Origin of the sequence: Mycetocola manganoxydans (genome assembly GCF_003667545.1) — a bacterium.
GTDB classification, from domain to species: domain Bacteria; phylum Actinomycetota; class Actinomycetes; order Actinomycetales; family Microbacteriaceae; genus Mycetocola_A; species Mycetocola_A manganoxydans.
On the sequence record NZ_RCUV01000003.1, the window covers coordinates 111,881 to 225,301 of the forward strand.

The following is a 113,421-nucleotide window of genomic DNA, read 5'->3' on the forward strand; positions in this document are numbered from 1 at the left end:
ACCTCGACCATACGAAGGCTGCCGAATTCGGCGGCCCGACCGAATGCGAGAACCTGTCGCACCTGTGTCGCAAGCATCATCGGCTGAAGCATCAGTCCACCTGGGGTGTGGAACAGCGAGGCCAGGGAGTACTCGAGTGGGTCTCGCCCGGCGGCGCGACCTACGTCACCGAACCCGAGGTGTTGCTTACTCCGCCTGGCTTCGGAGTTGAAGCGCAGCCGCCACAGGAGCGGGCACAATTCGAGCAGCGAGACCTGCCGGAGGCGCCGCCCGTTCCGAGACACGATGAACCGCCACCGTTCTGACGAGGCAGCGCCCCTCGCAACCGCGCTCAGCGAAGAATGACGACCTCGAGGTCGACAGCGTCGCATCCGCGTCGTTCGAGGACCTCGACCCGGTCCGCTCGAAGGACATCACCGGCGGAGAAGCGGCGATCTGTCGAGACGAGAACGCGGTTCACCCCGTTCACGAGGAGCACCGGGCTCGCGAGCGCCCGGAGCGGCGGCGTCAGGCGCCGCTCGATGGTTTCGATCAGCACATCAAGGCCGGCGACTCCGACGAAATTGCCGTCGACCGTCACCGGAGCTGCCGCGGTCATGGTGTACTCATCGCTGCACAGATAATCGACATAGGGCCCGGCGACGTGAGAGTTTCCGGTCAGCGACGGGACCCGGAACCACTCCAGGTCGCGATAGTCGATGCTCTGCTTGATGGATCGCGGAGGGAAGACAAGCTTCCGCCGATCCGCACCCTGCCACCACGCCAGGTGGCTGGGCGCATCGGCCAGCAGATCCACGGTCGCGATGAACCCGGCACCGTAAATCGGCTCATCGGCGAAGTCAAGCAACTCGTGCGCGTGCGGTTCGACGAGGTCATCCATGCGAGTAGCCGTCAGCCCGTCGCCGCCGCTTTCGACGATCTCACTCGCGAGCCGCGCTGCGTGTTCCTCGAGCATCGGCAGCAGCTTCGCGAAGTAGGCAGAAACGATCGAGGAAGCTGACTCGAGTACCGGCGTCTCGGCATCCCCGAGCGTCTGGACCGCCGTCGCAGACATACCGTCTCCCTTCTTCGAGCGCTGCGCCTCAACGACGTCACCGTGATCGGCATCGTACACAGGCTGCACCGGATCAGGCATCATCGGCCCGCAAGCGGAGCTCGTCAAGCGCATCGATGGCGTCTGCGATCAGACGCTCAATGGCTGCTCCTGCAGCATCCTCATCACCCGATTCGACCGCACCGAGTACATTCTCGAACAACTCGCGGTGGTGCACGCGGATGCCGGCATCGACATCGATGAGACGGAGCAGCGGTGAGAATTCCGCCTGCAGTCGCATCTGGTCGCGAGTGAGGCGCGCCGACTGGCTGAGGGCCACGAGTTCAAGGACGAGATCGTCCATGGTTTGACGCCACGCACCGAGTTCAGTCGGGGTGAGCTCACGCCCGGCGAGGCCATCCAGCCTGCCCAGCCGCGAACGGATTGCCGCAACCTCGACCGGCGCCGAGCGACGCGCAGCGAGGCGGACTCCCGCCATCGTCAAAGCGGCGTAGTGCACGCCAAGGTCTCGGATCGCGAACCGCGAGGACGCCAAGAGCGTTTCGCGAGCGAATTCGAGAGGATCGGCTTCCTCGGAGACGAAGCTGCCACCGTTCCTGCCGCGACGGGTGACGACGAGTCCGCGGGATCGCAATCCGAGAAGCGCCTCGCGAACGGTGACTGGCGCAACACCCATCGTGCGCGCAAGGTCCGCCTCCGATGGCAGCCGATCGCCGGCCCTCAGATGCCCTCCGGTGATTGCCTCGGATATCCGCCGTTCCACGAGTTCGGCCCGACCGGCGTCACCGATCGGCAGAAACATCGCACCCTGGAGTCGATGTGGTCGCCGATCCGACGCCTGGGGCTGGCTGCTCACGATCCCCATCCTCTCACTCGGCACCTGTAGCCGCCCTCCGACGATGACGCGGAACGCGAATGTCACGATTGTGACACACGCTTGAAATATGACATCTGGTTTTATATGTTTACTCGTGCACGGAGCACAGAGTCGTCCCGAGGAGAGAACCGCATGTCGTCACCCATCGCCACCACCATGGCTCCAAAGACGGCAGCAGGGGATGTGTCTCTCACGGGAGTGAGCAAGACCTTCGGTGAGATGACCGCCGTGCAGAACCTCGACCTCGACGTCCCCCAGGGTGAATTCCTGTCGATGCTCGGCCCCTCGGGCTCGGGCAAGACCACGGTCCTCCGGATGATCGCGGGGTTCGAGGAAGCGACGAGCGGCAGCATCCGGATCGGCGGCGAGGATCTCACGCGGATGCCCCCTCACCAGCGCCCGGTCAACACGGTGTTCCAGGACTACGCGCTTTTCCCGCACCTGACCATCGCAGAGAACGTCGCGTACGGACTGAGAGTCCGTGGACAATCCAAGACCGACCGGGAGGCAGCAGTCGCGAGCGCCATCGCGCAGGTCAAGCTCGGCCACGTCGCGTCACGTTTGCCCCACCAGCTCTCCGGAGGGCAGCGTCAGCGCATCGCCCTCGCTCGTGCACTGATTCTCCGGCCGCGCGTCCTGCTACTCGACGAACCGCTCGGTGCGCTCGACAAGCAGCTCCGGGAGGAGATGCAGATCGAGCTCAAGAGCATCCAGCGCGACGTTGGAATCACGTTTATCTTCGTCACGCACGACCAGGAAGAGGCTCTGACGTTGAGCGACCGGGTCGCCGTCTTCAACAACGGACGAATCGAACAGATCGGGACGGCCCGTGAGGTGTACGAATACCCGCAGACCGAGTTCGTTGCTCGGTTCCTCGGCCTTTCGAACATCATCCCCTCAGACACCGTTGAACGGCTCACCGGAGAAGCTCGAGTCGTCAGCGTCCGTCCGGAGCGGGTTCGCCTTCTGACCGGAACGGACACGGCGTCCGACAGCGACATCGTTCTCGCCGGGACTGTCGCCGAGATCGTTTACACGGGACCCACCACACGCGTGCTCGTCGACACCGCCGACGGCATCCGGCTGATCACCGAAACCCAGAACAGCCACCACCCGGCGGCCGACGTCCAGGCCAGACGCGGCGACAGCGTGCGAGTGGCGTGGACCGATGACCACGCCGCAACTCTGCCCTGACCCACCGCTCTCCACCAAGCACCACTCACCCAGCACCAAGAGATACCGACACAAGGAGCAGTCCATGAAAAGCAGGTTCTTCACCGGCGCCGCAGTCGTTGCGGTCGCCGCCCTCGCGCTTACCGGCTGTACGGCAAGCGCTGACGAGTCCGACTCCGGCGGAGGCGCACTCAAGATCGACGTTCCCGATCTGCCCATGCACGAAAAGATGGGGGACTTCGAGGACTCGCTCGACATCGTCGCGTGGAGCGGATTCGTCGAGCCCGCCTGGTCTGACGATTTCACCGCCGAAACGGGATGCACCGTCAACCGTCGCGTCGCCGGCACGAGCGACGAGATGGTTCAACTGATGCGCACCGGTGATTACGACCTGGTCTCGGCCTCGGGCGACGCGAGCTTGCGCCTGATCGCCGGTGGCGACGTCGCCCCGCTCAACCTCGATCTGGTCCCGAACTTCGGTGACGACATCGTCGAGGGAATGAAGGGACAGATCTACGACACCATCAATGGCAAGTCGTACGGTGTGCCGATCGGCCGCGGCGCAAACATCCTGCAGTACAACAGCGAAGTCGTGACGGAAGAACCGACGAGCTGGTCCGTGGCGTGGGAATCCGACAGCCCGTACGCCGGTCAGATCATCGGATATGACGCCCCGATCTACATCGCAGACGCCGCCGTCTACCTGATGGCGCACGAGCCGGACCTCGGCATCAAGAACCCGTACGCTCTCGACAAGGAGCAGCTCGCTGCAGCGATCGACCTTCTCAAGCAGCAGAACAAGATCGTTTCCGAGTACTGGGCCGACCCGGCCGCGCAGATCACGTCCTTCGTCGGAGGCAACAGCGTCATCGGCACGTCGTGGGAGGTCCTGCGCAAGCTCAGCGAAGACGAGAAGTTCAAGAGCGTCCTTCCCGAGGAAGGTTCGACCGGTTGGTCGGATGCCTGGATGCTCTCGGGCGAATCCGACAGCCCCAACTGCGCGTACGCGTGGATGGATTACACCAGCGCACCCGAGGTGAACGGACAGATCGCCATGGGATTCGGAATGGCTCCGGCGAACGCCGCGTTCTGCGACCTCAACGATGAAGCGAAGGCACACTGCGATTACTTCAACGCCACCGACGAGGAGTACTTCAAGAAGGTGTGGTTCTGGACCACCCCCATCGAGCAGTGCATCGACGGTCGCACCGACGTTCAGTGCACAAACTTCCAGGAGTGGACCGACGCCTGGCTGACCGTCAAGGGATAGCCCGGGAGCTGGGCGGTGCCGCACCAGCGGCGCCGCCCAGCCGCCTTCGGCCGAACCGGCCACACTTCGATTGAAAGGTAACGCCCATGAAGCGTCGCGCTCACCTTGCGGGACTGCTCGCCCTCCCGATGTTCTGGCTCATCGGCATCTACATCTTCTCGCTCGTCATGCTCCTCGTGACGGCGTTCTGGACGACCGACCCGTTCACGTCGAAAGTGAAACCCGGCTTCACCCTCCGCAACTTCGAGCAACTGGTCGCTAACCCGGCCTACCTCTCAACGGCTGTCCGCACACTCGTCATCGCACTTGCCGTGACGGTGCTGTGCATGCTGATCTCGGTCCCCCTGGGTATTTTCATGGCCAAGATCGCGAAACCATGGCTCCGCGCTCTGCTCGCCGTCGCCATCACCCTCCCGCTCTGGGCGGGCTACCTGGTCAAAATCCTCGCGATGCGAGTGACGTTCACCGACGCCGGCTTCTTCAACTGGGCGCTTGCACCGTTCGGGATCACCGGCCCCAGCTTCAGCATCACCACGGTCGTCCTAACCCTGACCTACCTGTGGCTGCCGTACATGGCCGTTCCGGTCTACACCGCGATCCGGCAGCTCCCCGCCAACCTGTTCGACGCATCAGCCGACCTCGGCGCTGGCGCCTGGCGGACCATCCGCACGATCGTCCTCCCCCTCATCAAACCGGCCATCATCGCCGGGTCGATCTTTACCTTCTCGCTGAGTCTCGGTGACTACATCGCAGCCAAGTTCGTTGGCGGTTCCACCCAGATGATCGGAAGCATCATCGCCTCGAACATCAACCTCAACCCGCCGATCGCCGCCGCCTTCGCTGTCGTGCCCATCGCTTTCGTCGTCATCTATCTGCTGAGCGTGCAGCGCACAGGCGCGCTCGAGCGGATGTAGGGAGTTCTCTCATGCTCAGACTTTCCCGTGGGGCGCGAATCGGTCTCGGCACCATCGTCGCCGTCGTTCTCGTGTTCATGTACACGCCCCTCCTGCTCGTCGTGCTCAACTCATTCAACGCCGCACGGATCGCCAGTTGGCCCATCCGCGAGTTCTCACTCGAGTGGTGGGGCAAAGCGTTCGCGAGTGAACCGATCCGCGCTGCACTGCTGAACTCGGTGCTCGTCGGCCTGGGAGCGACCGCGGTCGCACTGCTCCTCGGCACCCTCGTTGCGTTCGCGCTGCAGCGGTACTCCTTCTTCGGCAAGCAGAGCGTCAACCTCCTCGTGGTGCTCCCCATCGCCCTGCCGGGTGTCGTGACCGGTGTGGCGCTCAACAACACCTACAACCAGCTCCTGGAACCGATCGGAATCCAGGTTGGCTACTTCGGGATGATCATTGCTCACGCGACCTTTTGCATCGTGATGGTGTTCAACAACGTGTTCGCGCGACTGCGCCGGCTGAGCCCGAACGTCGAAGAAGCATCCCGCGATCTCGGCGCGACGCCCTGGCAGACCTTCCGCCTCATCACGTTCCCGCAGTTCCGTTCAGCGTTCATCGCCGGCGGCATCCTCGCGTTCGCCCTGTCCTTCGACGAGGTCGTCGTAACGATCTTCACCGCTCCCCCCGGAGTCGACACACTCCCGCTGTGGATGATGAACCAGATGGCCCGCCCGAACGAGGCGAGCATGGTGAATGTCGTCGCTACCGTCGTGATCCTCTTCTCGCTGCTGCCGGTGTGGGCATCCCAGCGTCTCGGACGCGAGATCAGCGACCGCGACTGAGCCGTCACTGAGCCGTCACTGAACTGCCGCTGAGCCGTCGTCCGGTGAAGCACCAGCCGTCAGTGCAGCAGCAGCGAGGCGATCAACAGCACCCCGACGGATCCGAAGGTCGTCAGCAGGATGGTGTCCCGCGCAAGCAACACACCACGGTCGTAGCGCTGCGCATAGTTGAAGACGTTCTGGGCGGTCGGCAGTCCGGCGAGCACCACGATCGCAAAGAGTTCGGTCCCCGTGATCCCGAATCCGTACTGACCGATCAACCAGGCAGCGACGGGCATGATCGCGAGTTTGATCGACGTCGCCAGAACGACATCGCGCCTGTTGCCGCCCGGTTCCAGAACCCGCGTGCCGTGGAGTGACATCCCGTAGTTGATGAGCATCATCGGCACGGCAGCAGCGCCGATGAGGCGGAACGGTTCCATGACCGGCACCGGGATCTCGACGCCGGTGACCGACACGACGAGCCCCAGAACGGAGCCGATGATGATGGGGTTCCTGAATGGCTGAGTGAGAATCCGTCTGACGGATGTTCTGCCACCTGTCCCGATATCGAGGAGCGTCAGCGCGATCGGTGTGAACACCAACAGCTGAAGCAGCACCACCGGTGCCGAGTACGCGGCATCCCCGAGCACGTAAACCGAGACGGGAATGCCGATGTTGTTCGCGTTCACATAACCGGCGCTGAGCGCACCGATGGTCGCCTCCGGCAGTTTCCGGCGCCAGAACAGCGCGGCGACGAGAAGAAAAACCGTGAAAGCCGAGACCGCTGCGAGCAGCGAGACTACGAGCAGCGGCGAGAACAACCGGTCGACCTCGGCATCGGCGAGAACCGTGAACAACAGGAACGGCGAGAGGACGAAGAAGACGGTCCTCGCGATGACCGGCTGACTGTGGGGCCCGAGGAAGTCGGCCCTGCCGACGATGTAGCCCACGGCGATGATGGCGCCGATGACGCCGAAACCCGTGAGGACGCCAGACACCCCCTCATTCTGTCAGGTCAGTCCCGGCAGCAGTGCCATCGCTCTAGCTGTCAGCCCGCCGCCTCGCTACGCTCGAACCATGCCCCACGTCGACGTGCCGGGAGCCCGGCTTTATTACGAAACCGCCGGTCACGCCTCAGAGGAACCGCTTCTCCTCCTCCACGCCGGCATCGCCACCCTCCGCATGTGGGATCCGCTCATCGATTCCCTCGCACCGAACCACTACGTGATCCGGTACGACACCCGCTGCTTCGGCCAGACGAGTTGCCAGCCATCCGGGTTCTCCGATCGCGACGACGCGCGAGCGATTCTCGACCACCTCGGTGTCTCACGAGCCACTTTCATCGGGGCCTCCCGAGGTGGGCGCATCGCCCTCGATGTCGCTGTTGAAACCCCGGAGCGGGTTGCAGGGATCGCGACCATCGGATCCGGACCCAGCGGCTTCCCCGAGGTGGAACTCACCGACGAAGAAGATCGGATCTGCACCGACATCGATCAGGCCTGGGACGCGCAGGACTTCGGCAGGATCCTCGACCTCGAGACCCGGCTGTGGGCGATCGGCCCGCTTCGCAACGAGGACGATCTCGATCCTGATTTCGTCCGCACCGCATACGAACTCGGCCGATCGAATCTGCACCACCAGCCGGGCGTCGACGCGCCGGCCGATGAGCTCGAACCTCCCGCATATGACCGCGTGGTCGACCTGGATGTTCCCGCTCTCGTCACGGTGGGTGAATTCGACCTCTCCCGCGCGCTCCTGCAATTCGAATACCTCGCCGCGACGATTCCCGGCGCCAGGCGCCACGTCTTGCCCGACACCGCCCACCTGCCGAGCGTCGAACGCCCGAAGGAGTTCCTCGACGTCCTCTCACCGTGGCTGGCTGAGCACGGTCTCTAAACGGGCTCCCGCTTCGAACGCGTGACCACGTCATACGCGGCGAGCGCCGCCTTTCTCGACGACGCAAGATCCACGATCGGCTGCGGGTAGGCATCCGTTCCCCACTCGGGCACGTTCTGGCGGATGTATTCGCCGTGCGGATCAAACTTCTTAGCTTGCAACTCCGGGTTGAAGATACGGAAGTAGGGCGCAGCATCCGCTCCCGAACCCGCCACCCACTGCCAGTTGAACGCGTTGCTAGCCGCATCGGCGTCGACGAGGGTGTCCCAGAACCACTGTTCCCCCAGCCGCCAATCGATCAGGAGGTTCTTCGTCAGGAAGGATGCGACGATCATCCGCACCCGGTTGTGCATGGTTCCGGTGCGCCATAGCTCGCGCATTCCGGCATCGACGATGGGGATGCCCGTCGTTCCCTGCTGCCACGCGGCGAGCGCCGCCTCGTTGAGTGGGGGCCACGGGAACGCGTCGAACTCACGCCGCCAGTTGACGGTCGCGAGATCGGGAGCGGCGAACAGCACGTGTGAGCAGAAGTCGCGCCAGCCCAGTTCCGTGAGGAATCGCGTCGCTCCGGCAGCAACCGCAGCACCTGCACCCCGGCGAACCTGCTCCGTCTCGTGCAGTACCCGGTTCGGGCTGATCTCCCCCCAGCGCAGATGCGGGGAGAGCCCGGACGTCGCCCCCTGCGCCGGGATATCGCGTTCGGTGTCGTACGCGGCAAGCTTCTCGTGAAGGAACTCGTCGAGCAGACGGTGTGCGGATGCTTCGCCCGGCTCCCACGCGTCGCGAAGGCCACCTGCCCAGTCCGGTTGAGTCGGCAGGAGTCGCCACTCATCGAGGTCGTCGCCGCCGGCCTGGCCCGCCCATCCGTCGATCGTCGTCGGGGCGTCGAGGGGCGCTCGGGGAGGCGGTGCCGCCTGACACGCCCGCCAGAACGGTGTGAAGACGGAGTACGGGGTGCCCTGGCCGGTCGCGATCGTCCACGGCTCGTAAAGCAGCGACGCGGCAAAGCTCGAGACCTCGACACCATCGTCACGCAGCCCTGACTTCAACCGGGCGTCGACCTCCCGCTCAGCGCGGCCATAGCGGCGATTCCAGAACACCGCGCCCGCGCCGGTCTCGGCAACCAGTGCTGGGAGGATCTGCTCGGCCGGCCCTCGCCGAAGCAGAAGCCGCGCGCTGATCCCCTCGAGGTCAGGGGCGAGAGCGGCGAGGCTGTGATGCAACCACCATCGCGCTGCACCGCCGTACGGCCGGAACCCATCCGATTCCTCGTCGAGCAGATAGATCGCGATCACGGGTTCCCCCCGGCTGACCGCGGCGACGAGCGCCGGGTTGTCGTCGATTCTGAGGTCGTCTCGGAACCAGACGATCGAGGGTGCTCCAACCATGTCGGCCAGTGTTACACAGTGTTTCGGTGGAGCGAGCAGGGTTGCGGGCACCTCATTACCGTGTAGTTACCCGCTTCCCTCTTCCGGAGATCTCATGTACCTCGCCAGCACCGCACCTGCCGCCTCTGGCAGTGCGCCCGCTCGCGCAGGCACGGCGGATGCTGCGTTCGCCGTGGAATTCGAGGGGCTCGGCCGGTCGTTCCCCAGCGACCGCGGAGCATCCAGAACCGTGCTTCGCGATGTCTCGATCTCGGTACAGCCCGGTGAAGTGCTCGCCATCCTCGGCACGAGCGGCTGTGGAAAATCCACCCTGCTTCGCATCGCAGGAGGCCTCGACTCGGCAACGGCAGGACGAGTGCTCATCGACGGCACACCGACCGTCGACTTCGACGACCGCACCGCCGTCGGTTTCCAGGAACCCCGACTGCTGCCGTGGCGCAGCATCACAGACAATGTCGCCCTCGGACTTCCCCGAGGAACTCCCAAGGCTGACGGCGCCGCGCGCGTCGCCCGGTTGATCGAACTCGTTGGACTCAGCGACTTCGCCGGGCACCGCCCACGGGAAATTTCCGGCGGAATGGCGCAGCGAGCATCCCTCGCCCGTGCGCTCGCCCGAAACCCGGGCGTCCTGCTCCTCGACGAACCCTTCGGCGCTCTCGACGCACTGACGCGGCTGAAGATGCAGGATCTGCTGCTCGACGTGCACGCCGCGGCTCCCACCACTGTTCTACTCGTCACCCACGACGTGGATGAAGCCCTCCAGCTCGCCGACCGGATCATTCTCCTCGGCCGCTCGAACGAGTTAGACGGGTCGACCATCGCCCAGGAGATCGTCGTCCCAGGAACCCGCCCCCGCGATCGCGGCTCAGCGGAACTCGCCGAGCTTCGCGGTCGGCTTCTCGACGGCCTCGGCATCGACCGCCACGGTCAGGCCCGCGGCGTCGAGACGACCACCGCGATCCCCCACTTCCCCTACTAAACCAACTAAGGACTTGTCATGATTCGCACACGCCTCTCGGCCGCAGCGCTCCTCGCCGGCGCAGCCGCCCTCCTCCTGACCGGATGTGTCGCCGGCGAGAATGCGTCAAGCGCATCGGAGTCCACCACGGACGCCAGCGGTGAGACCGTCACGACCGGCGGCGAGCTCAACATCGACTTCGCCACCTACAACCCGCTCTCCCTCATCATCAAGGAGAAGGGCTGGCTCGAGGACGCCCTCGAGGATCAGGATGTCACCGTCAACTGGCTCCAGTCGGCCGGTTCGAACAAGGCCAACGAGGCCCTCCGCGCCAACGCCGTCGACGTGGGGTCGACGGCAGGATCAGCCGCGCTCCTCGCTCGCGCCAACGGTTCACCGATCCAGGTCATCGACCTGTACTCGCAGCCGGAATGGTCGGCCCTCGTCGTCGGACCCGACTCGACGATCACCGACGTCGCCGAGCTCAAGGGCAAGAAGATCGCGGCGACCAAGGGAACGGACCCGTACTTCTTCCTGCTCCAGGCACTCGAAGAAGCAGGGCTCACTCCCGCGGATGTCACGATCGAGAACCTCCAGCACGCCGACGGCTGGGCTGCCCTGCAGAACGGTTCCGTCGACGCCTGGTCAGGACTCGACCCGATCATGGCCGGCGCCGAGCAGTCGGGCGCCAAGCTCCTCTACCGCAACGTCGATTTCAACAGCTACGGATTCCTCAACGCCACCGAAAGCTTCCTCGAAGAGAAGCCGGACCTTGCGCAGGCCGTCGTGAATGCCTACGAGCACGCCCGGGTCTGGGCGGCTGAGAACCCCGAGGAGACCGCTGAGATCCTCGCGGATGTCGCTGCTCTCGATCTCGAGGTCGCCACCAAGGTCATCGCCGAACGCTCGAACCTCGACGTCGACCCGATCCCCGGCAGCGCCCAGCGCGACGTGCTCGAGATCATCGGCCCGATCTTCGTCGAAACCGGAGACGTGAAAACCCAGGACGACGTCGACAAAGCACTCGACTCGATCATCAACGACTCCTTCGTGAAGAAGGCTGACGCCGACGCGATCGGCTAGTCGTCACGGCGGGAGCGCTTGCTCCCGCCGTTTACTACTTCTGAGGACTGAGCATGACAGGCAACGACACCCTGACGAGTGATCCACGAACCGCGGATGCCGTCGGCGACGATCGAGGAAACGGTGCGGCACCCACCCGCCCGCTGACCCGTCGCACCTGGTTCGTCGTCGTCGGGGGCGCACTGATCCCGGTGCTTGTCCTCTCGATCTGGCAGCTGGTCACAACACTCGAGCTCGTGCCGGTGTCGCAGCTTCCGTCGCCCGCGATGGTGTGGACGGCGGCACTCGAACTCGCCCAGCGCGGCGAACTCGGCCTGTACACCGCGATCTCCACCCAACGCGTCCTCATCGGTTTCGCCATCGGTGCGGGCCTCGGCCTGGTCTTCGGAGCCGTCGTCGGTCTCTCTCGACTCGGCGACATCCTTCTCGCGCCGAGCCTCGGCGCCATCCGCGCGGTGCCGTCACTCGCCTGGGTTCCCCTCCTCATCATCTGGCTCAAGTACGGCGAAGAGTCGAAGATCACCCTCATCGCGATCGGCGCGTTCTTCCCCGTGTACACGACGGTGTCCGCCGCTCTCCGCCACGTCGACCGCCAGCTCGTCGAAGCCGGTCGCGCGTTCGGGCTCAACGGCGCCCGGCTCTTCACAACCGTGCAGCTCCCGGCAGTCCTGCCGTCCGTCGTCTCGGGCCTGCGGCTCGCCCTCGCCCAGGCGTGGCTCTTCCTCGTCGCTGCCGAGTTGCTCGGGGCATCCATGGGTCTGGGCTTCCTGCTGAGTGACTCGCAAAACAACGGCAGGCTCGACCGCATCTTCCTCGCAATCGTGCTGCTCGCCCTCCTCGGCAAGATCACCGACTCCCTCGTCGGACTGTTCGAGCGCTGGGTGAACAAACGCTGGGGTTGATCCGCAGCTGAACTCGGTGCGATTTCACCCACTTCGGACCACGTCACCCGGCGTGCTGCGTGAAAGCGTCCGAACGGGGTGAAATCGTTCCGCACCGGCGCCAGATGTCCCTTGTGAAAGCCGCCTGATGTTGGTGTGATGGGAGTGTTCGCGAAGCGCTACCCGCGCAGATACGAACCCGCCCACACCAGGGGCAGCACCATCACCCACAAGGAGATCCCCGACAATGACGTCACCCTTTGATTCCGGCGCGTCCCTCGACGCCCTGCACTCCCCCACGATCGACCACGAAACAGTCCTGGTCACCCGCGGCATCCGATCCGGTCTGACCATCAGCGTCGCCGTCCATTCCACGAAACTCGGACCAGCCCTCGGTGGCGCCCGGATCTGGAACTACGGGTCCTGGCTCGAAGCCGTCGAGGATTCCCTCCGGCTCTCGGCCGGGATGACCCTCAAGAACGCCGCGGCAGGGCTCGCCCGCGGCGGCGGCAAGTCCGTCATCTTCGTGCCTCACGGAACCACGCTCGACAACACCGCACGCAGAGACGCCATGCTCGACCTCGGAGACGCGGTCGAGAGCCTCGGCGGCAGCTATCAAACCGCTGAGGATGTCGGCACGAGCGCCAACGACATGGCCATCGTCTCCGAACGCACCCGGCATGTGTCCGGACTCCCCGCCGATCGGGGTGGCGTCGGTGAACCGAGCGACGCGACAGCCGCCGGCGTGTACTCCGCCGTTCTCGCAACCCTCGACACCGTGCTCGGGAACCCCCTTGTCCGCGGCAGACATGTCACAATCTCGGGGCTCGGGCAGGTCGGTGGACGTCTCGCCCGTAGATTGGCCGCTGCCGGAGCATCCCTCATCGTCACCGACGTGAACCCCGCTCGCCGGGCCCTCGCGGAGGAGATCGGCGCGAGCTGGATCGAACCGGGTGACGAGCACCTGTTCGAGACGGACCTCTTCGTTCCCTGCGGCGTCGGCGGCGCCCTCACCCGCGAGATCATCGCCGAACTGCGCTGCCGCGCCGTCGTCGGAGCCGCCAACAACCAGCTCGCCGAACACGATGGTGCCGAGCAGTTGGCGGAGCGGGGCATCCTGTGGGCGCCGGACTTCATCGTCAACGCCGGCGGGGTGATCTACCTCGACATGGCATCGCGGCCTGGCGCAGATCTCGACTCGATCCTCGCCCGTGTCGACGGTATCGGGGAGACGCTGCGCTCGGTGTATCGCTCGGCAGCGGAACAGGGAACGACCACTCTCGCCGCAGCCGAGAAGCTCGCGATGGACCGGCTGGAGGGCGCAACACTCCGGGCGGCCTGACGAACCCGGCTCGGCGCAGGCGCGGATTCACGCGTTCCGGCCCAGATCACGCGGTACGCCGGGTGAATCGGTCCGGGGTGCGTGAAATCGCGGCCATTGTCTGGCGCGGCCAGACCGCCGACGCAGCAAATCTGCGTCAGAAGGACGAACCACGCAGCTCCCGGTCGTGAGAGTCAAGAAAACGCCTGACCGCGGCCCAATATGCTCGACGTATCCGCAGTTCTCACACTCAAGTACCGGGAGGGTAGTTATGTCGAAATCTCACGCACACGTGATCGTTGGCGAGCCCGAGGTGCTTGAAGACCGCGCCGACCTGGCCACCCACCCGGCCTGGCTCCGCCTCAAGGACGCAGCCACCGGCATCCGCCCGCTCCAGGTCAAGGACGGGTCCATTCCAGAGACGGATGTCCACGACTCCGCCCGCGGGTTCGTCGCGACGATCGTCGACGCGGTTCGCGAACTGGCGCCACTGTTCCCGTGGGACGCCGCATACCTCGACGCCGTCGTCATCGATATGGAGCGCTGGTCCCGTGAGGACTTCGGAGTTCCGGACTTCTTCGACTCGCTGATGGCGTTCCAGCCGCAGGAGCACCGCATTGATGGGCGCACCCACCTCGTGTTGTTCCCGATGTACACGCAGAACGGGTCGACCGATCGCCTGGTCGAAGCCGTGATCGTGGAAGTGCTCTGGCCGGAGTTCATCGCCGAACTCGAAGCCGGCGACTACTCGAACAAACTGTTCGTGCCCATCCGCTTCGTCGATTTCACTCCCGGGTACGACACCAACTCGGCCGTGCTTTTCCCCGAGACCGTCGCGATGCGCGCCATCCCGACGTTCACCTGGGGGGCGATCTTCGCCGACCGCGAGGCCGCCAGGTTCCGCCGAGTGGTGAAGGCTGCTGCCGAAATCACGAAGCTCGACCTCCCGGCGGACGCGCAGGTGCTGCTCGAAGATCAGAAGCTGACCGAAGAGACCTTCGTCATGTGGGACCTCATCCACGACCGCACCCACATGCGGGGCGACCTCCCGTTCGACCCGTTCATGATCAAGCAGAGGATGCCGTTCTTCCTCTACTCACTCGAGGAATTGCGGTGCGACCTCACCGCGTTCCGCGAATCGGTGAAGCTCGAGCGCACCCTGTCGGCACAGAGCCCGGCCGAACTGACCGAGGCGGAGACCGAGATCCTCGCCCACGCGAAGCTCGTGCAGTACGCGGTGATCTTCGATCGGATCTTCCGGTTCGCTCTCACCGGCAGCCGCGTGCGCAACTACGACGGGCTCGGCGGGCAGTTGCTGTTCGCCTGGCTGCACCAGCACCACGTTCTGCACTGGACAGACACCGCCCTCACGATCGACTGGGCGGAAGTTCCCGATGTCGTCGTGGCCCTCGGCAACGCGATCGACGATCTGTACTGGCGTTCGATCGACCGGCCGAAGGTCGCACACTGGCTTGCCGCTTACGACCTGGTGTCCGGCACGGTCGAACCGCACCCCGCATCGAAGTGGGCGCGCGGGCTGCCGGACGACGTACTCACCGGGGCGCCCAAGGGATACACCGACCTCGTGATGGACGATGAGTTCCCGCTCAGCATGTTCTACGAGGCACTCTCGAAGAAGATGCGCGACGTGATCGAGTCGACCGCGGGGATCACCGGTCGTGACTGACTCCCTCGATCCCGGTTCTCCGGCCGCTGGTCGCACCGTGCTCATCGCCGGTGCGACCAGCGCTGCAGGGATCGCCGTCTGCCGGAGCCTCGCGTCGGCAGGTGCCAGGGTGATCGCGGTCGGATCTCATGCGGAGCGTCTCGCCGCTGTGACCGGCGCGGTTCCGGATGCCGCGACGCACGTCTGCGACCTCAGCAACGTCGACGACGTGGTCGCCCTGGGCGAACGTGTGCGCTCCGAGAACGGACCGATCGACGGGCTCATCCATCTCGTCGGCGGCTGGCGTGGTGGCGGCGGACTCGACGGCCAGACCGACGAGGACTGGGAATTCCTGCACACCCGGATCGTCACCACCCTGCGCAACACCACCCGAGTCTTCACCGACGACCTCCGCGCCTCGGATGCCGGCCGGCTCGCGATCGTCTCCTCGACGAGCGTCGACCGACCGACACCGGGTGGCGCCAATTACGCGGCGGTGAAGGCGGCAGCGGAGACCTGGGTGCGAGCGATCGCTGCGGGATTCACGAAGTCCGCACCGGCGGCATCCGCCTGTATCTTCGTGGTGAAGGGGCTCGACGGGCTCGAGACCCGACTCGCGTCGGGTGTCACTGGCCTGTGGGATCAGGAAGCGGCACCCGCGGCGCTGACACGGGTCGTGCTCGAGCCGGCGACCTGACACGATTCTCCGCCTCACGACGGATGCCACGGAGCCACTGGACTCGTTAGCGTGGGAGGGTGACTTCCTCAGCCTCGCCACTCGTCGACCCGGGCGGCCCCGCATGGCGCCAGCCGGCGGTGTCGTCGAGAGACCTGCGGGCCGATGCCATTCTTGCCGCCGCCCTCTTCGTCGGCACCCTGATGAGCCTCATGCTCTACGACATCTCCGGTGTCTACGACGAACCGGCACCGATGTGGATGAGCCTGATCTGGGCGGCTCTCATCACATTGCCCCTCGCGTTCAGGCGGCGGTTTCCGAACACCGCCGCCATCATCGTGTCGGTCACGTTCATCGCCGGCGGTGAGCTGAGGGTTCCCGAGCTGCTGTTCTGCAACATCACCCTCTTCATGGCGCTCTATGCCGTCGGCGCGTGGGTCGACAACCGGCGCACGGCGATGCTCGTGCGTGGACTGATCATCGGGGCGATGCTCAGCTGGCTCGTGATCGCGATGCTTCGTGAGACGACAAACCCGGAAGGGCTCGACGGCTTCTCGCGCGTCGGCGCCTTCTCGCCCCTTGTCGCGTTCCTGATGATCCAGATCCTCACGAACCTCCTTTACTTCGGCGGCGCGTACTACTTCGGTGACCGGTCGTATGCAGCGGCGCGGCAAAAGGCGCTGCTCGAGTTCCGCACCGACGAACTCGAACGGGAACGGGAACTGACGGCAGGCCAGGCCGTCGCGCTCGAACGGGTTCGGATCGCTCGCGAACTGCACGATGTCGTTGCACACCACGTGTCCGTCATGGGCGTACAGGCGAGCGCCGCGCGGACGGTTCTCGACTCCGACAGGGCAGCTGCACGGGATGCCCTCGCGAATATCGAACTCGGCGCCAGGTCCGCCATCGACGAACTGCAGAAGCTGCTTCACACCCTACGCGCGAGCGACCCCGTCGACGCCGCATCGACGAGCGCATCCACGCTCGGCCTCGAGTCCCTGAACGCCCTTGTCGCCGACTCGACGGCATCCGGCATGCCGACGACCCTCAGTGTCATCGGGGAACCCTCCGAGGTGTCCCCACTCGTGGCGCTCAGCGTGTACCGGATCGCCCAGGAAGCACTCACCAACGCCCGCAAGTACGCCGGGGCCGGTGCGACCGCCGACGTACGACTGCGTTATCTGCCGGACGAGCTCGAACTCGAGGTCACCAACACCGGAACCGTTCCGCTGACGCCACGCCCCGGCGGGCTCGGCCAGGTCGGCATGCGGGAGCGCGTCGATGCGCTCGGCGGCAGCCTCGAACTCGGCCCACGCCATCGCGGCGGATACCTGGTCCGGGCCCGTCTTCCGCTCGCTTCTGCTGGTCCCGTTCCGACCGAGACGGATGCCGCCATCGACCAGACACCGGAGGCCCTCGATCGGGTCTCCCCGAGGAGTAACCGATGACCCCGACCCGTGTGCTCCTCGCCGACGACCACGAGATGGTGCGGGCCGGGTTCCGTATCATCCTCGGTTCGCAGCCTGGCATCGAGATCGTCGGAGAAGCCGCCACCGGCGCCGAGGCCCTTGCCCGTGCTGCGGAGCTGAAGCCGGACGTCATCTGCATGGACGTTCAGATGCCGGACATGGACGGGCTCGAGGCGACCCGGAGGATCGTCGCGGACGAGTCCGTGACATCCGCCGTGCTCATCCTCACCACCTTCGACCGCGACGACTACCTGTTTGAGGCTTTGGGGGCAGGGGCGAGCGGGTTCCTGCTCAAGAACTCCACGCCGGAACAGCTCATCGATGCCGTGCGCGTTGTCGCGTCGGGTGATGCGCTGCTCGCACCGGCCGTGACCAGGCGGGTGATCGAGCGGTTCGGTGCACCGGTCGAAAAGAGCACCGCACCGGTGACCCCGCCTGCAGCGCTCGAAACACTCACCGACCGCGAGGCCGAGGTGCTGCAGCTCGTGGCGCAGGGTCTGTCGAACGCCGAGATCGCCACTCAGCTGTTCGTCGGCGAAGCGACGGTGAAGTCACATGTGTCGAAGGTGCTGCAGAAGCTCGGCCTGCGCGACCGGATCCAGGCCGTGGTCTGGGCGTACGAGAACCGGGTTGCTGTCCCAGGGGGATGAAACGGATGTCCCGCCGCCCGGCCGTTGTCGGTGTGTCGGCCCGTCACCTTGACGGATCGCGGCGAACCCCCGCCTGACGCAGAACCCGCTCGGCAGCCCGCACCATCGCGACGTCGATGAATGTGCCATCGTCGAGCACGAATGCACCGGTGCCGTCGGCAGCGGCGAAACGGACGCGGTCCACGATGTGTTGCGCGCGTGCAATGTCCGCTGTATCCGGTGTGAAGACCGTGCGGATGACCTCGAGCTGGCGCGGATGCACAGCGGTTCGCCCGGCGAAACCGAGCGCTCGGCCAGCACGGCAACTCGCGTCCAGGCCATCCAGGTCGGCAACGTCGGCAAAGACGGCCATCAAGGGCGCAGGAAGCCCAGCCGCTGCGGCGGCATTGACGATGCGGCTGCGCGACCAGGACAGGCCCGCCTCCCCTTCCTGCCCGGCGGGTACGCCGAGTTCGGCGCGGAGATCGGCCTCACCGGTTGCGATCGAGGAGACACCCGAGCAGGCGATCTCGAACGCGCGCTCGATGGAGATCGCCGACTCGAGCAGAGCGTGCACCTCGCGGCCCGGCAGCGCGGCACGGAGCGTTGCGACATCCTCGGCCGATTGGGTCTTCGGCAAGCGCACGCCGAACGCGATCGGGAGTCCGGTGATCGCCGCCAGATCGGCGTCGTGTGCGGGCGAACCCGATCCGTTGACGCGTACCTGTACCGTGGGTGCCCGTTCGCCGCGGGCCTCCCACTTCGCGGCGAAGTCGCTCAGCGCCGCCCGCCCATCTGCTTTCCGCGAGGCGGCGACGGCATCCTCAAGATCGACGATGACGGCATCCGCCCCGGCGTCGAGTGCCTTGTCGAACCGCTCCGGTCGGTCTGCCGGAGCGTAGAGCGCGACCATGGTCAATCGAGTCATGCGATGCTCCCGTCAGCACGCAGGGCAGCGAGCTCGTCGTCGGTGTAGCCCAGTTCGACCAGCACGGCGTCGGTATCCGCACCGTGCGCCCGTCCGGTGAACGCGATGGTCGCGTCATCACGCGAGAGCCGGAACAGCGGTCCCTGCATGGCGATCTCGCCCAGGTCGGCATCGTGGATGCGGTGGATCGTTCCGAGCGCATTGAATTGCGGGTCGGCGACGATGTCGGACGGATCATAGATCGGCGCGACCGCTGCTTCTGCTTCCTCGAACACTGCGACGACCTCATCGCGCGAGTGCTGCGCGATCCAGCCGCCGACGGCGTCATCGAGGAGGTCCGCGTGCTCGGCGCGAGTCGCCCCGCTTGCGAACCACGTCTCATCCGCGAGTTCTGGCCGGCCCACGAGAGCGACGACACGCTCAGCGATCGACTGAGCGCTCGTCGAGACAGCGACCCACGATCCGTCGGCCGTTCGATACGCGTTACGAGGTGCGTTGTTGACCGATCGGTTCCCTGTCCGTGGCTGCACCGTGCCGAGTTGATCCCACCGGGTGATCTGCGGACCGAGCATGGCGAGGATGGGCTCGATGATGGCAACGTCGATTTCCTGGCCGACGCCGTCTCGATCTCGCGCATGCAGGGCGACCATGATGGCGTACGCCGTTGCGAGCGACGCCACCCCGTCCGCGAGCCCGAAGGGAGGAAGAGTCGGCGGGCCGTCGGGTTCACCGGTGGACGACGCGAACCCGCTCATTGCCTCCGCAAGGGTCCCGAAACCCGGGCGGCGGCGGTACGGGCCGATCTGTCCGAATCCGGTCACGCGGGCGAGCACCAATCCGGGATTCTCGGCGGAGAGTGCGGCGTAGTCGAGTCCCCAGCGCTCGAGGGTGCCCGGGCGGAAGTTCTCGATCACAACGTCTGCGGTTTGTGCCAGCCGAAGGAACGCATCCCGGCCACCGTCGGTGTGCAGGTCGATCGCCACGGTGCGCTTGTTGCGACCGAGCGTCTTCCACCAGAGGTTCTGGCCGTCCTTGCTGGGTCCGTGACCGCGCGCAGGGTCAGGTCGGTTCGGATGCTCGACCTTGATGACGTCGGCACCCATGTCGCCGAGGTGCATCGCAGCCATGGGGCCGGCGAACAGCGTCGACGCGTCGACCACGCGCACTCCGTCGAGCGCACTCACGACGCATCCTCTCGACAGATCCGGAAGCCGATTGACGGCGACGCATCCTGGCCGAGCCCGGGCAGGAGCAGCTTCGCGGTGAACTCCGGAGGCTTCACCCCGCCGTCGAAATACCAGTCCGAACCCACACTGCAGTGGGCGCTGCCGCCCTTGAGCATGACGAATCGCGAGCGGCCATCTGAATGCTCCGACTCGGTCCAGTTCCACACTTCCGGCATCCTGCGAGTGAAATCCTGCTGGGTTGCGGCGAGTTGCCACTCGTCCTCGGTGGGAAGCCGGCCGCCTGCCCAGGCCGCGTACTCCCTGGCGCGCGTGAATGTCACGTTCGTCGCTGGGCGTTCGGGGTCGCGGGCATCCGCGACCTCGCCGATCGCTTCGAGGAAGCGGGCGTACTCAGCTTCGCTCACCTCCGAGGCGGCAACCTGCACGGGCCGCGCAACAACAACCACCCGGTCGATGGTCCGCTGGTCGTGCAACCGGGGAGGCAGCGGCTTCCACTCGTCGACGTAGGGCGCACCGTCGTACATACCGGTCTCTCTCATCCGGTATCGCACGGTAAGCGTGTGTTCGCCGGCGGGTACCTCGACGGGGCGGTCCCAGACCGATTCATCGTGCACGACCGGCCCGTTCCACCGGGGTGCGTCGAGACGCCGGGAGGTGCGGTGCCGGAACGACGCGTCCCGGTCAGCGGTTTGGCCAGCGAGGGCGGCCTGCGCAATCCCGAGCTCCTCTGGCGCTGGAGTTCCGTGGCTGATCTGCACGGCCCCGGCGATTCCGCCTGCGGGCACCGTGATCGCGTCGGCGGTGTCGCCGGCGTGAAGCGGAGACCATCGTGCGCCGGAAGGAACGTACACGGCGTCGTCGTTCGCTGTGTTGGCGAGGAGCAGCACGGTCACACCGTCCAGCTCGAAGGCGGAACCGACGACGCCGCCCTCGTGCACGGCGAGGGGCGTCCACGCTCCCTCCACGAGCCAGCGATGGAATTGACGCTGGACAGGAAGCATCCGGCGCAGCGTCGCGGCATCCCGGTCGTTCCACCCGACCCAGGCACCGAAGACGACCTCCCACACCATGACCCCGACACCGTTCAGCCAGGCGGATCGAAGTTCGGCAGCATGGTCGCGGTGCCAGCGGCGGATGTGATGCTGCATGTGGCGGCGCTCGAACCACCGGGCGCGAAGGACGCCCGGGGTCTCGGAATCGGCAAACCATTGGGCCCACGAAAGCGTATGGTCGGCGATCCGCTCGGTTGCGAGCTTCGACTCCCCTTCGAGGCCGACGCCTTCTCGTGCAGCGTCGAGTGCTGCGACGAGCTCAGGATCGGCCTTCTTGAGCGTGTCGAGGAAGACGCCATCCGCGCCGATTCGGCGCACGGTCGTGGCGAGTTCGGTCGCGTCATCGCCCGCTCGACGTGTCCCCGTGTCCCACGGGTTGTAGTCGAGGAACACGGCAACACCCGCTGCACGCAAGACCGCGGCGACGTCGGCAAGCCCTGGCACCTCGTAGAAGTCCCACTGATTGCGATCGTCGATACCGATCACTGGATACGCGTGCCACAGCACGATTCCGTCGAGACCTCCAAATCGCTCCTGGGCATCAGCGAGAAAACGCTCAGGGGTGAAACGCTGGGTTTCGAAGTCGAAGAACAGTTCGTCCCACAGCCAGGTCTGCGCCACGGTGAAACAGCTGCTTGCCCAAGCCGACGCAGGGTCGGCGTAACGGGTGGGCTCTCCGTGGCGTCGTCTCGCGCCGTCGCGCCACGCAGCGAGTTGGGCGCGCCACCGGTCGAAGTCGGCCGGGTCGGCCGGCGCCGCAAAGATCTTGGCGTCGTCGAGAACAGTTGCCGCGTCCCCCTCGGAGAGATCGACGTCGAGGGGAACTCGCGTGGGCAGATCCAGCTCGCGGGGGTGAAGGGGGTCAAAACCGCCGCTCATGCCTGTGTCCTCTCGGTCAATGCGGCGACCTCCGCTGCTGACGGCACCGCGTCCTGCGCACCCGGGCGGGTAACAGCGATCGCGGCCGCAGCCGCCCCTGCCCTGGCTGCGACTTTAAGCAATGACATATCGACGCTCTGGGGTGCGCGTCCGGATGCTGCAAGGGCAGCGGCGAACATTCCACAGAAGGTGTCGCCCGCGCCGGTCGTGTCGACCGCGTCTGCAGCGAAAGCCGCAATGTCGGCGCGCTCTTCTCCGCACACGACGAGCGATCCGCGACGGCCGAGGGTGACGACGAGCGCGCGTACGAGTGGTGCGAGCGCCGTCACCGCCGCCTCGAGGTCGTCGACGTCGGTGATGTCGAGCGCCTCATGCTCGTTGACGATGAGCACATCCACCGAGGCAAGCAGCGCTGCCCTGGCCGAGTGGAACGGCGCCGACGGTGCGGCATTGAGAAGGTGCCAGGTCTGGGCGCCGCGGGCGGTGGCGGCATCCTGTACCAGAGCGACGGGAATTTCCAATTGTGTGAGTACGACACGTGCCGTTGACACGAGCGAACGCTGAACTGGCGTCAGAGCGGTGGCTGCCGCGTTGGCGCCGGGCACGACAACAATGGTGTTGTCTGCGGTGTCGTCCACCGAGATGAACGCCATGCCGCTCGGTCCTTCGACCTGCGACAGCCCGGAGACGTCGACGCCGTCAGCGACGAGGGCATCCCGAAGGTTTTCCCCCTCCGGGTCGGTTCCCACAGCCCCGACGAAGGCGACGGATGCTCCTCCCGCCCGACGGGCAGCGACGGCCTGGTTCGCGCCCTTTCCTCCACCGGTGCGCACCAGCGAGGACGCGAGTACCGTTTCGCCCGGGGCTGGAATCCGGCGGACGCGCGTGACGACGTCCTGATTGATGCTGCCGACGACGACGACACTCATGACATTCCCTTCGACAGGCGAAGCGTACGGTCAGCCAGCTCCCGGATGGAACGCTCCGCACCTCCGGGCATCGAGGTCGAGATTCGATCTTTCAGCGGCCCGGTCCACGCCTCACCGATTCCTTCGGCACCGACGAGTCCGCCGACCACGGATCCGACGGTCGCGCCGACCGAATCGGTATCCCATCCGCCGGCGACGGCAAATGCGATGGCGGCGCCGAAATCGTCGCCATACGCCTCAAGAGCGCAGGCGGCGAGCGCCGCATTGTTGAGCGTGTGCACCCAGTGCATCCCCTCGAAGGCAGAATGCAGGGAGTCGAGCGCTGAGTCTGCGGTCAATCCGCCCGTGGCGAGTGAGCGGCCCGTTTCCCGTCCCAGGCGAACGGCGACGGCAAGGCGGGAATCCGGCGGCACGACGGTGTCTGCAGCATCCAGGGCCTCGCCGGCGGAAGGGGCGACGAGCGACGCGGCGCACAGCGCGGCAGCCCACATCTCGCCGTAGATGCCGTTGCGGGTGTGACTGAGTCGCGCGTCTGTCCATGCCGATGCCGCAGCGGCACGCACATCGCCCGGGTGCGCCCAGCCATGCACATCGGCACGGATGAGAGCGCCGATCCATTCGCGGAACGGGTTGTGATGTTTCGCCGTGTCCGGGATGGACCGCGCGTCGAGGATGTTCCGGTACGCCGCACGCTCGGCGGTAAAGACCCGGCCAGCGGGGAGGGCGCCCAGCCACGCTTCGGCTATGTGCTCGGTCGTCAGGTTCGCGCCATGGGTCTCGAGCAGCTGGAGCGCGAGGATCGGGAAGTTGAGATCGTCATCCTCGGGCATCCCGTCGATGTTCTCCACGAGGGAGGTCGGTGCCGAGCGACGGTTCCAGGGCCACCGATTCCCGATGTCCGGGGAAAGACCGACTGCGGTGAAGTACGTCCGGATCGGCCAGTTCCCTGTCGAACGAGCGATCTCCTCAATGCCCCTGCGAGGAATCTTCTCGACGGGCTTGCCGAGCAGACACCCGGCGGACCGGCCAAGCCACGCTCCATGCACGCGAGCGAACGCAACGGACACCTCGCCCGGGGATGAAACGGCGGGGAGCAGCGCGGTGATATCGGACCACTCGTCCGGCTCCTCGGAGCTCGGCGTCTGCAGGGCCTGCAATTCGTCAAGCACTGTGCGCGCCAGAGCGCGCACCTCAGGTGGAGCGGGCACTGCGCTTGCCCCCGAGGGCGCGAGCGCAATCGATCCGCCCCCGTTCGCCCATCGCCGTTCGATGGGAGCGATCTCGCTCTCCTCGACGCCCTGCTCGCGCAGGGCGGCGAGCTCGGCGGGGACCAGGTCTTCGGGTTGCGCCCACGTCAACCTCACGCCGCGGTCTCCCGGCCCAGCACTGTTGCAAGTGCCGCCGCTCGCTGCGTCGCGCGGTCGGCATCCGCTCGTGCGACGTCGCGGACGACGTCCGTCATGGAAGCCACCACGCCGTCGAGATCGAGCCGACTGGCCGTTGTGACGCCGGAGACCCATTCGCTCGGGACGGCGTCGTAGCCGGAGAGGCCGCCGCAGATGGCACCGGCCATCGTCGCGATCGAGTCGGAGTCACGCCCGTAGTTCACAGCGTCGAGTACCGCCGCCCGCAGATCCCCGTCCCGGGCAACGACGAAGCCCAGCGCGACCGGAAGCTCCTCGATCGACTTGGTGCGTGACGGGAGCCTGGCGTCCATCGCCGGCGCGCGGTAGTGATCGCCCACCGTGTCGAACGGGGCGACGGCAGTGCGCACGATGCGAGCGAGGTCACGGGGATCATCCGATCCACCGGCGCCCATGAAATCGTCGACGGCGTCGAACACGGCGCGGATCGCCGCGGCGGTGCCATCGTGAGCGACGTCCAGTACGGCAGCGCGAACATCAGCGATGGTCGCGCCGGGGGCTGCGGATGCCGCCACCGCAGCCGCGAACACTCCCGCTGCTTCACGCCCATACGACGACTGGTGCGCGCCGGCGATGTCAATCGCCTCGGCGTATGCACCGCGCGCGTCACCGATGTGCACGAGCCCGACGGGTGCCATGTACATCGTGGCCCCACAGTTGACGATGTTGCCGACGCCCGCCTCGCGAGGGTCGGCGTGGCCATAGTGCAGCTTCGCGACGATCCACTTCTCGGCGAGAAAGACACGCTGCAGGATGAGTGCATCGTCCTCGAGTTCGGGAACCCAGCGTCGTTCGCCGATCATGAGCGGGACCAGGTCGCCGGCGACGTCGTACGCGTCGAGGTGACGACGTCGTTTGGCGTATACCTCCACGAGCGCGTGCGTCATGAGGGTGTCGTCGGTGACGTGCCCATCACCCTTGTGGTACGGGGCAATCGGCCGCGCTGTCTTCCAGTCGGCAAGGAACGGCCCAACGATTCCCTCGACTCGACCGCCGTGACGCTCTTCGATTTGATCGGGGGTCCACCCCTCGGTCGCCCCTCCCAGGGCGTCTCCCACTGCGGCTCCTGCGAGCACTCCGGCCACTCGATCCTGCAACACGAACATATTTTCTCCTTATGACTCCAGCTGTCGACAAACGCGGGGGCGAACCGGTGGCCGCCCCCGCGGGTGTCATCAGCCGGCGATGTCGGCCCAGCCGTCGGACAGCTGAGCGGCGAGCTGCTCGCTGGTGATCTCATTGGCCAGGTACTGCTGGAAGGCCGGCGTCGCGATCGTGTCTTTCCACTCGGTGTACTTTTCCACCTTGAGGAACGGCGGTCCGACGAGACCATCGCCTGATGCCAGCACCTGAGTCCAGGCGGGGTTGTCCGCCGCCAGTTTCTCCACCTCGGCGCGCGCCGCGTCAGACGACGGGATGAGCGCGTCGGCGTAGGCGATCTGGGCGAGGTTGTCGCCGGCCATGAAGAAGTTGAGGAACTCGGCGGATTCTTCAACGTACTCGGAATCGATGTTCACTGAGTACGTCTGCGGGTTCGCTGCCTGGATAGCGCCTTCGGAGCCTTCAAGCGGGGGCAGAGCCACCCAGTTGAAACCTTCCGGAGCATCATTGGCGATGTTCGTCGCCTGGAATGAGCCCTGCACGGTCATCGCGACCTTGCCGCCGTAGAACGAGGCGAGCACCTCTGATCCCGACTGGGTCAGGGAGGTGGGATCGACCGACTTGTCGGTGTACGTCATCTCGTGGACCAGCTCAGGCACGGCGAGTTCCGCGTCGCCGACCTCGATCGAGGCGTCCTCGCCCTCACCCGAGAAGAAGGTGCCGTCGAAGCCGAGCGCGAGGCTCATCATCGCCGCAGTCGGCGACCCGAGTCCCCAGCCCAGGCCGTGGGCGTCGCCGGTTGTGGTCGCCTTCGCGATCTCCTGAAGCTCATCCCACGTCATCGAGTCCCCGGTGGGAACCTCGACGCCGGCGGCCTCGAGAAGGTCGGCGTTGGCGAACGCCATGTAGGACTGCAGCGTCGACGGGTACGCGATGATCTCGTCGTTCTGGGTGACAGAGTCCCAGATGCCCTCGGAGATGTCTGCTTTCAGGTCGCCATCGATGTAGTCGGTCAGATCGGCGAGATAGCCGTCGGCCGCGAAGGAGACGATCGAGCTTGCCTCATAGTGGATGATGTCCGGTGCCGTTCCGCCGGTGAACTGCGTAACGAGCTTGTCGAACGTCCCGTCCCATCCCGCCTGGACGATCTTGACCTGGACGTCGGAGTTCTCCGCGTTCCAGTCGTCGACGATCGCCTTGACGGCCGCTTGCGTCGCCGGCTGGTCGGACAGCGACTGAAACTGAAGCGTGACTGCACCGTCGTCGCCTCCGTCGCCGCTGTTGGTTGCGCTGCCTTGCTGGCATCCGCTCAGGACGAGGACTGCCGCGCCCGCGAACGCGACGGCTCCAATGCCTCGGATTCTCTTCATGTTGCTCGCCTTTCTGATTGTGATTCCCCGTGGTAGGCCGGGTCAGCCTTTGACTGCGCCGGCGAGCATTCCGCCGGTCAGCTTCTTCTGCAGGATGCTGAAAATGATGAGCGACGGGATGGTCGCGAGGATCGCGCCTGCGGCCAGCGGTCCGAGCTGGGTCTGTCCTTCGGCACCCAGGAATGAGCGCAGGGCGATCGGCAGCGTGTATAACTCCGGACTCTGCAGCAGCACAAGAGCCAGGAAGAACTCGTTCCACGCCGAGACGAAGGTGAACATCGCCGTCGCAACGAGACCGGGGGCGAGAAGAGGAAGAACGATCGTCCGCAGAATGGTGATGCGTGACGCGCCGTCCATCTCTCCCGCTTCTTCCAGCTCGGTCGGAATCGCCGCGACGTAACCCTGCAGCATCCAGAGTGTGAATGGCAGCGTGAACGTGACGTAAACCAGGATGAGGCCGAGAAGGGTGTCGTTCAGGCTGATGGCACGCAGCACCAGGAACAACGGGATGATGATGAGGATCGATGGGAACACCTGACTGGTGAGAATCCACACAGTTCCCGCGGCTCGCAGGCGCCCTTTCAGGCGAGCCAGCGCATAGGCCATCGGCATTGACAGGAGCACCGTGATCACCATCGTCGCGATCGAGACGAAGAGCGAGTTGCCTGCCGCGAGCAGCAGGTTCTGGCGTTCGAGGGCCGCACCGAAGTTACTGAAGTCCCACTCCGCTGGCAGGAGATTCACGGCCAGCGAGTTCAGCTCTCCGCTCGATTTGAACGAGGCGGACAGCAGCCACAGCAGCGGAAAACCAAGGAAAAACAGGAACATCGCGAGTGCTGCATACATCAGCACCGTTGCGTACCAGGGGCGCTTCATGGTCATGCGCGTGATCCCTTCGACTGGCGGAACTGATTGACGAGATAGAGCGACAGGATGAGCATGATGGCGATCACCAGCACGTCGCCCATCGCCGACGCGTACCCGATCTCCCGGTTACGGAAGGCCTCGAGGTACGTGAACAGCGGGGGGATCATCGTGCGCCCTCCCGGGCCTCCTTCGGTGAGTACGTAGATGAGTCCGAAGGAGTTGAACTGCCAGATGAAGTCGAGCGCCGTTACGGCGATGATGATGGGGCGCAGGCTCGGCAGGGTGATGTGCCAGAAGCGGCGGATCGCGCCTGCACCGTCGACGGCCGCAGCCTCGTGCTGCTCTGCCGAGATCGACTGCATGCCGGCAAGCAACAGCACGGTGGTTTGAGGGATGCCTGACCAGACGCCCACCACGATGACCGCCGGGAGGGCTGTCGAGAAGTCGCCGAGCCAGTTGACGCCGGGAATCCCGAACACTTCGAGCGCGCCGTTGAGCGGACCCGAGTTGGGGTTGTAGATCATCCGCCAGACGATCGCGATCACGACCGGTGGCATCGCCCACGGGATCAGCGCCAGTACGCGGGTGAGCCCCTTCAGCCGTAGGTCACTGTTGAGCAGCAGCGCGAGTGCCATCGCGCAGACGAGGGTCAGAAGCGCCACCGACCCGGCCCAGACGATGCCGATCCCGAAGGATCCCCAGAAGCGGTGATCGCCGAGAAGTTCGATGAAGTTGCCGAACCCGATGAAGTTGATTTCGGCGTTGCGTTTCAGCGTGGCATCCGTGAAGCCGAGGGCCACACCGCTCGCGAGGGGGATGACGGAGAAGATGATGATCGGCAGCAATGCTGGGATGACGAGCGCTACCGCCTCACGGCGCTGTGCGCGGGCACGATGACCGACCCGCTTCGTCTGCCGCGGGACCTTTGTGGCGACACTGCTCATCCGGCTGCCCTCTCTTCGCCGAGCCCTGTGGCTTCGGTACTGCGGTCGGCCGGAGATGCGTGGCCCTGTGTGTTGGGGCGGTGAACCGATGATCCACGCACAACCAGCGACGGTGCGACGGTGACGGTATGCGCAGCACGAGACGGTTCAGCGATGCGGGCAAGCAGGAGTTCGGCGGCAACGCGGCCGCGCTCCTCTGCTCCGAGATCGACGCTCGTCAGTCCAGGCCTGACCACTCCTGCGAGCTCCGTGTTGTCAATGCCGGTGACGACGATTTCGTGCGGGACCCGCAGTCCGAGGTCTTCGGCCGCTCGAATGGCACCGATGCCGATCAGGTCGTTCGCGGCGACGATGGCGTCAGGACGCCGGTCGCCCTCGAGAACCTGGCGTGCGGCGGCGTACCCCGCCGAGATCGTGAAGTCCTCGGCATCGACGCTGCGCGTCGTGAGAAGCGGGTGCGCGAGAACGGCCGCGGCGAAGCCATCGCGGCGAAAAGCGCCTGGGGTCGTGTCGACGGGTCCGTTCACGAAGGCGATGTCCCGGCGATCCTCGGCAACCAGGTGACCGACGACGAGACGCATCGCCGTGAGCGAGTCTGCACGGACGGTATCGAGGTTCACGTCGTCAGGCAAACGGCCGAGCACGACGACAGGTGTCGGTGTCTTGGCGAGTGCGGTGAGCAGTTCGTCGGTGACCCGGAGCGGCGAGAGGATCATGCCGTCGACATAACCGCGTCCGAGGTCGCGCACGACGTCGACCGACGATGACGAGGTGCCCGTCGACGAGAGGACCAGGCGGTAACCGGATGCGGAGACCACACGCTCGATCGCGCTCATCATTTCGACGTAGACCGGGTTGCCGATGTCGGCAACGGCATAGGCGAGCTGTTTCGTGCGGCCGCGTTTGAGGGACTGTGCCGTCGCATCGGCGACGTAGCCGAGTGTGGCGGCCGCGTGTTGCACCTTCGCGACCGTCTCCGCGCTCGCGATCTGGCCGTTCAGCGCCCGTGAGGCAGACGCCACGGAGACGCCGGCATGAGCGGCGACCTGGGTGATGGTGACACGAACCAAGGCTCTCCTTTGAGCGGAACTGTAAACGTTTCCAACGATCTCGAAGATGCCACCGATACGTCTCGATGTCAAGACGTTTGACGGATGTCGCGGTCGCGCGCATGACCGGCGGAAGGGCCTCGTGGGGCCGATCGATTGCGGCGTCCCGCCTACTCCGCGGGCGGCGCCTCGCGTGGCATCCGCAATGCGGACAGCGCGGCGATGAGCAGGAACACCGCTGCGACGCCGAAGGCGGCGGGGAAGGATGCCACGTCGACAAGCCAGCCGGCGACGAGTGGGCCCGCAATCGCACCGAGGTCGCTCGTCATCGAGAACACGGCGACCGGTCGGCCGCCGCGCGCGCCAGCCGTGGCATCCCCGACCGCAGCTGCGGGGGCGGTGCCCATGAACGCGGCAGCGATCCCGTAGACGCACAGCAGCACGGTGAGGATCGCGAAGTTCGGGGCGATCGAGATCGCGAGGATCGTCGCCGCCGCGACGGTGTACGCGCCGAGGATTGCGGGTTTGCGGCCGACGGTGTCGACGAATCGGCCGGCGGGCCCGAGGGCGATCGTCTGGACGACCGCGGCGATGGCGAATGCCGCACCGGTCCACGCCGCCGTTCCCGAGAGCACCTCGACAACGAGGACCGGGATCAGTGCACTGCGCACCCCGAGAGAGGTCCAGCCGTTGGCGAAGTTGGCGAGGCAGGCGGCACGGAACCGGGGGTCCCGCAGAACGCTGCGCAGCGGCAGCTCAGCCGGCGCCGGAGCGCCCGAGTCCTCGACCGCACCTCGCTGCAGCAGAACGAGTCCGACGAGGCCGGCGACCGCCAGCGTCCCGGCGTAGAAGAAGAACGGCGCCGTGAGCGACACCGTCGCGAGAACCCCACCGATCGCCGGGCCTGCCATTCCTCCGAGCAGGAATCCGCCCTGGTAGAAGCCGACCGAACGCCCACGACTCGACGCGGGTGTCGACCGCAGAAGCAGCGTCATCGCCGACACCGTGAACATGGCGGACCCGATGCCGCCAGCGCCCCGCAGCAGCAGGATCTCGACGTAGCTCCCGGCCAGGCCGACGAGCGCACTCGAGAGGGCGACGATCCCGATACCGATCGCGAGCAGGGTGCGCTCACCCAGCCAGTCGATGAGCCGCCCGCAGAACGGACTCGCGACGAAACGCATCAGGGCGAACGCCGACACCACGGCCCCGATTTCGAGGTAGCCGACGCCGAAACTGCGCACGTACACCGGCAGCACGGGAACGACGACGCCGAACCCGACCATCACGAAAAACGCGATCACCCCGAGCACGAGCACGTCTCGCGGCAGACGACGAATGTTCGTCAGACGCGGGAGGGACAATCGGGGCACCAGCCCAGCGTATGCGGCTCCCCCGCTCGGCGGAGACAGCACCGCTTGAAAGACCCCCCGACAGGCGGATGCCTTCGGTCACCGCCCGGCCGTACCGTTGAGTCATCGTCCCAGAGGAGGCAGCATGCTCGAGATCCGAAACGTCAGCAAACGCTATGGCACCGCCCAGGTGCTCACCGACGTGAACTTCGACGTCATCCCCGGCAGAATGACCGGGTTCGTCGGCGGCAACGGCGCCGGAAAGACCACGACGATGCGAATCATCCTCGGCGTGCTCGCGTCGGACGGCGGCACCATCACCCTCGGCGGCACAAAACTCACCCCGGAAGACCGTCGGCGCTTCGGGTACATGCCCGAGGAACGCGGCCTGTACCCGAAGATGAAGGTCGAAGAGCAGCTCATCTACCTCGCGCGGCTCCATGGACTGTCCTCAGCAGCGGCGAAAAAGAACGCCGGTGCCCTGCTGGAACAACTCGGGCTCACCGAGCGCTCCAGCTCAACGGTCGAGAGCCTCTCCCTCGGAAACCAGCAGCGCGCACAGATCGCCGCAGCGCTCGTCCACGACCCGGAGGTCCTCATCCTCGACGAGCCGTTCTCCGGTCTCGACCCGCTCGCCGTCGACGTCGTCGTCAGCGTGCTCAAGGACCGCGCCGTCTCGGGTGCTCCTGTGCTCTTCTCCTCGCACCAGCTCGACATCGTCGAACGCCTCTGCGACGACCTCGTCATCATTGCGAACGGCTCGATCCGCGCGAACGGGTCCCGTGAATCGCTCCGCGCCGCACACTCGACACTCCGCTATGAACTCATCTCGAGCGGGGATGCCGGCTGGTTGCGGGCCGTTCCAGGAGTCAGCGTCGTGGACTTCGACGGTGGGTACGCCCTTTTCGATGTCGACACCGAAGCCACCGCCCAGGCCGTCCTCCGTGACGCCATCGGTCGCGGCGACGTCGCGACGTTCTCTCCGCAGCATCCGTCACTGGCACAGATTTTCAAGGAGGTCATCCGATGACAACGACAACGACAACGACAACCAGGCCCCCAGCGCCGAGCATCGCGCAGAGCACCTGGCTCGTCGCCGAGCGCGAAATCACCGTGCGACTGCGCAGCAAAGCCTTCCTGATCTCCACGGGCATCCTCCTGCTGCTTGTGCTCGCGTCGATCGTCATCGGCGGTTTCGCGGCACAGAACGCGGCGAGCGAAAAGACGCCCGTCGCGGTGGTCGGAACCGCGGGGGACGCCATTCCGTCGGGAGCGGCCCTCGACATCACCGAAGCCTCGAGTGTCGACGAAGCCAGCGAGCTGGTCCGCGACGGCACCGTCGACGCGGCGATCGTCCCGGACAGTTCGACACCACTCGGCGTCGGGATCATCGCCGACACGAGTGCACCGAGCGGACTCATCGGCCAGTTGAGTATCTCGCCGCCGGTGACGCTCCTCGACGAAAACGCCACCAACCCGCTCATCACCTATTTCGTGGCCCTCGGCTTCGGGCTCGTCTTCTTCATGTCGGCAATGACGTTCGGCTCGGTCATCGCACAGAACGTCGTCGAGGAGAAGCAGACGCGAGTCGTCGAGATCCTGATGTCGGCCATCCCGGTTCACGCCCTCATGGCAGGCAAGGTACTCGGCAACTCGATCCTCGCGTTCGGCCAGATCGCGGTGATAGCCGCGCTATCGATCATCGGCCTCACCATCACAGGGCAGACCGACCTGCTGAGCGGACTTGGCACGCCCATCATCTGGTTCGTCGCGTTCTTCGCCATCGGCTTCGTCCTCCTCGCCGCTCTATTCGCGGCGACCGGGTCGATGGTGTCGCGAATGGAAGACATCGGCTCCACGACGACGCCGGTGACCATGATGATCATGCTGCCGTACTTCGCGGTGATCTTCTTCAACGAGAACCCGACCGTGATGGCGATCATGTCCTACGTCCCCTTCTCAGCTCCGGTGGGGATGCCTGTCCGCCTGTTCCTCGGGACGGCCGCCTGGTGGGAACCGATCCTCTCCCTCGTCATCCTGGCGCTGACGACCGTTGCGTGCATCTGGGTCGGATCGCGGATCTACCAGAACTCGCTGCTGAAGATGGGTGCGCGCGTGAAATGGGGCGAAGCGCTCAAGAGCTGACGCCGCCTTTTCGGGGGTCATTTCGGGAAATGTCCGTGACATGAGGATCACTCAAGAATAGTCTGCGGAGATCACCCGGTCTGACCCGAAAGGACCGTCATGACATCCTCCATTGCGCCCGAAACCGCCCTCACCCGACGAGAGCGACAACGGCAGCTCAACCCGCTCCGCTATCACGCCATGATCAACCCGGCCCGGATCCCCGAGCCGGTCCATTTCGAACCGGGACCGAAACGCCTCAGCGCCACAGCGTTGCTGCTCGGTCTCGGTTCGTTGCTGGTTGGCTTCACGATCATCGCTCCGATCGCGGCGCTCGTCTTCGGCGTGATCGCTCTCGGCCGCGAACCAGCCCACGCCGCGCTGTCGGCGTGGGGAATCGCTACGGGCGTCGTGTTCGGAGCAATTTGGGCGGTGCTCACCCCGACCATCCTGGTTGCGTTGTTCGGCTGAACCGGCGGCGAGTCAAGCTGGACCAGCGCCACCGTGCCGACCAGACTGGAACTGGCCACCGAGGAGGGTTCCATGTCGACGTCACAGCTCCCGCAACATCCGGTCCAGGCGAGCCTCGCCAACCTCGGTTCACGCTGGCTCGTCACAATGGAGCGAACGCTTGCTCACCCCACCGACGTGATCTGGGCCGTCCTGACGGATCGCACCCTCATCGGTCGGTGGGCGCCGTTCGATCCGGATCGCGACCTCACCGAGACCGGGTTCGTCGCCCTGCCCGAAGCGGGAGTGACGCGCGCCGAAGACGACGACTCCGAGGACTCGATCGGGACAATCGTGACGGTCGACCCACAACGGATGCTGTCGCTCGTCTGGGGCGGGGACCCTCTCGACATCGAGTTGGCGCCGACGGCATCCGGTACCGTGCTTCGGCTCAGCCATACCTTCGACGACCGCGCATCCGCATCGAGCTATGCCGCGGGCTGGCACCTGTGCCTGACCGCTCTCGACGCTGTCGCGGGAGGCGTCGAGATACCGCGGATGGTCGGCGAAGACGCACGGCTGCACGGCTGGGATTCGCTGCAGGAGCAATACACCGACCTGTTCGATTCCTGACGCGCACCTGGCCTCCCGAAATCTGCGCAAAACTAGAGGGGTGACCGACATCCTGCACGACCCCAACTCCCGCGGATTCGCCAGCGACAACTACGCCGGCGTGCACCCCGAAGTCCTCGAAGCGATCGCCTCCGCCAACGGCGGGCACCAGACAGCGTATGGCGCAGACGTGTACACGACCCGCTTGAGGGAGGTCTTCGCGTCACACTTCGGGGATGGAGTGCAGGTATTCCCCGTCTTCAACGGCACCGGCGCGAACGTCGTCGGACTCCAGTCGATGCTTCCCCGGTGGGGCGCCGTCATCTCCGCATCGAGCGCTCACATCAACGTCGACGAGAACGGTGCGCCGGAGCGCGTCGGCGGAATGAAACTGCTCACCGTCGATGCCCCCGACGGGAAACTCACGCCCGAGCTGATCGACCAGGAGGCGTGGGGCTGGGGCGACGAGCACCGGGCCCAGCCGCTCGTCGTGTCGATCACGCAATCCACAGAGCTCGGCACGCTGTACAGCGTCGACGAGGTGAAGGCGATCGCGAGACACGCCCACCGCCACGGGATGAAACTGCACATGGATGGCGCGCGGCTCTCGAATGCCGCCGCGGCTCTCGGCGTGCCGTTCCGCGACTTCACGACCGACGCCGGGGTCGACGTGCTCTCGTTCGGTGGCACCAAGAACGGCCTGCTCTTCGGCGAGGCGGTGGTGGTCCTCAACCCCGCGGCATCCGACGGCCTGATCTTCCTGCGCAAGCTGAACATGCAACTCGCGTCGAAGCTGCGCTTCGTTTCGGCACAGCTCATCGCCCTGCTCGAGGGGGACCTGTGGCTGCGTTCTGCATCCCACGCCAACGCGATGGCCGCGCGCCTTCGCAGTTCGCTCGATGACCTGGTCTCGGAGGGCGCGATCACGGGCCTCGAGTTCAGCCAGCCCACCCAGTCGAACGCGGTATTCGCGACCCTGCCGCCCGGAGTTGCCGACCGGCTCCGTGAGCAGTTCCGGTTCTACGACTGGGACGCCGCGAAGAATGAGGTGCGCTGGATGGCGTCGTTCGACACGACCGAGGCCGATATCGACGCGTTCGTCGCCGGAATCCGGGCGGAATTGGCACCCATCGCATAACCCGCCGGTCCGTTCAACAGGCGCAATCCTGCGTTCGTCACGCTCAACAGGCGCCAGACGGGGCTCCGGGCCGGAGGCGCCTGTTGAACGCGCGGCAGTACATCTAGCCGCGGTCGGCGAGCAGCCGATCGAACAGGGAATCCGTCTCGGCGTCGACGACCCGTCGCGACTCGTCGGCGTCGTACCACTCGACGATCTCGCGAGCCCCGTCGCTGAAGAGCGTGCGCTGGCCGAAGTCAGGAACGAGGGCCTTGAGTTTGCTGTTGTCGAACACACTCGAATGGGTCTTGTCGCCGAGCAGTCCGGCTCCCAGGTCGGGAGCGGCCGCTGCGATGACGTCGCTGGTCACGTGAACGATTTCGGGTTCGACGCCTGCTGCCGCGCCGAGCGCGCGATAGATGGCGTCCCAGGTCGGGGCTTCGTCTCCCGTGATGTGGAAAGCCTCGCCGATCGCGGCAGGATGACCGAGCAGTCCGACGAACCCGACGGCGAAGTCGCGCGTGTGGGTGATGGTCCAGAGGGAACTGCCGTCTCCATGCACCACGACCGGTGCACCGCGTCGCATCCGCTCGACATCAGTCCAGCCGCCGAGGGTCGGAAGCGCTGTGCGGTCGTAAGTGTGGGAGGGCCGCACGATCGTGAGCGGATAACCGCTCGCCCGGTACTCGGCGACGAGCACGTCTTCGCACGCGATCTTGTTGCGCGAGTACTCCCAGAACGGGTTGCGGAGCGGCGTCGACTCGGTGATCGGCAAGCGTGAGGGCGGCGTCTGGTACGCAGAAGCCGAGCTGATGAACACGTATTGTCCGGTGCGATCGCGGAACGTGTCGAGGTGCAGCTGGCCGGGAGTGAAGCTCAGGAAGTCGGCGACGACACCGAACCGACGGTTCCCGATCGCGGCGGTGACGGCCTCCGTGTCGCGGACGTCCGCCTGCAGCGTCTCGATACCGTCGGGCAGTGGGCGCTTCGTCGACTCACCGCGATTGAGGACGGTGACCTCCCAGCCGCGTTCGGCGGCGAGCGCCACCGAAGCCGAACTGATGATGCCGGTACCGCCGAGAAACAGGACACTTTTTGCAGTCATGCGCCCATCCTCTCGTGACTTGGCGGATTTCGCGGGCTTCGCGACAAATTCGCCGGGAACCTTGACATCGGCGCACGTTACGTCGCGTTTCCTCGCGATTTCGACAGCCAACGAGCCGACCGTAACGTCGAAGAATGCCCGCGCTCGAAGCATCCGCCCCCACTCTCGCCAATCTCGCCACCGAAACGCGACGGTATCCCGCGCCCGGAGCGTTCACCGCGCAGGCCAATGTGTCAGCCGAGGACTGGGTGCAGGCGGATGCCGACCCGGTCGCGTTCTGGGAGGACGCGGCCCGCCGTCTCGACTGGGCCGAACCCTGGCACACCGCACACACCTGGGAACCCGTGACCGAGGGACCCGACGGCGAACTCAGCGTGCCGACGGCGGAGTGGTTCGCGGGCGGGAAACTCAACGTCGCGGTGAATTGCGTTGACCGCCACGTGGCATCCGGAAACGGTGCCAGGGTCGCGCTGCACTTCGAGGGTGAGCCGGGCGACCGGCGTTCGATCACGTACGCCGACCTGCAGCGCGAGGTGTCGCGTGCGGCCAACGCCCTGACCGAGCTGGGTGTCGGCAAGGGCGACCGGGTCGTGATCTACCTGCCGGTGATCCCAGAGACCATCATCGCGACGCTCGCCGTGGCGCGGATCGGCGCCATCCACTCCCTCGTGTTCGGCGGATTCAGCGCTGACGCGTTGCGGTTCCGGGTCGAGGACACCCGCGCCAAGCTCCTCATCACGACCGATGGGCAATACCGCCGCGGTACGGCTGTCGCAGTGAAAGACAATGCGGATGCCGCCGTTGCTGGCGTCGACAGCATCGAACACGTTCTCGTGGTGCGTCGCACGGGCGATGACATCCCTCCGATCGCGTGGACCGAGGGCCGCGACGTGTGGTGGCACGACACGGTGGGTATGGCATCCGACGTCCACGAGGCGGAGGCGTTCGACGCCGAGACGCCGCTGTTCATCATCTACACCTCCGGCACCACCGGCAAGCCGAAGGGACTGGTTCACACCTCGGGCGGTTATCTGACCCAGGCGTCGTGGAGCCACTGGGCCATCTTCGACGCGAAGCCCGACGATGTGCACTGGTGCACTGCCGACCTCGCCTGGGTCACCGCGCACACGTATGAGATCTACGGGCCGCTGTCGAACGGGCTCACCCAGGTGATCTACGAGGGCACACCGAACACCCCGCACACCGCGCGGCACTTCGAGATCATCGAACGCTATGGGGTGACGACGTATTACACGGCACCGACGCTCATCCGTACCCTCATGACCTGGTTCCCCGACGGTGTTCCCGCCGACTACGACCTGTCCTCCCTGCGCGTGCTCGGCACGGTCGGGGAGGCGATCAACCCAGAGGCCTGGGTGTGGTTCCACACCCACCTCGGTGGCGGGCGGCTCCCGATCATCGACACCTGGTGGCAGTCCGAGACGGGTGCGTCGGTGATGGCCCCGCTTCCCGGTGTGTCGACCCTCAAACCTGGCTCGGCGAACCGTGCGCTCCCGGGGCTCTCGACGCTCATCGTCGATGACGACGGCAATCCGGTTCCGTTCGGTGAGGGCGGTTACCTCGTCGTCGACCGGTCAGGACCCGGGCTCGCCCGAACCGTGTGGGGAAACCCGGATCGCTACCGCGACTCCTACTGGGCGAGATTCTGGCGGCAGGGCTATTTCTTCTCCGGCGACGGCGCGAAGTGGGATGCCGACGGCGACATCTGGGTCCTCGGCCGGGTCGATGACGTGATCAACGTGTCCGGACACCGACTGTCGACGATCGAGATCGAGAGCGCGCTCGTGTCGCATCCCGCCGTCGCCGAGGCCGGCGTCGTCGGCGTGACGGATGCCCTCACCGGGCAGGCCATTGCGGCGTACGTCATCCCTGCCGCCGGTTCCCACGGTGCCGGGGCGGAGCATCCGGAGTACTGGCTGGGCCTTGCCGATGAGCTCACCGCTCTGCTGCGGGCTCATGTTGCGCGAGAGATCGGGCCGATCGCGAAGCCGCGCGATGTGGTCGTGGTGCCGGACCTGCCGAAAACCCGCTCGGGCAAAATAATGCGGCGGCTGCTCGGAGACATCTCCGACGGGCGGGCGCTTGGCGATGTGACGAGCCTGCAGGACGACACCGTTCCCGCACGGATCGAGCGGATTGTGCTGGCACGCGCTTCTCACTGATCGCATACAGCGTCGGCGAGTGTGCTCCTCATAGAATGGAAGCATTCCCCGACTGTGAACCCGGTGCCCCATGTCTGCTCCTGCCGCACAACGCGTTGCGTCGCGCCAGGTCACTCGCCGTCGGGTCCGCCAGGGTCCGCTCGTCGCGATGGCTGTCATCGCCCTTCTGCTCGCGATTTTCACCGTCGGGAACACGGGGCAATCGGAGGCGACCCTCCGCGATACGACGAGCGGTGAGATCCTTGCCGTCCAGGCCGCCTCGATCAAGGCGGCCAGCGCTGTCACGACATCGCCCGCTGTTCAGTTCTCTGCGGGAGTGACGGAGAAGACCGGTGGGCTGACCATCACCAACACGGGAAGCATCGAGGCCGACTATCGCACGGTCACGACCGTGGAAGGGTCTGCTGCACTCGCCAGCGGCGTGCGGGTCTGGATGTGGGCCTCGACGCCCGCGGGCGGGTGCGCGACGACTGCCGTGGATCCGAAGACCGGAACGTGGGCCTCTTTTCCTGAACTGACGGGAACACTGGCGGCCGGCGGCTCACAGTTCTATTGCGTCAAGACGTCCCTCATCACGCCCGTGGGCCTGGCGTCCGGCACGGCAGTGACAGCGACTTTCTCCACGACTCTGTCGCACAGCAGTTGGACGAGTGCGGCGACGTCGTCGGTGACCCAGACCTTCGTGGACGCGAACCCTTCGGCGCCGAGTGGCCTCACTTTCAGCGGCACCACCTCTGCATCGACGACGTTGAACTGGACGGCATCGACCGATGATGTTGGCGTGACCGGATATGACGTCTACCGAGGCACGACGCTGATCGGAAGCACGACCGGAGCCACCTCCTTCATCGTGACGGGGCTCTCCGCATCGACGTCGTACAGCTTCACGGTACGAGCGCGCGATGGGGCGGGGCACACCTCTCCGGCGTCTCCGATAGCAACTGAGAAGACGCTCTCGGTCAGCGCACCCACCGGATGGTTCCAGCTCGTCAACACCAAGAGCCAGCTGTGCATCGACGCGTCGGGCTCCGGTACCGCCAACTTCACCCCGCTCGTGCAATGGACGTGCAGCAACCCCGCCTCGCTCAACCAGCAGTGGAGCTTCTCCGGACCGAACTCGGCCGGTTACTACACCGTGGTGCCTCGACACTCGAGCTCCGTGATCTGGGATGTCGAATCAGCATCGAACAACAACGCGGCGCGCATCATCCTCTACGGACCGAACTCGGGCACCAACCAGCAGTGGAGCGTCATCGCGGTCGGTACGGATAAGTATCAGTTCGTCGCTCGCAACAGCGGCAAATGCATGTCCGTCGTCGGCGGGGTCTCAACGGTGAATGCAACCTTCGAGCAGGTCACGTGTAATCCGGCCGACCCGGCGCAGACGTTCAGTCTGCGCTCGTCGGTTGCACCCGTGTCTCCGAGCGAACCGCGGAACCTCACTGCCACGCCGGCTGGCAGCACGTCGATCTCTCTGAGCTGGGCAACGCCGACGAACTCAGTCGGCGTCGTCGGATACGTCGTGTACCGGAACGGTGTCGCCCGTTCGTCGCATCCGTCCGGCCTCTCATTCCTGGATACCGGGCTCAATCCGGGTACGACGTACACGTACACAGTCCGGGCAAAAAATGCGGCAGGGCAGACGTTCAACCCGTCGCTCTCCGCCTCCGCGACCACGAGCACGATAAATGCCCCGCCGAAACTGACGTGTAAGTCATACGACGCCTGGTATCTCGAGTACACCTGGCAGGAACCGACCACGGAAGTGGTGCGATACGAGTCGTACCTCAACGGCGTCCTGATGCCGCTTTCTGATGCGTGGGCCCCGCCCACGAAGTGGTGGCCCGTTCTCCAGCTAGGTACGCAGAACGTCCCGACGAACCTCACGGGAACAGTTGCTGTGGAGGTCAGGCAGGTGCTCTCCAACGGAACCCAGGTTTCCATGGGTGTTGGCACCCTTCGTATCGGTCCCTCGAGCGCGCCTTATAACTGCTCCTGATCGGCAGTGGCACCCTCCCCCGCCCGTCCTCCGCCGAGGGGCGCGTGCTTTTCACCCGTTGCGGACCAATACACCCGGCGTAATGCGTGAACTGGACCGCAGTGAGTGAAATCGTGGCGGCAAGGCGGCGACGCGGCATCCGTCACCGGCGACGGCCTCACTCCGACCAGGGACGGGCGCGGAGCGCAGAGAAGTCACCCGCGATGAAGTCCGCAGCGACCGGGAGGGCGTCATCGACGCTCTCGAGCGTCAGGACACCGACCTCTTCGCCCTCGACACCCACGTTCTCGAGAAGAACGCTGTCCATGCTGATCTCGAGGTTCCATTCATCGGAGTCTGTGACGGACACGCTTGCATGCTCCTCATCCGCGTCTTTCAATTCGGCCAGCAAGTCCGCGAGCCGTTCGAGTGAGACCTCTTCCACCTCTGCACCGTTCACATCAACGAACCACACCGCTCGTTCCGTCGTCATCGCCACTCCATTCCAGTCAGTAAGCCGGGTCGCACTGTTTCGATGCTCCCGCGGCTATTCGACCACACCTCGGACAAACCGGGTTTGTTGTGTCAATCCCTCTATGGGACCACCTCGCGCCAATAGGCTGGCCCGATGAGATTTGGAACCTTCATCCCCCAGGGATGGCGACACGACCTTGTTGGAATCGACACCCGCGAGCAGTGGGAGACGATGAGCAGCCTGGCAGCCCACGCGGATGCCGGCCCCTGGGAATCGATCTGGGTGTACGACCACTTCCACACCGTTCCAGTGCCAAGCGAAGAAGCAACGCACGAAGCATGGACGCTGATGTCCGCCTTCGCCGCCACCACCAAGCGTGTGCGTCTCGGCCAGATGTGCACGTGCATGAGCTACCGGAACCCGGCATACCTCGCCAAGGTCGCCGCGACCATCGACGTCATCTCAGACGGGCGCGTCGAGATGGGAATCGGCGGTGGCTGGTACGAACACGAGTGGCGCGCGTACGGCTATGGTTTCCCGAGCGCCGGCGACCGGCTCGGCCGTCTCAACGAGGGCGTCCAGATCATGAAGCAAGCGTGGGAGACAGGAACAGCGACCCTCGACGGCAAGCACTACCAGGTCGACGGCGCGATCGTCCGGCCGCTTCCTGTCCAGGAAGGCGGCATCCCGTTCTGGATCGCCGGCGGCGGCGAAAAGGTCACCCTGCGCATCGCCGCGAAGTACGCCCAGTACACGAACTTCGACGGTTCGCCCGAAGGCTTCACCCACAAGAGCGACATCCTCCGCGGACACTGCGAGAAGATCGGCCGCAACTTCGACGAGATCGTGCGCAGCTCGAACTACAACGTCGTCATCGCCGACACCGAAGCAGAGGTCGACGAACGCCTCGACGCGATCCAGGCCCGGGTCACCCCGTACCTCGGTGAAGCCAAGGCCGCCGACTTCATGGCGGAGTACCGCAGCGGCAATGCTCTCGGCGTCGGCACCCCCGAACAGATCGTCGAGCGGCTCTCCGGCATGAAGGAGAAGGGTCTCGCATACGCGATCACCTACTTCCCCGAAGCGGCATACGACCGGTCGGGCATCGAACTGTTCGAACGAGAGGTCATCCCGGCACTGTCCTGACGGATGCCGTCACACGGCGACACAGAAAGCGCCACGGAATATCCCGTGGCGCTTTCTGCTTCTATTGAGCTGGGTCAATGGCGACCGACCGTAGATCAGCATCGCGAAGGAAGCCACATGTCACTCACCACCATCAGCCGCACCGCCGAGACGAGCGCCCCGATCCACGAGGTCCTCGCCGAACGCTGGAGTCCTCGCTCCTTCGACTCGAGCGTCGAGGTTCCCTCTGAGAAGATCACCGCCGCCCTCGAGGCCGCACGCTGGTCAGCATCCGCCGCGAACACGCAGCCGTGGCGCTTCATCGTCGCCCGCCGCGGAACGACGGAGCACGACACCATCGTCGAGAACCTCATGGGCTTCAACCAGGTCTGGGCATCGTCAGCCCAGGTTCTCATCGTGAACCTCGCCGCGATCGCCGCCGAAGACGGCACGCCTCTCCGCTGGTCGCAGTACGACCTCGGCCAGGCTGTCGCGAACCTCACCGTTCAGGCGCACCACGACGGCCTCCACGTTCACCAGATGGGCGGCATCGAGGTCGACGGCCTGAGGGAGGCCTTCGACATCGACGCAAACCTGGAGCCGATCTCCGTGACGGCCCTCGGCGTGCTCGGTACCCCCGAGGCCCTGACGAGCGACGTTCTCCGCGAGCGCGAAGTTGCTCCGCGCAGTCGGCGCCCGCTCGAGGAAATCGTGCTCGTCAGCGCCTGAACCCACGAAGAAGCCCGCGCCGCCCCCTGGGGGACGGACGCGGGCTTTTTTCCGTTGAGCGGATGCCGTTACACAGCCACCGCAACCGACTCGACGGTGAGCGCGTCCGTGCTCGGGTCGAGGTCGACGCGCACTGTGTTGCCGTCGCGCACGCTGCCCTCGAGGATCGCCGTTGCGAGCCGGTCGTCGATCTCGTTCTGCATGAGCCGGCGCAGCGGCCGCGCCCCGTAGATCGGGTCGTAGCCACGTTCGGCGAGCCAACTGCGGGCATCCGGTGTCACCGCGAGCTCCAGTCGGCGCTCCTGCAGACGACGTTGCAGACGGTCGATGTAGAGCTCGACGATCTGGCTGAGATCTTCCTCCGTGAGGGCGGAGAAGACGACGATGTCGTCGAGCCGGTTCACGAACTCAGGCTTGAACGCCTGCCGAACGAGGTTCTGCACCGCTTCTTCCTTCTCGGGCCACGACATCGACGGGTCAACGAGGAAGTGCGAGCCGAGGTTCGAGGTGAGGATGAGGATCGTGTTGCGGAAGTCCACCGTCCGACCCTGCCCATCGGTGAGACGGCCGTCGTCGAGCACCTGCAACAGCACATCGAACACCTCGGGGTGTGCTTTCTCGATCTCGTCGAAAAGCACGACCGAGTACGGCCTCCGCCGCACAGCCTCAGTCAGCTGACCGCCCTGCTCATATCCGACGTAGCCGGGAGGAGCACCGACGAGCCGGGAGACGGAGAACTTCTCGCCATACTCCGACATGTCGATCCGCACCATCGCCTTATCGTCGTCGAAGAGGAATTCGGCGAGCGCCTTGGCAAGCTCGGTCTTGCCGACACCGGTGGGGCCGAGGAACATGAATGATCCCGTTGGGCGGTTCGGATCGGAGATTCCCGCCCGCGTGCGCCGCACGGCATCCGACACGGCCTTGACAGCCTGCTTCTGCCCGACGAGCCGTTTGCCGAGTTCGGTTTCGAGGTGCAGCAACTTCTCGGTCTCGCCCTGCAGCAAGCGGCCGACCGGAATACCGGTCCATGCGGCGATCACAGCGGCGATGTCGTCTGCGGTGACCTGGTCATTGACCATGAGCGGCCCGTCGTTCTCGGCCTGCTCCGCCTCACGGAGCTGGTGCTCCATCACGGGAATTTCACCGTAGAGCAGTCGCGACGCCTTCTCGAGGTTGCCCTCACGCTGGGCGCGATCGGATGCCACACGGGCAGCGTCGAGTCTCTCCTTCAGCTCACCGACCCGGTTGAGGTTCGCGCGCTCCTTCTCCCAGCGCGCCTGCAGCTCACCGAGGGAGGCCTGACGTTCCTTGAGGTCCTCGCGCAGCTTCGCGAGGCGTTCCTTCGATGCATCGTCCTTCTCTTTCTTGAGAGCGAGCTCCTCAAGTTTGAGCCGGTCCACGCTCCGGCGTAGCTCGTCGATCTCGACCGGCGACGAGTCGATCTCCATCCGCAGCCGTGACGCTGCTTCGTCGATGAGGTCGATCGCCTTGTCTGGAAGCTGGCGAGACGGGATATAGCGGTTCGAGAGGGATGCCGCTGCCACGAGAGCGGAGTCGGCGATCGTCACCTTGTGGTGTGCTTCGTAGCGTTCCTTGAGCCCGCGCAGGATAGCGACGGTGTCTTCGACACTCGGTTCTCCGACATACACCTGCTGGAACCGCCGCTCCATGGCGGCATCCTTCTCGATGTATTCGCGGTATTCGTTGAGGGTCGTTGCCCCGATCATCCGCAATTCACCGCGCGCGAGCATGGGTTTGAGCATGTTCGATGCTGCGACGCTGCCCTCGCCAGCACCCGCGCCCATGAGAGTGTGGAGCTCATCGATGAAGGTGATGATCTGGCCCTGGGCGTCGTTGATCTCCTGCAGAACGGCCTTCAGCCGCTCCTCGAATTCACCGCGGTACTTCGCTCCCGCGACGAGAGCGGACAGGTCGAGCGACACCAGTTGCTTGTTCTTGAGCGATTCGGCGACATCACCGGCGACGATGCGCTGGGCGAGCCCCTCGACGACGGCGGTTTTACCGACGCCGGGCTCCCCGATGAGAACGGGGTTGTTCTTGGTTCGTCGGGTGAGCACCTGGCTCACGCGACGGATCTCGGCGTCCCGACCGATCACCGGGTCGAGCTTGCCCGACCGGGCGACTTCGGTGAGGTTGACGCCGTACAGTTCGAGGGCGCTCTTCTGCTCGCCCTGCGGTTGCTGACCCGGTTGCATGTGGCCTCCTGGAGGATCGAAAAGTTGAGTCGTTGTGACTCAAGTTTACCGCGCGCATTCGACAGGCGCTACCGGCCGGATCTTCTAGGCTGGGACAACCAGCGAACTCCCAGAGAATCGAGCAGACATGTCCTCCGCCGACGTCATCGTGATCGGCCTCGGCTCCATGGGTGGCGCTGCAGCGAATGCCCTTGCCCAGCGCGGCCTCTCGGTACTCGGCTTCGAGCGGTTCTGGCCGTCCCACGATCAGGGCTCTGCGCACGGCGGCACCCGGATCATCCGCCAGTCCTACTTCGAGGGAGTCGAGTACGTTCCCCTCCTGCGGCGCGCATACGAGGGCTGGCGGCAGCTCGAGGACCAGGCCGAAGCCAAGCTCGTCACGATCACCGGCGGGATCTACATCGGCGATCCGGAGGAGGAAACCTTCACTGGAGCGCTGAGCTCGGCGCGGGAGTGGAACCTCCAGCACGAGGTGCTCTCGAGCGACGAGATCACCGAGCGATTCCCGGCGATGCGCCCGGCCGATCACGCCGTCGGCCTGTTCGAGGAGAACGCCGGCTTCGTGGACCCGGAGCGCACGACGGCCGCCAACATTCGCGTCGCGACGGAGCACGGCGCCCGCCTGCACTTCGGCGAGGCCGTGTTGTCCTGGACAGCGACGCGCGGCGGCGGGGTCGAAGTCGTGACCCGACACGGAACGTATGGAGCGGACAGGCTCGTTGTCGCACCGGGAGCGTGGTCGGCGCAACTACTGGGTGAGGTCGGCGCGCCCGTGACGGCCGAGCGCCAGGTCATGTATTGGTTCCAGCCCGGGTATTCCCGCGGCCGGCCGGTGTTCGAGGACTACGCCGTCGGCCGGCAGCCGGTCTTCATCGAGCGCACCGATGGGAACGAGCAGGTCTACGGTTTCCCGATCGCTGACGGGTCGGGCGGCGGGATCAAAATCGGCTTCTTCCACGACGAGCGCCCAACAGACCCGGATGCCGTGGACCGCACCGTGCTCCCCTTCGAAATCGCACGGATGCAATCACGCGCGCTCGAACTGTTCCCCCACCTGACCGGACCCCTGCTTCAGGCGAAAACCTGCCTGTACCCGAGCGCACCAGACGACCACTTCATGATCGGGCTTCACCCGGAGCACTCGCAGGTAACGGTGGCCACGGGCTTCGGGGGACACGGGTTCAAGTTCGTCCCCGTGGTCGGCGATATCGTCGCCGACCTCGCGTCGCGCGGCCGTACGGATCTGCCGATCGGTCTGTTCGATCTGGAACGACCGGCGCTCCTCGGGTGACCCGCGCTCGCACACGAAAATGACCCGCAGACCTGGGGGCACAGGTCAGCGGGTCATTTCGTCGTTCTGCGGAGAACCGCAACTTTTCGATTATCAACCAGTAACGGGCCCACGGGGCGGAACCGCGCCCGTGTCGTCGTCATCCAGATAGGAATCCGCCGAGACGGCTCCCTGCGAGCTGTCCATGCCGGGGTCCGCTGACGCGGCGAACTCGCTGGCAGACTCCTCGCCGGACACGTTGCCCGGTTTGGTCTCGTCGAAGTCGTCGAGGATGCCGTTGGTCTGGTCGAACGGATGGGCGACGTCACCCAGGGCCCCGAGGTTCTCGTCTCCCGCGTCGGCAGACTCGGAACCGGTGTTCACTCCGGCTTCCGTTCGATCAGCGGGGCTGACTTCACCGTCAGCGTCGTTGATCTTCAGCTGGTCTTCGATGTCTCGTGAATCGCTCATACCCTCGACGCTACGCGGCAGAAAACGGGCAGCAAGGCCCTTGACAGCCGCGAACGAGGTTCCGAACGGCTCAGCCGACGAGGGCCGGAGTCACTTTGTACTGCGAACCGCGGTGCTCCTCCGGGAGCCGATCACCGCGCCCGTGCAGCTTGTTGCGGAACGTGCCCTCGACATAGTCGGAGGGATAGGCATCCCGCGCCTGCAGCTCGGGGATCACGAACTCGACGATGTCCTCGAACGAGCCGGGGGTGATCGCATAGGCAAGGTTGAATCCGTCGACGTCGGTCTCGTCAACCCACGACTGAAGCTGGTCCGCGACCTCCGCGCCCGAGCCAACGATGCGGGTACCGAGCCCACCGATGCCTGCCCAGGCGGCGATGTCACGCACCGTCCATTCACTTCCGTCTTCGGATGCCGCCTGGAAGTTGGCGACGGCGGACTGGATCGCGTTGCTCTTCACGTCGCCGATCGGGTCGTCGAGGTCGTACTGCGACAGGTCGACGCCCATCCAGCCCGACATGAAGACGAGTGCTCCCTCGGCACTCGCGTACTGCTGGTAGTCCTCATGCTTCGCTTTCGCCTTCTCGGGCGTCTCGTCGGTGATGATCGTCACCAGCTGGTAGATCTTCGCGGAGTAACGGTCGCGACCGGCCGCTTCGAGCGCATCCCGAATCTTCGACACGGTCGCCTTGAGTACCGCCTTGGTGGGTGAGCCGACGAAGATCGCCTCGGCGTTCTCGGCGGCGAACTGCACACCGCGACCGGATGCCCCCGCCTGGAAGATCACCGGCGTGCGCTGCGGGGACGGCTCCGAGAGGTGAATGCCGGGAACGGTGTAGTTCTTTCCGTAGTGGCCGATCTCATGCACCTTGGCCGGGTCGGTGAAGACGCCCGTTTCACGGTCACGGACGACGGCGTCGTCCTCCCACGAGCCCTCCCACAGCTTGTACAGCACCTCGAGGTACTCGTCGGCGATGTTGTAGCGCTCATCGTGTTCGATCTGGTCGTCATGCCCCATGTTCCGGGCGGCGCTCGGCAGGTAGCCGGTGACGACGTTCCAGCCGACCCGTCCCTTGGTGAGGTGGTCGAGCGTCGACAGGCGCCTGGCGAACGGGTACGGGTGCTCGTAGGCAGTGCCGGCGGTGATGCCGAAGCCGAGGTTCTCCGTCACGGCCGCCATCGCCGAGACGAGCAGGAGCGGGTCACTGACGGGAATCTGCGCGCCGTTGCGGAGGGCGGCTTCGTTGCTGCCGCCGTAGACGTCATAGGTGCCGAGCACGTCGGCGATGAAGAGCCCGTCGAACTTGCCGCGTTCGAGCAGCTTGGCCAGTTCGGTCCAGTAGCTGAGATCGGTGTAGCGGTGCGACTGGTCGTCCGGGTGGCGCCACAGCCCTGGAGACTGGTGGGCGACGCAGTTCATGTCGAAGGCATTGAAACGGATGTGACGAGGCATGTTTCCATGGTGCGTGCCCAGCCCGTCCGGGTCGAGCGGAGTCGCAACACGGCGTCACACAGGCTCGGTTGCCTGTCTGCGTCACGCTCAACAGGCGCAAAGCCCGCCGTGTAACGCTCAACAGGCGGAACCGGCACTTTTCAAGCGCGTCTCCCTGTTGAACGTACGGGACCGGCGTCACACAGACGCGGCAAGCACTCGTTCGTAGACGGCGATCATCCGCTCGGTCTGGAAACTCTGCCGGAACGCCTGACTGGTCTGCGGCTCGACGACCAGCGGGGATCCGGATGCCACGTCAGCGGCAACCAGACGGATCGCCTTGGCCAGCGCCTCGACCGATCCGTCCGTGGGCTGCCAATAGATCCCGTCGGGCAGTTCGCCGGCGATATTCGGATCGCTGACGATCGACGGGGTGCCGAGCGCCGCTGCCTCGAAAACCGTCATGCCCTGGGTCTCGAAGCCGATCGAGGTCTGCACGAGCGCATCAGCGGACGCGATGGCGGCAAGCGCATCGGAATACGGCACCTTGCCTGCGAACACGACCCTGTCCTGGAGTCCGTTCTCCCGGACGAACGCCTGTGCCCTGGCCAGCAGCAGACCAGCGCCGTAGAGCCGGAACTCGGCATCGACTCCGGACTCCAGAATCGCCTCGAGGTATTCGAGAACCCGCTTCTCGGAACTCATCCGGCCCATCCATACGAACAGGGGCCGCCCTGCCTGGCGTGACGGGGCATCCCGGAGCACACTCTCGACGACGGCATCATCCGCACCGGTGAGGATCACTTCGACGTCGGTTGCGGCACCTCTGCGCTCGAGGAGCGCGGCGAAGTGGCCGCTCGGAGCGATCGAAGCATCCGCCCGCACGGCCAATTCGTTGAGGTAGGCCCACGCACTGGGCGCGAGTTTCGACCGTGCCGGTCTGAGTACCCGGTGCTCCCACCACAACAGGGCGCGGATCGCCAGCTTCGGGCACGGAACGACCTGCTCGATCCCGAACTCCATGTGATTGTGGAAGGTGTGCACAGCACGGATGCCGTGCCGCGCGGCGAATCGGTACCCGAGCATCGCGCCCCAGAAGTCGGCCTGCACATGCACGACGTCGACCGGCGGCCGGCCGGCAAGCGCCCGGTCGATCCGACGGTCATTCCCGCGGCTCACCAGCGTCATCGAGTACTCGCGGTCGAGCGTGATGGGAATCGACGGCGTATCGATGTAGTCGGGGCTGCCTGCATGCTCGCGGTGCATTCTCGGCGCGCACACCGTCACCGTGTGGCCTGCCTGCTCGAGGAAGCGCTTCTGCAACCTGATCGAGACCTGCACTCCGCCGAGGGAATCCGCGTGCTGGTCGCTGAACATCAGTATGTGCATGGTGGCTCAAGGCTACCCTCCGATGCCCTCGACCTCCTCGAGCGCCTCGAGCAGGGAACCCTGCGCGAAGCCGAACCAGTCGTAGAGGCTTTCGACGTATTCCGCGTCGGGATTCTCCATCTCACCGTCCTCAGTAACGGTGGCGATGCCCAGGCTCGTCGCGAGTACGAGTCGCAGGTCGGTGAGCGTGCCCAGCCAGTACATCGCGTACTCCCGATCGAGTTGCACGAGGTGCATGTCACCGTCCGCTGTGTGTTTCTGCCGAGCGAAGTCGAAGGAGGTCAGCACCCCTCTCGCGTTCTCAATCTTGCGGTCGATGAGCCCGTCGAGGGTGTATCGGCGGAATTCGTCGGCAGCCTCGGGGTCGTCGGAATAGGCATCGGGGAAAAGCCGTGCGAGCACCGTCGGGTCGACGTCAGCCTCCCCCTCCTTGACCCGCTCGAGCAGACCGATGATCTGTTGCACGAGGTCGGTGAACAACGCGACTTCCTGCGCTTCGAACTCTGCGAGCAGGTCGCCCCCGGATGTCGCGTCGAACGCTCTCATTCCGGCACCTTCGCGAGGGTCGCGAGAAGCCCGTACCCGTGGAGGGCGACGACGTGGCGCTCCATCTCTTCACGGCTTCCGGTCGCGACCACGGCCTTGCCGGAGTTGTGAACCTGAAGCATGAGCTCCTCGGCGCGAGCCCGGGAGAAACCGAAGTAGCTCCGGAACACCCACGACACGTAGGTCATGAGATTCACCGGGTCGTCCCAGACGATCGCGTTCCACGGCGTGCCGAGCGTGAGGGACTCGGAAAGGTCCAGGCGGTGGTCAAGTTGCGGCACTCTTCCAGCTTCGCACGCTCGCCCGCCAATGCAATGCCCCGATAGTCTCGGAAGGTCGGCGATGACCGCCGCGGTATGCGTTCCAGGAGGCTCGGATGTTGAAGTTGGGTGTCAAGGCGTCGGCGGAGCAGTTCGGGCCACGCGATCTCGTTGAGCTCGGAGTTTCCGCCGAGAAGCACGGGTTCGACAGCGTCACGGTGAGCGATCATTTTCAGCCGTGGCGCCACAACGGCGGCCATGCCCCGTTCTCGCTCGCCTGGATGACGGCCGTCGGAGAACGAACCGAGCGCATCCAGATCGGAACATCGGTGATGACGCCGACGTTCCGCTACAACCCGGCCGTTGTCGCTCAGGCCTTCGCCACCATGGGTTGCCTGTACCCCGATCGCGTGTTCCTCGGTGTGGGCACCGGCGAGGCACTCAACGAGATCGCCACCGGTTTTCGGGGCGAGTGGCCTGAGTTCAAGGAGCGGTTCGCCCGCCTTCGCGAATCCGTCGACCTGATGCGCCAGTTGTGGGTCGGCGACCGGGTCGACTTCGACGGCGAGTACTACTCGACGAAGGGAGCGTCGATCTATGACGTACCCGAGGGGGGCATCCCCGTCTACGTCGCCGCGGGCGGACCGGTCGTCGCCCGCTACGCGGGTCGCGCCGGTGACGGTTTCATCTGCACCTCGGGCAAGGGCATGGAGCTCTACACCGAGAAACTCCTCCCCGCTGTCGCGGAGGGTGCAGGCAAGGCCGGGCGCGACGTCGCCGCCATCGACAAGATGATCGAAATCAAGATTTCGTACGACACCGACCCGGACGTCGCCCTGGAGAACACCCGTTTCTGGGCGCCGCTGTCGCTGACCCCGGAACAGAAGCACTCCATCGACGACCCGATCGAGATGGAGGCGGCCGCCGATGCCCTGCCGATCGAGCAGGTCGCCAAACGCTGGATCGTCACGAGCGACCCCGATGAGGCCGTCTCACTGATCAAGCCGTACATCGACGCAGGACTCAACCACCTTGTCTTCCACGGTCCGGGTCACGACCAGCAGCGATTCCTCGATCTCTTCTCCCGCGACATCGCACCGAAGCTTCGCAACCTGGCCTGATTTTCCTGCGGCGCGGGAACATCTCAGCGCCGGGATGACTTGGAGACCCTATGACAACTCTTGGACTCATCGGGGCCGGCAACATCGGCTCCCAGCTCGCTCGCGCCGCCGTCGCTCACGGCTACGACGTCGTCGTTTCGAACTCCCGCGGCCCCGAATCACTCACCGAACTCATTCTCGAACTGGGGGAGAAAGCGACAGCGGGGACCACAGCGGATGCCGCTCATGCGGATCTCGTCGCCGTTGCGATCCCGCTCAAAGCGGTCGACAGCATCCCGGCCGATCTGCTCGACGGCAGGATCGTGATCGACACGAGCAACTATTACCCTCAGCGCGACGGCAACATCGACGCCCTCGATGCCGAACAGACCACCGTCTCCGAGCTGGTCCAGAATCACTTCTCTGGCGCGCGGCTGGTGAAGGCGTTCAACCACATCCAGTCCGACGCCATCACAGACGAGGCCCAGTCGGCGGGAACCGCCGAACGGCGTGCGCTGATCGTCGCGAGCGATGACGACGAGGCCAAGGCGGCCGTCGCCGAGTTCATCGACGCCATCGGTTTCGACGTCCTCGACATCGGCCCGCTCAGCGAGAGCTGGCGCATCCAGGTCGGGACACCGGCGTACGGCCCACGTCGCGACCGCGAGGAACTCGAGATCGACATCGCTCAAGCGGAACGCCCCTCCGGCTCCTGACGATCAGCGTCGTGTCGACACCGTCACGGTGAATTTGCTGTTGCGCCCCAGCTGACGGGTCGGCCCGACGAGTCGCTCGAGCACCGGCCGGTAGCCGAGGTGTGAGTTCCACACCGTCCACAGCTCACCGCCGGGTGTGAGTACTCGCGCCGCATCGACGAAGAGCTTCTCGGCGATACCGGCGTGGACGGTCGCTCCGACGTGGAACGGCGGGTTCAGCAGGATGAGTTCCGCTGAACTCGTTTCCCACCCCGAGAGGCCGTCGTCCCGCACGACGGTGATCCGGTCGGCGACCCCGTTCGCGAGCGCGGTCTCGCGGGCGGATGCCACGGCCGCGGCGGACTGGTCGGTGGCGGTCACTCGCATGCCCGGCCTGGCGCGGGCGACAGCAGTCGCGATTACTCCGGTGCCGCAACCGAGATCGATGGCCTGCGTCGCAGCCGGAAGCTGCTCGAGGAATCCGAGGAAAAATCGCGTGCCGATGTCGATCTTCGTCCCGGCGAACGCGGCGCCGTGAGCGCACACCACGAGGTCGAGGTCCCGGTGCGACTCGCGGGCCGGCCAGGCCGGGTCCCCGGCAGGCGGTGCAGGGTCACGTGCGACGAGCACGCGCGATTTCTGCTGCGCCAGCTGCGCCGTCACCGCTCCGAAGTGTTCGCCGAGCACGTCGTTCATCGCGTGGGTCATGTGCTTGACCCGTCCGCCCGCGTACACCGTGACATCCGCCGTCGCATGCCGGGCGATCAGTTCGGTGATTTCGGCGAGCGCATCGAGCGATCGCGGCAGTTGCAGGAGCACGACGCGAGCACCGGAGACCACGGACGCGTCGAGCGGCATGCTGGTGAAGCTGCCGGTGAGCGAGTGCACTTCAGCGTTGTTGGCGAGGGCACGTTCGCCCGACAACGCGTCCTGATGGGTGCGGATGCCTGTCGCTCCGGCATGCGCCGCTCCGAGCGTCAGGGCACCGTACCTGTCTCCGATCACGGTGACCTCTCCAGGCATCGCCGTGGCGATGTCCGCAGCGGCGGTCTCCAGGAGCAGCCGATCGGTGGCGTCGGCAGCGAACAGGTTGGGACTTTCGACATCCGGCCAGCGGCGGAGCCGGTCGAACGCGAAGTCAGTCACCTGTTCAGGGTAACGGTGCCCGGGTGACGGTTCAGGCGATTGTGGTTGGAGCGGTCGACGAATCGACGGCGCCGGCAGGCCGCTCCCGGAAGGCGTGAGCCATCCACCACCAGCTCAGCAAGCCGATGGCCGCGTTGACGAGAAGACCCAGAAGCACGAACAGCACACCCAGGCCGATCAACGGGGTGAAGTCGACGTTCTCCAGTCCCGGAATGCTGTCTGGCCCGCTGAAGTCCTGGTCGGTGTCGAAGCCGGACGGGAACATGCCGAACAGCCCCGAGAAGGGTGCACTCAGCGCGCTCGCCAGCCACGACGCCGCGACCGCAACCCCGAGGCCGCTCCACGTAACGGCGACCGGACGGTTCACCTGGCGACCGCGGAGGATCCAGATGCTGGAGAGGTAGCCGAGGATCCAGAGAATCACGCCGAGGATGAACGAGCCGATGAGCCACGGGAGGGCCATCGACCACGCGTCGGCGATGAATTGATCGGTCACATCCTGACCGACTTCACCGTTCAGTGAGAAATCGTCAGGGTTGTTTCTCGCGACGGAGGAGAACAGTGCTCCGAAAAATGCGCCGAACGCGGCGACGATGAGCGGGATGACGGCGAGCGCGAAGCCGATGCTCATCAGCGTGAATGACACGGCGCCGGCGAGCATGGCCCCACGTTTCTGGCGTGCGCCGAGCGGTGGCCGGGGCGGAACGGGCGGTCCGCCGGGAACGTTCGCGAGGTAGGGCTGCTGCTGAGCCTGGGGGTACGCGGCCGGGTATCCGGGCTGAGGCGGGTAGCCCTGCTGCTGCTGTGGGTATCCGGGCTGCTGATATCCCTGCTGCCATCCTGGCTGCTGTGGGGAGCCCTGCTGCGGATAGGCCTGTTGCTGCGGATAGCCGGGCTGCTGGATCGGGCCCGGCGCCGGAGCGGCAGGAGAGTGCGGAGGTGGTGGCGGCGGAGATCCCGGCGGAGGCGCGAGAGGTGAACCCGGCGGAGGACCGGCGGGCTGGCCACCGGTCTGAGCCGGTGCGGACTCTTTCCCGCTGTCGGGCGACGACGGTGCGGCGTCGTCGCGGTCGTTCGATTCGTGTTCGCTCATGCGGTCAGCTTAACCAGAGGCACGAACGGGCGGAACCCACCCTGGGTACCGTTCGGGATGGCACGGGAGTACCGGTCAGGCCAATCGCCAGGGGCAAGGGGTCAGCGTTGGAATGGCCGCCAGACGACGACCTCGGTGCGCCTCTGGGCGCGGGTTCCGCTCTTGAGCGGGATGACATCGCCGTGCGCTCCCGCGGCGAAGACTCGTCGACCGGGAGATTTGACGAGTTCTTCAGCCAGCGCGTGTTCGAGTTCGCGAACCCGCCCGCGGAGCGCGACGACCTCATTCTCGAGTGCCAGGATCCGGCCGATGCCTTCGAGGCTCACGCCCTCGGCGCTGAGCCGGGCAACCTCACGCAACTGGACGACATCCCGCATCGAGTACCGTCGGGACTTTCCGGCGGTGCGGGTGGGAGAGACGAGGCCGAGCCGGTCGTACTGCCGCAGGGTCTGCGGATGCATTCCGGCCAGCTCGGCCGCCATCGCGATCGCGAAGATCGGCGAATTCTCGTCCATGGTCGTTATCCCCTTGCCCGGAGGATCAGGTCGTCACGCGGGTTCTCGTGCGGTTCGAGTTCGTGGAACTTCTCGAGCGCAGCACGCGCTTCGGCGCTGAGGTGCGACGGGACGGCGACCTGGACAACGGCGAGCAGGTCGCCGGTGCCCTTCGACGTCGAGACGCCGCGTCCCTTCACCCGGAGAACCCGGCCGGACGGAGTACCGGGTGCGACACGCAGCCGCACCGGTTCGCCTCCGAGGGTGGGCACTTCGATGGTGGCGCCGAGCGTTGCTTCGACGAACGTGACGGGCACGTTGACCCGGAGGTTCAACCCGTCGCGCTCGAACACCGGGTGCTTGCGCACCGAGACGGTCAGTACGAGGTCACCGGTGGGGCCACCGTCGGGAGACGGGTGGCCCTTGCCGCGCAGCTTGATCTTCTGCCCGTCGGAGACACCCGCCGGGATGTTGACCTTGATCGTTCGACCCTCGGCTGTCTGCAGGGTGATCTGGTCACCCTTGGTTGCCGTGAGGAAATCGATCGTGGTGGATGCTGTGACATCGCGGCCAGGGGTGGGCCCGCCGAAGCCGCGGTACCCACCGCTCGACTGACCGAAACCACCGCGACCGAAGACACCACCGAGAATGTCTTCGAAGTCGGCCTGCTGGTAACTGGTGCTCGTCCCGCGCGCGCCGCCTCCGAACATCCCGCCGAAGACGTCGTCGAAGCCGCCGTTCGCTCCACCGCCACCCGGCGCGGTGAACCGGGCGCCGGAGCCCATGGCCCGGACGGCGTCGTACTCCTTGCGCTGCTCAGGGTCGCTGAGAACCGAGTATGCCTCGCTCAGTTCCTTGAACTTCGCTTCGGCCTGCTCGTCGCCGGCGTTGGAGTCCGGGTGATACTTGCGGGCAAGCTTGCGGTAGGTCTTCTTCAGGTCAGCGGCGGTGACATCCTTCTTCACACCGAGAACCTTGTAGAAGTCCTTGTCGAACCAGTCCTGACTTGCCATCGCGCCTACTCAGCGGGAACGGCGACGACAACCTTCGCCGCACGCAGGAGTGTCGAACCGATGGTGTAACCGGTCTCGACGACGTCGAGAATGGTTTCGGTTTCGACGTCTGGCGTCGGCTGCTGGAAGATCGCCTCGTGGAGGTTGTGGTCGAAGGGCTCACCCTTCACCCCGAACGGAGCTAGACCGAGCTTCTGAACGCTCGTGCGGAGTTTCGCGGCGATCGCTGAGAACGGGGTGTCGCCCTCGAGGTCGCCGTGTTTCTCCGCGCGGTCCAGGTCGTCGAGCACGGGCAGGAGCACCTTGACGACGTCACCGGTCAGGCGCTCACGCTCGACCTCGCGGTTCGCCTCGGTGCGCTTGCGGTAGTTCGCGTACTCGGCGCTGACGCGCTTGAGGTCGACGAGGTGCTCGTGCTCGGGTTCAGCGTCGGCAACACGCTCGGCCTCCGCGTCGCCGTCGAGGCCGTTGGCCTCCGCTGCGTCGAGGATGTCCTGGACGGTCAGTTCGTCGTCGATTGTTTCGGGCAGTTCCGAGTCCACCTGCGACTCAGGGTCGGAAGCAATCGCTTCCGACCCCTCGTTCACTGGCTGAACCTCGTCACCGTCTTCTGGAGTCGGGTTCGTGTCAGTCATTGTTACTTCTTGTCGCCTTCCTCGTCGTCCACAACTTCTGCGTCGACGACATCCTCATCGGATGCCGCGTCAGCGGGCTGCTCCGCGCCGTCGGCGGGTGCCGACTCGGCCTGCTGCGCCTGTGAGTAGATCGCTTCGCCGAGCTTGACCTGGCTCTCGTTGAGCTTGTCGTACGCGGTCTTCACCGCGGCCTCGTCGTCGCCGGCGAGAGCCGACTTGAGCGCGTCGACGTCGCCCTGGACTTCGCTCTTGACGTCGTCGGGGAGCTTGTCGTCGTTCTCCTTGATGAGCTTGTCGATCGAGTAGGCGAGCTGCTCGGCCGTGTTGCGGGTCTCGGCTGCCTCGCGACGTGCCTTGTCCTCTGCAGCGTGCTCTTCAGCTTCGCGAACCATGCGCTCGATGTCTTCCTTCGCCAGCGAGGATCCGCCGGTGATCGTCATCGACTGCTCCTTGCCTGTGCCCTTGTCCTTCGCGGACACGTGCACGATGCCGTTGGCGTCGATGTCGAAGGTGACCTCGACCTGCGGGATTCCGCGGGGAGCCGGGGCGATTCCGGTCAGCTCGAAGGTTCCGAGGTTCTTGTTGTCGCGGGTGAACTCACGCTCGCCCTGGAAGACCTGGATCGCGACGGACGGCTGGTTGTCGTCTGCCGTGGTGAACGTCTCGCTGCGCTTCGTCGGGATGGCCGTGTTGCGCTCGATGAGCTTGGTCATGATGCCACCCTTGGTCTCGATACCGAGAGAGAGCGGGGTGACGTCGATGAGCAGAACGTCCTTGCGCTCGCCCTTCAGCACGCCGGCCTGGAGTGCAGCGCCGACAGCGACGACCTCGTCAGGGTTGACGCCCTTGTTCGGGTCCTTGCCACCGGTCTCCTGCTTGACCAGGTCGTAGATGGCTGGCATACGGGTCGATCCACCGACGAGAACGACGTGTGCGATGTCGTTGACCGAAACACCGGCCTCGCGGATGACGTCCTGGAACGGCTTCTTCGTGCGGTCGACGAGGTCGCTCGTCATCTGCTCGAACTGTGCGCGGGTGAGCGTCTCGTCGAGGTTTGCCGGGCCGTTCTCCGTGAGGGAGAGGTACGGCAGCTGGATCGAGGTGGACATGCCGGAGGACAGTTCCTTCTTGGCCTGCTCCGCAGCTTCCTTGAGGCGCTGCTTGGCGATCTTGTCGTTCGAGACGTCGACGCCCGTGGTCTCCTTGAAACGCTTGATGAGGTGTTCGACGACGCGCTGGTCCCAGTCGTCTCCACCGAGGCGGTTGTCACCGGAGGTGGCGCGGACCTGAATGGTCGAGAAGTCGTCGTCCTTGCCCACCTCGAGCAGCGAGACGTCGAAGGTTCCTCCACCGAGGTCGAAGACGAGGATGAGCTCGTCTTCCTTGCCCTTGTCGAGGCCGTAGGCGAGTGCTGCAGCGGTCGGCTCGTTGATGATGCGGAGAACGTTCAGTCCGGCGATCTCACCGGCTTCCTTGGTGGCCTGGCGCTCGGCGTCGTTGAAGTACGCGGGAACCGTGATGACGGCATCCGTCACCGTGTCGCCAAGGTACTGCTCAGCGTCACGCTTGAGCTTGGCGAGGATACGTGCCGAGATCTCCTGGGGGGTGTACTTCTTCTCGTCGACGGCGAAGGTCCAGTCGGTGCCCATGTGGCGCTTGACGGATGCAATGGTGCGGTCGACGTTCGTAACGGCCTGGCGCTTCGCGGTCTCACCGACGAGCACCTCGCCGTCCTTCGTGTATGCAACCACCGATGGGGTGGTGCGGAGTCCCTCGGCGTTCGCGATGACGACTGGTTCGCCACCTTCGAGAACGGCCACACAGGAGTTGGTGGTTCCGAGGTCAATTCCTACTGCACGTGCCATGTGTTATTTCTCCTTTAGGACCGGTCAGGGTCTGTTTCGATGTTGGCCGGGGTACGGCCCGCTAGAAAAGTTCGTGACGCTCACTCATAGTTGAGCGGCGATGGCTCAAGTTTACCCGAGGTCGTTCTCGTGTCAACTTCTCACGGCAAATCTTGAGCCTTGCTGACTCAACTTCTGTCGCCGTTCTCAACGAGAAAGAGGGCGAGCAGGCTTTCGCCCACTCGCCCGTCATTTCGAGCGGATGCCGTCAGTCGGCTCGGCGGACGGCCGCCGCGACTCCCGCCACCACGAGCACGACGCCTCCCGCGACGAGAGCGGCGATCACCCACGTCGTCGGGTCGAGAACGAATGGGACGATCGCATTGGTCACCATGAAGGCGGCGAACACCAGGAGGATCACACCCCAGAAGATGGTGCCGAAGCGGGGCCGGAGCCGCTCACTGTGTTCGTTCGACGGGAACGGGGTGTCGGAGCCTGTCGGCTTTGTGCCGAACAGGATCTCCGTGGCATCCGCGTCGCCGGTCGTCGGCGGGAACGGTCGGGTGTCCTGGTTGTCGGTCATCGGGAACTCCTTCGGGTGTCGCTGATGTCGACGCTTCCGGCGCCGAGCCAGATTCGGACGGTTGTTGTGTCGCTGTCGGACGTATTGCCGAACCGGACGACCTCGCGGTAGAGCGGAGCGCCGCGCTCCCGCAGGTCGCCGCCGTCATCGGTGTAGCTGACCCCGGCGACACCTCCGGAGACTTCGAGGATCACGGGCACGTCGTCCGGGAGTTCGAGGTCGACGGTTCCCGCGCCGAGCCAGAGCTCCACGAGCCCGCCGGTTTCCGCGCCGCGGTCGTCGAGCCCGGTCAGGTCGAGCGTCGGCGACCCCGCCCCCATCGTGAATCCGGTCGAGGTGCCTGGAGCCGCGTCTGTCACCTCCCAGACCCTGTCCCCAACGGCTGCGATGGAGGTGCCACGGGGGAAGACTCCGACGAAGAGCAGCACGAGGATCGCGACGATGGCGAAGAACCCGAGCGCGCCGCTCTCCTTTCCGAGGATGCCGGAAAGGATCGTCGCGAGGGCGATCACCGCGAGCGCTCCGCCGACGCCGATGAGGAGAGCCGTGTCCGAGAACTCGGTGTAGCCGAGCCCGATTGTGAGGAACACTCCTGCAAGGAGCGACAAGCCCAGCGAGATCGAGACGAAGGCAGCTCCTGGCTGACGCCGGCGGTATCGTTCCTCGTGCTCACGACGGAGACGGGCACGCTCGGCGTCACGAATCCGGCGCTGTGCTTCTTTTTCCGCCGCGTTCCGCGACGGATCCCAGACCGCACCGATCACGGTCGGGGATGCACCCGCTGCGCCGTGTGCCGCTTCGGGGCTTTCGTACCAGACGCCGGACGGTGTGGCGCTTCCGCTGGTCGCCGCGAAGGCGTCACCGGTGCCGGTGCCCGGGTCCGCGCTCGGCGGAGCGTCGGTGGAGCCTGCGCCAGACGTCGCGTCGCTTGCCGCACCCGTGGCATCCGCAGTGGGAGGGACAGTTGGTGCTGCTGCGTTCATCCAGAAGTCCTCGTGCGAGCGGGGTGTCTGAGCGGGCGCGGCGGGAGCACCCTCGGTCACACGCTTGGCGATGACCACGGTGAGCCAGACCAGGCCGGCGAGAAGAGCGAGGATCCAGCCGGTGCGGAAGGTGGACTCGAGCCACTCCGGCATGTTCCAGAAGTCCGGCGTGCCCTGCCACCACAACCCACGCATGAACGGCAGGAAGGTGAGGCCGATGAGCACGATGATGGCCACCGCCGCCGGATCGAAGATGCCCTTGAGCGCCCGCTCGGTGTGGATGCGTCCTGAGCTGTCGGGAAGCAGAGCCCAGGCGACCGCATAGAAGAAGAGGATAGGACCGCCGAGCAGGGCGATGACCAGGATGATGCCGCGGATGATGAGTGGGTCGAGGCGCGTGTGCGCTGCGATGCCGCCGGCGACACCGGCGAGCCAGCGGTCGTCCGAACGGGTGATGCCGATGCTGCGGATCCAGTCGAAGAAATTCGCGGGAGGCGGCGGCGCGGCCGGACCGGCCGAAGCCGGTGCGCCAGAGGGGAAAGGTGCGTCGTTCATGGTCTCGAGTCTGGCCTCCACCCGACACCCGAACCATGGGGTATCCCCCTGACCTGACCCTGAGATCCGCGACGAGGGTCCCTGACCGGGCCGCCGGAGTGCTTGGATTGCAGCATGGACACCCCTCGCTTGATCCGGCCGCGCGTGCGGCTCGTCGGCGGCGTGTGTGCCGGGTTCGCCGAGCACACCGGGCTGCCGTTGCCTGTGGTGCGCACGGTGACCGTGCTGTTGACGGTCTGCGGCGGCGCCGGCGCCCTTCTGTATGCGTGGTTGTGGGCGACGACCCCCGTCGCTGAGAACTCGGCCGATCCCCTCAAGAACGTTCTCACCCGTCCGACGGATGCCGCCTCGGCGGATTCCGGCCGGGTCCGGTCCGCTCCCGTGACCGAGATCCTTCTCGGGGTCGCGCTTCTCGCAGCAGCGGCGGCCCTCGTCGCATCGAGGCTCGGAGTGGATGTTCCGCTTGCGTTCGTCATCCCTGCGATCGTGGTTCTCTCCGGAGCGGGGCTCGCATGGCGGCAGTTCGATGATCTGCGACAGCAACGCTCCTCATCGTCATCGGCTCTGCTGGTTCGGGCGCTTGGCGCGCTCGTGCTCGTGGCCCTCGGCATCCTGCTGTTCTTCGTCACCGGTGAGGAACCGAACGTCTGGACGGTGTTCACCGCCGCGATCGCCGTGCTGTTCGGGGTGGCCATCGTCGTCGCGCCGTGGCTCGTGCGACTGACCCGCGACCTCGCGGACGAACGAGCGGCGCGCGTGCGTGAGGCCGACCGGGCCGAGATCGCGGCGCACCTTCACGACTCGGTGCTGCAGACGCTGGCGCTGATCCAGCAGAAGGCCGATCCTTCGAGCGAAGCGTCACGGCTCGCCCGCGCGCAGGAACGGGAGCTGCGGGACTGGCTGTTCGCCGGCTCACCGGCGTCGAGCGTGGATCTCGCCGCGGAGTTGCGCCGGATTGCCGCGGTGATCGAGCAGGAGTACGCCGCCCAGATCGACGTCGTGTCCGCCGGGCAGAGTCCTCCCTCGGTTCCGGACGCCCTGCTCGGCGCGGCCAGGGAGGCGATGCTCAATGCGGCACGGCACGCGGGAGGAATGGTGTCGGTGTTCCTCGAGTCCTCGCCCACCGCCGTCGATCTCACCGTCACCGACCGGGGTCCAGGCCTCGTGCTCGACGACATCCCCGCAGACCGGATGGGCGTTCGCGAGTCGATACTCGGTCGCATGCACCGGATCGGCGGAACCGCCGAGCTCGTCCCCGGGCCGGGCGGGACAGGCACCGAAGTCCGCCTTTCCCTCCCCCTGAACGCTGGAGTACACCATGTCGAGTCCTGAGAACCGTGAACTCACCGTCGTGATCGTCGACGACCATTCCATCTTCCGGTCGGGGCTTCGCGCCGACCTGGCCGACGACATCCGTGTTCTCGGCGAAGCGGCAACCGTCGACGAAGCCGTCGACCTCGTCGTCGCGACGGGGCCGCGCGTGGTCCTTCTCGACGTGCACCTTCCCGGTGGGGCGGGCGGCGGCGGTGCCGAGGTCATTCGCCGGGCGGCGCAGCAGGCACCGAACACACGGTTCCTGGCATTGAGTGTGTCCGACGCGGCCGACGATGTCGTGACCGTCATCAGGAGCGGCGCCCGCGGGTACATCACCAAGAGTGCGTCCGGTGCGGATGTGTCGGATGCCGCACGGCGCGTCGCCGAGGGAGACGCCGTGTTCTCGCCCCGGCTCGCCGGCTTCGTCCTCGATGCGTTCGGGGCGGTCTCGGGCGAGACGGCCGAGGCATCCGACGAATTGGATCGACTTTCCGCCCGAGAGCAGGAGGTCATGCGTTTGATCGCCCGTGGCTATGCCTACAAGGAGGTCGCAACGTCGCTGTTCATCTCGGTGAAGACGGTCGAGACGCACGTGTCGAGCGTGCTCCGCAAGCTGCAGCTGTCGTCGAGGCACGAACTCACGGCGTGGGCTCTTGAGCGCAAACTGCTCTGAGTGCGGCGCGGCGAATGTTCGCCGCTGCGAAACCGGGAACCACTAGCCTGACCTCATGACGACCAACGCCAACGACGGCAACGCCACTGTCGCCCCCGCTCTCTCCGAGGCGCCAGCCACGATCGATTCGAAGCAGGTCCTCGCCTGGGGCCTGTGGGACTGGGGCTCAGCCGCGTTCAATGCCGTCGTCACGACGTTCGTCTTCACCGTCTATCTCACCTCGGAGGCGTTCGGCCAGGAAGCCGCCGTCTCCGCACAGCTGGGCTGGGCCCTCGCAGGGGCGGGACTGCTCATCGCCCTGCTCGCCCCGGTGACCGGCCAGCGCTCGGACAGCGCCGGGCGCCGCAAGTTCTGGCTCGCGATCAACACCTACATCGTCGTTGCGATCACCGCTGGCATGTTCTTCGTGCAACCCGATCCGAGCTTCCTCTGGCTCGGACTTCTGCTCGTCGCCGCGGGCAACGTGTTCTTCGAGTTCGCCGGTGTGAACTACAACGCCATGCTCGCGCAGGTTTCCACCCCGAAAACGATCGGGCGGGTTTCCGGAGTCGGGTGGGGCCTCGGCTATCTCGGTGGCATCGTGCTGTTGCTCATCGTGTACTTCGGACTGATCCAGCCCGACGTCGGCATCTTCGGAATCACCGGCGAAGGTGCAATGGATGTGCGCGTCACGGTGCTCGTTTCGGCGATCTGGTTCGGCCTGTTTGCGCTCCCCGTCCTGCTCAGCGTCCCAGAGTACGAGGGTGTCGGTGCGCGCCGCGCGAAGGTCGGCTTCATCGCCTCGTACCCGCGGCTCTTCAGCGACATCAGGAAGCTCTGGAACGAAAGCCGCCAGACCGTGTACTTCCTCCTGGCAAGTGCCGTCTTCCGTGACGGACTCGCCGGGGTGTTCACCTTCGGCGGCGTCCTGGCGGCCGGCTGGTTCGGTTTCTCCCCCGGTGAGGTGATCATCTTCGCGATCGGCGCGAACGTCGTTGCGGGCATCTCGACCATCACCGTCGGTCTGCTCGACGACAAGCTCGGGGCGAAACCGGTGATCGTGGGTTCTTTGATCGGCCTCGTCGTCGCCGGGCTCGCCGTGTTCTTCCTGCACGACGGCGGCGCCATCATGTTCTGGATCTTCGGTCTCGCCCTGTGCCTTTTCGTCGGCCCCGCCCAGTCCGCCTCGCGGTCATTCCTGGCGCGGCTGATCCCGGCCGGACGCGAGGGAGAGGTCTTCGGTCTCTACGCCACGACGGGTCGCGCCGTGTCGTTCCTCGCTCCGACCGCGTTCGCGCTGTTCATCACCATCGGTGGCGAACAATACTGGGGAATCCTCGGCATCATTCTCGTGATTTTCATCGGACTTCTGTTGCTTCTTCCTGTGCAGGCGAAGCAGGAACGTCTGAGGTAGCCCGCCGCAGCATCCCCGAAAGATAGGATCTCTGCATGGCGGTCACTGACGAGGCAATCCTCAAGATCAAAGAGATGATTCTCACGGGCGAACTCGGGCCCGGTGACCGGCTTCCCCCGGAGAAGGAACTTTCCGAACGCCTCGGCCTGTCACGCAGTTCGATGCGCGAGGCGGTGAAGGCCCTCGAGGTCATCCGTGTGCTCGACGTCCGCAGGGGCGACGGCACCTACGTCACGAGCCTTGAGCCTCGGCTGCTGCTCGAGGCGATGTCGTTCGTCGTCGACCTGCACGACGATTCGTCGATCCTCGAACTGTTCGCCGTCCGTCGCATCCTCGAACCCGCTGCCGTCGCCCTCGCAACACAGCACATGACGGATGCCACGGTGAGCGGCCTGCGCGCACAGATCGCGTCTGTCGACCACAGCACCGACGTCGAGGGACTCGTTGCCCACGACCTCGAGTTCCACAAGGCGATCGTGGACACCGCGGGCAACGGGTACCTCGCGAGCCTCATCGAATCGCTCTCGAGTCACACCGTGCGGGCGCGGATCTGGCGCGGCCTGACCCAGGAGAACTCCGTCGATCGCACTCTCGCCGAGCACCGCGGCATCGTCGACGCCCTCGAGCGCGGCGACGCCGACCTTGCCCAGGCGCTCACGATCGTGCATATCTCCGGTGTGGAGCAGTGGCTCCGCGACGCCGTCAGCTGACGTCAGAGCCAGGGGCTGAGTGCCTCAATCCCTGAGTGGGGCGGGTCAGGAACCCGCCAGGCCCCGACCAACCGCCGCCTCGAACTCCGCCGCTGAGCTGTCGCTCACATCGTTCTGGAACGCGGCGAGCAACACCGACGGCGCCGCCGTGAAGTACGGGACGCCGAGCAGGGCGAGGTCGACCAGGTCCGACGGCGACCGCAGGCTCGCGGCGAGAACGTCCGTTCCGCTGCCGTCGACGAGCGACTGCATCCGGCCGATCTCAGCGAAACCGTCTCGGCCGGCGTCGCCCAGCCGCCCGAGGTAGGGAGCGATGTACCGCACTCCGATCGTCGCGGCAGCGAGCGCCTGGGCGTCCGAGTACACGGCGGTGAGCAGAACGCGTGCTCCGCGCCTGACCAGAACGGATGCTGCCCCGAAGCCCTCGCGCGTTGCCGGCACCTTCACGACAGCGAGGGAACCCAGATCGAGGATCTCGTGTGCGTGCGTCACCAGCTCCTGTTCGGTTGCGCCCCAGGACTGGAAGAAGATCTCCCGCGCGCCCTCGGACTCCCACCGGCCATAGAGTTCGGCCAGGTCAGAAACAGATCGTCCCGCGCGCTCCAGAATCGTCGGGTTCGTCGTCACACCGTGAACCAGTCCGGAGACGAGAAGGTCTGAGACAGCATCCACGTCGGCACTGTCAGCGTAGAAACGGGGCGTGGTCGTCATGGCGTACTTTCCTGTCGTGAACGAATCCGTCCGGGAAGCGTACCAAGCCCAACCCTTGAGCTGGCCCACCTGTCCGCTAATGTAATGACAGGCAGAGCCGGACTCCCTCCGGCTCCCGCCACACCCGCCCTCCGAAAGGCACCTATGAGCCAGACACAGTCGTCTGCACCCGCTCCAGGCGGCGTGCTGATCGTCGGAAGCATCACCGCCGACCTCACCACCTTCTCCTCCCGTTTGCCCGCCCGCGGTGAAACGATCCTCGGCGACGACTTCACACTCGTCCTCGGCGGCAAGGGGGCCAATCAGGCCGTCGCTGCCGGACTCGCCGGGGGCAACGCGCACATGGTCGGCTGCGTCGGGACCGACCTGTTCTCCGAACTCGTCACCGGTGGCCTGCGCGATGCCGGCGTGCACATCGACCACGTGCGCACCGTGCCCGGCCCGACCGGCATCGCCCACATTCGCGTGGACGACTCCGGCGAGAACGACATCGTCATGGTGCCGCTCGCCAACTCGTCGCTGAGCGAAGAACAGATCGACACCGCCTTCGACGAACTCGGCGCCACCTGCCGCGTGCTCCTCACCCAGCTCGAGATCCCCTGGGCCCTCACGCAGTATGCGATCCGCAAGGCCAACGCCGCCGGACTCACCGTGGTTCTCGATCCTGCACCCGCCGCCACCCTCGATGAAGCAATCTGGCCGCTCGTCGACATCGTCACACCGAACGAGACCGAGGCGTCGATCCTCACCGGAATCGCGGTCGTCGACGAAGCGTCAGCGATCGAGGCGGGCCGCTGGTTCACCGCACGCGGCGCCACGAGCGCTCTCATCACCATGGCCGCAGCCGGGGCCGTTCTCGTGACCGCCGATGCCGTGGAGCACTTCGACTCGATCCAGGTCGACGCCGTCGACACGACGGCCGCCGGTGACGCGTTCGCCGGTTACCTCGGCGCATCGCTCGCCGACGGGTACGACGTGACGGATGCCATCCGTCGCGCCATCGCGGCGGGCGCGCTCACCGTCACCCGCCGTGGTGCGTCACCCAGCCTGCCTCACCGCACCGAGGTCGACGCCCTCGCCGCCGGCCACGCGGGAGCCGTCCGATGAGAAGCACGAACACCACCATCAACCCGCAGCTCTCCCGCATCATCTCGGAGACCGGGCACACCGACCTCATCGTCGTCACCGATGCCGGCCTGCCGATCCCACCCGGCTCCGACCGCGTCGACCTGGCCTATCGCCCGGGCGCCCCCGCGTTCTTCGACGTTCTCGACACCGTGCTCGCCGAGCTCGTCGTCGAAGGAGCGGTCGTCTCGGCCGAGATCGAGGACCACAGCCCCGAGGTCCTCGCGGCGCTGCGTGAGCGGCTCGATCCGCTCGGAGTTCCCATCACCCTCGTCCCCCACGCCGACTTCAAACTGCGCACCCATGACGCACGTGCGTTCGTCCGGTCAGGGGAGTTCACGCCATACGCGAACGTCATCCTCCAGGCCGGCGTCGCGTACTAACGCTCGAGGATCGAACATCGTGACCCTGGCCACCGACCCCGCACCTGCAATCGAGTCCACCGACATCGACCGGCAGGCCCCGACGCCGATGTACCACCAGCTGAAGCGCCGGATCATCGAGGACATCGCCCGTCTCGGCCTGCGCCCCGGTGACCTCCTGCCCGGTGAACACCGCCTGTGCGAGCAGTTCGGTGTCTCCCGCACCGTCGTGCGGCAGGCACTGTCCCAGCTCGAACATCAGGGGGTGATCGAGAGAGTCAAGGGCAAGGGCACGTTCGTGGCGCACCAGAAAACTCCCGAGAGCCTTGTCCACACGCTGACCGGTCTCTTCCAGGAGGTCGCCGCACGTGGAGGCCACGTGCACAGTGACGTGAGACGGCTCGAGGTCGCCCCGGCCGACGACGAGGTAGCGGATGCCCTCGGCATCGCTCCCGGTACCGCCGTCGTCGTGCTCGAGCGGCTGCGCCACGTCGACGACGAACCGTGGTCGTGGACCACGACCTACCTCCCCCACGACATCGGGCACGTCGTGCTCGACGAGGACCTGCGGGACCAGTCGCTCTACGCGATCCTCGCGACCCATGGCATCCGCGCCGTTCGTGGTGTGCGTTCGGCCGAAGCCGCGTCGGCGACAGCGGAACAGGGCGCGCTTCTCGGCGTGCCAGCCGGCCAGGCTCTCCTCGTGCTCCGCAGTGTGGGCTTCGACGAGAACGAGCGCCCGATGGAGTTCTTCGTCGCGTATCACCGGGGCGACCGCAGCCGGTTCGAGTTCCAGCTCAACGCGACGCCCGGCGATTCGAGCACCGCCGCTTTGCGGCACACGGGAGCGAACTGAGAATCCACGCTCACATGTAATTACATGTCACCTGTCATTACAGGTACTGTGGAAGCGCAGCATCGACGCTGCCCGACCGAGGAGATTTCCGTGACGACGTACTCAAGCCTTCCCGTGCCGCCGATGAGCATCCGATTCGACCCCGCCGGAGGGACCCTCCAGCCCGAGGGGCCGACGTTGACCCGCCGCATGTCGGACCTCGAGGGCCTGTTCCGCGACCACGCCGCCTGGGAGCAGGCCGTCGCCGATGGTGACCCGGTTGTCTACTCCGTCGTCTCCTCACGGGTGCCCGAGGTGGAGCGGGAGTTGCCGCAGTCGATCACTACCATTCAGCCCGGCTCGACGGCAGGGGAACTGTGGATGACCAAGGGGCATCAGCACCCGAACCACCAGGGTGAGATCTATCTCGGAATCTCCGGCCACGGCGGGCTTCTCATGTTCAACGGCACCGAAACCGAGTGGGTAGACATGACACCGGGCACCATCGGGTACATGCCTCCCGGCTGGGCACACCGCAGCATCAACGTCGGCGACGAGCCGTACTCCTTCCTCGCCGTCTACCCCGGCGGAGCCGGACACGACTACGGCTGGGTCCTCGAGCACGGAATGGGCCGACGCGTTCTTGCCGGCGAGACCGGTGTCGAGTTCGTCGACTACTCCGCGGACTGATTTCCATGATCATCGCCCACGACCTCGGGACGACCGGCAACAAGGCCTCCCTGCACACCGACGATGGCCGCCTGCTCAGCGCCGTGACCGTCGGCTATCCGGCACGCTTCGCCGACGGCGGCCTCGCCGAGCAGGACCCCGAAGACTGGTGGAATGCGGTCGTCCAGGCCACACGCGACCTCCTCGCGCGGGCGAACGCCGATCCCGCCGCGATCACCGGGCTGACGATCAGCGGCCAGATGATGGGTGCGGTACTGCTCGACGCCGAGTACCGCCCTGTACGCCCGGCCATCATCTGGGCGGACACCAGATCGAGCGCTCAAACGACGGCGCTCGAATCCATCATCGGACAGGGCCGTGCCTATTCTCTTCTCGGCCACAGGCTCAACCCGACGTACTCGCTCGAGAAGATCATGTGGGTCCGCGACAACGAACCTGACGTCTTCGCCCGCGTCCGGCACTTCTGCGTCGCCAAGGACTTCGTCATCCACCGGCTCACCGGGCGGCTCGCCACGGACCGCTCGGATGCCTCGGCCACGAACGCATACGACCAGGCGCTCGGCGCGTGGTCACCCGACATGCTCGCGGCAGCCGGCCTCGATGTATCGCTGTTCCCGGAGATTCTCGCGTCGACGGATGTCGTCGGTGAGCTCACGGCGGATGCGGCGAGCGCCACGGGACTTCGCCGGGGCACGCGCGTCGTCATGGGTGGAGGAGATGGGCCCATCGCAGCGGTGGGCGCGGGAATCGTCTCACCGTCAGACGGCGCGTACGTCTCCCTCGGTACCTCGTCGTGGATCTCGTTCGCGAGTGACGTGCCCGTGTACGACCCGCTCATGCGCACGATGACCTTCGACAACGTCGTCCAGGGCAGCTACGTCCCGACAGCGACGATGCAGGCTGGAGGGGCTGCCCTCGCCTGGGTCTCCGAACTCCTTTCTCCCCACCCGTCGAGCTCCGAACTCTCCGCCCTCGTCGCCGATGCCGACACCGCCGGGGCCGCGTCGAGCGGGCTCTACTTCCTGCCGTATCTGCTCGGCGAGCGTTCCCCGCACTGGAATCCGGATGCCTCCGGCGCGTTTCTCGGGATCGGCCGGCATCACGGGCGAGCAGCGATGACTCGCGCCGTGCTCGAGGGGGTCGCGTTCAACCTCTTCACGTGCATCCAGGCCTTCCGCGAATCCGGCGCCGTCGTCGACCGCATCGATGCGATCGGTGGAGGTGCCGCGAGTGATGTCTGGCTGCAGATCCTCGCCGACGTCTGGGGCGTGCCTGTCCGCCGCCGCAGTATCGTCGAGGAGGCGAACAGCCTGGGTGCCGCCGTCACGGCCGCCGTCGGGCTCGGGCTCGTCGACGACTTCGGGGCCGCACGCGGGCTCTCGGAGGTGACCGCCGAATTCACCCCCGACGGGTCTCGGCACAGTGACTACCTCGGCAGGCACCGCGTGTTCCTCGGCGGATATTCGAGCCTCGAGTCGTGGAACTCCGGAAGGTTCGCGCGCTGATGGCACAGATCCTTGCCTCGAGTCGCTCCTTCTCGTCGGGCTCCCGCGACCTGATCGGCGAACTCGCGGCGGCGGGCCACGACGTTGTCCTCGCGACACCCACTCATGACCTGGACGAACTTCGCCCCCTCCTGTCGGATGCCGTCGCCTGGATCGCAGGCACTGGCCCGGTCACAGCGGCACACCTCGACGCTGCGCCGAACCTTCGCGTCGTCGCCAGGTACGGGGTGGGATTCGAGGCGGTGGATCTCGCTGCCGCCGCCGAACGTGGGATCCTCGTGACCAACACCCCGGGGGCGAACAGCGGCGCCGTCGCGGACCACACCGTCGGGCTTATGCTCGCCGTGCTGCGGGGAACGACCCTCGGTGACCGTCGCGTGCGTGCCGGGGACTGGTCGGTGCACCGCGGCCGGGAACTGGGTTCTCTCACCGTGGGCATCGTCGGGTTCGGGCGGATCGGCCAGGGTGTCGCCCGTCGGCTCTCCGGATTCGGCTCCCTGGTCGTCGCCCACGATCCCTGGCTCGGCGACGACGCGATGCGTGCCGCAGGGGCCGAACCGCTCGATCTCTTTGAGATGGCCGCGGCATGTGATCTTGTGACGCTCCACGCGCCGGGAGGCGCGACGATCGTGGATGCCGGCTGGCTGGCATCCGCTCGGGAAGGGCTCGTGCTCGTCAACACGGCACGACCCGAACTGATCGATGAAGCCGCTCTCGCCCGCGCGCTCCGCGATGGACGCATCGCCGGGTTCGCCGCGGACACGCTCGCCGGTGACGTGAGCGGGTTGCCGTCGCCGCTGCTCGCCGAGGACCTCTCCACCACAGTCGTGGTGACGCCGCACTTCGGCGCGCAAACCGTAGAAGCGGTCGACGCCATGGGCTCGATCGCCGTCGACAACGTGCTCGCCGTGCTCGCCGGTGACACTCCCCCCAACCCCGTCCCGTTGAAAGGCTGACCGTGTCGCTCGACCGATTGAAATCCACCCGGGTGCTCGCCGTCCTGCGCGCTCCGTCTCCCGACAGCGCTCTTCGGGCAGCGGACGCGCTCGTTGACGGCGGAGTCACCGGACTCGAGATCACCTTCTCGACTCCTGACGCGCCCGCCGTGATCCGCGCCCTCGACGAGAAGTACGGCGACCGCATTTACGTCGGTGCAGGCACGGTGACGACGCAGGAGCAGGCGACACGGGCAGCGGAGGCCGGGGCGAAATTCCTCGTGAGCCCCGGCACCCGTGAGAACCTCACCCGGGCGATGAAGGACACCGGGCTGATCGTGATGACCGGAGCCCTGAGCCCCTCAGAAGTGATGGCAGCCGTCGAGTACGGAACCGACGTCGTGAAAATCTTCCCCGCATCGCTCGGCGGTCCTGCCTTTCTCACGGCACTGCGCGGACCGTTCCCGACCGTTCCGCTCATGCCGACAGGTGGCGTCAGCCCGGAGAACATCGGTGAGTGGTTTGCGGCAGGTGCGATCGCGGTCGGTGCTGGCAGCGACCTGGTCTCCTCCGCAGCGCTCACCGCCGGGGACTGGGCCGCGATCACTCGCCGCGCTGAGGCGTACGCTGCATCCGGGGTCGGCGCATGACCGGCCACATGGGATTTGTCGGGGTCACCACAGGTGGGTCATCGATCATGCGGATCTTTCCCCGATGGGCCGAGATCCTCGACCTGCCAACGCGCACCCTTGTCGGACATGATCTTCCGCTGGATGCCGCAGCGGCGGATTACCGGGGCCTCGTCGAGCAGATCCGGGATGACCCTGACCACCTGGGAGCCCTCGTCACCACACACAAGATGGCCCTGTTCGAAGCTGCGTCAGACCTTTTCGACGAACTCGACGCCTTCAGCACGCTGTGCGGTGAGGTCTCGAGCATCTCGAAGAGCGACGGCAAGCTGCTCGGTCACGCCAAGGACCCGATCACCGCGGGACTCGCGGTAGCCGAGTTCCTCCCCGACGACCACTTCGGCTCGACCGGCGCTGACGCTCTCATCCTTGGCGCCGGCGGGGCGGGGACAGCGTTGAGCTGGTACCTCAGCGAGCGGAGCGACCGGCCCCGGTCGATCATCGTCACCGATACGAGCGCCGAACGGCTCGACCATCTCCGTGACGTCCACGTGCGCCGGGGAACACCCACCGGCCTCGTGCGGTACGTTCTGGCATCCGGCCCGGACGTCACGCGCGGGCTCCTCGCGGAACTTCCGGCGGCCAGTCTCGTCGTCAACGCGTCAGGCCTGGGCAAAGACCGGCCTGGGTCGCCCCTTCCCGACGGCGCCGTGTTCCCGCATGCCGCCTACGTGTGGGAGTTCAACTATCGGGGAACCCTCGAGTTCCTCGCGCAGGCTCGCGAACAGGAGGCGGCATCCGACCTCGTCGTCGTCGATGGCTGGCGGTACTTCATCCACGGCTGGACGCAAGTGATCGCCGAGGTGTTTGCCATCGACCTCACCGACGAGCTCGTCGAACGCCTCGCCGACGCCGCCGAAGACATGCGATGACTCCGCCGCTCGCCCGCACCGTCCTCGGCGATGTCGCCGCGGCCGATCTCGGTCGGGTGAATTATCACGAGCACCTGTTCCAGGTGTCGCCGTTGCTCCCCGGTGACGAACTGGAGAATGAACCGGCGTCGCTCGCCGAAGCCGGGCTCCTTCACGCGAGCGGTTTCGACTCCATGGTCGACGCCACACCGATCGGGCTCGGCCGCGACCCCGAAGCGGTCGCCAGAATCAGCACAGGGACCGGACTCCACGTCGTGGCGACGACCGGGGCGCACCGCGAGGCACACTACGGGAACGGCCACCCGCTACTCGAGTTGGCTGAATCCCCGCTCGCCAACCTGTTCCTGTCCGATCTCACCAACGGCATGCCGGTCGACGACACCGACCCGGGCCGCCGAAGCGCGGTGCGTGCCGGGGTACTCAAGGCGGGCGTCGACTACTGGCGGATCTCCGCGTTCGAACGGCGAGTGCTGGCTGCCGTCTCCGCCGCCCACGAACAGACCGGGGCCCCCGTCATGGTGCACCTGGAATTCGGCACCGCCGCCCACGAGGTGCTGGACGTTCTCGAGGCGGGCGGGGTGAACCCGTCGCGCGTCGTCCTCGCCCACGCCGACCGCAACCCGGACACTGGCTTGCATCTGGAGCTCGCCGCCCGTGGCGCCGTGCTCGGATACGACGGCATGGCCCGCTCCCGCGTGCGGACGGACGCTGAGCTTCTCGATCTCACGGCTGAGGTCGTCTCATCCGGAGCCACGGTCGTGCTCGGCGGCGATGTCGCGCGGCGCAGCCGTTACGAGTCGTACGGCGGGATGCCCGGTCTCGCCTACCTGGGCCGCAGATACCTTCCTCGGCTGCTCGATCGGATCGGACGCGACGCGCTCGACGGCATCCTCACGACGAACGCGCATCGCTGGCTGGGGTGGACCGTCGGCTGACCTCGGGTACCAGCCCCGTCGTCGCCAGTTCTCTCCAGAGCTCGTCGGGGATCCGGACAGACATGCGTTCGGCGTTCTCCCGCATTTCCTCCGGCTTCGCCGACCCGACCGCGACCGTGCGCACGGCGTCGTCGCGGAGGCTGTACGCCAGCGCTGCAGCCGGCAACTCGACGCCATGGTTGCGGCAGACGGCCACAATCCGACGGACGGTCTCGAGACGGTCGGCGGGGACGGGGCCGTACTCGAAGTGAGCGTCCTCGCGTGGCTCGGCTGTGGCGAGGATGCCCGAGTTGAAAACGCCGACGTTCACGATGCCCACGCCGCGCTCACGGCACAGGTCCGAAATCGCGAGCGGTGCGGACTGGTCGAGCAGGGTGTAGCGGTTAGACACCATCACGAGATCAATGTCGCTGTCGGCGACCGCGTCACGCAGGATCGCGACGTCGCTCGTGCCGACTCCGACTGCTCGGACGAGCCCTTCGTCACGCATCGACGCAAGGGTCGCCAGGGCCCCGGGGATGTCGCCGGTCACTCCGTATTGTTCCGGGTCGTGCAGGTAGAGGATGTCGACGCGGTCGAGCCCCATGCGCTGAAGTGAATCGTCGAGGCTACGGCGGATCCCGTCTGCCGAATAGTCCCACACCCTCCTGGCCGCCTGTGGCACAAGGAACCAGGTGTCGTCCGGCTTGTGCGCGTTCTCCGGTGTCGGCTCGAGCAGCCGGCCGACCTTGGTGCTGACGAGATAGTCGTCCCGGTTCTTGTCGGCGAGGAACTCACCGATCCTGCGTTCGGAGAGCCCGAGACCATAGTGCGGGGAGGTGTCGAAGTAACGGATGCCGAGATCCCACGTGGTCTCGAGCGCGGCGGTCGATTGCGCGTCATCAACGGCGGTGAACAGATTCCCGAGTTCCGCGCCGCCGAACGAGAGCGGGCCGAATTCGATGGGGTCGGTCCGACGCGAAGCTGTGGCGGTCATGTGTTCCTCCCGGATGCAGGACGACCCCTCCCCCGGGTACCGGGGAAGGGGTCGGGCACTGCGGATGATTCGGTACTACTCGTACAGGACGGCGGCGATCTCTTCGTCGTCCATGTTGTCCTTATCGAACCAGTAGTAGCCGGTGTCGATGACCTCTTCAGGGGTCTCGCCGTTGATGATGTCGTAGGCAGCCTGAACGACCTCTTCACCGATACCGATCGGGTTCTGCGTGATGGCACCGGCCATGATGCCGTTGGTGATGGCGTCGATCTGTGCCTTGCCGGAGTCGAAGCCGACAACGGTCAGTTCACCGGGCTCGAGGCCCAGCTCGCCGACAGCGTTCACAACGCCGATCGCGGATCCCTCGTTGGTGCCGTAGATGCCCTTGAGGTCCGGGTGGGCCTGGATCATCGTCTTGGCAATGTCTGCCGACTTGAGGTGGTCACCGTCACCGTACTGGGTGTCGACGATCTCGATGTCGGGGTATTCGGCTTCCATCTGCTCGATGAAACCGTCGCGACGCTCGACACCGGTGGAGTTGATCTGGCTGTGACCGACGATCGCGACCTCACCCTTGCCACCGATCAGTTCTGCCATGTGGTCGGCGGCGAGGGCGCCAGCGCCCATGCTGTCGGTCTTGGCGATGCTCTGGCCGTATTCGCTGGAGCAGCCGGCGTCGAATTCGACGATGGGGATGCCGGCTGATTCTGCCGACTCATAGAGCGGGATGCAGGCCTCGGGGTCGAGGGCGGCGAAACCGATGGCATCCGGCTTCTTGTCGATGGCCGCCTGCAGCATCTGCAGCTGGCCGTCGATCTCGGTCTCGGCTGCCGGGCCGTCGAAGGTCACTGTGACACCCAGCTCTTCAGCGCGCTGCTCTGCACCCTGCTTGACGGCCTGCCAGAACTGGTGCTGGAAGCCCTTCGACACGAGCGCAATCGTGATGTCGCCGTCGCCGGAGCCGGACTCTTCAGCCGCTCCTCCGCCGCCACCGTTCGAACAGCCGGCGAGGCTCAGGGCCACAGCGGCCGCGGCCGCGAGGACTGCGACTTTTTTTCCTGTTTTCATCGATTAACTCCATTGTTTGTTCGGACCAACCGGGGGTGGTTCGGCCATGCTATTTCGTTTGAGTGACCGGAGGTGGCGAAAGTACATGTGGATACAAGATCGTTATATCCCGCGTCTTTCCGCCGATGCAATCGATTTCGCGATTCGCTGGGGAAGAGCAGCCCGGCCTCTCGGGTGCTGCCAGCCCTTCCCGGGTTCGGGGGCTTAGGTGATCGATCTCCGCTGGCGGAGGGTGTCGGTGAAGACGGCGATCAGGATGACGACTCCGACGACCACGTTCTGCCATTCGGTCTGGATCGACATGATCCGGAGACCGTTGATGAGAACGCTCATGATGAGCGCACCGATGACGGTGCCCATGATCGACCCACGGCCACCGAGCAGCGACGTGCCGCCGATGATGACAGCCGCAATCGCCTGGAGCTCGTAGCCGACACCGATCTGAGGCTGGGCCGAATCGAGTCGCGCCGCGATCACGACACCGGCGAAACCGGTGAACAGGCCGGCAACGGTGTAGACGGTGATGAGCCACTTACGCGTGTTGACGCCGGAGAGGCGGGTCGCCTCTTCGTTGCTGCCGATCGCGAAGGTGTACCGGCCGAAGATCGTTTTGCTCAGCAGGAGGTACGCGACGATCGCGAGCAGGAACAGGATGAGAACCGCGTTCGGAAGGCCAGGAATGAGCGTTCCGAGTGCGATGGTCTTGAATCCCTCGACACCCGAGAAGTAGATCGGGCGCACACCGGAGATGACGAGCGCGAGACCCTGGGCGATCATCATCATCGCGAGGGTGGCAATGAACGGCGGAAGTTTCAGGACGGCGATGTTGAGGCCGTTGATGAGGCCCATCAGGGCCCCGGTCGCGAGACCACCGAGAACCCCAACGATGAGCGGAAGCTCCATGTTGACGAGGAAGATACCGGTCATCACCGCGGCGAGCGTCATCCCCGTTCCGATCGACAGGTCGATGCCACCGGTGATGATCACGAACGTGGTTCCGAGGGCGAGGATACCGATGACCGCTGTCGCGAGCAGGATGCTCGAGATGTTGGACCAGCTGAAGAAGTTGTTGCTCGCGATCGAGAAGAAGATCACGAGCACGATGAGCGTGCCGAATGCCAGCGACTGCTGGAGCTTCGCCCGCAGGAACGACAGCGCCGTTCCCTGCTTCTCGGGCGGGGTCACCCCCGGGCGTGTGGACTGTTCGGTGACAGGAGTTGCATTCATTGCTGTGTTTACTCTTTCTCGTCGGCCACGTTGGTTGCGTAGTCCATGATTTTTGCCTGACTCGCGTCCTCGTTGTCGAGGATGCCGGTGATCCGGCCACCCGCCATCACGACGATCCGGTGCGAGAGCCGCAGGACCTCCGGCAGCTCGGACGAGATCATGATGATCGATTTGCCCTGCGCTACGAGCTCGTTGAGGAGCCGGTAGATCTCCTCCTTGGCACCCACGTCGATCCCCCGGGTGGGTTCATCGAAGATGAGGATGTCGCAGTCCCGTGCCAGCCATTTGGCGATGACGACCTTCTGCTGGTTTCCGCCCGACAGGTTTTTCGTGACGGAGTTGATCGACGGCGTCTTGATCCGCAGGGATTCGACGTATCCCTTCGACTTCTGCTTGCCTTTGCCCGTGCGCATGAAGCCGAGGGGTCCGGTGTAATCCTTGAGCGAGGCGAGGAGGATGTTCGTGTTCACATCGCGCTCGAGCAGCAGCCCCAACTGCTTGCGGTCTTCCGAGAGATAACCGATTCCGTGAGCGACAGCATCCGCCGGCTGGCCGATCCGGACCTTCTTGCCCTGCACGTGGATCGTGCCGCCCTCGGAGGGATCCGCCCCGATGATCGCCCTCGCGACCTCGGTGCGTCCGGCTCCCATGAGCCCGGCGAAGCCGAGGATTTCGCCGCGGCGAAGTTCGAAGTTGATGTCGCGGAGCAGGTAGCGCGTGCCGAGTCCCTCGACCTTGAGGACGACGTCGTCGTCAGCGTGCTCCCGCGCTTCGGGCCGGGCACCTTCTTCGATGTGGCGGCCGACCATCATCTCGATCACGGTCGGGATGTCGATCTCACCCTTGTCGAGGCTTCCGATGTAGCGCCCGTCACGGAGAACGGTGACGCGGTCGGCGATCCGGCGCAGCTCCTCCATCCGGTGCGAGATGTAAATGATCCCCGTGCCGTTTTGCTTGAGTGCGGCGATGAGCGCGAACAGCGTCTCGGTCTCGGAGTCGGTGAGCGCCGATGTGGGCTCATCCATGATGAGAACCTTGGCGTCGAACGAGAGCGCCTTGGCGATCTCGACCATCTGCTGCTTCGCAACGGTCAGCTCGCCAACGGTCTGGCGCGGGTTGAGGGTGATGCCCAGCCGTTTGAGAAGCTCAGTGGTCTGGCGGTTCAGCCGGCGCTCATTGACGAATCCTGCTGTGCGCGGCTCGCGGCCGATGTAGATGTTCTGGGCGACGGAAAGGTGCGGCATCAGGTTCATCTCCTGGTGGATGATGCTGATGCCGAGCTCCTGCGCAGTCTTCGGGCTGTCGATGTCGACTTCGGTGCCCTCGAAGACGATCGAACCGGCGTCCTTCGCGTAGATCCCCGAGAGGATTTTCATCAGGCTCGACTTGCCTGCACCGTTCTCACCGACAAGCGTGAGGACCTCACCGCGGTTTAACTCGAACTGCACGTCCTGCAGCGCCTGGACACCGGGAAAGCTTTTGCTGATCCCGCTGACCTTCAACAGTTGCGTCGACACTCTTCACCTACTTCGTCGGAGGGTGGAACCTGAGGCTCCGTTCACTAGAGAATAATGACACGGAATTGCCAAAGATCCGATCAATCCGAGAAATCGGACCGGCCGGACTATCAGTTGTACCTTAATGTATCTAAATTCGCACCTCGCGAATAGTGTGGAACCCGAACGCGGATCCGGATCGGCGGTCTGCATCACGTGAAAGGACACGAACGTGCTCATAGGCGCACACGCTCTCGTCTTCTCCGGCTCATTTGAGCACGAGGGACTGACTCGGGCCATCGAGAAGACCAGGCAGGCCGGCTTCGACCTCATCGAAATTCCCCTGATGGACCCGTACAACTTTGATCGGATGCTTGCGGCTCGCCTGCTCGAGGACAACGGGCTCGCGGTGAGCGCGTCACTGGGGCTGAACGACAGCACGGACCTGACGAGCGACGACCCGGACGTCGTCGCCGCCGGTGAGCGGATGCTCGAGGAATGCCTCGATATCGTGCACGCGATGGGCGGACGGAATCTCTGCGGCGTCATCTACAGCGCGATGAAGAAATACATGGCACCGGCGACGGCATCGGGTCGCGCGTCGAGTGCGGCCGCCCTGGGCCGGCTCGCGTCCCGGGCCGAGGGCCTCGGCATCCATCTGTCGCTCGAGGTGGTGAACCGTTACGAGACGAACGTGATGAACACCGGCAGGCAGGCGCTCGACTTCCTCGACGAGATCGGCTCATCGAATGTTTCAGTACACCTCGACACGTACCACATGAACATCGAGGAGTCGGATCTCTATACCCCAGTGCTCGACGTCGGAGAACGGCTCGGATACGTGCACATCGGTGAGAGCCACCGCGGCTACCTCGGCTCAGGCACCGTCGACTTCGGGTCGTTCTTCCGGGGCCTGGGGCGGCTCGGCTATGACGGACCCGTCGTGTTCGAATCGTTCTCGTCGGCCGTCGTCAACGAAGACCTCAGCCGCATGCTCGGCATCTGGCGGAACCTCTGGGACGACTCGGACGACCTCGCTGCGCACGCCAATCGGTTCATCCGCGACTCGGTGCGCGCCGTGGAGACCATCGCGCTGCACTGACGGGAGGCGGCCGCAACACCGGTACCGGAGATCGTACGGTTAGCAGGAGGCTTGTGGGCTTGGCTTCCTGCTGATCGTGCGATCTCCTGTTCTGCGTGCGACGCCGGACTACAGCCCGTCGGCGACCGCCGCCGTCACCTGCAACCAGGCCTCGCGGGTCTGCGGAGAGAGCACGTCGACGTTGAGCGGGCCACCGCTCTGGAAGCCAGGGTCGTATGGAACCTCGAGCACGATCCGCGTGAGCGCAGAGAAGTGGGCGTGGAGTCGCTCGGACAGCTCGGGTTGAACGGCATCCCCCGGAGACGACAGGATCGTCACCGCCTGGCTGACCTTGTCCTGGTGGCCTTTCTGTCGCAGGCCGTCGATGAGCCAGGCCGCACTCGCGGCGGTCTCCTCATTCACGGTCGTGACCACCACGAGCTGGTCAGCGGCCTCGACGGCTGCCTCCCAGTTCGATGCGCGCATGTTGTTCCCGGTGTCGATGACGAGCACGCGATAGAACCGGCTGAGGGTGGAGTGAAGGCTGTGGAATGCGTCGGCGTCGATGGTCGACGATGCGGCGGCATCCTCGTCCGAAGCAAGCACGTCGAACTGGGCGTCTCCCTGTGCGCGGACGTAGTTGTCGAGGTAGCCGACCCGCGCCGACTCGACGTCGGAGAACCGGCCGAGGTCACGAAGCAGGTCGACGGCCGTGTTGGAGTGCCGGCTGGGCTGAGCTCGCCAGCCCAGGGTGCCCCGGGTTTCGTTGTTGTCCCACGCGAGGGTCGAGCCGCCGCGGTGGGTGCCGAAGGTGGCGGCGAGCAGCAGCGTTGCCGTTGTCTTGTGCGCGCCACCCTTGGGGTTCAGTACGACGATCGTGCGCGGGCCCTTGAGGCTGCGCTGGACGCGCCGGATCGCGTCGCGATGCGCGCGCTCGGCTTTGCCGGGCTGCGGCGAGATGAGGCCGCCGGTGATCTTGCGCAGGAACCCCTGCCAGCCCTGCTTCGCCGGACCTTCGGGCGCGGCGGGCCTGGACTGCAGAAAGTCGTCGAGGGTGGGCGCGACCTCATCGGCGGGCGGGGAGAACGTGGGCGTCGTGCTCGGCGCGATGGCCGGGTTGGGCACGAGCATGGTTTCAGCGGGTACACCGGATGCCGCCGGTTCCGGCCAGGAAGCGGTCACGTCGGCTGCTTCCACAACATCGGCGGCGGCGATCCCGCTCCCCCGGCGAGCTCCGCTCATGGAGATGTCGAACCCACTCGCGTTGTCGGATCCGGCGTCGCTTTCCCGCGGGATGTCGCTGTCGACGGCTGTGTCGTCATCCTCGTACGCGCGGAAGGTGGAGCGCCGGGTCGGAGCGGGCTCGAAGCGCTTGGCGGGAGACCTCTCCGCCTCCGGCTCCTCATCGTCGTCGAAATTGATGAGGTCCTCGATCCCCAGCGGCGGAGGGGGAATGACTCCGGCTTCCGGTGCGGCCGCAGCCGGTTCGGCATCCTCTGCCCGGAGGGCTCCGCGCACATGGGTTCCGTTGAGGACAGGCCCTTCGGAATCCACGGCGCCGTCGGGGTGGACGAGAAGGGGATAGAGGCCGTCGAGGTCGGTGATCGTCACTCGCACCGGCCGGTCACGGGCGACGGCCACCTCGGCGACGCGAGCGATGACCGCCGCGCGCACACCGGCGACGTCCTCGGCGTGCACGTCGGTTCGTTCTCCGTCGACGGTGACCTCACCGGTACCGTCGGCACGAACAACGGCAGTGATCTGTGGCTCATTCGTCGGGTCTGACATGTCCGGTCACCGTCTCTTTTCCAAGGCCGACCAGCACCTTCATGGCGCCGAAACGACCAGTTTCCGAGTACCAGTATTGCGTGACGGGCCTTCGGCGGCCCAATTTTCGCGAGAACTCAGGCTGACGTGTGCCCGACCAGGCCCTTCCGGACGATGACACAACCGTATTTGCGGGTCTCGCCGGTGCGGATGATCACGTAGGCGTCCTCCGCGTCGTCGTAGAAATCGAACCGGTCGACGAATCGGACGCCGTCCTCCGTCACGCCGGCCGCTGACATCAGTTCCTTCTGCACGTCGAGCACATCGCCGTCGGCGGACGTCATCAGGTCAACGGCGGGAGTGTCATCGAGAGGCAGCACGCTGCACACGGCCGCGAGGACGTCGGGCGACGTGGTGCCCGGCAGGGTGATGAGGCGCTCGGCGAGGCGGGATGCCGGGAAGTGCGCGTCGACGATGATGACGGCATCCGAATGCCCCATCTCGTCAAGGTGCATCAGCAGTTCGCCGGTGAGTAGTGGGTTGATGCCCTGCAGCATTGCGGGTTCCTCTCGTTGGGTGGTTGTCAGCGGATGCCGTAGACCCGGCCGGCCGTGCCGCCGAGGATTGCATCCTGTTCGGGTTCGCTGAGCTCGCCGATGAGCTCGGACAGCACGTGCCAGGTCGGGGCATAGCCGCCGTCGGGAACGGACATCGGCCAGTCGCCGCCGTACATCAACCGGTCGGGTCCGAAGGCCGTGATGGCCAGGTCGAACACCTCGCGCACCGCGTCGACGGTATAGGGAGCGTCCGGCCGTCGAAGCGACGAGAGCTTGCCGACGGTATTCGGCTGTGCCGCGAACGTTGTCATGCTTTCGCGCCACGCGCCGAAGTCGTCGCGGCCTCGCGGCGGCTTGGCGAGGTGGTCGAGCACGAGGGTGAGCTCGGGGAGGTCTCGGGCGACCCGCGTGGCGCGGTCGAGGTGGCAAGGCCACGCGTCGTGAACATCGAAGGCCAGTCCGCGCCGCGCCACGTCGGCGAGTGAGGCGCGAACCTCTGGCAGGTCGAGGAAGTCGTCACGCGGGTCGTCGTTGAGCAGGTGCCGGATGCCCCGGAATTTCGGATGTCGCGACCACGCCTCGAGATCGCGCCTCGCGGCATCCGTCGAATCGAGCGGCACCCAGCCGACGACGCCGAGCACCCAGTCGTGCGCATCGGCGTTGTCGAGCATGAACCGGGTGTCGACCGCTGAATCCTCGGCCTGGACCAGGATCGCCCCGTCCATTCCCGCCCTGCGGAGCTCGGGCTCGGCCTGCTCTGCCGACCAACTGGCGTAGAGCGGGCCGAATTGCGGACCGAGCCAGCCATACTCGGAGACGTCGAGGTCCCAGAGATGCAGGTGCGCGTCGATGCGCCGCGGGGCGGTCATGCCGGGATCAGACCCTTCTCGGTGAGGGTTCGCCAGAGTTCGACCGGAATGGACTCGGCCATCCGGGCGGCGTTCTGCCGGAGCTGGTCGGGCTTGCTTCCTCCGACCACGATCGATGCCACGGTGTCGTCGCGGAGCGTGTACTGAAGCGCCGCGGCGGGGAGTGAGACGCCGAACTCACGACAGACGGCCGCGATCGCCTGCACCTTCTCGAGCACCCCGGCGGGAACTCCGCCGTATTCGTACCTGGCATCCGCTCCGGGGCTGTCCGTCGCGAGCAGACCGGAGTTGAACACCGAGGCGTTCACGATTCCCACACCGTGCTCCCGGCAGGCCGGTACGACACCGGCGAGCGCCGGCTGCTCCGCGAGCGTGTACCGGCCGGCGACCATGAGCAGGTCGAGCGCTCCTGTGTTCGCTGAAGCGAGCAGCGCGTCGGTGTCCATCGATCCGACGCCGATCGCCCGGGTCATCCCTTGGTCTCGAAACGAGGCGAGGGCGGGGATCGCGACATCGAGCCCCTCGCGGAGGTTGTTGCGTTCGGGGTCGTGCAGGTAGAGAACGTCGAACCGGTCGAGACCCGTCCGTTCGAGCGACTCCTCGACACTCGCCCGGATGCCGTCCGCGGAGAAATCCCAGACCCGCTTGAGCGACGCAGGAACGGCGAAGTCGTTCTCGGTGTCGAGGTGATCCGCACCCTCTGGATTGTCTTCGAGCAGGCGTCCCACCTTGGTCGACACAACGAACTGGTCGCGCGGTTTGGTCGCGAGGAACGCGCCGAGCCGGCGTTCGGACAGACCGAGCCCGTAATGCGGCGCGGTGTCGAAGTAACGCACCCCGACATCCCACGCGGTCTGGAGAATTTCCCACGCTTCGTCATCGGTGAGCGCGCGGAACAGGTTGCCAACGTTGGCGGCACCGTATCCGATGGTCGGGAGGGTCAGTTCGCTCATGTGCCGAAAGCGTACTCGGCCCGGCTGGCGGCGTGCATCTCCATGCCGTTTCCCGGTGCGGTCGGGGCGATGTAGCAGCCGTTCCGCATATCGACGGGTGTGACGAAGTGCTCGTGCAGGTGGTCGACGAACTCAATGACCCGGTCGTCGTGGGTCGCTGTGACAGCGACGTAATCGAACATCGACAGGTGCTGCACCGCCTCACACAGCCCGACGCCGCCGGCGTGCGGGCACACCGGAACTCCGAACTTCGCGGCGAGCAGAAGGATGGCGACGTTCTCGTTGACGCCGGCGACGCGCGACGCGTCGATCTGCAGCACCTGGAGGGCGTCAGCCTGGAGGAATTGCTTGAACATGATCCGGTTGGACATGTGCTCCCCCGTGGCGACGGGAATCGGGGCGACACCGCGGGCGATGGCGGCGTGGGCGAGCAGATCGTCCGGGCTCGTTGGCTCCTCGATCCAGGCGACGTCGAATTCAGCGAGCCGTGACATCCATTCGATTGCCTCGTCGACACCCCAGCGCTGGTTCGCATCCGTTCCGATCCGGATGTCGGGTCCGACCGCTTCGCGAGCCAGTCGCATCCGCCGGATGTCGTCATCGACGCTCCCGCCGACCTTGAGCTTGATCATGCCGTAGCCGTCGGCCACCGCTTCCTTTGCGAGTCTGACCAGTTTCTCGTCGCTGTAGCCGAGCCAGCCGGGCGTTGTCGTGTACGCGGGGTAACCGGTCGCGAGCAATTCTGCCTCGCGTTCGGCGCGGCCGGGAACAGCGGCGCGGAGGATGTCGAGGGCCTCGTCTGGAGTGATGGCATCCGTCAGGTAGCGGAAGTCGACCAGTTCGACGATCTCCTCCGGACTCATCCGGCCGAGCAACTGCCAGAGCGGAAGACCCGCGCGCTTGGCCTTGAGATCCCAGAGCGCGTTCACGACGGCGCCGATGGCCATGTGCATCACGCCCTTCTCCGGGCCCAGCCAGCGCAATTGGGAGTCCCAGACGAGCTCCCGCCACGTGGCACCCATGTGCGCAAGCAGATCCTCGGCGTTGCGTCCGACGAGGTGAGAGCAGAGGGCTTCGATCGCTGCGACCTGGACGTCGTTGCCGCGACCGATCGTGAAGACGAAGCCGTGGCCTTCGAGGCCGTCGTCGGCATCGGTCAGCACACGGACGTATGCAGCCGAATAGTCGGGGTCCAGGTTCATCGCGTCAGAGCCGTCGAGCGACGTCGATGTCGGAAAACGGATGTCGCTGGTTTCGAGCGCGCGGATGATGCTCACGGGGTAAATCTCCTCGGTTGGAATAGCTCACACTAAACATCCGATGTATAGAATGTCAATCACACCGGGGTTCGCCAATCTTGCGTTAGACGCGTGATAGGTCGGCCCGATAGTTCAGATGTTCCCGGTGCTGCTGTTGCATCACACCGGATCAGAGACAGGAAGTTGCCGCATGAAGTTCGCCAGACTGGGGCCGGTCGGCTCCGAATCTCCCGTCGTCGAATCCGGCGGCACCTGGTTCGACATCTCGTCGATCACAACCGACATCGACGGTGCCTTCCTGTCATCGTCCGGCGTGGCTGACGTGCGAGCGGCGCTCGATGCCGGCACCCTCACGCCTCTCGCCGGTGCCGATGAGTTGCGGATCGGGGCCCCGATCGCGCGCCCGAGCGCGGTGATCTGCATCGGCATGAACTACGCCGCTCACGCCGCCGAGTCCGGCTCTCTGCCACCGGAGATCCCGATCATGTTCATGAAGACGCCGAACACCGTTGTCGGCCCGAACGATTCCGTCGAGATCCCGCGGGGCAGCACCAAAACCGACTGGGAGGTCGAGCTCGGCGTCGTCATCGGCACGCGCGCCTCCTACCTCGACTCCCCCGAAGACGCCGCAGGCCACATCGCCGGATTCGTCACCGCCAACGACGTTTCGGAGCGCACGTTCCAACTCGAGGTCTCGGGCGGGCAGTGGTCGAAGGGCAAGTGCGCGCCCGGGTTCAACCCGACCGGGCCCTGGCTCGTCACGCCGGATGAGGTGAACGCGGCCGACGTTCGCCTCACGAGTTTCGTGAACGGCGAACCTCGACAGGACTCCTCGACCGCCGACCTGATCTTCAGTGTCGAGTACATCATCTGGCACCTCAGCCAGTACCTCGCTCTCGAGCCGGGGGACCTCGTTCTCACCGGAACCCCTGAGGGTGTCGCGCTCTCGGGGCGGTTCCCGTACCTTGCCGACGGTGACGTGGTCGAGGTCGAGATCGAGGGACTCGGGCGCCAGCGCCAGGTGTTCACGGCGCACGCCGACGACCGCGCAGCCACAAAGGAGTAGACCCATGCCAGAGTTCGACAACCTCGTCGCCGTCGTGACCGGCGGTGCGTCCGGAATCGGCGCAGCCATCGCCGCTCGACTGGCTGAGGGCGGGGCACGGGTTGCCGTGCTCGACCTCAATCCCGCCGACGCAGACCCCGCCCACTTCGCACTCGAAGCGAACGTCGCGGACCGCGCGTCGGTGGACGCAGCAATCGCGACCGTCGCGGAGAAGTTCGGCCGGATCGACGTCGTCGTCAACAACGCGGGCATCGGTGCCCAGGGAACAATCGCCGACAACGACGACGACGAGTGGGCCCGGGTATTCAGCATCAACGTCACCGGGATCGCGCGGGTGTCGAGCGCCGCTCTGCCCTGGCTGCGGCAGTCCCCGTCCGCCGCCATCGTCAACACATCTTCGATAGCCGCGACCGCAGGCCTCCCGGCGCGTGCCCTCTACACCGCGTCGAAGGGGGCGGTCCTCTCGCTGACCCGCGCGATGGCCGCCGATCACTTGCGTGAGGGCATCCGCGTCAATGCCGTCAACCCGGGAACGGCCGACACCCCCTGGGTAGCACGTCTGCTCGACAGTGCCGACGACCCCGAGGCCGAGCGCGCCGCCCTCAACGCACGTCAACCGCACGGCCGCCTCGTCTCCCCCCAGGAGGTTGCGGATGCTGTCGCCTACCTCGCCAGTCCGCGCTCGGGCTCAACGACCGGCACCGCGATCGCCGTCGACGGCGGGATGCAGGAATTGCGGCTCCGCCCCGAGTGAACGGCGCGGCGTAGCAGGAATCGACCACCCTCGCACGGTCTGGTCAGCGAGCCTGTGCGCACCCCAGACTGGGGCGATGACATCTCAATTACAGAAGGCTGAACTCCTCAACCGACTCCACGCCCCGGGGAACCCCCTGATCGTCACCAACGTGTGGGACGCGATCAGCGCCAAAATCGTCTCGGAAGCACCCGGCGTCCAGGCGCTCGCGAGCGCCTCACACTCGGTCTCGTTCGCCCACGGCGTGCCCGACAACGAGGGCCTCAGCGTCGACCAGGCGATCCACGCCGCCACCCTCATCGCCCGAGCCACCGATCTGCCGTTGTCTGTCGACTTCGAGAAGGGCTACGCGACGGATGCCGCCGGCGTCGGCGCCAATGTCCGTCGCCTCATCGAGGAATCCGGTGCCGTCGGCATCAACATCGAGGATTCGCTCGAAGCAGCGACAGGTGGTCAGCGCAGCATCGATGACGCGGCCGCCCGTGTGGCCGCCGCCCGCGCTGCCGGTGACGCCACCGGCATCCCGCTCGTCATCAACGCGCGCGTGGACACGCTGGCCGGCGGAGGGACGTGGGAAGACGCGGTCACTCGCGCCAACGCGTACCTCGACGCCGGGGCCGACGTCATCTTCTTCCTCGGGCTCGTCAACGAAGACACGGTCAAGCGAGCGCTCGACGAGGTGAACGGACGGCTCTCGACCATCGGTTCCGCCGGCGGAGTTCCGCTGAAGAAGCTTGCCGAACTGGGCATCTCGCGGGTCAGCTTCGGACCGCAGACGATGGGTCTCGCCCTCGCTGCGCTGCAGCGGGCGGCGACCACTCTCACCGCCCTGGGCGACTACCCCGAGGACCTGAGCTTTAAGTTCGAGCTGTAGCTCTCAGGCACCCTGTCGCAGGGTGAGGATTTCTGCACCATCGTCGGTGATCGCGATCGTGTGCTCGCTGTGTGCGGTGCGAGCACCGGTCGCGCTCCGGAGTGTCCAGCCGTCGGCATCCGTGACGAGGACCGACGTGTCTTCCATCACCCACGGCTCGAGGGCGAGGAGCAGACCCGGGCGCAGCTTGTATCCGCGGCCCGGCCGCCCGTCATTGGCGACGTGCGGGTCCTGGTGCATCGTCGATCCGATGCCGTGCCCGCCGAACTCCATGTTGATCGGGTACCCCGCCTCGCTGAGAACGGAGCCGATGGCGTGGGAGATATCGCCGATGCGCGCCCCCGGCCGGGCTGCGGCGATGCCCGCCTCCAGCGCTCGCTCGGTCGCATCGATCATCGCGACACTCGCGGCGGGCCTGGAGTTGCCCACGAGGAAGCTCACGGCTGAGTCCGCGGCGACTCCTCCGGTCAGCACGGCGAGGTCGAGCGTCAGAAGATCTCCGTCAGCGAGCGCGTAGTCATGCGGAAGCCCGTGAAGGACGGCGTCGTTGACGGCCGTGCAGATGTAGTGGCCGAACGGGCCGCGACCAAACGAGGGAGCGTAGTCGACGTAGCAGGACTCAGCTCCCGCATCGGCGATCATTTCCTGTGCCCAGCGGTCGATGTCGAGGAGGTTCGTGCCGACCGTCGTGCGGTCCTTGATCGTCTGGAGAATGTGCGCGACGACGCTGCCCGTGCGTTTCGCCTGGGTCAATTCGGCGGGGTTCAGAATTTCGATCATGTGGCGTTAGTTTCCGGCGCGCCCGGCGTCGAGGACACCGACATCGGTGCGGTGGAAGTTCTGGAACGAGCGGGATGCCGTCGGGCCGCGCTGGCCCTGGTAGCGGGAGCTGTATTCGGCGGAGCCGTATGGTTTCTCGGCGGCCGAGCTCAGCTGGAAGAAGCAGAGCTGGCCGATCTTCATTCCCGGCCACAGTTTGATCGGCAGGGTGGCAACGTTGCTGAGTTCGAGGGTCACGTGTCCGCTGAAGCCGGGGTCGATGAACCCGGCGGTGGAGTGGGTGAGCAGGCCGAGCCGCCCCAGCGAGCTCTTGCCTTCGAGCCGGGCTGCGACGTCATCCGGCAGGGTCACCTGTTCGTAGGTGGAGCCGAGCACGAACTCGCCCGGGTGCAGAATAAACGGCTCGTCCGGCTTCGCCTCGATCAGGCGGGTCAGTTCGGGCTGGTCTTCGGCCGGGTCGATGTACGGATACTTGTGGTTGTCGAACAGACGGAAGTAGCGGTCGAGGCGCACGTCGACGCTCGATGGCTGGACCATATCGGTATGCGACGGCTCGAGGCCGATGCGTCCGGAGGCCAGTTCTGCTTTGATGTCGCGGTCGGAGAGAAGCACGAGGTCAGCTTATAAGGGCCGGGCTTGATAGTATGGCGACGGTCGCCCGAGGCGACACGTGCGGATGTAGTTCAATGGCAGAACTTCAGCTTCCCAAGCTGATAGCGCGGGTTCGATTCCCGTCATCCGCTCTCTTCGTACAGGCGCTTCCTCTGGATCAGCACCTCAGGCTGCCACCGCCGACAGCACGACGGGATCTTCGCACCCCCGCGCGAACCCCCGGATGCGTCGATCGATGTCACGCTGCAGAATTCGCGCACCGATTCGCTCAGCAACGGGAGCGAGCCACCGCGGCTTGCATGCGAAGTTGTAGCGCCGCGGGCAGTCAGCCCCCGTCACGTTCGGACGACAGCTCCACCCCGTTTGCGCGAGATCGCATCGACCGTTGCCGCCAGGATGAGGACACCGCCCGTGACCGCGTAGTTCACCCCGGCCGGAAGGTTGAGCAGGCCGAGCCCGTTTGTGATCACCGCGATCACCAGAGCCCCGACCGCGGCATGCAGAAGACGACCCCGGCCACCGAACAGGCTCACTCCACCGACGACGGCAGCAGCGACACCGCTCAGAACGAGATCACGCCCCGCAGCGGCATCCACGGAGCCGACCTTGCTGATCGAGAACAGTCCGGCAACGACGGCGAGCGTCGAGCAGATGATGAACGCGACCCACCGCACCATCACGACCTTGATGCCGGCGCGCCGTGCGGCTTCGGCGTTGCCGCCGATCGCGTAGATGTTCCGCCCGAACCTGGTCCGGTCGAGCACGAATGTTCCGCCCCAGAGGATGAGCAACACGATCGGCACGACGATGGGTACGCCTTGCACGGCACGGATGGACTGCCCGCGGTCCTGGTTGAGGATGAAAACGACGGCACCGCCGAGGACGGCGATGACACCGAGTTTGATCCAGACAAGGGTGATCGTGCGATTGAGCACTCCGGCACGGGCCCGCCGGGCACGGTCCCAGAAGGAAGTGCCTGCTGACACAGCAAGAATGACGCCGAGCATGAGCCAGCCGGCCCACGGCGGCATGTTGCGGTTCTGGATCGCGAGAATCTCGGGGATCTGCACCCGGTACAGGCCGCCTGCACCGATGATGACGAGCGACACTCCCTGGAGACCGAGGAACAGGCCGAGGGTGACGACGAACGACGGTATCCCCACTCTCGACACGAAGAAACCGATGAACGTGCCGATCGCCATCCCGGTGGCGAAAGCAATACCGAGAGCGAGGACCCAGTTGAACCCGTGGACGTTCACGAGAACGATGAAGATACACATGGTCACGCCCGCCGTCACGCCGGCGGAAAGGTCGATCTCCCCGAGGAGGATGACGAAGACGAGCGCCATGCCGAGCATGACGAGGGTCGCCGCCTGGGTCATGAGGTTCGCGAAGTTCCGCTCGGTGAGGAAGACGGGGCTGAGGATCGAGAACAGGATGCTGAGGCCAACGAAACCGCCGATGGCCGGCAGCGCCCCCATCTCGCCGCCGCGAACGCGCGAGAGCCAGCCGCGAACCTGATCGCCGACACCGCCCTCGAGCCCGCTTCCGATCTGGTCGGTGACGATCGGTGCGGGGGCTGCCTCCGACGTCGGGACCGCCTGCTGAGCGCTCATGGCGTTGCTCCCGCCGGGATTTTGGTGCCGGTGATGTAGCCGACGACCTCATCGCTCGTCGTCTCGGAGGTCTCGAGCGACGCCACCATCTGGCCGAGGTACAAGACGTTGATGTGGTCGGCGACGGCGAACAGGTCGACGAGGTTGTGGCTGATGATGATCACCGCGACCCCCTGTTCGGCGAGGCGCTTGACGAGATTGAGCACCTGTTCCGTCTGCGCGACACCGAGCGCCGCGGTCGGTTCGTCGAGAATGACGACGCGCGCCTTCTTGAGCACAGCGCGAGCGATCGCCACGGTCTGGCGTTGACCGCCGGACAGCGATGAGACCTTCTGCCGCACGGACTTCACGGTGCGAACGGACAGGGAACGGAGAGTGTCGGATGCGTCGCGCTCCATCCGCCCCTCATCGAACGTTCCGAAGCGGGTCTCCTCGCGGCCGAGGAACATGTTCTGGACGATGTCGAGGTTGTCGCAGAGCGCGAGGTCCTGATAGACCACCTCGATACCGAGCCTGGCGGCGTCGCGGGGCGAGTGCAGCGTCACCTCCTCACCGTCGAAGAGCACCGTTCCGGCGTCATAGGGCTGCACCCCGGCAAGCCCCTTGATGAGTGTTGACTTACCCGCGCCGTTATCGCCGACGAGGGCGGTGACCTTGCCGGGGTAGGCCTTGAGCCCGACCCCTTTGAGCACGCTCACGGGGCCAAAACTCTTCACAACGCCTGACAGTTCAATGAGCGGTACGTCCATGTCCGGTTCCTTCCTCCTGCCGATGCCACTGAGACGCGCGTGGTCCGGGCCGCGCCGCGAGGACCCGACCCGGACCATACGTGATGGTGACTACCCGCTGATTCCCTGCTCTTCGCAGGCAGCGGCCACTTCGCCCTCGCACAGCTCTGCGGCATCCGCATCGCCGGCATCGACCACCGTCTTGACCTCTTCAGGTCCGACGAGGATGGGGGTGACAGCGATGTACGGCGTCCCGTCCTCGAGCTCCTGGTCGGCCTCGGGGGTCTCCCCTTCGAGAAGCGCAACCGCCAGCTCGATCGCGGCATCCGCTTCTTCCTTGATCGGCTTGTAGACCGTCGCGGTCTGCTTTCCGAGCAACACGTTCTGAAGTCCCGCGATGGAGGCATCCTGACCGGAAACCGGAACAGTGAGCCCGTTCTTGTCGAGAACCGTGATGACGCCGGCCGCGTTCGTGTCGTTCGCCGCCCAGACAGCGTCGACAGTTCCGCCGAGTGAGGTCAGAGCCTGCTCGAAATTGGTCGCCGATTTGTCGCCATCCCAGATCCCGGGTGGTTCCGCCGCCGGCGTGATTCCCGCGGCTTCCATCACCTCGACAGCACCGTCGTGGAACATTTTGGCGTTACCGTCTGCCGGGTCGCCGCCCATGTAGACGACTACTGCCTCGGCGGGATCCTTGCCCGCGGCAGTAAGCCCGTCGACGATCGACTGTCCCTCGAGACGCCCGACCTCGACGTTGTCGAATGAGACGTAGTAATCGGCACCCTCGATCGGGCGGTCGTAGGCGATCACCGGGATCCCCTCGCCCTTTGCCTTTTCAGCGACGGCCGCGCCGGCCCCGTTGTAGTCGACGAGGAGCATCACGCCGCAGCCCTTGGTGAGCTGCTGGTCCGCGATGGTGGCGTACTTGTTCGTGTCGCCACCTGCATTCTGGATGTCGATCTCGAATCCGGCGGCTTCCAGCCCTTCCTCGAGATATGGCCGGTCGTTGTTTTCCCAGCGCGGCGATGACGCGGCGTCGGGGAGGATGACGCACGCGCGGGTGGCTTCGGCATCGCCGCCGCCTCCATCTCCGCCGTTCCCTCCACCGCCGCCGCCGCTCGCACAACCGGCGAGCAGCATGGCCGATACTCCTGCGAGCGCAACGGCGGAGATTCTTGAGGAATGCCTCATGGCTTACTCCTTCTCGAAAAACGAGGTCTACCCCTCGCGGTGCCCCGTCGGCTTTGGCGCGGCACAACAAGGATGACCGATCCTCATGTTCAAGAAGATAACGTTTGCGTCACGCAACCCGAAAGTTTCGGCCGCTCACGCTCGCCGGCGCTAGTTGAGGGGCGCGTTCGCGGTCGTGAGCGGTTCCGGAGTGCTCGGCAGCACCGAGAAGATGAGGGTCAGACCTCCTGCGCCGAAGAGCAGGAAGAAGTCAACGAGCGTCAGGCCTGTCGGCAGCAATCCGAACACCCTGTTGTCGAGGAGCCCCAGGACTCCGAGAAGGAGAAGGACACCACCGACCGAAAACAGTACGCCGCGGATCATCAGCGGCGAGCTCCTGGTGAACGCGACGAGGAAAAGCAGCGCAGCGCTCACGAGGTAGATCACGTCCACGAGAGTGTCCACGTTGAGGATCCCCATCAACCGGTCTCCCTCGATGAACAACCCGACGAGCCCGTGACCGCCGAGCACGATTCCGAGGATCAGTGCGTACAGTTTTCCCATTGCTTCGGTCCCAATCTCTTATCCTGCTCCGGTCGACCCGATCAGTTCCAAGCTAAGGGAGCCGTGCGGTTCTCGCCCGGTATTGACAAGCTGCCTGGTCGGGGTCACTCTTCCGCAAAGACAGTGGCCGCCGGCTCCATGATGCTCCCGTCGTCGCGTCGGTTGCGTCGTTTCTGCACGGGGGCACCCGCCCGGACCGGTCCCTGATCGCCGAGTGGGATGACCAGCTCCTGACCCCGTTGCGCCTCGAACCGCTCTCCCCGCACCTCGAAGCTGACGGGTCCGTCGCCGTCGATGATCGTCACCCGCATGCTCGGCGCGGTCAGGACGACGAGCATCCGTGTTCCACGCCAGGTCAGCCGGTAGCGAAGCTCTGGCCACGAAACGGGCAGTCGCGGGTCGAATGTGAGGAGACCGTCGTGGTCGCGCATGCCGCCGAACCCGGAGACGAGAGAGTTCCACACTCCGCCTGACGCCGCCACGTGAACTCCGTCCGCGGTGTTGCCATGCCGATCCTCAAGATCGACATAGACCGTGTCGAGGAAGTATTTGAGAGCGAGGTCCTGGTAACCGACTTCCGCGGCGATGATCGACTGCACGATCTTCGACAGGCTCGAGTCGCTTGTCGTCAGCGGGTCGTAGTAGTCGAAGTCGGCGAGCTTCTCTTCGAGGGTGAATTCATCGCCCTGCAGGAAGAGCGCGAGCACGACATCCGCCTGTTTGAGCACCTGGAACCGGTAGATCACGAGGGGATGGAAGTGCAGCATGAGCGGCTTCCGGTCGTCCGGCGTTGCCGCAAGGTCCCACACCTCCCGTTCGAGGAAGGCCGAGTCCTGTGGGTGGATCTGCAGCGACTCCGAATAGGGAATGGTCATGGCATCCGCTGCCCGGTCCCAGTCCTCGAGTTCCGTCTCGGTGAATCCCAGACGTTCGACCATCCTCGCGTATGCGGTCGGGCGTTCGTGCTGGATCATTCGCACCGTCTGCGCCGCGTACCGGAGGTTGAACCGCGCCATGACGTTGGTGAACAGGTTGTTGTTGACGACGGTGGTGTACTCGTCAGGGCCAGTGACGCCGTGGATCTCGAATCGGTCGTCGCCGTTGCTGCGCCAGAAGCCGAGCGTCGTCCACATGCGGGCGGTCTCCACGGCGATGTCGACGGCGCCATTGCAGAGGAAGTCGAGGTCGCCGGTCGCGTCGATGAACTTCGCGAGCGCATAGGTGACGTCTGCGTTGATGTGGTACTGCGCGGTGCCGGCCGCATAGTGGGCGGATGCCTCCTCCCCGTTGATCGTCCGCCAGGGAAAGAGGGCGCCCGCTTCGTTGAGCTTTCTCGCCCTGTCCCGTGCTGCCGGCAGCATCTGTTCCCGGATCCGCAACGCGTTCCTCGCCCAGAGCGGGCTCGTGTACGCGAGGAAGGGGACGACATAGATTTCGGTGTCCCAGAAGTAGTGCCCGCTGTATCCGTTGCCGGTGACGCCCTTCGCCGGAACTCCGAGCCCGTCGGCTCTGGCCGAGGCCTGCGCGAGCTGGAACAGATTCCAGCGCACCGCTTGTTGCACGTCGTCGTGCCCGGGAATCTCGACGTCGGACCGTTCCCAGAAGTCCGCGAGCCAGTCGCGTTGCTTGGAGTACTGCTCGGGAACCCCAGCCGAACGAATCCGGTCGAGAGTGCGGCGGCAGCGGTCGATGAGTTCACGAGCGGGCGCGCGGCGCGAGCTGTGATAGCTGATGACCTTGGTAACACGCACCGGCTCGCCTTGACGTGCGTCGACGGCGAAGACGTTCTTCGCCGTGTTCCCGTCGATGTGGTGTTCGACCGTGTAGTCGTTCGAGGTTTCGATGAGGTGGTCCGCGGCGACAGCGAGAGCCATCTTCGAGTTCGCGACCTCGAAACTGAGCACGCTGCGTTCGCCGTCCTGCCAGTGCTCTTGTGGAAGGAACACCCGCTCGGACACCCGCCCCGCCGTTCGGGGGTCGTTGAGTTCTTCGCCGGAATCCCCGGCACCTTCATAGTCGTCCTCACCGTCCTGTCGGTTGAGAATCTGACAGGAAATGACCAGTGGTGCGTCTGCGTCCAGCACGGTGACGTCGAGGCTCAACACGGCGAGGTGTCGCTCCGGGAAGGAGATCATGCGGGTGGCCGTCACCTTGACGCGTTTTCCTGACGGTGTCAGCCAGAGCAGTTCCCGCCGCAGAACGCCTTCGCGGAAGTCGAGACTGCGCTCGTAGCTGAGCACGTCGGCGTCATCGAGCAGCAGGGGCTCGTCGTCGACGTAAAGCCTCATCACCTTGCTGTCCGGCGCGTTCACCATGGTCTGGCCGACCTCGGCGAAGCCGTACGCCTCTTCGGCGTGGCGAATCTTCCACGTCTCGTGCAGGCCGTTCACATAGGTGCCGTGCTCGTGCGCCGTCCGCCCTTCGGCGGCGTTTCCCCTCATACCGAGGAAACCGTTGCCGACGGCGAACAGGGATTCTGTCAGGCCGAGCGTCTCGGCGTCGAAATGCGTCTCGACCAAACGCCATGGGTCAACGGGAAAACGGTCTCGGTTCATCTCGGATCCTCTGGTGACGTGGGTCAATGGGTGACGAAGACGGCAAGGTCATCGACGACGGCGTCTGCCCCTGCTTCGAGGAGCGCCTCGTGTCCGGCTCCGCGGTCGACGCCGATCACGAGTCCGAAGTCGCCCGCCCTCGCAGCGGCGACTCCCGAGATGGCGTCTTCGAAGACAACGATGTCCGCCGGGTCCAGGTTCATGGACCGAGCAGCATGCAGGAACATATCCGGAGCCGGTTTGCTGGCGAGGGACTGCTCCGCAGCTACGAGACCATCGACGATGACCGGAAAACGGTCGATCAGTCCCGCGGCGGTGAGTACCCAGGTGGCGTTCTTCGAACTCGAGACGACGCCCATCGGCATCCGCTTCTCCTGCAGGACGTTCACAAGTTGCACTGAGCCCTCGTAAGGGAGGATGCCGCGCTCTTCCAGAGCCCGCGAGAAATAATCGTTCTTGCGGTTGCCGATGCCCATGACCGTGTCGGCGGTCGGTGGATCATCCGGCGATCCAAGCGGAAGGACGATGCCACGGGATGCGAGCATGCTGGCCACGCCGTCGTACCTGCGCTTGCCGTCAAGATGTTCGAAGTAGTCGTCGTCGGTGTACGGCCTCACCACGCCCTTCTCGGCGAAGACCTCGGTGAACATGGACTGCCACGCGTAGCGATGCAGGTCGGCGGTCGGAGTGAGCACTCCATCAAGGTCGAAGAGGACTGCGGAGAAGCCGTCAAGGCTGACCGGAGCAGGCGTGTAGTCGTTCAGAAGAACCCCCGAAAAGTGAGTAGCGGGCGAAAGCTTGCGGTTGACTCTACGGCACCCATCGAATGTTGTTGGGTTCTCAGGTTGCACCGAGGATACTGTGAGAATGACGGACGCCAGTTCTCCTGCAACCGCCTCGAACGGGGCCGAAAACCGGATCGTTGTCGGGGTCGACGGATCCGAGTCCTCGGTGAGAGCCCTCCGCACAGCCCGCCGATTGGCGGCTGCCCTCGGCACGTCGCTCGAAGCCGTCGCGGTGTGGCAACGGGCTCACTCGTCGTACGACTTCTACCACCCAGAGTCCGACTGGACGCCGGAGAAGGAGATCGAGAAGTTGCTGCAGGATGCCGCGGAGTCCGCGTTCGGTTCGGACCGCCCGGATCGATTCACGATGTCGATGCTCGAAGGCATACCCGCTAAAACTCTTATCCGGCACAGCGTGGGTGCCGACATGCTCGTGCTCGGCTCACGCGGACACGGCGGGTTCATGGGCCTGCTGGTCGGTTCGGTCAGTTCGGCGTGCGTGGCGCACGCTCATTGCCCCGTGCTCGTCGTGCACAACGAAAATCAGCACGCACTTGACGCCGACCGGAACGCCACAACGCGCTGAAGCCGGCGCTCCGCCGATGCCATACGCTGGCAGGGTGGAGAGCAATGGAAGCCCCGGCGGGTCATGGCTTTCGAAAACGATGAACTGGCTGAGCCGGGTGTTCGGGCACACGCAGGCACCGGACCCGTACCGGCCTGACCCGCAGCCCCTCGCGCCGTTCGAGCAGGCCCTCGAGGAGGGACTGCTCATCGCCAGGCACGGCGTTTTTCTGGCGGTGCGAAACCGTCTCATCGTGCGCGCTCTCCGGGAGGGTAAAGCGTTCGATGAAGAGCAGGCTGCGCGAGTCGTTTCTGAAGAGCTGACTCTGGCAGCCGAGGAACAGCGCGAGTATGCCGAAGGCGCTCGCCGGCTTCTGGAGGTCGCGGGCCGCTCGGGCGGCATCGCAGACCACGCTCACGACTACCACCGCATCGACACGCTGACCCTCTCTCGGCGCCAGCGGCTCTATTCAGCGCTCGCTGACGCCCTCGAGGCCTATCGCGAGGACCCGGACGACGTCGCGAACTTCGTGGACCGCGCGCGAACCGAAGCATGGAACGACATCGGCGATAACGTCGTCTCCCAACTCGACCAGCGGATGTCGTCGTTCGCTGACGAGCCGGAATACGAGATGAGGCGGCCGGAAAGGCTTCGCCAACTCCTCGAGGTCGACCTTCCCGCACTGCTCCCCCGAAACACGGACGGCGACCAGTCCCGCGGCTGAAGGCTCAGACCGAACTCTTCTGCGTTCTCGACTCGAGCCTGCGCTGAGTTCGACCCGCTTCGCGGTACCAGCCGGCGAAGAGCAGCACGACGAGCGCGACCGAGACAGCGTCACCTCCGTAATACATGATCATGCTGCCGAGCTCTGCCTCAGCGACGGGAACATCGGGCGGCTGGTTCCCGAAGAGCTGTTTTGACAGGATGCTGTGACCGGCCATCACGGCGCACAGCACGACGGCGCGCGTGCCGAAGCTCGCACGGTGCGGTGCGGGGTCGATACCCGCAATCGACGCCGAGAACAGATACCCGGAGACGAAGAGGTGCACGTAGACGAGAACGAACAGCAGGCCGTTGACGTGGATGCTGGGATACAGCCCGCCGGGGTAGAGCAGCCACAGACCACCGAGGTGGAGCACCGCAGCGGTGACCGGGTAGGTGAGGAACCGCACCGGCCTGCTGCGCAACATCCGCGCCAACCGCCTGGCCGGGACCGCGCTGAGTGAGCGAAGCGCGAGGGTTCCCGGTGCGGCAAGCATCAGCAGCAGCGGGGCGAGCATGCCGAGCCCGACATGGGCGACGGCGTGCCTGGCGAAGTCGTCGTGATTCGTAGCCGTGGCCTGCACACTCAACGCGGCGACGAGGCATCCGGCGATCCAGAGAACGATCCTGCGCCGCGGCCAGATGGGCCGACCCGCAGGACGCAGTGCCGCGAGAAGGTACACCGCGATGGCAGCGAGCAGGGCGAAGCTCACGAGTTCCATCGCGGAAACACCGCCGCCGTGGTTATGCATCGGCCCTGACTCCTCGCGAACGTCTCGACCGGGCCAGCAGAACCACTCCCCCGGCGATGAGCACGACGGCGATGATGTTCCAGGTCAGGTCGTACGGCAGCAGGTCCACGTCGTAACGGATCTGGTGAAGGCCAAACAGTTTGTGCTGGATGATGCCGTCGTAGAGCTGGAACGCACCACATCCGATCAGGATGCCGCCCCACCACCGGGAAGGCTCGAAGGTCCGCCTGCGACGGATGTCGGCGAAGAGGAACAGGGCAGCGACCGTTGCGAACCAGCTGAAGGCGTGGAAGATCCCATCCGAGACGAGGCCGACAGCCGGCGTGGACCGATCATAGAAGTGATGCCAGCGGAGGAGCTGGTGGAAGACCACCTCGTCGACGAAGCCGGCGATGCCGACTCCGAGCAGAATCCCCGAGAGGAGGTTCCGCCCGGAGTCGGTGCTGCGAGCCATTCAGCGACGCGTGGTCGTGGTCGTGTTCCGGCCGAGGAGCAGACCGAGTGCCACCATCGCGATTGCGAGCACGAGGTGCAGCCAGTTGTCCGCGTTGTTGAGCGGAACAAAGTTCGCAGCGGAGTCCATACCGGCGACGAACAGTCCGTAGATCCACAGCACGAAGTACACGATTCCACCCCAGATCAGGAAGTTCCGTGCGCCGGGTGCGCTCCGTGCCAACGCGATGCCTGCGATCCCGAAGAGGAGGTGGACGATGTTGTGCAGGATCGACACCTGGAAGATGCCGAGCAGCAGTGCCCCTGAGCCGCTGCCGGCGAACAGGAGATCTTCGTAGTTCGTTGTCACCCCCGGGATGAACCCGAGGACACCGACGAGGAGGAAAACGATCCCGAAGACGAGCGCCGTCAGCTGCACGGGGGCGCGACCGGTGCGGGTGGTCGATGTGTTCACGGGACGAGATGTCATGGTGTGCTCCTTGCTGTATTCGAGTACCGACCTGCGGGGAACACGGTGCAGCCCCCCAGCTGCAGCCACGATAATTCCCGTTCGGCGCGAAATTTCAGTAGTTGACATTGCGGCAGGATTCGTTCTCGCCCTGTGCTTGTCCAGCCGGTGCCGTTACGATCGGGACCCGACAGGAAGGCCCTCATGACCCAGCGAACAGTGATACTCACCGGAGCAAGCGACGGAATCGGAGCTGCAGCCGCACGCGCGCTCCATCAGCGCGGTGACCGCGTCGTCGTCGTCGGTCGGTCGCCGGAGAAGACCCGTTCCGTCGCCGAGGCGATCGGAGCGGATTACCTTCTCGCCGACTTTGCCCGCCTCGCTGACGTCCGTCTGCTCGCCGCGGACCTGCTGGAACGCTATCCGCGCATCGACGTCCTCGCCAACAACGCCGGTGGCATCCTCGGTGCTCGTGAGGTCACCGAGGACGGGCACGAGAAGACGTTCCAGGTGAACCACCTTGCGCCGTTTCTGCTCACCAACCTGTTGATGGATCGACTGGTCGACAGCGGCGCGAGCGTGATCAATACCTCGAGCGTGGCCAACTCCCGCTTCAGCCGCTTCGACATCGATGATGTCAACGCCGAGAACGGCTACTCCGAGAACCGCGCGTACGGCAACGCGAAGCTCGCCAACATTCTCTTCACCAGCGAGCTGCACAACCGGTTCGCCGAGCGCGGCATCTCGACTGCCGCTTTCCACCCCGGCATCGTGCGCACGAGTTTCGCCACCGGGTCGACCAGCCTGATGCGCCACGTGTATCGCTCGCTCTTCAACGTCTTCCTGATCTCCCCTGAGCAGGGCGCCGACACCCTGGTCTGGCTCGCCACGACGACTCCAGGAGTCGATTGGGTCTCCGGCGCCTACTACGACAAGCGGCACATCTCACGGGCCAACCCGAACGCGTACGACACGGAGCTCGCTGCGAAGCTGTGGGACCTCAGCGCGGAACTCGTCGGGCTGCCGGTCGAGCGACGCTGAGAACCGTCAACGTGAGACGTCCCACCGATGGTGAACGACGTCGTGCAGGAGATACCGACCCAAGGTCTCCACGGTGAAATGGGATCCGTTGCTCCTGCGGCCTGTGCGCGAAATGTTCTCCGTCGGGATCCGCTCGAACGCGTCGGCGAGGGCGTCTCCGGCCGTGACGAGTTCTCCGCTGACCTGCACGGGATCCTGCTCGCCGTAGCGCGCTGCGATGGCGGCGGCATCCTGATCCCAGTTCTCGAATTCCGGGTCCGTTTCGCTGAGCATGACGTCGAGCCGGGTGTGGAACACCAGGAAGACGTCGCGAACGTGGGCGGCATACTCGAGCGGCGACCAGGTCGAATCATCGGGCCGGATCCGAACGTCTGGCCGGTTGAGAACGGCTGACCAGGATGCCACATTGTCACGCAACTGGCCGGGTAACGTCGCGGCGCTCACCGAAGCCGGGTCGAAACCGCAGTCGGGGCATGGCCGGTCGAGGACCCAGGTCCAATTCTTCGTATCTGGTTCGATAGCCATGCGCCAACGCTAGGGCACGAAACGCCTCTGCCCTAGCCTTCGGGCTGGCAAACGGCTCCGGCAACGAGCTTCTCGGTCATCTGTGCCTCTGACCACGGCAGCCCGACGACGGGAAGTTCCTTGCCCTTCGCTGGCGTCGCCTTCGCCGCGATCGACGCCAGCTTCATGGCGAGGTTTTGTGCGAAGCCGGCACCTGCCGTCGAGTTGTTGAGCATGACCACCACGGTGAGCCCTGTCGCGGGGTCCGAAAGCATCGCCGAGATGTGGCCCGGGATGTACCCAGCCTGGCCGCGCAACGGTCCCATCTGGAGCCCGCCTGGCCCGAACTGCTGCCAGTTGGGGGCATCCGTGCTGAGCGAGACGGTCTTCCAGGCGTCGTCCTTCAGATCGTCGTCGAGCAACGCACTGGTCGCGAACGATCGGACGTACGCGTTCATGTCGTCGAGGGTCGACACGACTCCACCGGCGGTGAAAGCGAGCGATGACGACAGGAGCGTCTGGTCTTTCGGCGTGTCGCACGCGAGGGAACCGTCAGCGGCCTTGAGCGCGTGCCAGCCGGGTGCGAAGGGTTGAGCGATCTCGAGGGTCGACGGCTCGGGGAACAGGGAATCGTTCATGCCCAGCCGGTCGAAGACATAACGACCGTAGAGTTCCTTGGCCGTGCTGCCGGAGGCTTCTTCCAATGCCATCCCGAGCACGGCGTAGTTCGTGTCTGACGGCGCGTATGCGACCCCCGGCTCACCGGTCCGCTTGCTCGCGATCCCGTCCGAGACAAGCTCGACGGTCGACCACTGACGAGTCGGATTGGCGGGAAAAAGCGGGCCGATCGTCTTGCTGAAGTCACCAAGCCCGGCAGTGCCGTGGCAGAGCTGGCCGAGGGTGATTCCGTCAAGGCCTCGGATCGACGGGAGGTAGTCTGACACGGCGTCGCCGAGTTCGACGGTGCCATCGCCGACAAGGCCGTAGAGCACATCACACGTCATCGGCTGGGTGTTGTCGCCGACACGGAAACGCATGTCGGTCGACATCTTCTCGCTGCCGCCGGGTGCGGTCACTCCCGCAGCCGATACCCACTGCCCGGACCAGGGCGCCCAGACGCCGGCGATCGCGCCTGGCGCCGCTGCCAGGGCCATGGCTTCGGCGAGCGCCGTGTCGAGCGCTTCGGCAGATGCCGAGGGGAGATCACCGTCTGGTTGCTCCGGCAGGGCGACGGTGGATGCTGTCGCCCCGGCACACGCAGAGAGGCCGAGCACGACGGCAGCGGCAACCGTCAGCAAAGCTGCTCTTCTGCCTCGTGCCGTGTGCGTTCTCATCCATCCCCCTGATGGCCTTACAAAAGGGGAGTCTAGCCGAGGCTTCCTCCCACCAACCTGTGGCGGTCGGGATGTCACGGACTGTTACGCGATCAATACAATCGCTTCGTCGAATCATCGGCGATGCGCAGCCAACGGTAGTCGTATGCACCGAGCGAGAGCTCCACCTCACCCTTCTCGGAGAGTGCCAGCTCGCCGCTCTGCAGCAGCTCGATCAGCCGGGTGCTCGGGCCGGCATCCGGCACAGTGAACGTCACGACCGCCGGCGCCGAACTGAAATTGTGCACGGCGATCATCCGGCCCTGCGCACCCGAGACCGAGTGCACCAGTACGGCGTCGTTGGGCTGCTCGAGTACCGAGAAATCACCCCAGCCGATCTCGACGGAATTACGGTACGTGCGGATGAGCAACCGCATGAACTGCAGTAACGAATCGGGGTCGTGCCGCTGGTCAGCGACGTTCACATGCTCCGGGGAGAACCCGTCCTCCACCACGGGTGCGGCGAGCCGCGACGCCCGGGCGCGGGAGAATCCACCGTTCGCGTCGCTGGTCCACTGCATCGGTGTGCGCACCGACTGTCGGCCCGGGATCTCGAGGTTCTCCCCCATGCCGATCTCCTCGCCATAGAACAGGACGGGAGTACCAGGCGACGCGAACAGCATGCTGTAGACCATGCGGATGCGACGGGGATCGCCGTCGAGCATCGTCGGCAGGCGGCGGACGATCCCGCGGTCGAACACACGCATGTGTTCCTCGGGAGCAAACGCGTCGAAGACCTCCTGGCGTTCGGACTCGGTCAGCTTGTCGAGGGTCAGTTCGTCGTGGTTGCGGACGAAGTTCGCCCACTGCGACTGTCGGGCGATGTCAGGTCGCGCGGAGAGCGCTTCGGCGAACGGCCTCGCGTCCGAGCGGGCGAGTGACAGGTAGAATTTCTGCATCGCGACGAAGTCGAATTGCATGGTCAGTTCGTCGGCGTTGTCGCCTCCGAAGTACTCGATCTGTTCCGCGCGCGGCAGGTTGACCTCGCCGAGCAGGATTCCGTCACCGGTTCTTCGGCCGAGGAAGGATCGCAGCGTCTTGAGATAGTCGTGCGGATCGCCGTATCCTCCGTCGCCTGTCGCCTCTGTCGGCTCGAGAAGGAACGGGACGGCATCGACCCGGAACCCGTGAATGCCCAGCTCGAGCCAGAAACCCATCACTTTGGCGATCTCGTCTCGAACAAGCGGGTTCTCGACGTTGAGGTCCGGCTGATGCTTGTAGAACCGGTGCAGGAAATACTGGCCGGTCTTCTCGTCGAGCTCCCACACGCTGTCCTCCACGCCGGGGAACACCGTTTCGGCTTCGTTCTTCGGCGGCTCGTCCACCCAGACATAGAAGTCCCGGTACGGCGAGTCGACACTCGAGCGCGCGGACTTGAACCACGGATGTTTGTCGGAGGTGTGATTGACGACGAGGTCGACGATCACCCGCATCCCGCGGTCATTCGCGGTGCGGAGGATCTCTACGAGGTCGCCGTGGTGACCGAGCCTGGGGTCGACGCCGTAGAAGTCGGTGATGTCGTAGCCGTCGTCGCGGTCCGGCGTCGGGTAGAACGGCATGAGCCACAGGCACGTCACCCCGAGCTCGGCGAGGTAGTCCATCCGGTGGGCGAGACCGGCGAGGTCGCCGATGCCGTCGTCATTCCAGTCCATGAAGGTCTCGACGTCGAGGCAGTAGACGACCGCTGTCTTCCACCACAGGTCGGACGTGTCCGTCATCCTCATGCGGATGCCTCCTTCCGTGCGATCAGGTGCGGCAGCACCCGATCACCGAAGACGTCCAGGAATTCGGTCTGTTCCACTCCGACGTGGTGAAGGTAGATCTCGTCGAAGCCCAGGTCGGCGAATTCCGCAAGCTTCCCGGCATGCCAGCCCGGGTCGGACGAGACCAGCACCGTGGAGTGCATGTCGTCCTGGTGGACGTGCTTCGCGGCTTCGTCGAACGCTTCGGGGGTGTCGAGATCCCAGCAGACCGGCGGGGAGAACACATTTGTGCGCCACTGGTCGTGAGCGATGGCAAGCGCTTCGGCATCCGTTTTCGCGTAGCTGAGGTGAACCTGCAGAACGAGGGGTCCGTCGCCGCCCGCTCCCCGGTAAGCGTCGACCATCCGTTTCAGATCGTCCGGAGCCTGTGCAACCGTCGCGAGTCCGTCTGCCCAACCGGCGGCCCACGCGGCCGTCGCGGGGCTGACCGCCGCGGCGAGCAGCGGCGGCGGGGTGTCCGGTCGTGTCCACAGCTTTGCCCGATCGACCGTGACGAGACCGTCGGTGCTCACCTCTTCTCCCGCGAAGAGCCGGCGCATGACGTCGACGCTCTCGGCCAGGCGCGCGTTCCTGACGTCTTTGCGGGGCCACGCGTCCCCGGTGATGTGCTCATTGGCCGCTTCACCCGAGCCGAGTGCTGCCCAGAATCGGTCCGGGTACATGGCGGCGAGAGTCGCGGCGGCCTGGGCGATGATCGCCGGGTGGTAACGCTGCCCGGGAGCGTTGACGACCCCGAGTCGAAGATTCGTGGCCTGCAGGGCGGCACCGAGCCACGCCCAGGCGAAAGCGGAATGCCCCTGCCGCTCGCTCCAGGGGGCGAAGTGGTCCGAGCACATGGCCGCCTGGAAGCCGGCGGACTCCGCGTGGATCACGGCGTCCAGCAGAGCGCTCGGGTGGACCTGTTCGTGGGAGGCGTGGAAGCCGAAGACTGTCATTGATCCCTTTCGGTTTCGCCCGAGCCTAGGGAAGCGCGTCGCCGGGCTGCTACCCCTCGCGTCCCCACTGCCCGCGTGATATCCCGAGTTGACCCGTGCCAGGCACTGCGCTCGAATGGTTCCATGCCCACCCACATCTTCGGTCCCGAGGTCGTCGACGCTGTTCTCCGTCACATGAACTCCGACCATGCTGACGACAACCTGCTCATCGTCCGGGCTTTCGCCGACCCGGCGGCGGCGTCTGCGCGAATGACGGGACTCGACGGTGAGGCTGGTGAGTGGGACGTCACAGCGACGGACGGCACCGTGGCCCGGGTGCGGATCGACTGGTGTTCCCCCGTCACCGAGCGAAGCGGCATCCGTCGTGAGGTTGTCGTTCTCTACGACCTGGCGCGCGAAAAGCTCGGAGTTCCGCCGCGCCCGCACTGAACACCATCACCAAAAACCAAACCGTTGGGGTGAGGCTTCCGAATCTGATGATGTGCGACACGGGTCGCACCCACACTCAGAAGGATGTCACCATGCGCACGTCACCCAACCGACTTCTCGCCACTGCCTTCGGCGGCGTCTACCTGCTGGTGGGGCTTCTCGGCTTCGCCGTGACCGGCGGGCTGACCTTTTTCGCCACCGAGGGGAACCTCCTGCTCGGGTTGTTCGCGGTCAACCCGCTGCACAACGTGGCCCACCTCCTGATCGGTGCTGCACTGCTGATCGCGGGTCTCTCGAATGTCGCGGCAGCACGCACGACCAACACCGTCGTCGGAGCGGCGTACCTGCTGCTCGGCATCGTCGGGTTCTTCCTCGTCGGCACCGCTTTCAACGTTCTGGCACTCAACACAGCCGACCACTTCCTCCACCTCGGCAGCGCGATCGTGTTGCTCGGTGTCGGCCTTGCCGCCGACAAGTCCGTCCGCTCCAGCCGCGTCGCCGCCTAGCGACCCGCTGATTCGAGACCGGGAGGGGAGTTCGCCGTGAACGACGTCAGTCGAAGCGTGATGGCCCTGACGAGCCTGGGGGTGGGTCTCGTCCATCTCGCGATCGGAGCGGGCTCCCCTCCCCTGCCCGCGATTCTCCTGGTCGGGTTCGGCGTCGCCGAACTCGCCTGGGGCGTCGCGGTCCTGGCCAGGGGAAGGCTGCTCCTGCCGAACGCCGCACTTCCGCTGGCGCTCTCGCCTCTCCTGCTCTGGGGCCTCGACGTCACCGTCGCCATCGTTCTCGGCGGAGCCGGCGCGACCGCGCTCCTGCCGTTTGGGCCGATGGCCGCGTCGGCCGTACTCAGTCTGGCGCTCGGCGCCGGCCTGGCGATCTCGAGGCGACGTGCTGCGTCGCCGCGACCGGCGGCATCCGGATCCCGCCCGGGACGTTACCTGCTCGGCATGACCCTCGGGGCGATGCTCGTCGCCGGCCTCGTCACCCCGGCACTCGCCGGAACACAGGCAGGGACCGAGGCCGTGCCCCACGGGGAACACGGAACCGAGCCTGTGAAGGAGGCACCCGGCCTGCACTCCGGGCACTAGTTGCCCGCCAGGGAACCTCGCTAAGATAAGGTCACCCTAACCGCCAATGTCGGAGTGCGATGTCGAACATCATCCCGTTCTCGCAGGAATTGCGTGAACGAACGCGAGCGAGTCATTCCGAGAGCGAAGGCGCCGACTTCATGGGCGACCTGATGACCGGCAAGGGCACTCACGACGACTACATCGCGCTCGTCGCGCAGCACTACTTCATTTACGAAGCGATCGAAAGTGCCGCCGAGCGCATGCGGATCGACCCGGTCGCTCGACCGTTCATCTCAGACAAGCTCACTCGCCTGCCCGCCATCGAAGAGGATCTCCGGTTCCTCATCGGTGAGAACTGGCGAGAGCAGATCACCCCGCTTCCGACGACCGCGGCATACGTCGCACGCATCGACGAGGTCGGAGCGACCTGGGCCGGCGGTTTCGTCGCACACCACTACACGCGATACCTCGGTGACCTGTCAGGCGGCCAGATCATCCGCACCATCATGCAGCGCCAGTTCGGCTTCGACACGAACGGCGTCGGCTTCTACCTCTTCGGCGACATCGCCAAACCCCGTGAGTTCAAGGACACCTATCGCGAGCAGCTGGATGCCGTGCCCTGGGACGACGAGGAACGCACGCGTGTCATCGACGAGGTTCTCGTCGCCTATCGCTTCAACACCGACCTGTTCCGCGACCTGGCTGCGGCCAAGGCGCAGTCGGTCGCCTGAACAACAGCCAACAGACAGCCACCCTGGCGTCTGTCGCGCCCCAATTGCAGAGGAGAAGTGTGAACCCGTTCGCCACCAAACCCTGGCTCAGCGCTTATGCGCCGGGAGTCCCGCACGAGATCGACCCGCCGGCCGGGTCACTCGTCGACATGGTGGAGGAGGCCGTTTCGCGGTTCAGGCGACACACCGCGCTTCAATTCTTCGGCGAGACGACCAGCTACGCCGAGCTGGGAGACCAGATCAGCCGCGCCGCGGAGGGCTTGCGTCGCCTCGGGGTGAACAAGGGCGACCGCGTCGCCATCGTGCTTCCGAACTGCCCGCAGCACGTCGTCGCCTTCTACGCCGTTCTCCGACTCGGCGCCGTGATCGTCGAGCACAACCCGCTCTACACCGCGCGCGAGCTTCGTCACCAGTTCGAGGACCACGGCGCCCGGGTCGTCATCGCCTGGGACAAGGTCGCCGGCACCATCACCGACTTCCCCGCAGACCTTCCCCTCGACGCCGTCATCTCGGTCGATGTGACGCGCGCGATGCCGTTCGGTACCCGCGTCGCGCTCCGCCTGCCCATTCCTAGGGCACGGGCATCCCGGCGGGCGCTGACGACGGGTTCAGCGGTTCGCGGAACGTCGTCGTGGTCGTCGCTGCTGTCGCACGGAAACCTGCGTCGCAAGCATCCGCGTCCCGAGGGAAGCGATCTTGCTTTGCTGCAGTACACGAGCGGAACCACGGGCACTCCCAAGGGCGTCATGCTCAGCCACACCAACCTGCTCGCCAACGCTGCCCAGGGTCGCGCGTGGGTGCCTGGCCTGTCCGAGGGGTCCGAGGTCTTCTACGCCGTACTGCCGCTGTTCCACGCTTACGGCATGACACTCTGCCTCACCTTCGCCATGAGCATCGGGGCAACCGTCGTGCTGTTCCCCAAGTTCGATGTTGACCTCGTGCTGTCGGCGTTCGCGAAGACGCCGGCGACGTTCCTGCCGGCCGTTCCGCCGATCTACGAGGCGCTCGCGCGCACCGCTGAACACCGGAAAGTCGACCTGTCGGGCATCCGTTTCGCGATTTCAGGAGCGATGAGCCTCCCGGTGTCGATCGTCGAACGCTGGGAATCGGCGACCGGTGGTCTTCTCGTCGAAGGCTACGGAATGACTGAGACGTCGCCGGTCGCACTCGGCAACCCGATGGGCCCCTCACGGCGGCCGTCGACCGTCGGCGTGCCGTTCCCGAGCACCGAGATCCGCGTCGTGGATCCCGAGGACCCGACCATCGATCGCGGGTTCGGCGATGCGGGCGAGTTGCTCGTCCGTGGGCCGCAGGTGTTCTCCGGTTACTGGAAGCGCCCGGCCGAAACAGCGGCCGCGCTGATCGGTGACGGCTGGCTCCGCACCGGTGACATCGTCGAGGTCTCGGATGACGGTTTCGTCACCGTCGTCGACCGGCTCAAGGAATTGATCGTCACCGGCGGGTTCAATGTCTCACCGACCGAGGTCGAACTCGCCCTGATGGGACACCCGGATGTTCGGGAGGCCGCCGTTGTCGGCATGCCGCGGGAAAGCGGTGGCGAGGATGTCGCCGCCGCGGTCGTGATGAATGACGGCGCGAGTTTCGACCAGAATGCCCTCCGCGATTTCTGCCGCAAAGGACTCACCGCGTACAAGATCCCCAGGCGCATCGTTCAGGTCGACGATCTGCCGCGATCGCTCATCGGCAAGGTGCTCCGTAAAGACGTGAAGGAACGGATGCTCGAGAGCTGACGGTTTTCGGTCAAGCGCCGGGCGGGAGCGGCTCGGGGCGATCGAACCGCATGAATCGCTCGACGTCCGGGTCGACGAGGATGTCACTGGGTCGCAGCGGCCGGGTGAGGTAGAGCCCATCGAGCGACGTCAGCCTGCTGAGCGCGACGTAGGTCTGGCCGGGGCTGAACGCGCGCGAACCGAGGTCGACGATCGCGCTGTCGTAGGTCTTGCCCTGGGACTTGTGGATGGTGACCGCCCAGGCCAGCCGGAGCGGGAACTGGGTGAACTCGGCGACGATGTCCTTCTTGAGCTGCTTCGTCGCCGCGATGTAGCTGTACCGGTACTTTTCCCACACGACGGGTTCGACTTCGACGATCTCACCGTCGAGGTCCACGTACACATTGGTGTCGATCTTGGTGACGCGGCCGATCGTGCCGTTGACCCAGCGCTGGCCTTCGCCCCCACCGCCGGTGTCGTTGCGCAGGAACATGACCTGGGCGCCGACCTTGAGTTCGAGGGTCTCGTCTGCGGGGTACGCCGACTTGCCGAAATCACCACTGACCTCGGCGTTGGCCTTCAGCGCCCGGCCGGGCAGCTTCGCCAGCGCGGCCGCGTTGATCCGGTTGACGATGTCGTTGCGCGTGGCGAGGGTGATCGTGCCGTCGTCCGGTGGGGTCCGCGCTCCCATGGTGTTGAGGGCTCCGGCTATCTGCGCGGTGACCTGTCCGTGCCGAACGGCGTTGAGCATGTATTTGAAGTCGGCGTCTGACTGCCGGTGGATCTCGGTGAGCTCGATGATGTTGAGCGTCGCCTCCTGCCAGACGCGGGCGTCGAAGAACCAGAACGAGCGGTACGTATCGGCGATGTAGTTCCGTTCCTCACCCTGCCCCGGCACCGGCGCGAGCTGGTACGGGTCTCCGAACAGAACGACCTGGACACCGCCGAACGGTTCGTGCCTGCGCTGCCGCGCCTGGCGCAGGCTCCTGTCGATGGCATCCATGAGATCGGCGTTCACCATCGAGACCTCGTCGATGACGAGCGTATCGATGGTGTTGAGAAGCTTGCGGACCTGGTCGTTCTGGTCGATGTCGTGGTCGGCGATGAGTCCGATCGGGAGCCGGAACAGCGAGTGGATGGTCTGCCCACCCACGTTGAGCGCGGCAACGCCGGTCGGGGCGCAGATGACGATCTGCTTCTCGGTCTGCCAGGCCAGGTGGTTGAGCAGCGTCGACTTGCCGGTTCCTGCCCGCCCGGTGACGAAAACGTGTTCCCGCGTGCCCTCGATCCGGTCGAAGACGGACTGCTGCTCAGGGGAGAGCTCGATGGCCGGCTGGGGGTTCGTCACGTCTACCTTCGGAATGTTCGCTGAACTATCCATCGTATTCGCCGCGGCCGCGGGAGGCGTACGCGCTGTGGAGGAGCATCCGGTTACTCCGGCGACCCGGATGAGCGAACCGGTGAGGTCGCCATAGGATAGCTGCGTGAGTCAGCCCCCCACCCCCGCCCCGATGCACCCCCACCAGAGCGCACCGCCGACTCAGCAAGAACCGTCGGCGCCGGAACAGAAGCAGTCGATGTCGGAGCGCACGCGGGCGACCATCACCTGGGCAGTCGTGGGAACGATGCTCATCGCCGCAGCCTTCGCAGCGCTCGGTGCCCTCAACCGCGACGTCTACGGCGCAGGAGCTTTCGTCGGGAACTACCTCAGCAAACTTCAGGAGAAGGATGCCGCGTCTGCGCTGCGTATCCCCGGCGTCGCTCTCGACAAACCGGAACTCAAGGCGGCCGGACTTCCCGAAACCAGCAGCAACGCGCTGTTGCGTAAAGCAGTGCTGCCGGAGATCACCGAACTCGCGCAGCTCGAAGACGTCGACGAGGGCGACGGCGTCCACGCGGTGACCTGGTCGTTCGAGAGCAACGGAACCTACGGGGAATCGACCTTCCTCGTCAAACGGGAGGGGACCCGGTTTCCGCTCATCCCGACCTGGACGTTCGAGCAAAGCCCGCTCGCGGTCGTGAACCTCGCCATCGACCACGCCTCCGTGTTCTCGGCGAACGGTTTCGACCTCGACACCCGGTCGATCAGCGGCCAGACAGCACCCTCGTTCGACAACATCGTCAACGTGCAGGTCTTCACCCCGGGCGAGTACGTGTTCGAGTCGACGAGCGAGTTCGTCAGTTCGGAACCCGAGTCGGTACTCGTCGACGTACCCAGCCGGGTTCACGAAGCCGCCGTCACCGCAGAACCGACGGAGGACCTCGTCGCCGCGGCGCAGGAGGCGGTCAACGCGGAACTCGACGCCTGTGCCGAGCAGAAGGTGCTGCAGCCCACCGGGTGCCCGTTCGGAATCGTCGTCGATGACCGCATCCAGGGCGACCCCATCTGGTCGTTCGAGGACTATCCCGAAATCTCGCTCGAAGCCGGCACCGACTCCTGGGTGATCCCGACGGTCACGGGCGACGCCCACCTCCGCGCGGACGTGCAGTCGCTCTTCGACGGAACGATCACCCGTTATGACGAAGATGTGCCGTTCTCCATGATCGGAAACGCGTACGTCATGTCCGACGGCACCGTGGAGGTCACCATCGCGGAAGACGGCAACTCCGAGCGCTAGTCCCTGGCCGCCATCCGGGCGAGCTGCTCGTTGTATTCCCTGAGTTCGGCGTCATCCGTCCTGTCGGCATTGCGGTCGTGCCGCTTCTGCTCACGTGTGTCCGACCGGCTCCACTGAATAGCGACGGTGATGGCGAGAGCAATTGTCGGCAGTTCACCCAGGCTCCAGGCGATACCACCGCCGATCTGCTGGTCGACCATAGGCGGAGGACCCCAGGTGCGGCCCATCGCTCCGAACCAGTCGGCGAGGAACAGCCCGACATTGGACATGATGGCGAGACCGAAGAACGCGTGCGCGGCCATGGTCGCGAGTAGAAGCAGTAGTCGCAACGGGTACGACAGCCGGTACGGGACCGGGTCCACCCCGATGAGCGACTGAACGAACAGGTAGCCGGTGAGCACGAAGTGCACGATCATCCACTCGTGCCCGATGTGGTCGGTCATCGCCCACCGCAACAGCGGTGAGTAGTAGAAGATCCACAGCGACCCGGCAAAGAGCAGGGCAGCGACGAGCGGGTTGGCGAGCACGGTGCCGAACTTCGAGTGAACGGCAAGCAGGATCCACTCGCGCGGACCGCGTGAACCGTCTTCCCGCTTCTCGACCGCGCGCATGGCGAGCGTCACCGGGGCGCCAGGCACGAGAAGGACGGGCACCACCATGGTCAGACCCATGTGGCCCAGCATGTGCACGCTGAACAGGTAGTCCTGGTACGCCGCGATGCCACCGTTCGTCAGGTAGAAGAGCACGAGGAGTCCCGCGACCCAGAAGATCGTGCGGTGGATCGGCCAGCGGTCACCGCGTCGCTTGAGCCGCACAACGCCGGCGAGGTAGAAGAAGATGCCGAAGGCCGTGACGAGCAGCCAGATCAGGTCGATGTCCCAGCTCGTGAAGTAGCGGGCGAAGGTGAGTTCCGGGGGAAGCGGTTCGCCGGTCAGCAGTTCGGCCGCGGTCGGTGTTACCGCGAGCTCCTCGGGGACCGGAGTCGCCGTTCTCGCGAGTGCGGCAGCAAGACCGGACGCGACTCCCATGAACCCGAGTTCTGCGACGACGATCCACCAGAAGTATCCGCTGATGACCTTTTGCGACGACTGCATCTTCTTGATCAGCCAGTTGCGCTGGGCTGCGCCGAACAGGCCGATCGCGATCAGCACGGCCACCTTGCCGAGCACGAGTACGCCGTACGGGGTCAGGAGCCGGTCGAGGGAACCGATCCGGAGTTCAGCACTTGCGTATCCCGACACCGCCACGACGATGAAGGCCACGAGCGCCAGGCTCGAATACCGCGAGATGACAGCAACGAGACGGCCGGACTCCAGCGTTTTCCGGATCAGGACGATGGTGACCAGACCGCCGAGCCAGATGGCAGCGAACACAACGTGAAGACCGAGCGAGGTGACGGCGGCATCGTGCCCGGCGGTCCCGGCCGCGTGCCCCTGCTGCGCCATGGGCACGAAGGAGACGAGGGCGAGCACTCCGACGAACACCATGAGGATCTGTCCCCGCACGGCGAAGCACAGAACCGTGAGAGTTGCCGCGATGAGCGTCGTTGCCAGCCAGGCCTGCCCGAGTTCGACATCGCTGAAGAACAGACCCAGTTTCGCGCCGAACTGGTCGTCGAATGTGATCGCCGTTCCGGTGACGTTGAGGAAGGTGAAGAATCCGGTGGCGCCTGCTGCGACCGTGTACACCGCTGCTCCGGATGCCGCGATGTCGAGCGCGCGATTGTATTCGTCCTTCTTCGGGGACAGGGCGAACAGCGCGAGAACAATGGCGCCGAGCGTGACCGCAGCGCCGAGATTGACGAAGAGTTTGGCGATCGGCAACCCGAACCGGACCAGAGCACCGGGGTCACCGATGGGTCGTTCGTTTGCTCCACCGCCGTAGGCCAGCCCGATCAGAAGAACCAGGAGGGCGACGGCGACGAGGAGGGCAGGGCCGACGATCCGGGTTACTCGAAGCACGACTCCAGCCT

General features: G+C 65.6%; 110 protein-coding genes and 1 tRNA gene (1 of these 111 running past the window's edge). 53 read left to right on the forward strand and 58 right to left on the reverse strand.

Going from position 1 to position 113,421, the window contains the following annotated elements; all coding sequences use genetic code 11:
- A protein-coding gene (locus D9V29_RS02825; protein WP_121671815.1) for an HNH endonuclease signature motif containing protein crosses the window boundary here: on the forward strand, positions 1-305 show its end. The gene continues 1,270 nt to the left of window position 1, outside the view; only the last 305 of its 1,575 coding nucleotides appear in the window; its start codon lies beyond the left edge, outside the window; the stop codon is at positions 303-305.
- A 26-nt stretch (positions 306-331) separates the two neighbouring features.
- On the opposite strand, the gene D9V29_RS02830 is transcribed toward D9V29_RS02825, so the two are convergent.
- Positions 332-1,054, reverse strand: a complete 723-nt coding sequence (locus D9V29_RS02830; protein WP_121672024.1) for a cache domain-containing protein — start codon at positions 1,052-1,054, stop codon at positions 332-334.
- A 73-nt stretch (positions 1,055-1,127) separates the two neighbouring features.
- Positions 1,128-1,919 (reverse strand): FadR/GntR family transcriptional regulator, encoded by a 792-nt coding sequence (locus tag D9V29_RS02835; protein WP_121672025.1) that lies wholly within the window; start codon positions 1,917-1,919, stop codon positions 1,128-1,130.
- 144 nt (positions 1,920-2,063) lie between these two features.
- On the opposite strand from D9V29_RS02835, the gene D9V29_RS02840 reads away from it, so the two are divergent.
- From D9V29_RS02840 to D9V29_RS02855, 4 genes are all read left to right on the forward strand, one after another.
- Positions 2,064-3,125: an ABC transporter ATP-binding protein gene (locus D9V29_RS02840; RefSeq protein ID WP_121671816.1), complete on the forward strand. Its 1,062-nt coding sequence runs from the start codon at positions 2,064-2,066 to the stop codon at positions 3,123-3,125.
- A 64-nt stretch (positions 3,126-3,189) separates the two neighbouring features.
- Positions 3,190-4,374 (forward strand): ABC transporter substrate-binding protein, encoded by a 1,185-nt coding sequence (locus D9V29_RS02845; RefSeq protein WP_121671817.1) that lies wholly within the window; start codon positions 3,190-3,192, stop codon positions 4,372-4,374.
- Positions 4,375-4,460: 86 nt separating this feature from the next.
- Complete coding sequence (locus tag D9V29_RS02850) at positions 4,461-5,288, forward strand: ABC transporter permease (protein WP_121671818.1); 828 nt, start codon at positions 4,461-4,463, stop codon at positions 5,286-5,288.
- A gap of 11 nt (positions 5,289-5,299) precedes the next feature.
- Positions 5,300-6,112, forward strand: a complete 813-nt coding sequence (locus D9V29_RS02855; protein WP_121671819.1) for an ABC transporter permease — start codon at positions 5,300-5,302, stop codon at positions 6,110-6,112.
- Between the two features lie 59 nt (positions 6,113-6,171).
- Here the strand turns inward: D9V29_RS02855 and D9V29_RS02860 are convergent, their stop codons facing one another.
- Complete coding sequence (locus D9V29_RS02860) at positions 6,172-7,092, reverse strand: AEC family transporter (protein ID WP_121671820.1); 921 nt, start codon at positions 7,090-7,092, stop codon at positions 6,172-6,174.
- 79 nt (positions 7,093-7,171) lie between these two features.
- Between D9V29_RS02860 and D9V29_RS02865 the strand changes: the two genes are divergently transcribed.
- Positions 7,172-7,990, forward strand: a complete 819-nt coding sequence (locus D9V29_RS02865; RefSeq protein WP_183084895.1) for an alpha/beta fold hydrolase — start codon at positions 7,172-7,174, stop codon at positions 7,988-7,990.
- Here the strand turns inward: D9V29_RS02865 and D9V29_RS02870 are convergent.
- Positions 7,987-9,378, reverse strand: coding sequence for a cryptochrome/photolyase family protein (locus D9V29_RS02870; RefSeq protein WP_121671822.1), 1,392 nt, complete (start codon positions 9,376-9,378; stop codon positions 7,987-7,989). The two genes, D9V29_RS02865 and D9V29_RS02870, sit on opposite strands and share 4 nt — an antisense overlap.
- Before the next feature lie 94 nt (positions 9,379-9,472).
- On the opposite strand from D9V29_RS02870, the gene D9V29_RS02875 reads away from it, so the two are divergent.
- The 8 genes from D9V29_RS02875 to D9V29_RS02910 all read left to right on the forward strand — a co-directional run bounded on the left by D9V29_RS02875 (position 9,473) and on the right by D9V29_RS02910 (position 18,082).
- Positions 9,473-10,357 carry an ABC transporter ATP-binding protein gene (locus D9V29_RS02875; protein WP_121671823.1) on the forward strand — a complete coding sequence of 295 codons (885 nt, stop codon included), beginning with the start codon at positions 9,473-9,475 and terminating at the stop codon, positions 10,355-10,357.
- A gap of 18 nt (positions 10,358-10,375) precedes the next feature.
- A complete protein-coding gene (locus D9V29_RS02880) occupies positions 10,376-11,419 on the forward strand; it encodes an aliphatic sulfonate ABC transporter substrate-binding protein (RefSeq protein ID WP_121671824.1) in 1,044 nt (347 codons plus the stop codon).
- A gap of 53 nt (positions 11,420-11,472) precedes the next feature.
- Positions 11,473-12,321 (forward strand): ABC transporter permease, encoded by an 849-nt coding sequence (locus D9V29_RS02885; protein WP_121671825.1) that lies wholly within the window; start codon positions 11,473-11,475, stop codon positions 12,319-12,321.
- A 226-nt stretch (positions 12,322-12,547) separates the two neighbouring features.
- The gene (locus D9V29_RS02890) at positions 12,548-13,642 is read left to right on the forward strand and encodes a Glu/Leu/Phe/Val dehydrogenase family protein (RefSeq protein ID WP_121671826.1); all 1,095 of its coding nucleotides are present in this window, start codon (positions 12,548-12,550) and stop codon (positions 13,640-13,642) included.
- Between the two features lie 250 nt (positions 13,643-13,892).
- The gene (locus tag D9V29_RS02895) at positions 13,893-15,308 is read left to right on the forward strand and encodes a DUF6421 family protein (protein WP_121671827.1); all 1,416 of its coding nucleotides are present in this window, start codon (positions 13,893-13,895) and stop codon (positions 15,306-15,308) included.
- A complete protein-coding gene (locus tag D9V29_RS02900; protein WP_229790439.1) occupies positions 15,301-15,984 on the forward strand; it encodes an SDR family NAD(P)-dependent oxidoreductase in 684 nt (227 codons plus the stop codon). The genes D9V29_RS02895 and D9V29_RS02900 overlap by 8 nt, the downstream gene beginning before the upstream one ends.
- Before the next feature lie 59 nt (positions 15,985-16,043).
- Positions 16,044-17,411: a sensor histidine kinase gene (locus D9V29_RS02905; protein ID WP_229790438.1), complete on the forward strand. Its 1,368-nt coding sequence runs from the start codon at positions 16,044-16,046 to the stop codon at positions 17,409-17,411.
- A complete protein-coding gene (locus D9V29_RS02910) occupies positions 17,408-18,082 on the forward strand; it encodes a response regulator (RefSeq protein ID WP_121671828.1) in 675 nt (224 codons plus the stop codon). The genes D9V29_RS02905 and D9V29_RS02910 overlap by 4 nt, the downstream gene beginning before the upstream one ends.
- 43 nt (positions 18,083-18,125) lie before the next feature.
- On the opposite strand, the gene D9V29_RS02915 is transcribed toward D9V29_RS02910, so the two are convergent.
- The 11 genes from D9V29_RS02915 to D9V29_RS02965 form a co-directional block, all read right to left on the reverse strand.
- Complete coding sequence (locus D9V29_RS02915; protein WP_121671829.1) at positions 18,126-18,989, reverse strand: HpcH/HpaI aldolase/citrate lyase family protein; 864 nt, start codon at positions 18,987-18,989, stop codon at positions 18,126-18,128.
- Positions 18,986-20,173, reverse strand: a complete 1,188-nt coding sequence (locus D9V29_RS02920; protein ID WP_183084896.1) for a CaiB/BaiF CoA transferase family protein — start codon at positions 20,171-20,173, stop codon at positions 18,986-18,988. The genes D9V29_RS02915 and D9V29_RS02920 overlap by 4 nt, the downstream gene beginning before the upstream one ends.
- Positions 20,170-22,107, reverse strand: coding sequence for an SUMF1/EgtB/PvdO family nonheme iron enzyme (locus D9V29_RS02925; RefSeq protein ID WP_121671830.1), 1,938 nt, complete (start codon positions 22,105-22,107; stop codon positions 20,170-20,172). Before D9V29_RS02925 ends, D9V29_RS02920 begins: the two co-directional genes overlap by 4 nt.
- Complete coding sequence (locus tag D9V29_RS02930) at positions 22,104-23,036, reverse strand: ribokinase (protein WP_121671831.1); 933 nt, start codon at positions 23,034-23,036, stop codon at positions 22,104-22,106. Before D9V29_RS02930 ends, D9V29_RS02925 begins: the two co-directional genes overlap by 4 nt.
- A complete protein-coding gene (locus tag D9V29_RS02935) occupies positions 23,033-24,400 on the reverse strand; it encodes an ADP-ribosylglycohydrolase family protein (RefSeq protein ID WP_121671832.1) in 1,368 nt (455 codons plus the stop codon). The genes D9V29_RS02930 and D9V29_RS02935 overlap by 4 nt, the downstream gene beginning before the upstream one ends.
- Positions 24,397-25,566: an ADP-ribosylglycohydrolase family protein gene (locus D9V29_RS02940; RefSeq protein WP_121671833.1), complete on the reverse strand. Its 1,170-nt coding sequence runs from the start codon at positions 25,564-25,566 to the stop codon at positions 24,397-24,399. Before D9V29_RS02940 ends, D9V29_RS02935 begins: the two co-directional genes overlap by 4 nt.
- Positions 25,567-25,635: 69 nt before the next feature.
- On the reverse strand, positions 25,636-26,931 hold the full coding sequence (locus tag D9V29_RS02945) for an ABC transporter substrate-binding protein (RefSeq protein ID WP_121671834.1): 1,296 nt from the start codon (positions 26,929-26,931) through the stop codon (positions 25,636-25,638).
- A 42-nt stretch (positions 26,932-26,973) separates the two neighbouring features.
- Positions 26,974-27,813, reverse strand: a complete 840-nt coding sequence (locus D9V29_RS02950; protein ID WP_121671835.1) for a carbohydrate ABC transporter permease — start codon at positions 27,811-27,813, stop codon at positions 26,974-26,976.
- A complete protein-coding gene (locus D9V29_RS02955; RefSeq protein ID WP_121671836.1) occupies positions 27,810-28,742 on the reverse strand; it encodes a carbohydrate ABC transporter permease in 933 nt (310 codons plus the stop codon). Before D9V29_RS02955 ends, D9V29_RS02950 begins: the two co-directional genes overlap by 4 nt.
- On the reverse strand, positions 28,739-29,812 hold the full coding sequence (locus D9V29_RS02960; RefSeq protein WP_121671837.1) for a LacI family DNA-binding transcriptional regulator: 1,074 nt from the start codon (positions 29,810-29,812) through the stop codon (positions 28,739-28,741). Before D9V29_RS02960 ends, D9V29_RS02955 begins: the two co-directional genes overlap by 4 nt.
- A gap of 149 nt (positions 29,813-29,961) precedes the next feature.
- Positions 29,962-31,164 carry an MFS transporter gene (locus D9V29_RS02965; protein WP_229790437.1) on the reverse strand — a complete coding sequence of 401 codons (1,203 nt, stop codon included), beginning with the start codon at positions 31,162-31,164 and terminating at the stop codon, positions 29,962-29,964.
- Between the two features lie 124 nt (positions 31,165-31,288).
- Here D9V29_RS02965 and D9V29_RS02970 point away from each other — a divergent pair, with 124 nt between their 5' ends.
- From D9V29_RS02970 to D9V29_RS02990, 5 genes are all read left to right on the forward strand, one after another.
- Entirely contained in the window at positions 31,289-32,173 is an 885-nt protein-coding gene (locus D9V29_RS02970; RefSeq protein WP_121671838.1) for an ABC transporter ATP-binding protein, read from the forward strand.
- A complete protein-coding gene (locus D9V29_RS02975) occupies positions 32,170-33,288 on the forward strand; it encodes an ABC transporter permease (protein WP_121671839.1) in 1,119 nt (372 codons plus the stop codon). The genes D9V29_RS02970 and D9V29_RS02975 overlap by 4 nt, the downstream gene beginning before the upstream one ends.
- Before the next feature lie 99 nt (positions 33,289-33,387).
- The gene (locus tag D9V29_RS02980) at positions 33,388-33,738 is read left to right on the forward strand and encodes a hypothetical protein (protein WP_121671840.1); all 351 of its coding nucleotides are present in this window, start codon (positions 33,388-33,390) and stop codon (positions 33,736-33,738) included.
- A gap of 72 nt (positions 33,739-33,810) precedes the next feature.
- Entirely contained in the window at positions 33,811-34,350 is a 540-nt protein-coding gene (locus D9V29_RS02985) for an SRPBCC domain-containing protein (protein ID WP_121671841.1), read from the forward strand.
- A gap of 40 nt (positions 34,351-34,390) precedes the next feature.
- Positions 34,391-35,467, forward strand: a complete 1,077-nt coding sequence (locus tag D9V29_RS02990; protein ID WP_121671842.1) for a threonine aldolase family protein — start codon at positions 34,391-34,393, stop codon at positions 35,465-35,467.
- A 103-nt stretch (positions 35,468-35,570) separates the two neighbouring features.
- Here D9V29_RS02990 and D9V29_RS02995 read toward each other — a convergent pair whose 3' ends face one another.
- Complete coding sequence (locus D9V29_RS02995; protein ID WP_121671843.1) at positions 35,571-36,551, reverse strand: NAD-dependent epimerase/dehydratase family protein; 981 nt, start codon at positions 36,549-36,551, stop codon at positions 35,571-35,573.
- Between the two features lie 134 nt (positions 36,552-36,685).
- On the opposite strand from D9V29_RS02995, the gene acs reads away from it, so the two are divergent.
- Both acs and D9V29_RS03005 read left to right on the forward strand, forming a co-directional pair.
- Entirely contained in the window at positions 36,686-38,734 is a 2,049-nt protein-coding gene (gene acs, locus D9V29_RS03000; protein WP_121671844.1) for an acetate--CoA ligase, read from the forward strand.
- A 70-nt stretch (positions 38,735-38,804) separates the two neighbouring features.
- Positions 38,805-40,733 (forward strand): RICIN domain-containing protein, encoded by a 1,929-nt coding sequence (locus D9V29_RS03005; protein ID WP_121671845.1) that lies wholly within the window; start codon positions 38,805-38,807, stop codon positions 40,731-40,733.
- A 157-nt stretch (positions 40,734-40,890) separates the two neighbouring features.
- Here the strand turns inward: D9V29_RS03005 and D9V29_RS03010 are convergent, their stop codons facing one another.
- Positions 40,891-41,205: a hypothetical protein gene (locus tag D9V29_RS03010; protein WP_121671846.1), complete on the reverse strand. Its 315-nt coding sequence runs from the start codon at positions 41,203-41,205 to the stop codon at positions 40,891-40,893.
- 135 nt (positions 41,206-41,340) lie between these two features.
- Between D9V29_RS03010 and D9V29_RS03015 the strand changes: the two genes are divergently transcribed.
- On the forward strand, positions 41,341-42,333 hold the full coding sequence (locus D9V29_RS03015; protein ID WP_121671847.1) for an LLM class F420-dependent oxidoreductase: 993 nt from the start codon (positions 41,341-41,343) through the stop codon (positions 42,331-42,333).
- Positions 42,334-42,450: 117 nt separating this feature from the next.
- Positions 42,451-43,041 carry a nitroreductase family protein gene (locus D9V29_RS03020; RefSeq protein WP_121671848.1) on the forward strand — a complete coding sequence of 197 codons (591 nt, stop codon included), beginning with the start codon at positions 42,451-42,453 and terminating at the stop codon, positions 43,039-43,041.
- Positions 43,042-43,109: 68 nt separating this feature from the next.
- Here the strand turns inward: D9V29_RS03020 and D9V29_RS03025 are convergent, their stop codons facing one another.
- Positions 43,110-45,260: an ATP-dependent Clp protease ATP-binding subunit gene (locus D9V29_RS03025; protein WP_121671849.1), complete on the reverse strand. Its 2,151-nt coding sequence runs from the start codon at positions 45,258-45,260 to the stop codon at positions 43,110-43,112.
- A gap of 127 nt (positions 45,261-45,387) precedes the next feature.
- On the opposite strand from D9V29_RS03025, the gene solA reads away from it, so the two are divergent.
- Positions 45,388-46,551, forward strand: a complete 1,164-nt coding sequence (gene solA, locus D9V29_RS03030; RefSeq protein ID WP_121671850.1) for an N-methyl-L-tryptophan oxidase — start codon at positions 45,388-45,390, stop codon at positions 46,549-46,551.
- A gap of 93 nt (positions 46,552-46,644) precedes the next feature.
- Here solA and D9V29_RS03035 read toward each other — a convergent pair whose 3' ends face one another.
- The 5 genes from D9V29_RS03035 to clpS form a co-directional block, all read right to left on the reverse strand.
- Positions 46,645-47,001, reverse strand: a complete 357-nt coding sequence (locus D9V29_RS03035) for a hypothetical protein (RefSeq protein WP_121671851.1) — start codon at positions 46,999-47,001, stop codon at positions 46,645-46,647.
- Between the two features lie 70 nt (positions 47,002-47,071).
- Complete coding sequence (locus tag D9V29_RS03040) at positions 47,072-48,454, reverse strand: LLM class flavin-dependent oxidoreductase (protein ID WP_121671852.1); 1,383 nt, start codon at positions 48,452-48,454, stop codon at positions 47,072-47,074.
- 177 nt (positions 48,455-48,631) lie between these two features.
- The gene (locus D9V29_RS03045) at positions 48,632-49,822 is read right to left on the reverse strand and encodes a glycosyltransferase (protein WP_121671853.1); all 1,191 of its coding nucleotides are present in this window, start codon (positions 49,820-49,822) and stop codon (positions 48,632-48,634) included.
- A gap of 12 nt (positions 49,823-49,834) precedes the next feature.
- On the reverse strand, positions 49,835-50,368 hold the full coding sequence (locus tag D9V29_RS03050) for a DUF2017 family protein (RefSeq protein WP_121671854.1): 534 nt from the start codon (positions 50,366-50,368) through the stop codon (positions 49,835-49,837).
- Positions 50,365-50,649, reverse strand: coding sequence for an ATP-dependent Clp protease adapter ClpS (gene clpS / locus D9V29_RS03055; RefSeq protein WP_373294801.1), 285 nt, complete (start codon positions 50,647-50,649; stop codon positions 50,365-50,367). The genes D9V29_RS03050 and clpS overlap by 4 nt, the downstream gene beginning before the upstream one ends.
- 95 nt (positions 50,650-50,744) lie before the next feature.
- Between clpS and fgd the strand changes: the two genes are divergently transcribed.
- Positions 50,745-51,749, forward strand: a complete 1,005-nt coding sequence (gene fgd, locus D9V29_RS03060) for a glucose-6-phosphate dehydrogenase (coenzyme-F420) (protein WP_121671856.1) — start codon at positions 50,745-50,747, stop codon at positions 51,747-51,749.
- Between the two features lie 50 nt (positions 51,750-51,799).
- Positions 51,800-52,444: an NADPH-dependent F420 reductase gene (locus D9V29_RS03065; RefSeq protein WP_121671857.1), complete on the forward strand. Its 645-nt coding sequence runs from the start codon at positions 51,800-51,802 to the stop codon at positions 52,442-52,444.
- Between the two features lie 3 nt (positions 52,445-52,447).
- Here the strand turns inward: D9V29_RS03065 and D9V29_RS03070 are convergent, their stop codons facing one another.
- From D9V29_RS03070 to D9V29_RS03105, 8 genes are all read right to left on the reverse strand, one after another.
- Positions 52,448-53,569 (reverse strand): class I SAM-dependent methyltransferase, encoded by a 1,122-nt coding sequence (locus tag D9V29_RS03070; RefSeq protein WP_121671858.1) that lies wholly within the window; start codon positions 53,567-53,569, stop codon positions 52,448-52,450.
- A 31-nt stretch (positions 53,570-53,600) separates the two neighbouring features.
- Entirely contained in the window at positions 53,601-54,662 is a 1,062-nt protein-coding gene (locus tag D9V29_RS03075) for a DUF2062 domain-containing protein (protein ID WP_121671859.1), read from the reverse strand.
- Between the two features lie 101 nt (positions 54,663-54,763).
- Positions 54,764-55,177: a heat shock protein transcriptional repressor HspR gene (locus tag D9V29_RS03080; protein WP_121671860.1), complete on the reverse strand. Its 414-nt coding sequence runs from the start codon at positions 55,175-55,177 to the stop codon at positions 54,764-54,766.
- 5 nt (positions 55,178-55,182) lie between these two features.
- A complete protein-coding gene (locus D9V29_RS03085; RefSeq protein WP_121671861.1) occupies positions 55,183-56,169 on the reverse strand; it encodes a DnaJ C-terminal domain-containing protein in 987 nt (328 codons plus the stop codon).
- A gap of 5 nt (positions 56,170-56,174) precedes the next feature.
- Complete coding sequence (locus D9V29_RS03090) at positions 56,175-56,804, reverse strand: nucleotide exchange factor GrpE (protein WP_121671862.1); 630 nt, start codon at positions 56,802-56,804, stop codon at positions 56,175-56,177.
- 2 nt (positions 56,805-56,806) lie between these two features.
- Positions 56,807-58,669, reverse strand: coding sequence for a molecular chaperone DnaK (gene dnaK / locus D9V29_RS03095; RefSeq protein WP_121671863.1), 1,863 nt, complete (start codon positions 58,667-58,669; stop codon positions 56,807-56,809).
- A gap of 247 nt (positions 58,670-58,916) precedes the next feature.
- The gene (locus D9V29_RS03100) at positions 58,917-59,231 is read right to left on the reverse strand and encodes a hypothetical protein (protein ID WP_121671864.1); all 315 of its coding nucleotides are present in this window, start codon (positions 59,229-59,231) and stop codon (positions 58,917-58,919) included.
- A complete protein-coding gene (locus D9V29_RS03105) occupies positions 59,228-60,769 on the reverse strand; it encodes a PspC domain-containing protein (protein WP_121671865.1) in 1,542 nt (513 codons plus the stop codon). Before D9V29_RS03105 ends, D9V29_RS03100 begins: the two co-directional genes overlap by 4 nt.
- Positions 60,770-60,883: 114 nt before the next feature.
- Here D9V29_RS03105 and D9V29_RS03110 point away from each other — a divergent pair, with 114 nt between their 5' ends.
- The 4 genes from D9V29_RS03110 to D9V29_RS03125 are packed head-to-tail and all read left to right on the forward strand — an operon-like array spanning position 60,884 to position 64,859.
- Complete coding sequence (locus D9V29_RS03110; protein WP_121671866.1) at positions 60,884-62,101, forward strand: ATP-binding protein; 1,218 nt, start codon at positions 60,884-60,886, stop codon at positions 62,099-62,101.
- Positions 62,088-62,756: a LuxR C-terminal-related transcriptional regulator gene (locus tag D9V29_RS03115; RefSeq protein WP_121671867.1), complete on the forward strand. Its 669-nt coding sequence runs from the start codon at positions 62,088-62,090 to the stop codon at positions 62,754-62,756. The genes D9V29_RS03110 and D9V29_RS03115 overlap by 14 nt, the downstream gene beginning before the upstream one ends.
- Positions 62,757-62,811: 55 nt before the next feature.
- Positions 62,812-64,149, forward strand: coding sequence for an MFS transporter (locus D9V29_RS03120; protein WP_121671868.1), 1,338 nt, complete (start codon positions 62,812-62,814; stop codon positions 64,147-64,149).
- 35 nt (positions 64,150-64,184) lie between these two features.
- Complete coding sequence (locus D9V29_RS03125) at positions 64,185-64,859, forward strand: FadR/GntR family transcriptional regulator (RefSeq protein ID WP_121671869.1); 675 nt, start codon at positions 64,185-64,187, stop codon at positions 64,857-64,859.
- 45 nt (positions 64,860-64,904) lie between these two features.
- On the opposite strand, the gene D9V29_RS03130 is transcribed toward D9V29_RS03125, so the two are convergent.
- The gene (locus D9V29_RS03130) at positions 64,905-65,570 is read right to left on the reverse strand and encodes a transaldolase family protein (RefSeq protein WP_121671870.1); all 666 of its coding nucleotides are present in this window, start codon (positions 65,568-65,570) and stop codon (positions 64,905-64,907) included.
- 144 nt (positions 65,571-65,714) lie between these two features.
- Here D9V29_RS03130 and D9V29_RS03135 point away from each other — a divergent pair, with 144 nt between their 5' ends.
- The 9 genes from D9V29_RS03135 (at position 65,715) to D9V29_RS03175 (ending at position 73,518) form a co-directional block, all read left to right on the forward strand.
- Positions 65,715-66,677, forward strand: coding sequence for a ribokinase (locus D9V29_RS03135; protein ID WP_121671871.1), 963 nt, complete (start codon positions 65,715-65,717; stop codon positions 66,675-66,677).
- Positions 66,674-67,078, forward strand: a complete 405-nt coding sequence (rbsD, locus tag D9V29_RS03140) for a D-ribose pyranase (protein ID WP_121671872.1) — start codon at positions 66,674-66,676, stop codon at positions 67,076-67,078. The genes D9V29_RS03135 and rbsD overlap by 4 nt, the downstream gene beginning before the upstream one ends.
- Positions 67,079-67,097: 19 nt before the next feature.
- Positions 67,098-67,913, forward strand: coding sequence for a GntR family transcriptional regulator (locus tag D9V29_RS03145; protein WP_229790436.1), 816 nt, complete (start codon positions 67,098-67,100; stop codon positions 67,911-67,913).
- Between the two features lie 90 nt (positions 67,914-68,003).
- Entirely contained in the window at positions 68,004-68,582 is a 579-nt protein-coding gene (locus D9V29_RS03150) for a glucose-6-phosphate isomerase family protein (RefSeq protein ID WP_121671873.1), read from the forward strand.
- A 5-nt stretch (positions 68,583-68,587) separates the two neighbouring features.
- Positions 68,588-70,087, forward strand: a complete 1,500-nt coding sequence (gene xylB / locus D9V29_RS03155) for a xylulokinase (RefSeq protein WP_121671874.1) — start codon at positions 68,588-68,590, stop codon at positions 70,085-70,087.
- On the forward strand, positions 70,060-71,043 hold the full coding sequence (locus D9V29_RS03160; protein WP_229790435.1) for a 2-hydroxyacid dehydrogenase: 984 nt from the start codon (positions 70,060-70,062) through the stop codon (positions 71,041-71,043). The genes xylB and D9V29_RS03160 overlap by 28 nt, the downstream gene beginning before the upstream one ends.
- A 2-nt stretch (positions 71,044-71,045) precedes the next feature.
- Positions 71,046-71,672 (forward strand): bifunctional 4-hydroxy-2-oxoglutarate aldolase/2-dehydro-3-deoxy-phosphogluconate aldolase, encoded by a 627-nt coding sequence (locus tag D9V29_RS03165; protein ID WP_229790434.1) that lies wholly within the window; start codon positions 71,046-71,048, stop codon positions 71,670-71,672.
- Positions 71,669-72,583, forward strand: a complete 915-nt coding sequence (locus D9V29_RS03170) for a shikimate dehydrogenase family protein (RefSeq protein ID WP_121671876.1) — start codon at positions 71,669-71,671, stop codon at positions 72,581-72,583. The genes D9V29_RS03165 and D9V29_RS03170 overlap by 4 nt, the downstream gene beginning before the upstream one ends.
- On the forward strand, positions 72,580-73,518 hold the full coding sequence (locus tag D9V29_RS03175) for a phosphotriesterase family protein (protein ID WP_121671877.1): 939 nt from the start codon (positions 72,580-72,582) through the stop codon (positions 73,516-73,518). Before D9V29_RS03170 ends, D9V29_RS03175 begins: the two co-directional genes overlap by 4 nt.
- Here D9V29_RS03175 and D9V29_RS03180 read toward each other — a convergent pair.
- The 4 genes from D9V29_RS03180 to D9V29_RS03195 form a co-directional block, all read right to left on the reverse strand.
- Entirely contained in the window at positions 73,475-74,494 is a 1,020-nt protein-coding gene (locus D9V29_RS03180; RefSeq protein ID WP_121671878.1) for an aldo/keto reductase, read from the reverse strand. The two genes, D9V29_RS03175 and D9V29_RS03180, sit on opposite strands and share 44 nt — an antisense overlap.
- 75 nt (positions 74,495-74,569) lie before the next feature.
- A complete protein-coding gene (locus D9V29_RS03185) occupies positions 74,570-75,562 on the reverse strand; it encodes an ABC transporter substrate-binding protein (protein ID WP_121671879.1) in 993 nt (330 codons plus the stop codon).
- Positions 75,563-75,766: 204 nt separating this feature from the next.
- On the reverse strand, positions 75,767-76,789 hold the full coding sequence (locus tag D9V29_RS03190) for an ABC transporter permease (protein ID WP_121671880.1): 1,023 nt from the start codon (positions 76,787-76,789) through the stop codon (positions 75,767-75,769).
- Positions 76,790-76,797: 8 nt separating this feature from the next.
- Positions 76,798-78,306 carry a sugar ABC transporter ATP-binding protein gene (locus D9V29_RS03195; RefSeq protein WP_121671881.1) on the reverse strand — a complete coding sequence of 503 codons (1,509 nt, stop codon included), beginning with the start codon at positions 78,304-78,306 and terminating at the stop codon, positions 76,798-76,800.
- Positions 78,307-78,517: 211 nt separating this feature from the next.
- Between D9V29_RS03195 and D9V29_RS03200 the strand changes: the two genes are divergently transcribed.
- Positions 78,518-79,387, forward strand: coding sequence for a sugar phosphate isomerase/epimerase family protein (locus D9V29_RS03200; protein WP_121671882.1), 870 nt, complete (start codon positions 78,518-78,520; stop codon positions 79,385-79,387).
- A 108-nt stretch (positions 79,388-79,495) separates the two neighbouring features.
- Here D9V29_RS03200 and D9V29_RS03205 read toward each other — a convergent pair whose 3' ends face one another.
- The 5 genes from D9V29_RS03205 to D9V29_RS03225 form a co-directional block, all read right to left on the reverse strand.
- Positions 79,496-81,154: a MinD/ParA family ATP-binding protein gene (locus D9V29_RS03205; RefSeq protein ID WP_121671883.1), complete on the reverse strand. Its 1,659-nt coding sequence runs from the start codon at positions 81,152-81,154 to the stop codon at positions 79,496-79,498.
- 116 nt (positions 81,155-81,270) lie between these two features.
- Positions 81,271-81,690, reverse strand: a complete 420-nt coding sequence (locus D9V29_RS03210; RefSeq protein WP_121671884.1) for an RbsD/FucU family protein — start codon at positions 81,688-81,690, stop codon at positions 81,271-81,273.
- A gap of 26 nt (positions 81,691-81,716) precedes the next feature.
- Positions 81,717-82,559 carry an amidohydrolase family protein gene (locus D9V29_RS03215; RefSeq protein WP_121671885.1) on the reverse strand — a complete coding sequence of 281 codons (843 nt, stop codon included), beginning with the start codon at positions 82,557-82,559 and terminating at the stop codon, positions 81,717-81,719.
- Positions 82,556-83,512, reverse strand: a complete 957-nt coding sequence (locus D9V29_RS03220) for an aldo/keto reductase (protein WP_121671886.1) — start codon at positions 83,510-83,512, stop codon at positions 82,556-82,558. Before D9V29_RS03220 ends, D9V29_RS03215 begins: the two co-directional genes overlap by 4 nt.
- Positions 83,509-84,789 carry an enolase C-terminal domain-like protein gene (locus D9V29_RS03225; RefSeq protein ID WP_121671887.1) on the reverse strand — a complete coding sequence of 427 codons (1,281 nt, stop codon included), beginning with the start codon at positions 84,787-84,789 and terminating at the stop codon, positions 83,509-83,511. Before D9V29_RS03225 ends, D9V29_RS03220 begins: the two co-directional genes overlap by 4 nt.
- A 172-nt stretch (positions 84,790-84,961) precedes the next feature.
- Here D9V29_RS03225 and D9V29_RS03230 point away from each other — a divergent pair, with 172 nt between their 5' ends.
- The 3 genes from D9V29_RS03230 to D9V29_RS03240 all read left to right on the forward strand — a co-directional run bounded on the left by D9V29_RS03230 (position 84,962) and on the right by D9V29_RS03240 (position 87,465).
- On the forward strand, positions 84,962-85,837 hold the full coding sequence (locus D9V29_RS03230; RefSeq protein WP_121671888.1) for a fumarylacetoacetate hydrolase family protein: 876 nt from the start codon (positions 84,962-84,964) through the stop codon (positions 85,835-85,837).
- A gap of 4 nt (positions 85,838-85,841) precedes the next feature.
- Entirely contained in the window at positions 85,842-86,591 is a 750-nt protein-coding gene (locus tag D9V29_RS03235; RefSeq protein WP_121671889.1) for an SDR family NAD(P)-dependent oxidoreductase, read from the forward strand.
- Positions 86,592-86,667: 76 nt separating this feature from the next.
- Positions 86,668-87,465 (forward strand): isocitrate lyase/PEP mutase family protein, encoded by a 798-nt coding sequence (locus tag D9V29_RS03240; RefSeq protein ID WP_121671890.1) that lies wholly within the window; start codon positions 86,668-86,670, stop codon positions 87,463-87,465.
- A gap of 3 nt (positions 87,466-87,468) precedes the next feature.
- On the opposite strand, the gene map is transcribed toward D9V29_RS03240, so the two are convergent.
- Positions 87,469-88,245 carry a type I methionyl aminopeptidase gene (gene map, locus D9V29_RS03245; RefSeq protein ID WP_121671891.1) on the reverse strand — a complete coding sequence of 259 codons (777 nt, stop codon included), beginning with the start codon at positions 88,243-88,245 and terminating at the stop codon, positions 87,469-87,471.
- A 6-nt stretch (positions 88,246-88,251) separates the two neighbouring features.
- Positions 88,252-88,857, reverse strand: a complete 606-nt coding sequence (gene dcd, locus D9V29_RS03250; RefSeq protein ID WP_121671892.1) for a dCTP deaminase — start codon at positions 88,855-88,857, stop codon at positions 88,252-88,254.
- 60 nt (positions 88,858-88,917) lie between these two features.
- On the opposite strand from dcd, the gene D9V29_RS03255 reads away from it, so the two are divergent.
- A tRNA-Gly gene (locus D9V29_RS03255) sits at positions 88,918-88,988 on the forward strand.
- A 204-nt stretch (positions 88,989-89,192) separates the two neighbouring features.
- Here D9V29_RS03255 and D9V29_RS03265 read toward each other — a convergent pair.
- The 6 genes from D9V29_RS03265 to D9V29_RS03290 all read right to left on the reverse strand — a co-directional run bounded on the left by D9V29_RS03265 (position 89,193) and on the right by D9V29_RS03290 (position 96,254).
- Entirely contained in the window at positions 89,193-90,473 is a 1,281-nt protein-coding gene (locus D9V29_RS03265; RefSeq protein ID WP_121671893.1) for a sugar ABC transporter permease, read from the reverse strand.
- On the reverse strand, positions 90,470-91,222 hold the full coding sequence (locus D9V29_RS03270; RefSeq protein WP_121671894.1) for an ATP-binding cassette domain-containing protein: 753 nt from the start codon (positions 91,220-91,222) through the stop codon (positions 90,470-90,472). Before D9V29_RS03270 ends, D9V29_RS03265 begins: the two co-directional genes overlap by 4 nt.
- 90 nt (positions 91,223-91,312) lie before the next feature.
- Positions 91,313-92,392 (reverse strand): sugar ABC transporter substrate-binding protein, encoded by a 1,080-nt coding sequence (locus D9V29_RS03275; RefSeq protein WP_121671895.1) that lies wholly within the window; start codon positions 92,390-92,392, stop codon positions 91,313-91,315.
- Between the two features lie 150 nt (positions 92,393-92,542).
- On the reverse strand, positions 92,543-92,935 hold the full coding sequence (locus tag D9V29_RS03280; RefSeq protein WP_121671896.1) for a hypothetical protein: 393 nt from the start codon (positions 92,933-92,935) through the stop codon (positions 92,543-92,545).
- A 104-nt stretch (positions 92,936-93,039) separates the two neighbouring features.
- The gene (locus D9V29_RS03285) at positions 93,040-95,490 is read right to left on the reverse strand and encodes a glycoside hydrolase family 65 protein (RefSeq protein ID WP_121671897.1); all 2,451 of its coding nucleotides are present in this window, start codon (positions 95,488-95,490) and stop codon (positions 93,040-93,042) included.
- Between the two features lie 23 nt (positions 95,491-95,513).
- On the reverse strand, positions 95,514-96,254 hold the full coding sequence (locus D9V29_RS03290; protein WP_121672032.1) for an HAD family hydrolase: 741 nt from the start codon (positions 96,252-96,254) through the stop codon (positions 95,514-95,516).
- 103 nt (positions 96,255-96,357) lie between these two features.
- On the opposite strand from D9V29_RS03290, the gene D9V29_RS03295 reads away from it, so the two are divergent.
- Positions 96,358-96,861: a universal stress protein gene (locus D9V29_RS03295; protein WP_121671898.1), complete on the forward strand. Its 504-nt coding sequence runs from the start codon at positions 96,358-96,360 to the stop codon at positions 96,859-96,861.
- Positions 96,862-96,940: 79 nt separating this feature from the next.
- Positions 96,941-97,564, forward strand: a complete 624-nt coding sequence (locus D9V29_RS03300; protein WP_121671899.1) for a hypothetical protein — start codon at positions 96,941-96,943, stop codon at positions 97,562-97,564.
- A 4-nt stretch (positions 97,565-97,568) separates the two neighbouring features.
- Here the strand turns inward: D9V29_RS03300 and D9V29_RS03305 are convergent, their stop codons facing one another.
- Genes D9V29_RS03305 through D9V29_RS03315 form a run of 3 tightly spaced genes read right to left on the reverse strand, consistent with a single transcriptional unit; the run spans position 97,569 to position 99,276 of the window.
- Positions 97,569-98,354: a cytochrome c oxidase assembly protein gene (locus D9V29_RS03305; protein ID WP_121671900.1), complete on the reverse strand. Its 786-nt coding sequence runs from the start codon at positions 98,352-98,354 to the stop codon at positions 97,569-97,571.
- Positions 98,347-98,808 (reverse strand): DUF2243 domain-containing protein, encoded by a 462-nt coding sequence (locus D9V29_RS03310; protein WP_121671901.1) that lies wholly within the window; start codon positions 98,806-98,808, stop codon positions 98,347-98,349. Before D9V29_RS03310 ends, D9V29_RS03305 begins: the two co-directional genes overlap by 8 nt.
- A complete protein-coding gene (locus D9V29_RS03315; RefSeq protein WP_121671902.1) occupies positions 98,809-99,276 on the reverse strand; it encodes a DUF4383 domain-containing protein in 468 nt (155 codons plus the stop codon).
- A 183-nt stretch (positions 99,277-99,459) separates the two neighbouring features.
- On the opposite strand from D9V29_RS03315, the gene D9V29_RS03320 reads away from it, so the two are divergent.
- On the forward strand, positions 99,460-100,296 hold the full coding sequence (locus D9V29_RS03320) for an SDR family NAD(P)-dependent oxidoreductase (RefSeq protein ID WP_121671903.1): 837 nt from the start codon (positions 99,460-99,462) through the stop codon (positions 100,294-100,296).
- A gap of 6 nt (positions 100,297-100,302) precedes the next feature.
- Here D9V29_RS03320 and D9V29_RS03325 read toward each other — a convergent pair whose 3' ends face one another.
- From D9V29_RS03325 to D9V29_RS03340, 4 genes are all read right to left on the reverse strand, one after another.
- Complete coding sequence (locus D9V29_RS03325) at positions 100,303-100,821, reverse strand: DinB family protein (protein ID WP_121671904.1); 519 nt, start codon at positions 100,819-100,821, stop codon at positions 100,303-100,305.
- A 32-nt stretch (positions 100,822-100,853) separates the two neighbouring features.
- The gene (locus tag D9V29_RS03330; RefSeq protein WP_121671905.1) at positions 100,854-102,134 is read right to left on the reverse strand and encodes a serine hydrolase domain-containing protein; all 1,281 of its coding nucleotides are present in this window, start codon (positions 102,132-102,134) and stop codon (positions 100,854-100,856) included.
- Between the two features lie 92 nt (positions 102,135-102,226).
- Complete coding sequence (locus D9V29_RS03335; protein ID WP_121671906.1) at positions 102,227-103,897, reverse strand: alpha-amylase family protein; 1,671 nt, start codon at positions 103,895-103,897, stop codon at positions 102,227-102,229.
- Positions 103,894-104,871: a TIGR03885 family FMN-dependent LLM class oxidoreductase gene (locus tag D9V29_RS03340; RefSeq protein ID WP_121671907.1), complete on the reverse strand. Its 978-nt coding sequence runs from the start codon at positions 104,869-104,871 to the stop codon at positions 103,894-103,896. The genes D9V29_RS03335 and D9V29_RS03340 overlap by 4 nt, the downstream gene beginning before the upstream one ends.
- Positions 104,872-104,994: 123 nt before the next feature.
- Here D9V29_RS03340 and D9V29_RS03345 point away from each other — a divergent pair, with 123 nt between their 5' ends.
- The 5 genes from D9V29_RS03345 to D9V29_RS03365 all read left to right on the forward strand — a co-directional run bounded on the left by D9V29_RS03345 (position 104,995) and on the right by D9V29_RS03365 (position 108,852).
- On the forward strand, positions 104,995-105,300 hold the full coding sequence (locus D9V29_RS03345) for a DUF2470 domain-containing protein (protein ID WP_121671908.1): 306 nt from the start codon (positions 104,995-104,997) through the stop codon (positions 105,298-105,300).
- Positions 105,301-105,392: 92 nt separating this feature from the next.
- Complete coding sequence (locus tag D9V29_RS03350; protein ID WP_121671909.1) at positions 105,393-105,806, forward strand: DUF4383 domain-containing protein; 414 nt, start codon at positions 105,393-105,395, stop codon at positions 105,804-105,806.
- Positions 105,807-105,842: 36 nt separating this feature from the next.
- Entirely contained in the window at positions 105,843-106,388 is a 546-nt protein-coding gene (locus D9V29_RS03355; protein WP_121671910.1) for a hypothetical protein, read from the forward strand.
- A 59-nt stretch (positions 106,389-106,447) separates the two neighbouring features.
- Complete coding sequence (locus D9V29_RS03360; protein WP_121671911.1) at positions 106,448-107,101, forward strand: biliverdin-producing heme oxygenase; 654 nt, start codon at positions 106,448-106,450, stop codon at positions 107,099-107,101.
- A 59-nt stretch (positions 107,102-107,160) separates the two neighbouring features.
- Positions 107,161-108,852 carry a long-chain-fatty-acid--CoA ligase gene (locus D9V29_RS03365; protein WP_121671912.1) on the forward strand — a complete coding sequence of 564 codons (1,692 nt, stop codon included), beginning with the start codon at positions 107,161-107,163 and terminating at the stop codon, positions 108,850-108,852.
- A 10-nt stretch (positions 108,853-108,862) separates the two neighbouring features.
- Here D9V29_RS03365 and D9V29_RS03370 read toward each other — a convergent pair whose 3' ends face one another.
- Complete coding sequence (locus D9V29_RS03370) at positions 108,863-110,179, reverse strand: ATP-dependent DNA helicase (RefSeq protein ID WP_229790432.1); 1,317 nt, start codon at positions 110,177-110,179, stop codon at positions 108,863-108,865.
- A gap of 136 nt (positions 110,180-110,315) precedes the next feature.
- Between D9V29_RS03370 and D9V29_RS03375 the strand changes: the two genes are divergently transcribed.
- Positions 110,316-111,449, forward strand: a complete 1,134-nt coding sequence (locus D9V29_RS03375; protein ID WP_147436211.1) for a hypothetical protein — start codon at positions 110,316-110,318, stop codon at positions 111,447-111,449.
- On the opposite strand, the gene D9V29_RS03380 is transcribed toward D9V29_RS03375, so the two are convergent.
- The gene (locus D9V29_RS03380) at positions 111,446-113,410 is read right to left on the reverse strand and encodes a bifunctional copper resistance protein CopD/cytochrome c oxidase assembly protein (RefSeq protein ID WP_183084897.1); all 1,965 of its coding nucleotides are present in this window, start codon (positions 113,408-113,410) and stop codon (positions 111,446-111,448) included. The two genes, D9V29_RS03375 and D9V29_RS03380, sit on opposite strands and share 4 nt — an antisense overlap.
- Between the last annotated feature and the right edge of the window lie 11 nt (positions 113,411-113,421).

Bases quoted from the DNA above. Each gene is read 5' to 3' on its own strand.
- D9V29_RS02910 (WP_121671828.1), top strand. From the start codon at position 17,408: ATGACCCCGACCCGTGTGCTCCTCGCCGACGACCACGAGATGGTGCGG.
- D9V29_RS02940 (WP_121671833.1), bottom strand. From the start codon at position 25,566: ATGTTCGTGTTGCAGGATCGAGTGGCCGGAGTGCTCGCAGGAGCCGCA.
- D9V29_RS03110 (WP_121671866.1), top strand. From the start codon at position 60,884: ATGGACACCCCTCGCTTGATCCGGCCGCGCGTGCGGCTCGTCGGCGGC.
- D9V29_RS02880 (WP_121671824.1), top strand. From the start codon at position 10,376: ATGATTCGCACACGCCTCTCGGCCGCAGCGCTCCTCGCCGGCGCAGCC.
- D9V29_RS03300 (WP_121671899.1), top strand. From the start codon at position 96,941: ATGAACTGGCTGAGCCGGGTGTTCGGGCACACGCAGGCACCGGACCCG.
- D9V29_RS03015 (WP_121671847.1), top strand. From the start codon at position 41,341: ATGAGATTTGGAACCTTCATCCCCCAGGGATGGCGACACGACCTTGTT.
- D9V29_RS03025 (WP_121671849.1), bottom strand. From the start codon at position 45,260: ATGCAACCGGGTCAGCAACCGCAGGGCGAGCAGAAGAGCGCCCTCGAA.
- D9V29_RS02840 (WP_121671816.1), top strand. From the start codon at position 2,064: ATGTCGTCACCCATCGCCACCACCATGGCTCCAAAGACGGCAGCAGGG.
- D9V29_RS02975 (WP_121671839.1), top strand. From the start codon at position 32,170: ATGACAACGACAACGACAACGACAACCAGGCCCCCAGCGCCGAGCATC.
- D9V29_RS03305 (WP_121671900.1), bottom strand. From the start codon at position 98,354: ATGCATAACCACGGCGGCGGTGTTTCCGCGATGGAACTCGTGAGCTTC.
- D9V29_RS02950 (WP_121671835.1), bottom strand. From the start codon at position 27,813: ATGACCATGAAGCGCCCCTGGTACGCAACGGTGCTGATGTATGCAGCA.
- D9V29_RS03080 (WP_121671860.1), bottom strand. From the start codon at position 55,177: ATGGACGAGAATTCGCCGATCTTCGCGATCGCGATGGCGGCCGAGCTG.
- D9V29_RS03205 (WP_121671883.1), bottom strand. From the start codon at position 81,154: ATGTCAGACCCGACGAATGAGCCACAGATCACTGCCGTTGTTCGTGCC.
- D9V29_RS03230 (WP_121671888.1), top strand. From the start codon at position 84,962: ATGAAGTTCGCCAGACTGGGGCCGGTCGGCTCCGAATCTCCCGTCGTC.
- D9V29_RS02980 (WP_121671840.1), top strand. From the start codon at position 33,388: ATGACATCCTCCATTGCGCCCGAAACCGCCCTCACCCGACGAGAGCGA.
- acs (WP_121671844.1), top strand. From the start codon at position 36,686: ATGCCCGCGCTCGAAGCATCCGCCCCCACTCTCGCCAATCTCGCCACC.
- D9V29_RS02930 (WP_121671831.1), bottom strand. From the start codon at position 23,036: ATGAGTGTCGTCGTCGTCGGCAGCATCAATCAGGACGTCGTCACGCGC.
- D9V29_RS02875 (WP_121671823.1), top strand. From the start codon at position 9,473: ATGTACCTCGCCAGCACCGCACCTGCCGCCTCTGGCAGTGCGCCCGCT.
- D9V29_RS03075 (WP_121671859.1), bottom strand. From the start codon at position 54,662: ATGAGCGAACACGAATCGAACGACCGCGACGACGCCGCACCGTCGTCG.
- D9V29_RS02850 (WP_121671818.1), top strand. From the start codon at position 4,461: ATGAAGCGTCGCGCTCACCTTGCGGGACTGCTCGCCCTCCCGATGTTC.
- D9V29_RS02865 (WP_183084895.1), top strand. From the start codon at position 7,172: ATGCCCCACGTCGACGTGCCGGGAGCCCGGCTTTATTACGAAACCGCC.
- D9V29_RS02845 (WP_121671817.1), top strand. From the start codon at position 3,190: ATGAAAAGCAGGTTCTTCACCGGCGCCGCAGTCGTTGCGGTCGCCGCC.
- D9V29_RS03120 (WP_121671868.1), top strand. From the start codon at position 62,812: ATGACGACCAACGCCAACGACGGCAACGCCACTGTCGCCCCCGCTCTC.
- dnaK (WP_121671863.1), bottom strand. From the start codon at position 58,669: ATGGCACGTGCAGTAGGAATTGACCTCGGAACCACCAACTCCTGTGTG.
- D9V29_RS03220 (WP_121671886.1), bottom strand. From the start codon at position 83,512: ATGAGCGAACTGACCCTCCCGACCATCGGATACGGTGCCGCCAACGTT.
- D9V29_RS03045 (WP_121671853.1), bottom strand. From the start codon at position 49,822: ATGCACATACTGATGTTCAGCGACCAGCACGCGGATTCCCTCGGCGGA.
- D9V29_RS03115 (WP_121671867.1), top strand. From the start codon at position 62,088: ATGTCGAGTCCTGAGAACCGTGAACTCACCGTCGTGATCGTCGACGAC.
- D9V29_RS02925 (WP_121671830.1), bottom strand. From the start codon at position 22,107: ATGAGCGGCGGTTTTGACCCCCTTCACCCCCGCGAGCTGGATCTGCCC.
- D9V29_RS03270 (WP_121671894.1), bottom strand. From the start codon at position 91,222: ATGGACGTACCGCTCATTGAACTGTCAGGCGTTGTGAAGAGTTTTGGC.
- D9V29_RS02995 (WP_121671843.1), bottom strand. From the start codon at position 36,551: ATGACTGCAAAAAGTGTCCTGTTTCTCGGCGGTACCGGCATCATCAGT.
- rbsD (WP_121671872.1), top strand. From the start codon at position 66,674: ATGAGAAGCACGAACACCACCATCAACCCGCAGCTCTCCCGCATCATC.
- D9V29_RS02895 (WP_121671827.1), top strand. From the start codon at position 13,893: ATGTCGAAATCTCACGCACACGTGATCGTTGGCGAGCCCGAGGTGCTT.
- D9V29_RS03285 (WP_121671897.1), bottom strand. From the start codon at position 95,490: ATGAACCGAGACCGTTTTCCCGTTGACCCATGGCGTTTGGTCGAGACG.
- D9V29_RS03215 (WP_121671885.1), bottom strand. From the start codon at position 82,559: ATGACCGCCCCGCGGCGCATCGACGCGCACCTGCATCTCTGGGACCTC.
- D9V29_RS03320 (WP_121671903.1), top strand. From the start codon at position 99,460: ATGACCCAGCGAACAGTGATACTCACCGGAGCAAGCGACGGAATCGGA.
- D9V29_RS03040 (WP_121671852.1), bottom strand. From the start codon at position 48,454: ATGCCTCGTCACATCCGTTTCAATGCCTTCGACATGAACTGCGTCGCC.
- D9V29_RS03130 (WP_121671870.1), bottom strand. From the start codon at position 65,570: ATGACGACCACGCCCCGTTTCTACGCTGACAGTGCCGACGTGGATGCT.
- D9V29_RS03175 (WP_121671877.1), top strand. From the start codon at position 72,580: ATGACTCCGCCGCTCGCCCGCACCGTCCTCGGCGATGTCGCCGCGGCC.
- D9V29_RS02870 (WP_121671822.1), bottom strand. From the start codon at position 9,378: ATGGTTGGAGCACCCTCGATCGTCTGGTTCCGAGACGACCTCAGAATC.
- D9V29_RS02890 (WP_121671826.1), top strand. From the start codon at position 12,548: ATGACGTCACCCTTTGATTCCGGCGCGTCCCTCGACGCCCTGCACTCC.
- D9V29_RS02885 (WP_121671825.1), top strand. From the start codon at position 11,473: ATGACAGGCAACGACACCCTGACGAGTGATCCACGAACCGCGGATGCC.
- D9V29_RS03210 (WP_121671884.1), bottom strand. From the start codon at position 81,690: ATGCTGCAGGGCATCAACCCACTACTCACCGGCGAACTGCTGATGCAC.
- D9V29_RS03330 (WP_121671905.1), bottom strand. From the start codon at position 102,134: ATGAGAACGCACACGGCACGAGGCAGAAGAGCAGCTTTGCTGACGGTT.
- D9V29_RS02985 (WP_121671841.1), top strand. From the start codon at position 33,811: ATGTCGACGTCACAGCTCCCGCAACATCCGGTCCAGGCGAGCCTCGCC.
- D9V29_RS03190 (WP_121671880.1), bottom strand. From the start codon at position 76,789: ATGAATGCAACTCCTGTCACCGAACAGTCCACACGCCCGGGGGTGACC.
- D9V29_RS03105 (WP_121671865.1), bottom strand. From the start codon at position 60,769: ATGAACGACGCACCTTTCCCCTCTGGCGCACCGGCTTCGGCCGGTCCG.
- D9V29_RS03360 (WP_121671911.1), top strand. From the start codon at position 106,448: ATGTCGAACATCATCCCGTTCTCGCAGGAATTGCGTGAACGAACGCGA.
- D9V29_RS03180 (WP_121671878.1), bottom strand. From the start codon at position 74,494: ATGACCGCCACAGCTTCGCGTCGGACCGACCCCATCGAATTCGGCCCG.
- D9V29_RS03065 (WP_121671857.1), top strand. From the start codon at position 51,800: ATGACAACTCTTGGACTCATCGGGGCCGGCAACATCGGCTCCCAGCTC.
- D9V29_RS03280 (WP_121671896.1), bottom strand. From the start codon at position 92,935: ATGGGAAAACTGTACGCACTGATCCTCGGAATCGTGCTCGGCGGTCAC.
- D9V29_RS02835 (WP_121672025.1), bottom strand. From the start codon at position 1,919: ATGGGGATCGTGAGCAGCCAGCCCCAGGCGTCGGATCGGCGACCACAT.
- fgd (WP_121671856.1), top strand. From the start codon at position 50,745: ATGTTGAAGTTGGGTGTCAAGGCGTCGGCGGAGCAGTTCGGGCCACGC.
- D9V29_RS03265 (WP_121671893.1), bottom strand. From the start codon at position 90,473: ATGAGCGCTCAGCAGGCGGTCCCGACGTCGGAGGCAGCCCCCGCACCG.
- D9V29_RS03005 (WP_121671845.1), top strand. From the start codon at position 38,805: ATGTCTGCTCCTGCCGCACAACGCGTTGCGTCGCGCCAGGTCACTCGC.
- D9V29_RS03050 (WP_121671854.1), bottom strand. From the start codon at position 50,368: ATGAGAGCGTTCGACGCGACATCCGGGGGCGACCTGCTCGCAGAGTTC.
- D9V29_RS02945 (WP_121671834.1), bottom strand. From the start codon at position 26,931: ATGAAGAGAATCCGAGGCATTGGAGCCGTCGCGTTCGCGGGCGCGGCA.
- xylB (WP_121671874.1), top strand. From the start codon at position 68,588: ATGATCATCGCCCACGACCTCGGGACGACCGGCAACAAGGCCTCCCTG.
- D9V29_RS03340 (WP_121671907.1), bottom strand. From the start codon at position 104,871: ATGACAGTCTTCGGCTTCCACGCCTCCCACGAACAGGTCCACCCGAGC.
- solA (WP_121671850.1), top strand. From the start codon at position 45,388: ATGTCCTCCGCCGACGTCATCGTGATCGGCCTCGGCTCCATGGGTGGC.
- D9V29_RS03090 (WP_121671862.1), bottom strand. From the start codon at position 56,804: ATGACTGACACGAACCCGACTCCAGAAGACGGTGACGAGGTTCAGCCA.
- D9V29_RS03350 (WP_121671909.1), top strand. From the start codon at position 105,393: ATGCGCACGTCACCCAACCGACTTCTCGCCACTGCCTTCGGCGGCGTC.
- D9V29_RS03170 (WP_121671876.1), top strand. From the start codon at position 71,669: ATGACCGGCCACATGGGATTTGTCGGGGTCACCACAGGTGGGTCATCG.
- D9V29_RS03345 (WP_121671908.1), top strand. From the start codon at position 104,995: ATGCCCACCCACATCTTCGGTCCCGAGGTCGTCGACGCTGTTCTCCGT.
- D9V29_RS03035 (WP_121671851.1), bottom strand. From the start codon at position 47,001: ATGAGCGATTCACGAGACATCGAAGACCAGCTGAAGATCAACGACGCT.
- D9V29_RS03135 (WP_121671871.1), top strand. From the start codon at position 65,715: ATGAGCCAGACACAGTCGTCTGCACCCGCTCCAGGCGGCGTGCTGATC.
- D9V29_RS03100 (WP_121671864.1), bottom strand. From the start codon at position 59,231: ATGACCGACAACCAGGACACCCGACCGTTCCCGCCGACGACCGGCGAC.
- D9V29_RS03310 (WP_121671901.1), bottom strand. From the start codon at position 98,808: ATGGCTCGCAGCACCGACTCCGGGCGGAACCTCCTCTCGGGGATTCTG.
- D9V29_RS02915 (WP_121671829.1), bottom strand. From the start codon at position 18,989: ATGACTCGATTGACCATGGTCGCGCTCTACGCTCCGGCAGACCGACCG.
- D9V29_RS03185 (WP_121671879.1), bottom strand. From the start codon at position 75,562: ATGAAAACAGGAAAAAAAGTCGCAGTCCTCGCGGCCGCGGCCGCTGTG.
- D9V29_RS03010 (WP_121671846.1), bottom strand. From the start codon at position 41,205: ATGACGACGGAACGAGCGGTGTGGTTCGTTGATGTGAACGGTGCAGAG.
- D9V29_RS02855 (WP_121671819.1), top strand. From the start codon at position 5,300: ATGCTCAGACTTTCCCGTGGGGCGCGAATCGGTCTCGGCACCATCGTC.
- D9V29_RS03235 (WP_121671889.1), top strand. From the start codon at position 85,842: ATGCCAGAGTTCGACAACCTCGTCGCCGTCGTGACCGGCGGTGCGTCC.
- D9V29_RS03085 (WP_121671861.1), bottom strand. From the start codon at position 56,169: ATGGCAAGTCAGGACTGGTTCGACAAGGACTTCTACAAGGTTCTCGGT.
- D9V29_RS03125 (WP_121671869.1), top strand. From the start codon at position 64,185: ATGGCGGTCACTGACGAGGCAATCCTCAAGATCAAAGAGATGATTCTC.
- D9V29_RS03335 (WP_121671906.1), bottom strand. From the start codon at position 103,897: ATGAGGATGACGGACACGTCCGACCTGTGGTGGAAGACAGCGGTCGTC.
- D9V29_RS03020 (WP_121671848.1), top strand. From the start codon at position 42,451: ATGTCACTCACCACCATCAGCCGCACCGCCGAGACGAGCGCCCCGATC.
- D9V29_RS03240 (WP_121671890.1), top strand. From the start codon at position 86,668: ATGACATCTCAATTACAGAAGGCTGAACTCCTCAACCGACTCCACGCC.
- D9V29_RS03275 (WP_121671895.1), bottom strand. From the start codon at position 92,392: ATGAGGCATTCCTCAAGAATCTCCGCCGTTGCGCTCGCAGGAGTATCG.
- D9V29_RS03295 (WP_121671898.1), top strand. From the start codon at position 96,358: ATGACGGACGCCAGTTCTCCTGCAACCGCCTCGAACGGGGCCGAAAAC.
- D9V29_RS03325 (WP_121671904.1), bottom strand. From the start codon at position 100,821: ATGGCTATCGAACCAGATACGAAGAATTGGACCTGGGTCCTCGACCGG.
- D9V29_RS02970 (WP_121671838.1), top strand. From the start codon at position 31,289: ATGCTCGAGATCCGAAACGTCAGCAAACGCTATGGCACCGCCCAGGTG.
- D9V29_RS03315 (WP_121671902.1), bottom strand. From the start codon at position 99,276: ATGACATCTCGTCCCGTGAACACATCGACCACCCGCACCGGTCGCGCC.
- D9V29_RS02830 (WP_121672024.1), bottom strand. From the start codon at position 1,054: ATGTCTGCGACGGCGGTCCAGACGCTCGGGGATGCCGAGACGCCGGTA.
- map (WP_121671891.1), bottom strand. From the start codon at position 88,245: ATGATCGAAATTCTGAACCCCGCCGAATTGACCCAGGCGAAACGCACG.
- D9V29_RS02955 (WP_121671836.1), bottom strand. From the start codon at position 28,742: ATGAGCAGTGTCGCCACAAAGGTCCCGCGGCAGACGAAGCGGGTCGGT.